Here is a 115343-nt window from a genome sequence, read left to right on the forward strand (position 1 = left end):
TTGGTCAGGTCGTAGCTGGCGACTACGGAAGAGGCTGAAGAATTAGGTGGAGCGATAAAATAGGGGTTTGTGTCCGGTACTGTGACTGAGGTGCTCTCAGGTGGCACTTCCTGAAGGATGTCTCGGGTCAGGTAGTAGAGCTCTGCTGACAGGGTGAGCTTCTCGCTGACCTGTTGGTTGAGGGCGAGGAGGAGGTTGTGTTTTTCGACTTCCGGTATGATGTCGAAGTAGGGGGCGACGTCGAATTTATTGAGAGTGTCCGTATCGAATCCAGGAAGCGAATACGTTACTCCATCGATGCTGATATTCGCTGGGTAGGCGTTGGTCGATCGATAATCACTACCACCGAGGCTACTAAGGTCCTGAGTATAGAAGGTAGATCTGTCGCTTCCTTTCAAGTTGCTAGACTTGCCGTAGTCGTATCCGATCAGTAAGGATCCGTCCTTCCAAGTACTTCCGTATACCGTATTGAAACTGAAATTATAGAGGCCGTCGCCCATGCCGTACTTGACTGTGCTTTCCGCTCCTTCGTAATCCTTGCGTAGTATAATATTAATGACACCCTCGACTGCGTCTGAGCCGTAAATTGCCGAAGCTCCATCCGCGATGATGTCTACTCGTTCGATTGCCGAGGCAGGGATGACGGAGGGGTCTGCTGCCGTTACGAGCCATCCTGATCCTGGTAGTCTGTGCCCGTTTACGAGTACTAGGGTTTGGCCTTCGCCTATTCCGTGTATGCTTGGGACATAGCCTCCGCCAGCGTCGCCATTTCCTTGATACAGGGATTGAAAATTGCCCATGGCGGGATTGGTCTTGAGCAGCGCTTCTGTCGTTGTTACCCCGAGTTCTTCGATCTGAACGCGGTTGAAGTTGATCACTTTAGAGCCTGTATTTTGTTCTCCTCCTCTAATGTTCGTTCCGGTGACTTGGAAAGCGTCTAGAGTAAATACCTCCTCGTCTTGCGCGTTTGAAGTTGAGAGTGGGAAGGCTGAAAGTAGGAGGCAGGCTCCCACTGCAATGACGTGTCGTTTGGGTGACACGTATGAGCTATTATGTTGGGTCATAGTTAGGGTAGGTTTTGATTAGGGGATCTTCGCCTGCCGAAAATGGGTACTATCCAGTTTGTGGTATAATCGCCCCCTTTGGAAGAGAAAGAGGCGTGGATTAGTTTCGGGGTGAAGGGTATGTTAGGGATCTTAGCAAGTCACTCGGTCCATAAGCCTTCAGAAATCGGTCAATTAGCAGCACAAATTCGCCATTTAGCATATTTCTGTCGTATTGACCTTGGAGGTGTCTTTTAGAGAGTATCAGTAATGCCCCAGCCCGAGCCTGTTTACGATCGCCTAACGATACAGGAGTTTTTCGTTGATCCGAACTTTCCGCTCACCGCCTATCATGAGGTGCGGAATGTTCCCATGCGAATGCACACGCACGAGTTTGGGGAGTTAGTCTTTGTGAAAGGCGGAAGGGGGCAACATGTGCTTCCGGGAGAGACCTACGAGCTCGAAGCAGGTGACGTGTTCTTTTTGCCCAAAAACATACCTCACGGATACGAGGCTCCGGAGTCACTTGAGCTCTTCAATGTGCTTTTTCTTGCATCGAAGTTGCCTTGGAATTTGCAGGATCTCGATGGATTGCCCGGGTTTCGATTGCTTTTTCAACTAGAGCCTCGCGCTAGGAAACAGCACCGATTTGCCTCTCATCTACGCTTAGTCACGAGCGATTTCGAACGGGTGCAGCGAATTATTACCCGCCTGAACAGCGAAGTAGAAAACCGTCCGGCGGGCTATGAAACCATGTCTATCGGTCTATTTTTGGAGCTCGTCGCCTACCTTGCGCGGGCTTACGAAAATTTGCCGTCCGAGGAGTCCGTCAGCTTGAGAGCTGTGGATAAGGCTATGCGGTACCTATCAGACAACTACAGTGATGAGTTGGACGTGGCTTTATTGGCCAAGCGTTGTGGCATGTCTGAGCGTTCGTTTTACAGAGCTTTTCGAGACGCTGCGGGTACCTCTCCCAAGCAGTTTGTTCTAGAGTTGCGATTGCGCCATGCCAAAGATGCGCTTCTGGTACCCGGTTCTCGAGTTACTGACGTGGCCCTGGACGCGGGGTTCTCCGACAGCAACTATTTCACGCGTATCTTTAAAGAGCATGTTGGCCAGAGTCCAAGCGCTTGGGCTAAGTCGATGAGTGGGCGCCCGAGCTTGAAAGATTGATCACTAGCTCGAGGGCTGGTTTGTGCTGGTTTCTGGCAGAACTTTGAAGGCTCGTTTGGGGGCCTAATGGCTATGATGGACTTCCCCCAACGTTTTCCCTGTTTGGCCCGGATGAGCCTGATTAGGGGGCAGACACAAAGTATCTTACTTTTTCAAAATCGATGCCTACCCCAGCTATTTTTTACTCCCCTTTGAAGCCCTTGCGTCTTCGCTGCAACGCCCGAGAAGAAGCGCTATGCGACCCGGGTACATCGCCAGTCTTCAGCTGGCAGTATGATGCCTGTCCATCGCAGAGATACCAAAGGGCTTACCAATTGATCGTTGCGAGCTCTAGGGAGTTGCTGCTCCGAGATTGTGGAGACCTTTGGGACAGTGGGAAGACGCAATCTAGCCAAACGATCGATGTCCTCTATCAGGGAGCTGCTCTCAATTCGTGTAGGTGCGTTTTTTGGAAAGTGAGGGTATGGGACGATCAAGGTGATGTTTCGGACTGGAGTCCTTGCGCCAAGCTTTGGATCGGGATTTCCCAGTCGGAGTGGGACGGAGACTGGATTGGCTGGGATCAGCCAAACCAGTTGGAATTGGATGAAATTGATTTTGGAGAAGCCAAGTGGATTTGGCATCCTGGAGGTGACGCTATCCATCAAGCTGTATTCGTTGGGACTCTGGATATACCAGCAAATCTTCAGATCGAGCATGCCGAGTTGGCTCTAAAAGTGTCAGGACGATACCGATTCTATTCGGGACCCGAGCAATTCAGTTTCGACCTGTCGGATAGCCCGGAGCAAACGCAACCCTACGTCCGCGACATAACGGAGCGATTGCGGTGCGGTGAAAACCGAATCTACCTTTGGGCTGAACGGGTGGAGGGGGAAAAAGCGGGTGTCCTGTTTCGCTTGACGGTTCGTCTTTCCTCTGGAGAGGTGCGGAGTTTGTATTCAAATTGTGGATGGTTGTGTTCGGAACGTTTCCAAGCGAGGTGGTTTGAAGCTGAGACAGAAGCTTGGCCTCATGCGGTTGAAATTGGCGTTTACGGAGACACTCCCTGGGGGAAGGTATTGGGTCGGAAATACCATTTGCCTCCTGCAATCTACTTGAGGAATGAAATCCAAATTCGAAAGCCTGTTCGAAGAGCTACCCTATTTGCGACAGCTTTGGGATGTTATGATGTCCATCTCAATGGAGAACGTGTGAATCAAAGCTATTTCAATCCAGGGTGGACGGATTATCGAAAACGGCTTTATTATCAGGGTTACGACGTGAGCGAAATGCTGAGGCAGGGCTCGAACGCTTTTGGAGCAGTCCTTGCGGATGGCTGGTATAGCGGGTATCTAGGCTGGTTGCATCAGAAAAACCACTACGGAAAGAATCGGCGATTCCGTTGCGTACTTGTAGTGAAATACCAGGATGGAGAAGAGGAGCGTTTTTTCTCCGACAATGGTTGGAAGGCAAATACCGCAGGGCTCCTTGAAGCTGATTTTCTCCATGGCGAAACCTATGACGCCCGCCTCTCCCAACTCGGTTGGGACGAGAGTCCTTTCAAAGATGACTCTTGGCAGCCGGTCGACTGTGGAGCCGAGTTAAATCCTGTCTTCGAAGCCTATCCCGGGGCTCCGGTCGTTCCATTATTGGATGAAATGTTTAAGCCTGTTCGGATCTCTGAATCCAGTACGGGAGTTTTTGTGGCAGATTTTGGGCAAAACTTCACGGGCGTAGCGGAAATAACGATACAAAATCCGAAAAAAGGTCAGCGGATAGAATTCCGTTTCGGAGAGCGATTGAACGAAGATGGCAGTCTCTATACGCAAAATCTACGCTCTGCTCGCGCGACAGACACTTATATTTGTCGTGGCGACCCGCTCGAGACTTGGTCACCGCGCTTCACGTTTCATGGCTTCCAGTATGTGGAAGTTACGGGATTGGAAGAGCCGCTGACTGAGGAGATGATCAAAGGTTTGCCTTTGAGTGCGGACTGCGAACAGGTTGGCTTTTTCGAGTGTTCCGACGAGATGCTTAATAAGTTGGCTCGCAATATCTATTGGAGCCAGAGGTCTAACTTCCTGGAAGTGCCGATGGATTGTCCCCAGCGCGACGAGCGGCTAGGCTGGTGCGATGGGGCTCAAACTTTTTTTGGAGCTGCGGCGTATCGCGCGGACGTGCAGGCCTTTTACCGCAAGTGGTGCCAGGATTTGGTTGATGCGCAATTGCCCGATGGACAATTCCCATTTCTCGCTCCCTTAGCAGTAATCGAAGAAGAGCGCATCGGTGACATGTGGGCTGGCTCTAGTCCCGGCTGGAACGATGCGGGAGTGATTTGTCCGTGGAGTCTGTATGAGTTTTATGGAGACAAAACGATGTTGGCGAAGTGTTATCCGAGCATGCTCAGGTGTATCGCTTCCTACGTGGACCAGAGCGACTCCAGCTTCTTGCCGCCGGATGGATACCGCTGTCTGGGGGATTGGCTGAATCATGACGCAGACACTCCGCACGATGTGATTCGGACTGCCTACTTCGCTCACAGCGTCAAGCTTGTGGCCCAGACCGCAGAAGTTCTTGGATTCAGTGAAGATGCGGAGACCTACGCGCAGCTGTTCGGTCGAATAGCGGAAGCGTTTCGGAAAGCGTATGTCGACGAGGCAGGTAGGGTAAAGGGGGATACGCAGGCGGCGTATGCTCTCTCCATACAGTTTGATCTACTTGGCGAAGAGCAGCTTGCAATGGCGAGCTCGCACCTCGTTCGCTCTGTCGTGGAACGGGCCTGGACTCCTTCTACCGGTCTGCTGGTTACGCTTCCCTTGATGCAGGCGCTATCCAAAATCAATCGACGCGATGTTGCCTTGAAGATTCTCCAAAACGACCGTTTCCCGTCTTGGAAGTTCTCCATCCGAAATGGAGCGACTACGATCTGGGAGCGCTGGGATAGCTGGACTCCTGAAGAGGGCTATGGCGACATGTTTATGAACTCCTTCAACCATTTTACCTTGGGCGGAGTTTATCAGTGGATGGCAGAGAACATCGGGGGAATTCGAAACGTGGGGATTGCGTTTGATGAGATTGCGATAGCTCCCTGTCCGTCGGAGGAGCTCTCATTTGCGAGTTTCAAATTCCGGAGTCCCAGGGGCTTGATTTCTGTGGATTGGAAAGTGGATAACGGGGGGCTTAAGATCGATTGCCAAGCTCCTGGCAGCATCACGGTCAGGCTTGGTGATGTCGATTTAAACAAACTCTCGGAATTTAAGGTCAATGGGTCCTTGATCACTGTGGAAGACGGGTTTGGGGGAGAGGGTGCCTTTTCCTGCGAACAATCTAATCAGTGATGGCAAGGACCCCTCGAACGATGGTGGCCACCTAAAATTCTTGCATGTACGGGGGTGATTTCTACGTTTCGCTGCTTTGCTGTGGGTCCCGTTCGTCTAGCCAGGTTTAGGACACTTGGATTTCATCCAAGAGACAGAGGTTCGAATCCTTTACGGGACGCCAAATCCACGGGATTTGGAGACGCGCAAAGGATGAGAACCCTTGGGTTCGACGTAGCTCGAGCGTAGATGGGCGACCTTCAGGTCGGGGCGAAGCCCTGAGAAGTGGCCGCCATCTTAGCTGAGGTCTAGCGCTGGTGATTTACTCCCAGGACTAGGGATTTTCTCCATCCGGCTAAGCCATTGGATCGTAAAAAGTAGGGTAAATCTGAGTAGGCCATTTGAGAAACGGCGTATTCAGGTTAGCGGTTTTATTACTACTTCTCATGTTTTGGAATCCTGCTTCCTCTCTGCGTAGACGTTTGCTGTCTTCGTTTCTTTTAGTCGCTGCTCCGCTCGTTTCGTCGCAAGACGAGCCGACGATCAAAGATGGCGAGGTGCTTTCCTTGCCTCGTGCTCTGCAAATTCTGCTGGAGCAAAACTTTGATCTGCAAGTTCAAGAACTTGAAGTCGGCGTGGCTCGAGACGAGTTGCAGCAAGCGTGGGGCACTTTTGATCCGACGCTTTTTGCCAGCGTAAATTTCGAGGATAACCAGCGTAAGCTCAACGCTATCGACTACTCTAGCTTCGGCATCGTGAGCGATCCCCAGGACTCGCTTTTTCTAGAGGACAATGAGCGGACCGCTTTAGGGATCTCGGGCAAGCTTCCCACTTTTGGCACCGATATCGAGCTGTCAACCAGCCTGAATCGTTTGGTTAACGACGTTAATAGTGAAGGGCGTTTCTTTTCGCCGGAGTTCGAGACCGGTGTGAACCTCGCCATCAGCCAGCCATTGTTGAAAGGGTTCTGGGGCAAGGCTCCCATGGCCGAGGTGCATGCGGCGGAGTATTCGGTTCGCATTGCCGAGCGGGGACGGGAAATCGAAGTCGTTAACAAACTGATTCAGCTCACCGACTCTTACCTCGATCTGGCGTTCGCTCAGGAAAACATCGACGTGAAGCTGCGGGCGGTGGATTTAGCGGAGACGTTGTTGGATGAGAACAAGAAGCGGGTGGAAGTGGGCAAGATGTCCGGACTCGATGTCACGCAGGCTGAGGTGCAGGTTTCCGAAGCCTTGGAGGAATTGGTCTTGGCCAAGGATTTCGCCCGCGAGCGCCGGCTGCGTTTGCTCGCATTGATTTTGCAAAGCTTCAGCGGCGCCTCGCTTCCTGAGTTTGAGGTTGAGGCGGATTTGTCAGTGGGAGCGATCAGTCGTAGTCCCCGAACTTTGGCTGAATCCGCTTTGGAACAACGTCCGGACCTGAAGCTGGCGATGGAAGAAATTGGCCGCAGCCAGGTTGAGCGAAAGCGTTTACGAAGCGATCGTTTGCCACAGCTGGACCTAAAATTGTCCTACGGTTTGGGAGGTTTGGACGATGGAGGCTACGCCAGCTACCGTCAGATAACCGATAATCCTGCGGACCAGTGGAGCGCCGGCGTGGTTATGACCATGCCTTTTGCCAACAAGAAATCTCGCGCCTCGGCCCGCATCGCCGAACGCCGAGCCGAGCAGGCGGAAATAGAAGCGGCTCGCATGCGTACACAGATTTCCCTCGAAGTTTCCAACGGGGTGCAGCGTCTAGATTCGTTGCGCGAGAGATTGGAAAATGCGAGTCGTTCCCGCGAACTTGCCGACAAAGGCTTGGAAGTAGAGCAAGCTCGCCTCGAGGCGGGACAATCCACCAGCTTCGCGGTTCTCGATTTGCAGCAAACCGCATCGGAAGCCGCGACGCGCGAACTGGCTGCTCAGGTTGACCTCAAGAAAGCGGAGGTCGAACTTTGGGCGATCGTCGGCGAATTGCCTGAGCGATTGGGGCTCATCATCAATCCCGTTGAGAAAGAGTCAGACCGAGGTCGCCTCGCCTGGCTTCCCAAACCTTTTTAACCGCGACCCTTCCCTTTGGTGATGCGTATAGTCGCAATTTCCTGCCTTTGTCTGGCTTCCAACTTGTTTGGTGCCGATCCCGTGCGTGTGCAGGGTTTGGTTCTTCCTTTTCAAGAAGTAACGCTTAGTTCCGCGGTGAGTGGTTTGGTGGATACGGTTGAAATCGAGGAGGGCGATCATGTCGAAGCGGGGCAGATCTTGGCTCAATTGGCGGATGCGGAAGCTCGTTTGGAGGTCGAACGCAGTGCCCAAGTTGTGGAGCTCAAACGCTTCGATGCCCAGGGAACTGAGAAACTCTACGAGCAGAATATGGCTCGGCAGGACGAGGCTTTAGAGAAGGCGGTAGAGTTGCGGATAGCCGAATTGCAGAGCGATCTGGCGGAGACCGCTCTCGAACGCCGCCGTATCCGAGCTCCCTTTGCCGGAGTGATTGTTTCTCGAGATAAGGAACCCGGCGAATGGTCCGAACCGGGGGCGGAATTCTTTCAGCTGGTCGACTTCCAGCAAGTCTATCTCCAGCTTCTCCTTCCGCATGCTCAGACCGTCGCGCTCGAGATCGGGCAATCGATCGAAGTGCAAAGCGATGAAGATGCTGCTGGAGCTGAAGCTCGTGGCGAAGTGGCTTTCATCGATCCCCGAGTCGACGCCGCCAGCGGATTTCAGAGAGTGAAAATCCTGATACCGAATGAAGATGGTCAAATCCTCCCAGGCGTAAGGCTTTGGGCGATTCTTCCTGCGGATTGAGCAAACGTTGACCTTCCCTTGCGAACTAGCCCCTTGATCTTTAACCTTTGCTGAGAACGAAACGGTTTTGGCATCCACAGAAATAGACACCTTTTGGAAGCGGCTCGAATCGCTTTCCGAGTTTAACGGAACCGCGAGTTCCTACTGGCCCCGCTTCGCTGAACTCCTCGCCCATGCGGCGGAGGGGCGAGTCGTATCCATTTTGACCCGACCGCTGGATGATTCAGGATCGTGGCGTGAGCAGGCCTGTTTTGGCGTCCTTGAAAATGGGCGTGAGTCCTTTCCCCGCGAAGTGGTCGACAAGTTGGCTGCTGCGGCGGAGTCCGTGGGGCTGGCGGAAGGCGCGGCTGGCACGGATGGTACACAGACTGTTATCGGTCTACGGATACAAACGGGCGACGAGAAGACACTCGGGTTGGCAGTTATCTTAACAGAGGCTGTGTCGCCTCCTGCTGCTTCTGGACGCAGGGATCGTTTACGCCTGTTGGCGAGTCGGCCCGCTGCCGATTTGGCTCGGAGGAAAGAGAAGGCGGCGAGGCAAGACTTGTCGAAGACCACGCTCGCTCTGGAGGTATCCAGTCGGCTCGCTGTTCACCGTAAATTTCGCTCCGCCAGTATGGCTTGGGTCAACGAGTTGGCATCCGCTCTCAAGTGCAGTCGTACAGCTCTGGCCTGGTTAGAAGGGCGTCATCTTCGCTTAGTTGCGGTGAGCCAAATGGAGAAGTTTTCCAAGAAGACGCAAATGACCCGCGACTTGGAAGCGGTCATGGACGAAGCCTTGGCTCAAGACGATGAAGTTGTTTGGCCGGCTGCGGAGGAATCTTTTGTCGTCGCTCGGGAGCACGGGCAATACGCTGCTCACAGTGGTGAGTCTTTTCTATTGTCGGTTCCCCTGCGAATCGATAACCGATCGGTGGCAGTAGTACATTTTCAACGACAAGAGACTGCGTTCGGTCCCGATGAAATCGCTCTTGTGCGGGCTCTGGCGGATCAGGCCAGTCCTTGGCTCGATCAGCTGCGACGCACGACGCAGTGGCGAGGTCGGTTTCGGTCTTGGGGAAGTTCGCTTGTCGGTGTGGAGCATACCGGAGCGAAGCTTTTGGCGGTCTTGGGCTTGGCCTTGATTCTCGGCATAACGCTGGTGCCAGTTCGTTATCGGGTGGATGCTCCTTTCATTCTGCGGAGTTCTCACCAAGCTTTGCTGCCCGCACCATTCGATGGATACATTGCCAGCGTTGAGCGCGAGGTGGGAGATGCGATTGCGGAAGGTGATGTGCTGCTTACGCTAGATGACTCTGCCCTGCGTCAACAGGAGGCTGGTTTGTTGGCGGATATAGAACGATTTCGCGGCGAAGCGGATCAGGCGGAGAGTTCGGGACGTTTTGCCGAACGACGAATTGCTTTGGCCCGAGGCAATCAAGCGGCAGCAGAACTGGAAACGGTGCGCTACCGGATCGAGCAAAGTCTAGTACGTTCGCCAATCTCTGGCGAGGTAGTGGAAGGGCGACATCGCGAGCGACTCGGTTCTGCGGTGGAAACGGGCGAGCTGCTCTATCGAATTGCCCAGCTAGATTCTGTCTACGCGGAGATCGATATAGACGAGCGCGACGTGCAAGAAGTCGGAGTTGATTCGATCGGGAAGTTGGCGTTCACAAGCCGGCCTGATGTGACATTCGATTTGGTTCTTACGCGTATCGACCCAGCGGGTACGGCGAAAGCGAACGGAAATGTTTTTGTCGCTCGGGCGGAACTGGGTCAGGCGAGTGAAGATTGGTGGCGACCGGGTATGACTGGTCTAGTCAAAATCGACGCCGGCAAGCGGAACCTGTTCTGGATCGCGATGCATCGCCTCCGCGACTTCTTAAGACTGAAGGTTTGGTGGTGGTGAGCGGAAACCTTTTCAGAAAGGAGGGTGGCGAGTGAGTGGTCCGGAAATGCTTTTTAGCGAATCGTGGCATTTGGTCGCGCCGCTGCGGGTCCGATTGCGTTCGGATGTGGAGGCTCGTCGCCAAGTTTTCCGCGGTGAATCTTGGTTTGTGGTGCATGACCGGCTGAATTTGCAGTTCTTTCGTCTTCGCCCGGCGGCTTATGTTTTTCTCGCCCGTCTCGACGATCGCCGCACGGTGGAAGAGCACTGGCGGGAAAGTCTCAGTATCGATCCGGAGAATACACCCGGGCAGCAGGAAGTGGTGCAGCTAATCGCGCAATTGACCGGAGCCAGCCTGTTGCAATCCGAGCAGGCGGGGGACGCCTTACAACAGTTCAGGCGTCGGCAAGAAGGGCGTCGCAAACAGGCCCGCCAGCAGGTCATGAACTTTCTTTTTTGGCGGATTCCGCTCTTTGATCCCGACCCTTTGGTGACGCGGGCCGAATCCGTTTTGCGACCTGTCTTGAACAAGATCGGCCTGCTGGCTTGGTTTCTGTTGATCGCTTGGGGTATGAAGCTCGTGTTCGAACGCATCGATGTGCTCTTCGACCGTAGCCAGGCGGTGCTCGCACCGGCGAATCTCGGTTGGCTCTATCTAGTCTCGGTGGCTTTGAAACTCTGGCACGAACTGGGGCATGGCGTATTGTGCAAGCGTTTTGGAGGCGAGGTGCGATCATGCGGTATATTGCTGCTGGCCTTGTTGCCTTTGCCCTTTATAGATGTGACCGCGGCCCACGCATTTCGGGAGCGAAGGCAACGAGTGCTCGTGGGCTTGGGAGGTGTGATTTTTGAACTCGGGGCGGCAGCGGTCGCAGTTTTCGTCTGGGCTTATTCGGGAGACGGGTTGGTCAATCAGCTCGCCTATAACGCTATCTTTTTGGCCTCGGTCACCACCTTGGTTTTCAATCTGAATCCGCTGTTGCGCTTCGATGGTTACTTCATCCTGACCGATTTAACTGATACGCCGAATCTGGCTAAGCGGGCATTGTCACAGTGGAAATGGCTGCTGGAGCGATGGGTTTTTAAGCTACCCCGTTTGATCCCCGTTGAACGTACGGTCAAAGGCGTCGTGTTGGTCGTGCTTTATGGATTGGCCAGCACAGTTTATCGGCTTTTTGCCCTGTGGGCGATTATGCTTTTCGTGGGCGACCAATTGTTTGGGATCGGCTTGGTTCTGGCAGTGATCGGAGGAGCGGTCTGGGGGCTCGGGCCACTATTCAAATTCGCTCGCTATCTAATAAAAGACCAGTCGCTGGAACAAAGGCGCGGGCGGTCCATAAGCTTGGCGACTGGCACGGTGTCGCTGGTTGTCATTTTGCTTGTAGCCGTACCCGTTCCCAACCGATTTCTGATGCCCGGAGTGGTGCAGGCGAGTCCTGCAACTCATCTAATAAGTGAAACGGACGGAATCCTCGTGGAGATGTTGGCTCGACCGGGAGAAGCGGTCGAAGCTGGGCAACCGCTTTTGCGTCTGGCGAATCCGGAACTGGAAGCCGCGAAAGGTGCGGTCGCCGCTGCCCTGGAGGAAATCGAAGCGAGGCTGCGTCTTGCTCGTAACTCTTTGCCTGCACTTTTGCCCGCGCTCGAAGCTCGTCTGAAAGCCACCGAATCGCAGCGAAGCGAAATCGAACGCAGGATGGAAGCTTTGCTCGTTCGAGCTCCGCATGCCGGTCGTTGGGGGACCGACGGTCGGGATCTGCCGCTCGGGATGAAGATCCCACGAGGCGTTTCGCTCGGCGTGGTGGTTTCGCAAGGCAAGCGGATGTTTTCCACGGTGGTCGACCAAGACGAGGCCGGACCCCTTTTCGGCGAACCGATTCAGAGAGTTGAGATTCGCATTCGTGGGGAGGCAGACCGCACTCTACAAGTGGGTGAGTGGTCGATTCTTCCCGGCGATCAACGACGTTTACCAAGCCGAGCCTTGGGATGGGCCGCCGGTGGCACGGTCGAAGTGGCCGGTGCCGGAGAGGGAGCGGAGTCGCAGACCGCGGCGGAACCCTTCTTCGAGGTGCTTGCCGAGTTGCCGTCGGATGGCGATGTACAGCTTGAGCACTCCCGCAGTGGCGTTGCCAAATTCGTTTTGCAGCCTCGGCCCATCGCCTCCCAAGCATGGCGTAGCCTTCGCCAGCTGTTCCAGAAACGTTATCAGATCTAAGCCATGCCCGCTTCGACGTGCACTCCTAGTTCCCGTTACCGACAGCGATCGGTGCCCTCGCCGAAGCGTTTGTATCAGGGCTTGGACGGCTTGAGCTGGTCGGCTTGGGGCAAGTGGAAGCGTAGATCTCGGCTTAAGGGTTTGTTAGCGGAGCGGACGGAAAGGGTGATGCGACAACGCGAATCTTGCGTGGAGCTCTCCACCAAGCAGCTAGGCGAAGCAATTACGGAGATCTCAGCCAAAGCTCGGGTCGGACTCAATGCGCAGGACGAGGAGAAAGGGCTTTCTTTGGTTTCGGAAATGGCCAAGCGGAAACTCGGGCTCGATCCCTTTCGTGAACAAATTTTCGGAGCCCTCGCATTGCGTTCTGGTTTGCTGGCGGAAATGGGCACCGGGGAAGGCAAGACCCTCACGATCGGCTTGGCAGCTGTTCTAGAAGGATGGCGTGGCCGGCCTGTTCATATCGTAACCGCTAACGACTATCTCGCTGCTCGTGATGCGGCGGAACTCAAACCGCTCTACGCGGCTTGCGGCTTATCGGTCGGACATATCGATGGCGAGATGTCGGCCGATGTGCGCCGAATTCACTACGGTCGCTCGGTTACATACGGCACTAGCAAAGAGATTGTAGCGGACTTCCTGAAAGACCGCTTAGCCTTGCGAGGGCGTAAACAAGGGAACGAGCTTTCCATCGATGGTTTGCTTTCGGCGAGTAATGAGGAGCTCTCCGACGAATCTGTCGAAACGGTGCAACGCGGTCTTTTCAGTGCTATCGTAGATGAAGCGGACCATGTTTTGATAGATGAGGCAGTCACTCCGTTACTCATCAGCCAGCCACGAGAGAACGAGTTTTTGCAAGCTGCGGTAGAAGCCGCTGGCGAAGCGATTTCGGATTGGGAAAAGGGGATCGACTACACGGTAGACTTGAAGCGAAGCGAGGTGGAGTTGACCTCCCAAGGCCGAAAACGCCTTGAAGCCTTGCCGCCGGAAGCCTGTTTGATGTTTCGAAATAGCCGCTGGAAGAGCGAATGGGTGAGGCAGGCCATTCGTGCTCGAGAGCTTTTTTTGCGAGGAAAACACTACATCGTGGTGGATGGAAAAGTGGTCATTGTGGACGAAGCTACTGGCCGTCCTGCTCCCATGCGCACTTGGCGTCAAGGGCTGCATCAAGCCATCGAAAGCAAGGAAGGACTGGCTCTGACCGCTCCCAGCGACAACCTAGCAAGCCTCAGCTTTCAGCGCTTTTTCCGGCTTTATCCTAAGCTGGCGGGCACCTCCGGAACTGCTGCGGAAAACGCGGCGGAGCTCTGGAAAATCTATCATTTACCGGTGGTTTTAGTGCCTCCTCATAAGCCCTGTATGCGCAAGGTAGAGCGAGAAACCATCACCGCAACGGCTGCCGAAAAGTGGGAAGCGGTAGTGGCTGATATCGAAGCCAAACATGCTGCAGGACGCCCTGTTTTGGTGGGTTGCGGATCGGTGGGAGCGAGCGAGGAACTGGCAATTCGATTGAAGGAATGCGGGCATTTTTTCTCCCTTTTGAATGCCTCCCAGTTGGGAAAGGAGGCCGAGATTGTGGCCGAAGCGGGTCGCTCCGGATGCATCACCGTAGCCACAAATATGGCCGGTCGTGGTACCGATATTCGACTTGGAGAGGGGGTCGCAGAGGCGGGCGGCTTGCACGTAATCGCGACCGAAAGAGCCTCTAGCGCACGTATCGATCGGCAGCTTTTTGGGCGTTGCGCCCGGCAAGGAGACCCTGGTTCGGTGAGGCAGTTTTGCTGTTTGGAAGACGATTTGGCGAAGCGTTTTCTACCTAAATCCGTGGTTTGGCTGGCCCGAAAGGCAGCCTTCTTTCCGGTCGGAATCTTGCGGAGATCGGCCTTGGTCTGGGCTCAAAAACGAGCTTCCAAAACCCTATTTCGTCAACGTCTCGGAGTACTCAAACAGGACCAATGGCTGCTGAAAAACCTGCCGATTTCCGGCGGCAGCGCCGACGATCAGGTTCGAGAACGTTGATCGTTTTTGAATCGATTTGAGCGATTTTCCCTGCTTCGGTGACTCTGAATGAGGCTCAAAGACCGCTCAATATGAATCGGTTTTAATGTGACAGCTTGACTCGATCTCTTCTTTTTTCGGCTTCCTGAAGCGGTGTGTTCCCCGCCGGAAAACTAATTCTGAGGCACCACTTGCAAGGGGATTTTGCCCGCTTTTTCGCCATCTAGGAACACTTCTAAACGGTAGTTTCCGTGTTTGGGAAGCACGATGCTTTGCAGGTTTATGATGCAGTTGGTGGTGGTGAAGTGGTGGTTTTCGGGTAGGACCGGAAGGGCAAAATTCACTTTTATCGCCCCTGCCGGGAGCAAGTTTTTCCCTTCGGAATCGAGCAAGGAGACGTTGATTTGGTGGGATCCGAGGTCCTCTGCTACACTCGAAATACGAAGGGCGATAGCGCAATTCGGATGGGTAGCGGGTAGTTCGTTAGCCGCTATTGTATCAAAGGCGCCTAGGATACAGAGCTTGCCTTGGTAGTCTTTAGCGGAGTCGCAGAGACAGGCGGTCAGGATTTCCATAGAGGGAAAAGTGCTCTGACGGATGATAAAAGCGAGTGGATTCAAAGCTTTGTTAGGAGTGTTGGGTCCTTTCTAACTGTTACCGCCTTGCTCCTATATATAGAGGCGAGTGAGCGGTGATCTGAAGATCGCTATCTGCTAGGGAGAACTCCTCAGTGAAGAGTTAGAATCGTGTAAGACACTAGAATGCATGTGTTTAGGAAATGTTAATTCTTTAGAAAAGTCTGAAATCCATTGGACAAAATGCCGTGTTAGGAACCTGTTTCGCCTCACTTTTTAACGCGTAGCCTCTGAAAAACGACCGACAGACCTATGCTGGAGATTTCCAGCTAGAAGCCCTCGAGCCCCGAGTATTGCTAGATGCAGCGTGGGTGGATCTCGATGGCGGCGACTGGTCGGATGGGGCGAATTGGAGCGGGGGAACGGTTCCCGTAGCGGGTGAAAATGTGGTCATTCCTGACCTAAACGAAGGCGCATCCATCACGGTGGGAGCCAGTGTTGAGGTGGGAAGCATCAGTGTTTCCGGCGGCGCGATATCCATCGAAAACGGAGCCACTATGACGGTAAATTCTGGGGGTACGATCTCCGGTGACGCCGCGATAGAGGTGGCGGATGGCGAGCTCGATCTGACTGGAGGCGACCTTACGGTGCAGGATTCAGCCCAAATAACGGTTGCTTCCGGAGCCGCCTGGACCATCGGTCGGGTATCCACTGTGACGCTGAACAACACCGCCTCGGTGACCAACGCCGGCACCATCACGGTGGCAGGACAATTTCAGGACGGAGCTAGCTCCGCATCTACATCTTATTTGCAACAATCTGGTGGACTGTACCTTACGGGCCCACCGATTTCGACAACGGGCCTAATTGATCTCTTCGATCCAGCTCAGGGAGTCACGACTAGTGGCGGCTCTGTTACCGGCTGGACGAATCTCGGGACTGGAATTGATGTCCTGACTTCTGACAATGAAGCGACTGTGGTGGACGGGCCCAATGGCTCTACCATGATTCACTTCAACAACTCCTTCAACGAAGGAGGGCTTTCTTTCGAAGCTTCGGATGAAAGCAGCCTAAGCTCGAACGGCTATTTTGCTTTTGCCGTGATTCGGGCCGATTGGACGGTCGATGGAATGGGATCGAGTTATCCCCATATCCTGATGGCGCAGGATGCTCAGCAGGTTCCGCTGCAATGGGTGCAGTCGACAAACGAGTTCCAGTCCAAAGCAAATCCGATCGCCACCCGCCCAAGTTTCGACGGCGACACCATCGCAGGATCTGGTGAGACGTTTGTGATCCTCGCGGAAATTCTGCCCACCGTTCAACGCCTCTACGTCAATGGCGTGATCGTCTCCGAGGTTTTCAACACGGTCGCCTCTTTCGATTTCGATGCGAACACCATCTGGGAAATCGGTAACGCTTACACCGGCGACATCGGGCACGTTGCGATTTACGACGGTTCGACCGCGTTACAATACATCAACAAAACAGGCGAAGCTCTGGCGGGGATTTATGATGTGAGTTGGTCCAGACTTGAGACGGAAGTCATTCCAAGTCGCACGGGGTTGGATGAAGGTTCTGCTTTCCGTCTTGGGGGTACGATGGTCTTCGAAGGAGGAGTAATCGATGGAACAGGAACCATCGGAGCGAACGTCATCGAATTGGGCGAAAATGTCACAGTCACGACTTCAGGTTACACAGGCCACAACGGACTCGGTGATTTGATTTTCGATGCGTCGACTTCAATGACTGCTCGGGGAGTCTTCGAACTGAAGACAAGTGGCGACGCCGATCGCGTTTCACTAATTAGCTTCACCGGAACCGGTACCTACGACTTGCGCGAGGCAACGGGCAAAATGGTGAGTGTGGATTCTCCTCTGTCGATAGGCATCACCAAATGGGTAGTGGAAGCTGATAACACGGATATGTTGGTCGATGGAGTGCTTCTGGGTAGCGTCGAGCCGATTTGGGGAGACGGCACGACTGAGAACCCTCTGATCAAGGTAAACTATTACAACAGCGGCCGAGTCCTTAGAACGAGAGTAGCGGCTCGGGACATGGATACATATGTCTTCACGGGGGCAGTTGATAATACGATTCGAGACGTTGGGAATTGGACCGTGGATGGATTGCCGGCCGCCAACTGGCCTAGCCCCGGATCCAATATTGTAATACCTGAAGGAACGACAGTCGATACCGCGGACATCGTGTGGGCGTTCAACTCCATTGTGATCAACGGTACGTTCCTTGCCAATGGCGCCAAAATCTCGATCCGCGACGCGGATGCCTCCAGCATCGGTCCAAACGGAACCTACACTTCAACCAACGGCTCTTCGCTAAGCTTCTCCACCGGCTCGACGCTTTCCGTCGAAGGCACGCTGGAGGTTGGCACGGCTTCCATCACCACTTTGCTCACGCCAGCAACGATACTGCTAGGAAGTGGGGCGACCTTGAATGTTGGAAGCGGCGAGCTTGATTTATCAGGCGGCCTGATTGGGACCGGCACTGTGACCGCCGCCAACACAACGATCGACACCGTGCTTAAGCCAGGCGGCGACGATTCGGCGGGCACTTTGAGCTTTGTCGGCGATGTCACCCTGAGCGCGGGACTTACTACAACGATCGATATCATCGATAGCTCGACCCATGACGTGGTCGCTGTGTCGGGCAATATAGATTATGCAGGCACTCTGGTATTAAATGTCGTCGGCACCCCGGTACTTACCAGCGAGGACCAGATTGCATTTGTCACGGCTGCGACCTCGTCCGATCTAGGACACTCGGTTTCGGTTGTAGGTGGAGCGCTCGAATCGCTCGTTCCCAATGGCGGTGGGCTGACGGCGGTGGTAACGACCGAGACTTCGCTGAGTTCCACGCTCCGTTCCGATCTCGCTGGCTTGCAGAGTTTGACCCGACAATTTGGCAGCTTCTTCAATCTCGATGCCATTACAGGATCGTCCTCACCTGAACTGGCGGTACTTCCGAGCTCGCTCGACGATCTTTTCGATCTCGATGCGGTTCTTTCTTCGGTGACCTTGCCGACTTTTACGGCCAGCTCCTCGCTTACTGATCTAGCGACAACCCTGATCGCAGCGGGTTACACGATCGATTTCATATCTGGTGGAGCCACGGTGGGGGAAACAATTATCCCCGACGCTCCAGAGGGCAGTTCTTCTCTGATTCAGATCCGTTACGACGTCACGCTAGCCTCCGGCTTAACAGTCGATGGTGGATTCGCGGGGGACTCCTTTAATGGCTCGACCCCAGAGCTGATGCAAGGGCTCTCCGATTCGACAAGCTTGAGCGGATCGATCGCGTGGACCGCTTCTTTGGGCGCGGCTCTTATCTTCGGAGTTGATGGCGACGGGTTCTTCGTATCAGCCGATTCCGCTCTCGTACTGGCGGCGGCCGGAAGTGGTACCATCTCTGGGAGTGGCCAGATCGGAAACAAAACCAGCGTTTCCCTAACGGGCAATGCCGAGGCCGATCTTTCCGTGAGACTTGCTCTGAACACCGCATCCGGGACCTATCAACTTTCGGAGCTCGACGGCTTATTGGCTGATTTCCTAGCTCCTACCGTTTCAGGCACTGCGAGTGTAGACGCGCAGTTTACGGTTGGTGGTCTGACGCTTGATTATGCCGGCGATTACTCGGTGACGGAGGATTTCGCTGCGCGGACGACCGACACCTCGGTTTCTGGAACGCTGACCGGATCGTTCGCATTGCCCGGACTCACCGTTAGCGGAACCGATACGGAGGCGACCGTAGCGGTTACGGGCAGCTACGATGCAGGGGAAGGGAACTGGACCTTGAGCGGAACCTTTACCGATTTGGATCTGAATGGACTAAGTGTTTCAAGCGGCACGGTCAGTGTGGTCTTGGACAGCGCGGATTTGTCCGGTAGCGCGTCGATGACACTGGAACCCGGATTTATTGGAGCCGACTCAGGCCAGGCAACGGTTGCCATCTCGGCTACTTTCGATGCGGATAGTGGGTCGATCACTGGTACAGCGTCCTTGGCCGACTTGATCGTAGAATCAAATACAGGCGAGTCGCTTCTCATCGCGGATCAAGCCGAGCTGTCGGTGAACCTCAGTATCGATTTTGTGAATAACGAGCTTTCAGGCTCGATCGCTCTGACTGCTGAAGCTGCGAGCTTGTCACCAGATTCCAGTTACACCGCTTCCTTGACCGATGGCGAGGATGTCGATTCCTATGCCGTCGAAGTAAGTTACGATACTGAATCGCAGGTAATTGGCTTCACCTTCGATGTTTTGACCATCGTAGCTCCAAGTGTATTCCGCGTCGCTGTAAACGGTGTCTCCGCCAGCTATGATCGCACGGCCGGTTCCGGCTCTCAAACCTTGGCTACGATCAGCGATGCAACAATTGACGTGGTAGCTCTAGAGAACGCTTCGGGAACGGACCCACCGAGTCCAAGCATCACCACTTCCCAGTTCGTCCTAAGATCGGACGGATTCTCCATCGCAGAAGCGACTGCTGTCCTGCCGGATCAAAGCCTAGGTGGCTTTATCACGCTGACGGCTCCAACTCTCACGCTGAGCGATTTTGAATACACCCAAGGTAGCCAACCAAGCGGTACCTTAAGTCTTACCGCGGGATCCGCTGCTCTCTATCCATCCAGCTCCGGGTTGACTACGCAATTGTCGGACGTTTCCGGCAGCCTAGACCCTGTTTCCGAGACCTTTAGTTTTTCAGCTGGAAGCTTAACATCCGCGGTTGGAGAAGCCTTCCAACTGGATGCATCAAGCGTTTCGATCGCTTATGATGCAAATGGCGGGGCTTCGCAAACAATCGCCACCATCGGATCCGCTACGGTCACAACGCCGCTTATCGCTGGACTCGATTCTGCCACGCTGAGCAATGTAGTTTTGCGAGCAAATGGTATGTCGATTGGTAGCTTTACGCTCGAGCCCGTTGCTGAGGCGAGCGTAGGCATTGGCGATTTCGTATCGTTTAGCGGCGTCGTGTTCGAAGTAGCAAACTTCGATATGTCCTACGATTCTGGAGACGTTAGCTTTAGCGGTTCTGTTTCACTTGGAGCCGATGCGGTGAGTCTCTTCCCGAGCGCGTCTTCATTTCTCTCTGCGACCCTTAGTGATGCCACGATCGGCTTTGATTTTGTGGGAGTCAATCCGAGCGGCGACATGGCACTGTCAGCATCCAGCCTAACGGTTGACCTTGGCGAAGCGATACGTGTGCAGACAGGAGCCTTCACGATTGCCCCGAATTCCTCTTCAGCGAATACGATTTCGAGCGCTACGGTTTCTTCACCGTTGGTGACCGGATTCAATAATGGAACCGTTTCAGATGTCCAACTTACGGATACTGGAATCTCGATCGGATCGGTGACGCTCTCCCCAGACGAAGGAGAAGCGGTTACGATTGACGACTTTATATCGATTTCCGGTGCCTCGCTTGTAGTTGAGAACCTAGTGATCGACACTGCTTCCGATACACCCATCTCGGGGTCGATCACGCTGAGTTCTTCCAGCGTTTCTCTCTACCCGCAAAGTTCGATTGTCAGCGGTGCATTGAGTGGAGTGACAGCGGTCTTTGATCTATCTGGATCCAATCCGACAGGGGATCTAGCGATATCAGCAGATGCTCTCTCATTGACGATTGGGGATGCCTTGGAGATAGCCGCTACTTCAGTGGTTCTAACTCCCGGTGAAACGGTGATTCTCACCATCGCGGAAGCGACCGCCAGCTCGCCTATGTTCGCTGAGTTGGAATCTGTCGCTCTGCAAGACCTCGCTTTGACCCAGACCGGATTCTCGATTTCGACCTTAAGTCTGGGTCCGGAAGGCGGGATGACGGTGAGTTACGATGATGTGATGACCTTGGATGGCGTGGCGTTGTCGGTTAGCAATTTTGAGTATGATGTCGATAGCGGCATTAGCGGTGACATCGGTCTGTCGGTATCAGGGCTGCAGCTGTATCCAAATTCTACCGCTTTTGAGGTATCGGTAGTCGACCCAGCTGTTTCGATAGACTTAGAGGGAGATGGTGGATTAACGATAACTGCTTCGGCGTTCAGTTTGCGGATTGGCGATGCCTTGGTTTTGAGCGCTACGGATGTAGAGCTAACGCCTTCAGAAAATACGATTCTTACTCTTGCTAGCGCGGTGGCGACTTCGCCTTCAATGAGCGGTGCCGGACAGGCCATAATTACTGATGCAGAATTCACTCGTGACGGATTCTCGCTCGGAAGTTTCGTACTTGGAACTTCAGGACAGACGCTTGAGTTCGGAGCTGTCAATCTGGAGGGCGCTCAGGTGTACGCGGATGGCTTCACCTTTGATTATGGTACAGGAGAGATCTCGGGTACTCTTGGCATTTCTGCCACCGGAATGCAGCTCTATCCCGGAGCTTCGCAGATGGAAAGTGAAGTAACTGGCTTGTCCGTTGAGTATTCGTTTGATGATGACGCATGGCAGATCGCCGCTTCGACTTTCGCATTGCAGATAGGAGAATCCCTGCGAATTGAGGCGAGCGATGTTGTGATCACACCGAATGATGAGGTGATTCTCACTGTTTCCACCGCTACGGTATCCTCGCCTTCCATGACTGGTCTTGGAACGGCGACTCTTGAAAATTTCGTTGTCTCTCAAAATGGATTTACCCTGGGTAGCTTCTCCTTTGGGCAGGATCCGACGTCTACCTCTCGTATGGGGGATGCCATCGAGCTGACCGGTGTTCAGCTTGTGGTCACGAATTTTGAATACGAATACGTAGAGGGAGAAGGTTCGATCGCGGCGGGTGGAATCGGCCTGTCCGCAGTTGGCTTAGCGCTCTTCCCTGACTCCAACGCGTTCACGACTGAAGTGACTGATCTGGCGATGAGTTACGATCTCTCCGGAAATGGCGAACTGGTCATCACAGCGGGAACCTTTGCCTTAGAGATTGGTACGGCCTTGAGACTAGACGCGGAGGATATCGTCATCACTCCGGACCGTGAAACGATTTTGACCATCGGCACTGCGGTGGCGAGCTCGCCCGCCTTGTCTGGAATGACTGCGGAGCTCGAGGGGCTCGTGATTACTCGCGAAGGATTTTCGATCGATGCGCTCGATTTGACGCCTGTTCCCGGAGCTACCTTGAGTCTTGGCGGAGTGGCAACTTTGACTGGAGCCAGTATCGGGGTGCGTGATTTTGTCTACACTGCGAGCGATAATCAGATCACTGGCAGTATCGCGTTGGGAGCGCAGGAGCTGACGCTTTTCCCTGGCAATTCTGCCTTCACGGCGGTCGCTACCGATATCGTGGGCACTTTCCCGATCGATGGTTCGTCAATTGGCGGAATGACTTTGGAGGTCGGGAATTTAGAGATCGAGGTGGGCGGTTTGTTGCACTTCTCGGCGACCGATTTGGTGATTACCCCGGAGGGCTCTACGATCGTGACCGTTGGGGATGTATCCGCAGCTTTGACCCTTGGCTCAACGACGATCGCCGCTGAGGGCGGGAACTTCTCGATCCTGGCCGATGGTTCTTTCCAAGCGAACGAGGGATTCTATGTGGGGCTTGATCTCTCGACCGGTCCAGCAGCCTTGGCGATGCCATCTTGGCTTGGGTTTAGAATTACGGAGCTCGCACTTATTTGGCCGGACTTCAATGGAGCAGTGGATGAGTTCTACGTTCGCGTGAGCGCCGAAGTAACCGGAATCGCCGGACAGTCGTTTGCGGTGACCGGTGCTGTGAGCGACATGTTGATTGATCCTAGCTTGGTGGCTGCGGGCAAGATGGGGATTGTCGATGTGGGAGCGGTTTCCGTGACCATCGGCGGGGCAATGTTTGGCGGCGAGGCGAGTGGATCGCTGGCTCTTGGCGTGGTTCGTCTCGATGCGGATGGCAACCAAATCGCAACTGGCGATGTGACGACGGAAGTAGCAAGCAGCGTATTCTATGGAGGAATACGGGCGACTTTCTCCATGGGCGGTGTCAACGGATTTAGTATCTCGATCGGCCTCTCTGAGCTCGGCCCCATAAACGTCTACATTTCTTCTGGGTTCCCGATCATCCTGGATCCGACTTCAGGTTTGGCCTTAACCAATATCCGAGGCGGGGTGTTGTTCAACACGACCATCCCAGATGTGACGGATGCGTTTGAGCTTCGCGGGGCTGCTTTCCAGCCGCAGGGTGAGCTGACTGATGCTCAGTGGCTAGAGATGCTTGAAGGCTCGGTGGTCAATGCGGCCCGAGCTCCTCCTGGCGAGGGAGCGAACTGGGATGCGTTTAACCAGTCCATGCGCATGGAGCTTGGAGCCACGCTCTACTCTGCCAATGCTTCGACCAATGCCTTCCGCGCGGATGTGGATCTGATCTTCGATTCCAATGGAAAGCTAGTCATCGCGGGCGACTTCACCTTTGGCAATTCCGCAACGATTGGCGGCTGGCTCTACACGGACTTGACCAGTCTGGAAGGAGGATCTTTGGACATGGTCTTCTTGGCCGATCAACCGAAGGATCTTCCTGTCTTCACCGTTTACGGTAACTTGTCGATCGAGTTCAGCCGAGTCGATGGCCAAGCGATTACCTCCGAGAATTTGGCGGACAGTGTTACCTTCTCGCTGACCGATGGCGGCATGATCTTGTCGGCCCTGGGAATGGTGGAAGTTAAGTTCTCCGGAAACGTGGAGATGAGCTATTCGGAAGGGCAGCTTGACCTGGTGTTTGACGGTACGGTGGACTTGCCGCTATTGGATAATGCTCTTGTAGGGGCTGGGGAACTACACGTGGTTGACCCCTCTAGCGATACCCCGACCATTTGGGGAGCGATTGTAGTCGAGCCCGATTTTTCAGCCCTCGATCAGTTAGGTCTGAGCCTCGAAGGTTTCGCTATGCTGCGGATCAATAGCACGCTGAGCGAAAAATCGGTTTCGCTAGCGGTGCCAGGTCACGAGGACCCGATCGAGTTCGATCTGCCAAGCCTCTCGGCAGGGCTCTATGTCTACGATGCAAAAGCGAGCTTCCAACAAGGTGGACAGGACTGGTTCCGTATCGAAGGTGAACTTTCGCTCGAAATTACACCGACTCACCTAGAGGCGTTTGTAATTGGCGATCTTTTTGTCGGACCGGAAGGGGCGGAGACGCTTACCTTTAATGCGATCGGATTCATGCGAATCGCTCCGGAAGGGATGGCGGCCAAGATAGGTCTCACGATGCAGGGCGAGTGGCTCGGTGCCGAGATGGGCATCGAGATAGGCGATGGGGTGACCTACCTGCTTGAGCTGAATACGACTGGCAGTGAGGTGACCTATACGATGCCAGATAGTGTAGCGGGGCATAATGTCGATCCGATCGAAGGTTCGTCGACCCTTACCATTTCGGCGGCTGCCCCCGGGCGAGATGCAGGATCGTATTTGCTGTTTCGCATGAATGGCACTCTGACGCTCCTCGGATCGATGACTTTGGAAGGCGAGCATCAGGTTTTGGTGACTCCAGATTCTTTGGAATTGAGTACTGACTCTCAGCTGGTGATGCGGGCGGGCTCTACAGTGGTTGCCAAGTGGAATGCCAAGGGCGGTATTTATCTAGGGGATACAGGTGCAGCGGCCGCTTTGGAAATCCAATTGAGTCAGAATCCGAGCGGATCCGGTTTCTCCATGGGTGGCGATTTCACCTTGTTCTTCAACGCAACGGGTGAGGCTCTTACGGTAGGCGGGTACGACCTGGAAGCAGGCTATTTCCTCCGGGTTCGACTTGATGGATACCTGTCGGTGCAAGGGATGCGTTTAGAGGGCATATTTGGATTTGTCATAAGCGATTCGAAAGTCGCCATCTCGGTAGATGCGACGCTTGCGTTGACCTCTGGTGGCAATGTGGTCTTCGGCTTCGATGTGTTGGGAGCCATGCAGGTGGATAAATATGGTCTAGCGGCGGCGTTCGATATTACGATTACTGAGAACAAGCTGTCCGAGATCGGGGCGGGACTTACTCCTTCGTTTGCTCCAACTGGTAAACTTCGCATCAATACAACCAATCGCGCTTTCAGTCTCGATGGCGTCTCATTGAGCAAGGGCGTCTATGCAGAAGTCACCTTAAGCGGATCGCTGAAGATCGAGAGCGCTATCTTATTGGAAGGCGACTTCACGGTTAGTGTAAGCAACTCGATTCTCGGGCTCGCGGTGGACGGCGACCTTAAGGTGCTAGTGCCCGGTTCAACGGTCACCGCGTTCAAAGCGAGCGTCGATGGCTATATGCAGATTCGCTCCAACGGTCTGCTGGCAGCGATCAACGTGAGCATGAGCAACTCCGTTCCTAGCGCCCTTGGATTCTCTTTGAGTGGATCGAGTAGTGCTCAACTACGGATCAACACCACGCCAAACACCCGTTCCGTAACGGTAGGGGGAAAACGGGTACGCATGAGTGCTGGTACCGTAGAGTTCTCTTTCAAGGCCAAGCTCAAGGCAGGAGCCTTCACCTTCAATGCCAACATCCTCGTGGAACAACGCGGCAGGTCGTCGCTCAAGCTTTCGTTGAGTGGCAAGATAAAGATCTTCTCCACCAACATGAATCTGGGCTCCGGATGGATCATTATTTACCGAAACGGTACGGTGGGCAAATTCACCCTTAATCTTCCCTCGGGCAAGAAATTGGGCGTATCCAATATCTTCGAAGTAAAGGGTAAGTTTAAGCTGACCTTCAATACGAGAAGCAGTGAATCGTTTGGAATTTCTGCGAGTTCTTTCCAGGTCGATGTCTCCAAGACGACAGTAACAGTCGGTGGTTTGAAACTATCGGGTAGCCTGCAGATCAAGGCGAGTGGAAGCGCCTCGAACCCAAGCTTTAAGATCACGATTCCGAAAAGCGATCCTTTGAAGCTCGATGTCCTCGGGATTGCGACCGTGGGAATTTACGGCTCATTGAGTTCAAGCGGAAAGGTAAGTCTATCTGGAACAGCGAACTTTAAACTCGGATCCAAAAAATACGTTCGACTCGATGGAAAGGTGACAGTGTCAATCGGAAGCAACACCAGTGTCGCTTTCAGTGGAAAGCTGTACCTCTTTGGCAAAACAGTAGGCTCTATCAATCAGAAGTTCGGTGTTTCGAGCGGCAAGGTGAAGGGTTTCAGCTTCAAGAAGAGCGTCAATATTGGTGTGAAGGGCTACAGCATCAAGGTGAATGGGAAGCTGAAGTTTTCCGTCGGTGGCAAGGGCATCAAGGTCGATGGCAAAGTGAAGGCAAAGTTCTGGGGGAAGAACATCACATTTACGGTGAAGGCTCAGGCGGGCCCGAGCTACAGTGAATGGTTCTCGCTGAAGGGAGAATTTAAATACAAGAAGAAGTTCGGCTTTGCCGGGGCCAGCGTAACCGGTTCATTCACTGCCACGGTTTATTTCCATAGCAATGTCAGCAAGTCTTACATCAAGGGTAAGGGTAAGCTGACGGTTAAGTTGGAGACCTACTGGAAGACCTACAAGACGAGCAAAAGCTTCAGCGTGACCATCAAGATGAACGGATCGTTCAGCGTGAAGGTTAAGATGCCATGGTGGCTGCCTGATATCAAATTCAAGGGCGACCTCGGAAAATCACTTCGCTCCAGCGGCTCTGATCTCGTAGGAGGCTATGGATTTGTGGATACGGAAGGTGATGGTACCTGGTCTTCCGGCGACATTTGGATCCCAGTCGACGAGAGCGGCGAGCTCTCCTATGAGATAGGCGATCCGCTGACTTGGGTCGTGGGCGATGGATACGGATTCTACGATGAGAATGACAATGGTGTTTGGGATCAGCTCACTGAAGCGCGCGTTTATCTTGATGCAGATGGCACCTTGCCTGATCTGATTGAATTGGCCCAAACGGACACAATCGCCTTTGATCCTGATTCAGATCTAGGGTTGCTGGCAGCATACGGACTTTTGGACGAGGAAGGCACTTACGTTGGAGGACTTGATTCGGAGTTGGGTCAAATCGCGGTGATTGGTGGTTCGTTCGCCGAATATGATGACGATGGAAACGAGACACTGACCGCCAACGAAGGTGTCGTCTACCTCGACAACGAAGTAATCGGCTCAACCGACTTGGTAGGTGAAGGTCAAATCGTGTTCTTCGACACAAACGGAAATGGAGTCGTCGATGACTTCGAGGTACAGGTTGTAGCGGATGAAGAAGGCAACTACGCCTTCGCGACTGAAACGCCAGAACCAGAGATCAAGGATCTCGGCTTGCTCGCACTCTACGATACGAACGGCAACGGAGTACTCGATCCGAGCGAGGGTAGCTTGGTAATCACCGGCGGTACTGACAGAAACACCGGGGAGGTTTCCTCCGCAGTCTTGAGCATCGATGGATCCGCACTTGCGGCCGGCGCGTCGGTTGTCACTCCATTAACTCCAGTAATCACGGCGATTTCTTCGCAGGGAGGACTCGATTATGAAACCGCCTCCGCTCTGCTCGGTTTGGCGCTCGGAATTCCGGATACAGTCGAACTCGCTAACTTCGATCCTTCCAGCGAGGATGCAGGCACTGCAGAAGGCAGTGAAGTTCTGCGTGCTATGTCGCAGGTCGAATCCTTGCTGAAGACGGGAAGCAAATTGCTGTCCGAAGCGTCAGGGGGTGCTTTGGCAAGCTCCGATGCCAATAGCGCTTTGCTCGACGCTCTCGCCCAGGAAATTCTGAACAACGACGGTTCTCTCGACCTGACTGATGCAGCTACGGTCTCAGCGATCATCGCCAACGCCGCGAGCGGGTTTAATTTCGATGTAGCGGCTAGCTCCCTCGATGCCGTCGCAATCGTGACTGCGGCTCTCAACTCTGCCGCGGTGGGATATGCAGCAAACAGCGTAAACGTGATTCGCGATCTTGCTCGAATCGATCTGGTGATTGCAGATTCGGTCTATGGAGAGATTCCCACGCTGCTGCAAGACGCGTCAGCAACGGATGGATTTGTGCAAAGCCATACGGGAGCTGCTCTGGAAACGCTTTTAGCTAATGCCGCTCTCGTGGAAGCAGAGCCGCCGGTTCTTCAGCCAATCGAAAATCCGAGCATGGATGAGATTGAGGAAGGAAGCACTTTGGTTGGGCTCGATATAGACGCCGGTTTGACTCCTATTCAACGTTTGTCAGTGGCAGTGGAGACCAGCAATTCCGACCTATTGCCGGAAGGTTCGATTGAAGTTCTATTCAATGGTGAGGCTTGGACGTTGGTCGTCACTCCGGTCGATGGCGTTCTGGGCTCAAGTGAGGTGACTGTAACGGTTAGCGATGGCGAATCCGTATCCACTCAAACATTCACCTATGCCGTGAGTGAAGAATTGCCGCCTGCAGTGGATAGTCCTGTAGTGGACTCTTTGGCTCCGACAAATGCGGTCGCGGGAGAAGAAATCTATTACCTGATAGAAACGGTTGCCGGCACAGAGGGAGCGTCGGTCGTGATCACTCCGGTAAGTGAGATCCCGGCTTGGATGACTTTCGTGGACAATGGTGATGGGACGGCTTCATTGACCGGAACGCCTTCAGCCGATCTGCTAGACGAAGAAGGACTTGGTCCGCAGCTTGACTTCAGGTTTACGGTGACTGATTCGGCGGGTGGCGTCGCAGAGCATGCGTTCTCGGTCATTGTCAGCGAAACGGAATTGATACCGCTTCCGGACTTGGAAGACTTCGAGATGCCTGACGCGATCGTGGGGCAGTCCTATTCAGTAACCTTACGCTATGATTCCCTGGATTGGGCTGGCTTCACCGTGAGCGCCGAAAATTTACCTGCATGGCTGAGCTTGCAGGACAACGGGGATGGCTCGATCACCCTGATTGGAACTCCCGAGCTTTCCGATGTAGAGAATTCTGTATTTAGAATGGTTATACAGGATGAGTTTGGTCAGAGCAAGATGGAGGAGATCAGCTTGCTGGTTGCCGAGGAGCTGGTCATCGATGTCGTTGATTCGATTGAAACGCGGCAAGATACAACTACCTCAGTCGTTTTGACCATCGAGGGCGATGACTCGAATCAAGGTGAGCTTACCATCACCAGCGACAACGAGGATCTACTTCCGACTACCGGTCTGAGACTCACCGGTTCAGGATCGCAACGCATCTTGTCGATCACTCCAGTTGCAGGTGAAATCGGAACTGCTACTCTTACCCTGAGCTATACCTTGGATGGCAGGACGGTGACCGAAACGATCTTGGTAACTGTCAATGCAGTGGATAAGCCGGTTGTGGTGAATAACGAGTTGCCGATCGTGACCCGACCAGTAGGTGAAGCAACTTTGGTATACGATTTGAGCGCAGTGTTTGGAGGTACGAACGAAGAGGTTACTTATGAAGTGGTCTCGGTCTCAGATAGCCTACTTGTCACTTCGGCGGTGATTGAGGATGGACGTTTGGTAGTGACCTTAGCGGGCGATCGAGCTGGTTTGGCAGAAGTGCAAGTTGTCGCTTCCACGATCGGAGCAGCAAGCGGTACTGTTTTGACTGCGAGTAGTTCCCTCAGATTTAATATTGTGCCAAGCACGACCGTTTCTGGGCCATTCTTCACCCGCGATTCCGCAGGGCGAAGCTTTGCGAACTTCTATGTCGAGTTGGATGCGACTGTTAATCAATCCGTATCGGTCGATTTCGCGACGCTCGAAGGAAGTGCCGTAGCCGGCGTTGATTATCTAGCTACTTCCGGCACGGTGATCATTCCTGCTGGCTCATCGAGTGGAATGATTTCTATACAGATGTTGAAGTACAACTTCCGCGATGAGCTGACTTTCGGTATCTCTCTGGGCAAGAGTCTTGGAACTAGTATCGGAGATACTGATACCGGAGAAGTTGAGATCCCAGTGGATCACGTTCTCCTCTATAACCTGAACGAAAATGCGAGCACGGTCCAGATTGAGCTACGTTTGAGTTTCTTCGGTTATACCTCTTATCAAATCGGTGATTCGCAGTCAGCGGAGGAGGACAGTGCTTTTGCGACGCTAGCAGTTCGTAGCGCATCCACTGAAAGTGTATCCTTTGCGGATACTGCGAGAGTTGGGACTATCGGTCAGGGCTTGGTAGAATCTGTTTCCTTGTCGAAGGGATCGAGACTCCTGGCAGCGACTTCCTTGGAAGCTCTTTCTGCACCAACTCTCTAGTAAGGTGTTGTTATGTCTTTCGCTTGGTTCGCCAAGGAGAGAATAGGAAATATAATTGGAGTTCGAGTGGCGTGAATCTAGCTGGGTGGTTAGCCTCAGTTTACTAGCCTTTTGCCTCGCCTGAAAATGACCTCCGACCTGTTTTGCCGCTCCGCATTCCGATTTTTCAACCGCTCCCTGTTAGCTGCATTTATCTGGGCAGTTGCTACAGTTTCACCGACTTGGGGGCAGGTTGAGCAGGAAGTCGAACCGGCTTTAAGCGCCGAATCGATTGCGAGCGCCGCAGAGGTGCTTGGGTTGAGCTATGATGAGGCCGAGTTGGAACTAATGCGTGAAGATGTGTCGGGGCGCCTAAGCGATTACGAACGGATTCGAGCCATCGCTTTAGACAACGCGATTCCTCCAGCTCTCGTTTTTAACCCATTGCCCGAAGGCTTTGTAATGCCTTCGGGACCCTCTGAGCTCAGCTGGGTACAGTCGGAAGAGGTATTGGTGCCTGACGACAATAATGAATTGGCTTTTTATACGGTTGCGGAACTGGGCGAGTTGCTGCGGACGCGGAAGATTACATCGCTCGAATTGACGGAGTTCTTTTTGGACCGCTTGAAGAAGCATGATCCCGCTTTGCAGTGCGTGATCACATTGACGGAAGAAAGGGCTTTAGCTCAAGCCAGCCGGGCGGACGCAGAAATCGCTGCTGGCGATTACAGGGGGCCGTTGCACGGGATTCCTTATGGAGCGAAAGATCTTTTGGCTGTGCCCGGTTATCCGACCACTTGGGGAGCGAAGCCATTTGAGCACCAGGAGCGGGAGGAGCTCGCCACCGTGATAGAGAAGCTTGATGAAGCGGGAGCCGTGCTAGTTGCCAAGCTGACAATGGGAGCCCTCGCTTGGGGGGATGTCTGGTATGGGGGCAAGACCAAGAATCCGTGGGATCTGGAGCAAGGTTCCTCTGGATCGTCTGCAGGTCCGGCCTCGGCTACTGCGGCGGGCTTGGTGCCATTTGCTATCGGAACGGAGACTTGGGGTTCCATTGTATCGCCTTCCAATCGCTGCGGAGTAACGGGACTGAGGCCGACTTTTGGGCGAGTCAGTCGCTACGGGGCGATGGCTTTGAGCTGGAGCATGGATAAGATCGGCCCGATGGCTCGCAGCGTAGAGGACTGTGCTCTTGTTTTCTCCGTTATCCAAGGAGTGGATACCAAAGATGCTTCGACGTTCGAAGCTCCCTTCTCTTACAGCGATGATCCGATCGATCTGTCGAAGGTGAGGTTCGGTTTTGTGGAAGCGGAGTTTGAAAAGGAGCGGGAAGGGAAGGAGCAGGATCTAGCGACGCTGGATAAATTGCGTGAGCTGGGAGCCAAATTCGAAGCGGTCACGCTGCCCTCGTCGCTCCCGACGCGGGCCTTATCTCTTATTTTTACGGTAGAAGCCGCGACTGCCTTCGATGAGCTTACCCTTTCTAACCAAGATGACGAGCTCGTCCGTCAGACCGAAAACGCTTATCCAAATGTTTTCCGTGCGGCTCGTTTGATTCCGGCGGTGGAGTACTTGAAGGCAAACCGTTTGCGGCAGGTTTTGATTCAGGAAATGGATACGCTGATGCAGGAAATCGACGTGTTGGTGAGTCCTAGTTTTGGAAGCGATCAGCTTTTGATGACTAACCTCACAGGGCATCCGTGCGTAGTGCTTCCGAATGGATTCGATGAGTCCGGGCATCCTAAAAGCATCACTTTTGTCGGGAAATTGTTCGACGAAGAGACGCTATTATCGGTGGCGGCTGCGTATCAGGAGTCTACCGATTTTCACCAAAAGCATCCGGCACCGTTTCTGGATTGAATAGAGTTCTTAGTTGTATCGATATAGGGAATACCGGCACGAAATAGGTCTAGTTTTCGACGATTCGGCTGACAAAATTCCATAAGCATGCGAGCTTATGAGGATTAGGTTGATCGGATTCTTGCCGATTTTCCACACTGGTGTGGGGCTGTTGCAATAACGATAAATCATCTGCGGATGGTTTTGTTATATCGAATGTCATAATACGATATTCACCCGAACGGGGGATTGAGGAGTTTGGCTTGGACTGGTATTGTAGCTCCATCATACCCCAATCCCCTTTGTCGCACCCATACCACACCTAAGTTCCCCCATTTCCCCCGTTCCCGGCCGTGAGGCTCTGATTTACCGTACCTAAAAGTCAGAGCCACTGCGTCTCTAAACGGGTCTCTACCAACTGTCACGCTGATGTCTGTATTCAGGCCTTTCGGCGGAAATTACCCTCAAAAGATCAACACCAAACTCACAAACTATGATGAGTAGATTCAAAACTAAGAATAGACGCAGAACCTCCTCGTTGCCGAGCTACCTCGCATGTCTAGGCGTTCTTTCCGTTGCTCCCGCTACCCTATTCGCGCAAGTGCCGGCCTTGGGAGAAACGGACGAAGAAGAAGAGGAAGAAGTATTCGAGCTTTCTCCATTCGAAGTGTCTGGCGAAGACGTAGTTGGCTATATGGCTACCTCGTCCCTTGCTGGTTCCCGACTCAACACGGAACTTCGAGATATCGCTGCTGCGGTCCAGGCTATTACCCCCGAGTTCATGAAGGACATCGGCGCCAACGATCTGCAGAAGCTTCTCGTTTACACGACCAATACTGAAATTGCTGGTATCGAAGGAAACTTTTACGGCGGCGACGCGTGGGATAAGGGCCACGCTCGTGACATGCTGATCGAACCGCACCGCACCACGCGTATCCGTGGTTTGAATAGCGCTGACATCACCAGAGACTTTTTCCCTTCTGACATTCCTATCGATTGGTACAGCTTGTCTCGAGTAGATATCAGCCGTGGTCCAAACTCGATTCTCTTCGGATTGGGCAGTCCCGCGGGTCTGATCAACAACACGCTCAAGACTCCGGTCATGGGTGAAAGCAGCAAAACCTTTGAGGTGCGTGTCGACAACTATGGTTCGGTTCGTACTTCGGTTGACATTGATCAGACGATCATCCCGGGCGAGTTGGGCGTTAGAGTATCTGCCCTTAATAACAACGGAAAATTCCGTCAGGAAGGCACTTTCAATGACGACCGTCGCATTTTTGCGGCGATTCGCTGGCAGCCAAAGACAGGTGATGGAATCTTCACCCAGATTGATGCCAACGGCGAGTGGGGCCGAATCGATGCCAACCGTCCGATGGCCAATACTCCAGCGGACTTCCTTTCGAACTGGTACGGAGCGACAAATCGCAATCTTGTATTGAATGATGAATACTGGACTGATCCGGGCGATGCGGAAGGCCTCGATGGCTTCGCTGCACACGAAGCAGTCTATGGCGCTCAATCTATTGGTGGACAGCTTTGGGATGACCATCCGGTGTCATTTTACTCCGATCCTACAAGTTCCGCTGTAGGTGGTGCAAACATGCCTGACGCGATGATGCTTCGCGGTTGGATGAACGTCAATGGCGGCGGCTGGGGTAGCTATGTCGGCCTGACGAATCCAAACTGGGAACTCTGGAACCCGAATCACGAGAAAAACTCGGCGGCGTACTATGCTGGTAATTCGGTCATGACGGGTATCATCAATGACTACGAATCCCTAACCGGAAACACCTTCTCTGGTTTTGGACAAGGACTCTGGCCAACCCAGATGATCATCGATGGACCAATCGCAGAATTGGTACGAGAACAGAATTTCGTAGGGCCAAACAAGTCCGAGTTCAACAACTTCGAGACTTTCAACGTTGTGGCAACCCAGACCTATTTCGACAATCGCTTGGGTTGGAATGTAGCTTACAATAAGCAAGACTATCGCTCTGGATACACCAATGAGATGGAAGGTCTATGGGGAGGAAACATCATCTCCATCGACATCAACGAATCGTTGCGTAACGGCGAGGGAGACAACCCTAACGTGGGACGCCTGTTCACCATCGGCGAAGGTCGCGGAGGTATCTACCAAAAAACTCGTGAAAACTGGCGTGCCACCGTGTTTGGCGAAGTAAACGCAGAGGACTTCCTCGAGTCGGACAGCACTCTCGCCACCATCCTGGGTAAGCACACCTTTACCGGAGTTGTATCCTCTCAGAAATACGAAAACTTCGATCGCAGCTTTGCCCTCTATCGTTGGGATGAACCATTCAGCGAAGCGCTAAATTGGGGCTCACCTGGCTATGCAACTTGGAGAGGTATTCACTACTTGAGCGACAGCATGCTCGACACCACTTCCATGGACCAGATCACCGGTCTGTCAGGTGTAACTGTCATGCAGAATCCAGAGATGTATCAAACTGTTTTGGGTACCACTCAAGACGATGAAGGAGCTTGGTCTTGGGGGCTTAACGACTACGGACTCTTGTCCTACAAGACCGATCTCGACAAGCTCTATGACGGAGCTAGCCAAGGCTACGACACCACTGACTCCAAGGTTTTTGTTTGGCAGGGCGATATGCTGAATGGAGCGATCGTGCCGATCTTCGGATGGCGCGAGGACGAGTATGAGCGTTGGAACAAGCCTTCTCCTTCCGTGATCGACGGAATGGAATACGGACGCGTTCCAGGCTACAACAACGTTGTTCCTTACAGTGAAAACTGGGTCTACGACGCTGACCGCAGAGCTCCTATCTTGGCTAAGGCTCAACGCCGTAGCTGGAGTGTCGCTCTCCACGGTAAAGAGTTGATGGAAATGTTTGGTGGCGAACTGCCAAAGGGCATGGACATCACCTTGCTCTACAACGATTCCAGCAGCTTCCGTCCTTCAGACGTAGCTAGTGACGTCTACGGTCGCCAAGAGGCTAATCCATCTGGAGAGACTGAAGACTTGAGTCTCTTGGTTTCCGCGTTCGAAGATAAGCTTTCGCTCCGCGTCACCAAGTATAAGACCTTGCAGCAGAACACTCCGTTTATCGGTGATGCTCCAGCCTTCAACCGAAACAAGGCTATCTTGGGTCGTGTTATGGACGGTATGATGTGGGAAATCGCTCCGCAGTGGGGTGGCTTGCCATCAGAGGGAGGAACTCCTGCAGCGGACCGTTACCAGCCAACTCCTGAATGGTTGGTTAACAAGTGGATGTTTGGGGAAGGTAACTATGATTCCACTATCGCCAATGAGCCGCTTCCAGCAGACTGGCGGGACAATCCAGATATCATGAACCAGCCACTGCGTATTCGTGCCTCGGCGGTTCCAGGTTCTGCGACTTACGTAGCTCAGGGTGATATCAATCCTGATCTCGATCTTGCTTATGTTGCACCTCCTCTAAGCGACGAAGAAATCGCTTACCGTTCAGAGTGGTTCCGAGCGCGTACCGATGCTGAGTGGTCACGTCCAGTTGACCAAACTTTTTGGGATGCGATGAACTTTGAACGAATCGAAGCGGCTTGGGGTGGTTTCTGGGAAATTTCCGCATGGGAAGTACCTGACTCCTCTCGCAGCTTGAACGATCTGGAGTCCACTGGTATCGAGTACGAAATCACCGCGAATCCAGCTCCAAACTGGCGTATCTCCTTCAATGCTTCCAAGGCTGAGGCCGTTCGGTCAAACGTTCTGAACTCCTGGACCGAGTACATTGAGAGTAGCATGGATTTCTGGTTCGATGGCGGGTACTCACTCTATGACACACCTGCCATGGACTACTGGTCCTTTCAAGGCTTCTACGACATCCCCGAATCTCCAGGTGTTGAATTGGGCGGATCCGGTCGTCTCGGAACTGGTTACGGCGCGGACATCCTCGCTAAGTACTACCAAGCCCGCGCTACCGAGCAGCAGCTCGTAAACGAACTCAGAGAGTGGCACTTCAACATGGTCACCAACTACACCTTCGCGGACGGCAAGTTCAAGGGCTTGGGTCTGGGCGGTGCTTATCGTTGGATGAGCGAGTCTAACCTAGGCTACTATCCTAAGTTCGACGCGGACGCCAACGCTTGGGTCAACGATCTCAACAACCCAATCAAGGGCTCTTCTGAAGACTACGTTGACGCATGGGTTTCCTACGAAAAGGATCTCGGCAACGGTAAGACTTGGTCGATTCAGCTGAACGTCTATGACATCTTCGCTCAGGATGAACTGATTCCAGTGCAGGCGAATCCAGACGGAACCATCGCCCAGGTGCGTATCCCAGGTGAAACCTCTTGGGCTATCACCAACACCATCCGTTTCTAAGCTTCCTAGGCTAAGTTTCATGTAGCTTTGCAAATCAGCGGGGCGTCCTGCAGGACGCCTCGCTTTTTTTGAGGCGTTCGCTGGCTGATCCATCTTTCTAGATCCGCCAGCGAACTCCTTCGAGCCAAATGGTTCGCTTTCTGGTTCGCGGTTAAAAGAGGCGATATGTTCGTAACCATATTGTAGTTATATGGTTGATACGGATGTCTTAACGCCCACCGCCCTCCTAGAACTATGAAAACCTCAAACAGACAAATAAGTCCTTTTCGCCCGAAAATCGTTTTAGGTCGGAAAGCTATTCGAAAACTTGCGTCGCCGGTTTTGGCCTTGGCACTTGCATCTGTATCCGTCGCTCAGGACCGGACTGTGTTGTTCGATGTGGATGCTGAAGGTGAGGCTAAGCGTATCGAAACTTGGGGTTTGGATACGGCGTGGCTTGATGCTGGTAATGTGATTCGGGGAGTCGAGTTCATGGGGAAGCCACAGGTCGATGTGATCCGGTTTTCCTTCACGGGAGATAGGGCGTTGGTAAATGGTGACCTTGAGTCTTCCCGACAGGCCGAATTCGATGAACGTATGCGAATCGTAGATACTTACACCGAATCCGATACAGAGCTGTATTTCAATAACGACTCGGACGGAATCGACTCATACTTTCAAGGTACAAATGGTGTTGAACCAGAGCGTTGGGTAGAACTGATCGATCTTACGCGAAGGAAGGCGGAAGCTGCAGGAAGGACTGTTGTTTCGGTGGCTCCATTTAATGAACCAGATCTCTTGGAAAACAATCTGGGTACCGTTGATAGTTTGAAGGAGATATGTGAGATAATAAAAAATGATACCCGCTACAAAGACGAGTGGTCCGATATCCGTCTAAGTGGAGGGAATACGCTTAACAATGACCTCGCAATCGCATGGTACAGTCAGCTGAAGACGGTTGTCGATGAGGGGACTACCCACCAATTAGCCGGAAATTTCGATACTTATGCCGCTTTTTTTGAATACGTTTCTGAGAATGGCGGATTAGGAACAAACGACGAATTGCACAACGTCATGGAAGCCATGGTGGGTGCCGAATATGGCATGAACGCCGGCATATGGTGGGGAAGTGCCGAATATGCTCGCGGAGAGTTCGTCAAAACCAGTGATGGGCAGCGACTCGGCTATGCTGAGCATAGGACGAACTGGACCGCAGCTTCAGTTTATCGGGGTCTCGATGGCAAGGTCCAAGCATTTGTAGGTGAATCTGAGCGACAGGCTCGGCCCACCACTTATCTTTTTGTATCCAAAGATCGCGACGTTTATTTTGACGGCGTTGGTCCGCAGCGATCATATCTGGTCAGCACTACGGGAGGTACGGGTTATCAAACTGAGAATCACCACAACGCGGAGCGCGTGGTGCACGTGACTTGGGGAGAGGATATCCAACCTGAAATTGCAGGACGCTATACCCTGGTCAATCGCCACAGTGGAATGGTATTGGAGGTGGCTGGAGGAAGTACGGAAAATGGAGCCAACTTTCAGCAAGGCGAAGCCAATTATGAAGCCTACCAGTCTTGGCTAGTTAACCGAGTCCCTAAGACGGTGGGAGGTGACTGGACCTATTTTTCAATCAAACCCTACCACGCCAGTGAGAAAACGGGTGATGTTTGGAACTGGAATTTGGATGCAGGAGCGGATGTACGTCTCTATGATTATGGGGCAGGGAGCAACCAGCAATGGATTCTTGAGTACGTGGAGAATGGATACTTTACCATCCGTAGTCGCTACAGTGGAAAGTATTTGGAGGTCGCGGGCGGATCTTCGGCAGCGGGAGCGAACGTCCAGCTTGGGAATGGAAACGGAGAGGCATATCAGCAGTGGCGACTGATTCCTGCGGGAGCAATGGTCGAGTCGGATGCTCCCGTAAGCCCTGGAGGATTGACCGCGATCCAGCAATCTGCCTCTGTCCGTCTCGAATGGTTAGCGAATACAGAGTCTGACCTAAAAGGGTACAATGTCTACCGCTCTACTGATCCAGATTCTGGATATGATCTAATTGCTCGAGGCATTACCACAGCTCGTTTTGTAGATAAGGCGGCAAACCGTAGCGATGTCACATACTCCTATTACGTTCGCAGTTCGGACATGTCGCTTAATCTTTCAGAGGCCTCGGAAAAAGTTTCTGCCAGTCCAACAGGTATTTCTCCTCGTTTGGTTTACTTCGACTTCGAGCAGGATACTTCCGACAGCTCTGGAAACGCCAACGATTTGGAACCAAGTTCCGACGCAGGTTACGTGGTTGGGAAAAATGGTGAAAACTCCCTCTATTTCAACGGCGCTACTTTCTACGCGAACCTCCCAGCTAATGTGGTGAACCACGACCAGCTTACTATTTCTACTTGGGTCTACTGGACGGGTAGCTCCGATGAGCAAAGAGTATTCGATTTTTCTGACGGAGAAGGTTCTGGGCTTAGTTTCACGCCGAAGTCTGCTGCGGGAGGATCGCGCTTCTTGATAGAGTTCGGTGAGCTTTCTACCGAACTGCTGGGAGCAGAGCTACCCAGCTCCAGTTGGACGCACGTTGCGGTGACTATGGACGGCTCGCGGGCTGCTCTTTACCTAAATGGAGTCCTCGCCGATTCTGCGGATAGTTCTCTTAAGCCTTCGGAAATCAATCCCTTCCTCAACTACCTCGGAAAGGGTTCCTCTAGTACTGCGACACTCTTTGCGGGGCGTTTGGATGATTTCCAGATGTACGGTTTTGCCGTCCCTGCCGAAGATATCCCAGCATTAGCTGAACTTGAGGTACCCGCCCCTCCGAGCCCGGAGGCAGTTTATGAACAAGGGGAGGTTTTTCTTATTTGGCCCGCGATAACGGGTGCAAGCGATTACGTGATATCACGTTCGGCCTCTGCGGACGGAGTGTTCGAGATTATAGACACTGTATCCGAAAGTTGGTACACCGATTCATCGATTATTGGAGGGCAGAGCTACTACTACCTTGTCTTAGCGTCAAATTCGGTTGGTGAGAGCTCGGGCGTAGAAGCTCTGCTGGTCGAGACTGTACCTCCCGCCGAAACGTGGAGAATGGAGCATTTCGGAGTTTCGGAAAGTTTGGGAGACGCTGCGGATCTGGCGGATCCGGATGGTGATGGAGTCGTGAACCTCCTCGAGCGTGCTTTTGGCGGAGATCCCTTGGTACCTGACGTAAGCGTTTCGCCGCGCATCGATTCTTCGCAACCGATGCTCAGCTTGCTTTATAGAATCTCGACCGCCGCCACGGACCTTGAGATTGTAGTGGAAGCGTCTTCTGGCTTGGAGGGAGATTGGACGGAATCCGAGGGTGTAACCGAAACGATCGAGACGTTCGAAGGCGTGGAGCTCTTACGCCACAGCAAGACCTTAAATGAAGGGGAATCCGTGTTACTCCGAGTCGGGGTGAAGGAACGTTGAAACCTTGATGTCAGACGCTTGAATCGCGCGACGTATCCAGCAGCAGCTCAGTCCAGGTGAATAATGCCGTGGCGGATTGCTTCGATGGCGGCTTCGGTTCGGTCTCGGACGTGCAGTTTCGAGAAGAGCGTTTTGAGGTGGGATTTGACGGTTTCTTCCGAAATGGAAAGGCGCGAGGCGATCTCCTTGTTGCTTCTTCCTTTGGTAAGGGCTTCGAGCACGTCGCGTTCGCGCTCGGTTAGTTGATCTCGTTTTGACCGCTCTTTCAGGCGTTGGGCGACGCTGTCAGGTAGTGATGCCTCGCCTCGAAAAACGTTTCGCACTGTCTCGGCGATATCCTCGATGGGCATGTCTTTGAGCAGGTAGGACGCGGCTCCGGATTGGAGGGCTCGATGAATATCCTCATCCCAGTCGAAAGTTGAGAGAACGATAATCCGGGCGTCCGGGTATTGCTTGCGGATTTGCAAGATGGCATCCGCTCCACCCATTCCCGGCATACGCAGATCCATGAGCACTACGTCAGGTTTGGTGTCTTCGTAGACTTCTACCGCTTCCTCCCCATCGGAGGCTTCGGCGATGACAGACATGCCTTTCTGGCTATTTATGAGGGAAATCAAGCCCATGCGCATGGGGGGATGGTCATCGGCGATCATCACTTTTATCGTCTCAATCGTTTCTGTCTCTGTCATGTCTAGTCTTGGGCTGTCGCTTTGATTTCGGTTCCTTTTCCTACTTCGCTTTTTATCTCGATCTCGCCCCCGAGCAGTTCGATTCGCTCTTGGATCCCAACCAATCCGAAACTGCGTTTCGCACCAGAGGGAACGGCGTCGGTGCGGAAGCCTTTCCCGTTATCCGAGATGCTTAGCTCAACTTTTCGTTCGCTGTAGACGAGCCTTACGGAAATGCGGGTTGGTTCGGCGTGCTTGCAGGCGTTGGTGACTGCCTCTTGTCCGATTCGCAGGAGATTGTTTTCCACGATTGGGGGCAGGCGTCGGCGATCGCCTTTGATTTCGACGAGGGTGTCGATGCCGGTATTTTCGGTTAGCTGCGTGGCGATTCTCTTTAGGGCCCCTCCGAGGTCATATTTTTCTAAGACCTGAGAGCGCATGTTCCAGATCGATTCACGGGCGTCCGCGAGGGCTGTGCGAGCAAGTTTGTGGGCGGTTTGAATGTGGTTTTGAGTAGGTTCGCTGAGGTTTTTTGAATCCGTACGAACGAGTTCGAGGTGCACGGAGATCGCCCCGATGTTTTGTGCCAGTGTATCGTGAATCTCGCGTGCGACTCGGTTACGCTCTGAAAGGATAGCGGAAAATTCCGATTCTGCCATCGCCCGCTGCAATTGTTGTTCACGGAAACGCCGTTTGGAGAACCAGACGATACCGGCGATCATAATGAGGGCTAGGACTAAGACGGCGCCCAAGGCGTAGGAGATGCGTTGCGCGTTCCACCAGGGGGCGGGAGTGATGATAGCTAAGTCTTCGGGACTGCGCAGAAGGAGGTGCAGCGACTCCGAAAACCAGATGCCGTTGAGAGGCTTGGTTTCGCCTTCTCCGACTGTGGCTATGCCGGATGCTCGAACGATGCTGCCGGGGCGCCAGTCAGCGAGGGAGTCAAAGTCTGAGCTGCTGAGGAGCGAAGCTCGTACGGTGGTGCCGAGTGCCTCCAGAGTAAGCTCTACGCTTTCCGCGTAACGCTGGATTTCGGTCAGTTCGGCCTCCAGTTGCACGAGATCCGAATCGTGCCTGATGATCATGCGAAGGTCCTGCAGCGGGACCGGCTCGGGCGGGGTCGTTTGGCTGGTTTTCTTGAATTCCGCGTCCTCCAACACGGGGCTATAGGTGCCCGGTTCGGGGAAGCCCAAGACGTCAATTACGTCGCCGGGTGAGAGGGATTCGGTTTGAGGGGCTTGGATTTGAAGGCTTTGTCCACGATCTCGGATCCAAACCGCAATCCCTTCTCTTTGGTGAGTCACGACGCCACGTACGTGAACTCGTCGGCCAGGGTTTCCGCCAGTGTGGTCAAAGGTTGAGAGGCTAGAGACGGGGCGAGTCTCTCCCTCGAAGTCTCGATGTAGGGGAGGTTCGATGATTTCGGGCACCTCATCGTGGAGTGTGTGGATATTGGGCCGGACGAATTGGCGGTTCCCGTTGTGCAAATAGAAGCAGTGCCCCGTCACGCGAATCTTGGCGTCGATATAGAGAGCGGGATCGAGAATACTAGTGACCTCTACTACGGAGGTTGAATTCCCATCAGCCAGCTTGAGTTTTGTATGCATGTTTTCGGGATCGGGCTCTGGCTGGTCCGGACCAGGCACCAGTATGTCAGGCACGATCTCCATGTTTCGCACGATTCCTTCGACCTGCACCCAATAAGCGTCCATCTGGCCGTAGCTTAGCTCTGCGATGGTAGTCTTGATCGGTTTTGGAACCTCTACGGTGCCGATTTTCTTGATGGATCTAGCGTAGGCGCAAGGGGCGTAGTCACCCGGATTTGTTACGCCGACCACTTCGACGAGATCTCCGATCTCAAACCCCTCGCTGAGATGGGGTTCGGTGAAGATGAAGAGCGGTCCTGTTTCGTCCTGAAAGGAGAAAGAAAACGCGCCGCTGCCCATGAAGCAACCTCGCAAGAGGATGGGCCGCTCTTCTGCTGCTTCTTCTGGAGTCAAGGCGCGAGCCTGCGCTGCTGTGGTGATGAGGTTTGGATCTTCCTCTGCCGATAGGCTGGGAGAAAAATATCCAGCTAGCAGTGAATGGGCGACGAGTAAGATCACCACTAATCTGTAGGGAGATGAATGCGTCAATGGGGTGTAGGCGGTAGGATGAAATCGAACCATTCGTTCGTCTATGAAAACGACTAATGGATCGGGGATAGGTGACTTACTAGTATAGCAATCAAGTTGCGGGGCAAGGGGAATAGAGGGCTCTCAGCTCGTGTATCAGGATTTTGGGCCCGCAGAAAATTCGTAAATTTGCTGAAAGAGGTCAAATTCACCCTAATGGGTGAGGGCGGGTCGGGCTGTTTTCTGTTAATGTAGCGAATGGCGGATTGGCTCATCTGCCTTACCCCGAAAATGAATTCTGGAATCCCCAAAGACACGTCGGAGGAGACCCGTGAGGCATCTCGTTCGAACATAAAGATACTGGTCGTTGACGACCATCCCTCGATGCGGATGGGAATCATCGCTTTGATCGACAGTCAGCCCAACATGGAGGTCGTTGCGGAAGCTTCGGATGGTGAGGAGGCGATCGAGGTCTATGACGACGTTTTGCCAGACATCGTCCTGATGGACCTGCGCATGCATCGCATGGGTGGAGCGGAAGCTATCCTCTCGATCTGCAGGAAGCATCCGGATGCTAAAATTATCGTACTCTCTACTTACGATTTAGACGAGGATATCTATCGAGCCATTCAAAGCGGGGCCAAATCCTATCTGCTCAAAGACATGGCCGTAGAAGAAATTGCGGGAACGATTCGGGGGGTATTCGAGGGAGACGAGATACTCCCCCGCCAGGTCGCCGATCGCTTGGAAGAACGGTCCCAGCGCCAGCAGTTGACTGAACGAGAAAAAGAAGTCCTAGAGTCGCTGATCAAGGGTCGTAGCAACAAGGAGATCGCTCAAAATCTGTCCGTTTCAGATGAAACAGTAAAATCCCATCTGAAGACGCTTTTCGTCAAATTGGGTGTTAGAGATCGTACTGAGGCAGCCATTACAGCGATACGTCACGGTATTGTGCATCTGCACTGAGATCGTCTACGCGATCATTTAGGCCAGCCCCGGATTTACTCGCGGGTCCGTTTCCCCCAAAAAGGTGATAGGCGCCTGTTGTGGGAAATGTTAGCTTATTCGGTCGATTTGTTCGACCACACCCCTAACTTTACCTCTTTATGAAGCCACTAATCGTTTGCGGTGCCGTTGCCGCCCTTAGTTTCTCTTTCAACCCCGTTCAAGCTGAACCCAGCCACTGGGTGCTAGCCCCCACTCCGCCAATGGGTTGGAATAGTTGGGATATATTCGGGACCTCAGTCACCGAGGCCCAGGTTCGGGAGCAAGCCGATGCCATGGCGGAGCTGCTCTTGCCCTCGGGCTACGATGTATTGACGGTAGACATACAGTGGTACGAGCCGGGCGCCACCGGTCACCACTATAAGGCTGGTGCGGAGTTGAGTATGGATCAATATAGTCGGCTAACTCCGGCTGTGAACCGATTTCCTTCAGCCGAAGGCGGAAAAGGCTTCAAGCCTCTTGCCGATTACGTGCGTTCGAAGGGGTTGAAGTTCGGTATCCACATTATGCGAGGAATTCCTCGCCAAGCTGTGGACCGCGACACCGCCCTTTTAGGCACAGATGCGACTGCAGCGGAGGTTGGGATCGTTTCTTCGATCTGTCCTTGGAATCCGGATATGTACGGTGTGGATGCTACGACCGAAGATGGCCAAGCCTACTACGATTCGATTTTTCAAATGTATGCCGATTGGGGAGTCGACTATGTGAAGGTGGATGATATCTCCCGCCCCTATGACGATGTGCAAAAGGCGGAAATCGAAGCCATTCGCAAGGCCATCGACAAAACAGGTCGGCCGATCGTCCTAAGCCTATCTCCAGGAGCGACTCCGATAGAGGCGGGTGAGCATGTTTCCGAGCATGCGAACTTATGGCGTATCACTGATGATTTCTGGGATCGTTGGGGCCTTCTTGAGGCGATGTTTGAGAGAACGGATACGTGGACTCCATTCCGTAAGCCCGGCGCTTGGCCGGATGCAGATATGCTGCCAATTGGGATTGTTGAATTTGATCGCCCAACCAATTTCACCAAAGATGAGCAGTATACCTTGATGACGCTTTGGTGCATTGCTCGCTCTCCCCTGATCTTTGGTGGAGATATGACCAAACTGGATGACTTCACTTTGAAAATGCTGACCCACCCGCCGATGCTTGAGGTCAATCAAAACAGCACTAACAATCGGCAAGTTTCTCGCGAACGAAACCATATCGTTTGGGTGGCGGACGTTCCTGGAAGCGATGACAAATATGTCGCTCTCTTTAATGCTCAAAGCGAGGGAGAGAATCTCGACTTCGAAGATGCAGACTATGCAAGTCCCGTTATCGCCGGTAAGGGGCAGTCGCAAGAAGTATCACTGAATATTGGTGACGCTACTCGACTGGTGCTTTTTGTTACCGACGGAGGCGATGGCATTAGCTGGGATCACGCCGTTTGGGTAGAGCCGACTCTGCATGGCCCAGAGGGGACTCTCAGCTTAACCGAACTGGAATGGACCTACGCGGATTCTGGTTGGGGAAGCCCTCAGGTGGACCTGACTTGCGAGGGGCAACCTTTGAAGGCCGAAGGTAATTCTGTATCCGGAATCGGGACACATTCCCAATCCAAAATCATTTTCGATATTCCAGCTGGTTACGATCGCTTCACGACTAAAGGAGTGGTGACGGAGGATGGTTCGGTCATGTTTGGCGTGCTAGCAGAAGATGCCAGCAAATCGATCGAAGTGGATACGTCGGTCTCTGTCGCCCTCAAGGATCTCGGTCTTAGTGGCAAGGTAAAGGTGGTAGACCTTTGGACAGAGGAGGCGCTCGGCGAGTTTGAAGGCAATTTCGAGCGAGAAATCGCACCGCACGGAGCGGGACTATACCGTTTTACGCCGCTTCTCTAAAATTTGTGTTACGCCCAAGATTGGGCATAAGAGTTGGGTTATGGGCGGGTCGTTCCGGTTGGGGCGATTTGCCTTTTTGTAATCACTTATTCGCTGCCACTCGGTGTTCGATCCCGTCGTGAATTGTAGTGTTGCGAGCTCCTTAGAGGCAAAAAAGCCGATGCAGGAAGCTTCCTGGCATCGGCTTTCGTTAGGGGAGGGAGGTCTGTATCCGTATGATTTGTACGCCTTAGTTCTTATAGGGGCGCTTTAAGGAGCTGGGAAAACGACCGTATTGATCGATTGGGCTGGAAACTCCTGAGATACGACTATGTCTGATCCTGCCACCTGTAAGCTGGCGACATGTGGATCGTTTGAAGAATTAGCAATGACTGCGACGACTGAACCATCCGTATACAGAAAAGCGATACAATCCCCCCAATCTCCGGTGCTCAGGATTTTTTTTGCTCCAGGACGTACGTAGTGGCTGAAGTGCTTATAGGTGAAGAATTCGCCGTTGTAGATAACCTTGCCAGTAGCCTTCTCGACGCTGATCGGAGCATTTTGCCGCCAGTTCCAAGGACCAAGTCCGCTGTCATCGAGAACCATATTCCATGCGTAGTACTGGTTGGCTCCGCCATCGATGTGGCGCTTTATTAGCCTGTACAACTCCATAGCTTGAGCCCAGCTATTGTCGCCGTTGAAGCATATGGATTCGCTCTGCATCAATTTCTTGTCCGGATAGACTTCGTTGGCGACGGCAATTTGGTTTTTGCTATCGTACTGGAAGGCGATGCCGGTGAGGTAGGAATTAGCCTCTTTGTCTTCTAGGACGGATACAATTCGGTTGTTGAAGTTGTCACCGTCGTGTTGGGGATCTCCATTGATGCCGAACCAGAGCTCCACCTCCTTATTCTTCTTTGCTAAAGTCGGGCCAAGATAATCTCCTATGAATTCAGCGAGTTGATCTCCGGTGTACACGCAGGAAGGAAAGGGTTGCCACTGGTTTGGTTCGTTCTGGGGGGTGACAGCGAAGATGTTCACGCCTTCGTCTTGGTAGGCGTTGATCCATTTGGAGAAGTAGTTGGCGTAAGTCTTTAGTACTTTGGGCTCCCAACGGAGTGAACCGCCCGCGTAGAAATTGTTTTCCTTCATCCACTCTGGAGGGCTCCAAGGAGATGCCCAACACTGTAGGTTGGGTTGGGTTTCCATTGCCGCTTTGATGTAGGGGAGCAGGTTCTTGCGGTCTCGGTCGATGGAGAAGTGCTTTAGCTGGTAGTCCTCCGGAGTCTCCGCGAGCGAATAGTCGTCATCGTCGGGAGTGGATGGATCTCCATCGAGATTGATGGCGAAATCGCTAGAGCCGATGGGGATTCTAGCAAGGGTGAAGCCGCAGCCATCGTCGCCAAAAAGAGCTTCTAGAGCGGCTGTTCTGTCCGCGGGAGTCGCTGTTTTTAGGGCGACCCAGCCGAGTTCGTTGAACGAGCCGCCAAAGCCATCAATCGTTTGGTAGGTGCGGGAAGGGTCGAAGCGCAGGTTTGGGGCTTCGGATTCCGAAGCCGGGGAAATGTTCGCAAGTTCATGCTGCTGCCATGTTTTTCCTTCCTGACTGCTAAACCAGATAGGACTAGGAGCTGCGAAAGAATAGATGGATAGCGATAATCCGCAGCAGATGGCCGCCGACAGGTTTTTCTTTTTCATGGGAGGTAGGGGTGTGTCTTGGCCTCTCGGATTCAAGAGTGACCAGAACGGGATTAACCAAGCGGACGGGGGGCCGCTATTCTTCCTTATGCTATCAAAAGCACTTTCGATGGGCTATCCCCCGAGAGGGTAAACTCGGGCTGGATTCGCCTCGTAGGCCTTTCGATTGCTATCGAATGAGCTGTTTACCGAGGGTAGGGCGTGGCCGCCGTGCCACGCCTAGGTCCGGCACGGCGGCCGGACCCTACCTGAAATCGTTGGCGAACCACTTGTAGGGCCATTCTTCTGCGGTTTCGCAAAGCTCTGCTCGTACTGGGTTTTGTAAGATGTAGTGGGTTTTTTCTTCATACGAATCGTCGTTGCGGAGTCGGTGATCGAAGAAACCTTTTTGCCATTTGATGCCGTGCTGTTGAGCGAGGCGTTGTTTGAAGGATGCGATTAGTTTGTCGAGCGGTTCGAGCTTTGCGTTGTATCCAATGATTGCATGCAGGTGGTCGGGCATCAGCAAAAAGAGATACGGATAGAGAAGTGATCTTTTAATGCGGAAATTGAGTCCATCGTAGATCGCGGAAGCGATTTCGGGGTTGGCAAGTTGGTTCTTGTAGCGGGGTTGGCAGCAGATGGTTATGAAGTAGTGTGCTTTGGTCGTGTCGATCCAGTCAGGCGGAGTATGGAAAAGGTATTTCCGCGGGGTGAAATGGGGCATTTAGGTGAGGAGTGAGATTCGATTCTAGGCAGGGCGTGGCCGCCGTGCCACGCCTTGAGGTGTTTGGAGTTTTCGTCCAAGCGTCTTTCTGGGCAAGGATCTTGATTGGGCTTGGTTTAGGCGTGGGGCGGCGCCCACGCCCTACCAGAGTAGGGCCTAGATACCAAAAACGCCAAACCGAGCGATCGGTTTGACGTGTGTTTAAATAGGTGAGAGACCGGAATTCCCGGGCCGGCCTCTCTCTTTTAGGAGGTTCCTAACCTTGGCAGCATCCGCCGCCAGCTCCGCAGCCCGAACAGGCGGCACAAGCTTCGCGAATGACCTTTAGCCGTTGGAAAGTCTTGAAGGTGTAGCTGCCGATATCGAAGTCGTAGACGCTTTCCGCCACGATTTGTACTTTGTCTCCATCGAAACAGACTTCCATTGGGATGGTGCGCATCTCTGTCATTTCGATGAGGCTTGGGGCTTCGAATGGTTCGATTACTGTGACGGAGTTGTCTGTCGCTACGGCACGGATACCGGTGTGTATGGTTTTAAGCGATGTGAGGGTGCCGTCTGTATCGAAACGTACGGAGCTTTGGTCTGAATTGATACCCACCATTTCCGCGTCGAAGGCCTTGATTGGCCCGATCGGGGTTTGGATTTCAAAGGGTGCGGAGGGCTCGACAGTTTTAAGGGAGCCGTCTTCGTAGAGCGAAAAGCCGGTGCGTACACTCATTTCCCCTACTGGAGTTTGGATACTGATTTTTTGGCCCGGCCATAGGGTGATCGATTTCACCGCGCCGCTAGGATAAAAGTGTGCGTTGATAATCTTGGCGCTGAACTTTCCAACCGACAGGTCGAAGTCGAGGACTTCGGCGAGTTCGCCTTCATTGGTCTCCGACCAGTAGCCATCGATTTGGCCGTTTAGAGGAAAAATCCGGTTGAGCGACCCGTTGTCGTAGAAGGTCACAAGCTCGGCATTCATTTCTCCGATGGGAGTCTGGAGGGCCGTAGCTTCTTCGAGAGCCGCGCTTTTTAGCTGGCCGTTCTTAAAGAAGGTTAGTGCTGCTCGATGCTTCTTTTGGCGTTCTCCGTATACGGCGGTACGGTACTGCGGGATGACTTCTCCTATAGGAGTTTGAATACGGTTTTCCTCCTTGAAGGTGCATGATTTCAAGGTTCCGTCGCTATAGGTAGAGGAAGAGGAAATGCCGGTGAGTTTGCTGCACAGAGTGTCGAGAGTTTCCATGATGCCGGCGAAAATGCAGTTTTTACACCTTACCTTGGGGGTGCTCTTTTTTTTGAGGCGCTTAAAAGAAGATATAATGGTAATTAATATATTATCTTATGTGATAGTAGGCTTGAAACCGATTCGGGCACAAAAAAGACCGAGGGGGGACCTCGGCCGTTTCATTTTGAGCTCCTATGAGCCCGTTAAATTAAGGCATCTCCAGCCGTGTAAGCTCTGAATAGCCGAGCAGGGATCCATTTTTCTTGTAGGTCTCGGTTTTCACGCCGCCGACTTCTTTGGATATCCAATCGATGGTGCGGAGCTCGATACTCATAATCGATTTTGTCAGGACACGCTGGGAGATCTTATAGCATTCAAAGGTTCCCGCTGGGGTGGTGATGGTTTCCTTGCCTTCTACTACCCGGTCGACGACATCGACGCGGATGGACATATTGATAGGCCCGCTTGCGGCGAGATCCATACTGATATATCCGTCGCTCAGCTCTTGGCCGACGTGAAGGTCGCTGGGCAGATCGATGGCCTCCATGGTCACGCTGGCATCGGCTTTCATTCCCATTTGTTCGGGCTGGAAGAATGAGCTCATGTCGACGTAGAACACATCCCCTTCGCAGCGGTATTTGAGATCAGACTCGAAAACTTCTTTTCCCTTTTTGTCGAGGCTTGCCTGGTGGACGACATATTCTACGCCGCCGTCGATCTTATTGGTCTCTGTTAGTTCCAGAAGGACGGAGCCATTGGGCTTACCCTTTTTGTTGTAAGAGGTCTGCTCCCAAATGGTGCCGATTTTTTGTGGGATAAAGGTTTCGCAATCCGCGGCGTGTAACAGAGTGGCCAGCGAGAGAGCTACGAGTGACAGGAGTATGTTTTTCATGAGTTTTGGATTTCCAAGTTTAGATCGAAAAACAACTACGATTCTCCGCTTTGCTCAAACGAATTCATCTTCCGCATCTACAATCACATCCCCGGTTTATAGGTGATTGCTTGTAGGTTTATGGTCGATACGTTGTCGCAAGTTTTTGGCGGGTGGATAGGATGTTAGCACTTACCGCTTTGGCAGGTGTCTTTTATTAGTAGGCTCGCGAGTAGCTGAAGGCTCCGTAGGTTTCGGCTTTGTCTTGGCTTTCGAATTCTTTGCTGCGGGTGATGTTTACGAAAGAAAAGCGGTTGTAGCCCCAGACGATCTGAACGCCGATTTGGTACTCCGCCAAGGTCTTCTTTTTGACGATCGAGTAGGGGGAGTCGCGAAATGTATTTCCGTCGAGGAATAGGTTTCTTGCCATGTACGCTCCATTCACAGAGCTGAAGATCTGCCAGGAAAAGGCTCCCGGGCTGGAGTTGAAGTAACCGTTGCCCGGTAAAGTGAGTCCAAGCCGGGGTGAGCCGTAGCTTCGTTTAGATTTAGAGCCGATGGAGAATGCTGCTCCCGCATTGGCCGCGGTGTAAACGTTTCCAACGATCCCGCCGACAAAGGGCATCAAATCCACCTGCACTGGACCGGTTTCAGCTTCGTGCAACAGGAGCCAAGAACGTTGCATCACGAGTTGGAGAGTTGGCTCGTTTTCCAACTGGTTATCCCAGCCATTTGGGATGCGAGCATCTATGAAATTATGGATTAGGTCTTGGGTTTCCTCGCCCAAAGCGGCGGGGCCGACCATGCCGAAGCTGAGTTCCACTTGGTCGACGACGTTGTTATCGATTTGGGTAAATCCGGTGGCTGCGTAGAGCCAAGCGGCATAGGGGCGGTCGTCTGTGATCAACGTATCCGAGTCGAGGTCGCTGGGGGTGAAGAGCTGTTGTCCGAGTGCGACTTCATAGCGATGTCGAGCGCTCGGGTCATTCTTCATGAAAAGTCCCAAAGTCGAATCCACCAGGCTCAGCGTTTTGCCTTCTGGCAGCAGATTCGCGAAACGGACACCGCTGGTATAGAGTCGGTCGTTGTTGCTGATAAAGTCGTTCTCGACCGTGACGGTGAATATGCTCCGATCGCTCGGAGCGAGGGCGGGCGTGGGTGAAGCCGTTTCTGCGGCGGAAGTAATTGAAGTCAGAACCAAGGCGAAGCAGGTCCAGATTTTGGTAGAAGTTTTTGCGGAAGATCGCACGGGAAGGAGGATTGTTTTGAAACAGATAATCGTTGGCTAGGATTACGATTCGCTGCGTAAGGTCCTACGAACGAGCGCAGCAAAAGCCTGCTCGGGGGCAGGGGCCACTAGCCTAACAAAAGTTGTCCCAGAATTGCTCCGGTAGCGGCTAAGAGCCACGGTGGCATTTTCCAGATCCGGAGGGCTAAAAAGGCGGCGAGTCCGAAGCAGAAGGTCGCGTTTCCCTTGATCGTTCCAGTCCAAATCGGGTCGTAGAGAGCGGCAAACAAAAGTCCAACGACGGCGGCATTCGCTCCCATCAAAACTGCCCGAGCCCCTTTTATCGTTCGAATCCGTTCCCAGAAAGGTATGGCTCCCAAGACGAGAAGCCAGGCCGGCAGGTAGATCATGATCAGTGAGAACACTCCGCCCGCTATCCCTTGGGGGCCATTTGTCATCGCGGTTCCCAAAAAGGCAGAGAAAGCGAATAGCGGCCCCGGTAGGGCTTGAGCTGCTCCGTATCCAGCGAGGAATGACGACTCGTCGATCCAGCCACGTTGTACGGTGGAGCTTTCGAGAAGTGGGAGTACCACATGGCCACCTCCAAAAACGAGAGAGCCCGCCTGGTAGAATGAGGTGCCGATTTCCAGCTCTTGGTTGTCGGGCAGAAAGTGTGAAGCTGCCGGTAGGCCAAATAGGAGCGTGAAGAAAGCGGCGAGGTACAGGGCTCCGCTTTTTTTACTCCTTGTCTCGGGCACATGGGGTGAAGCGGGTGGTTCCGCCTCCTTCTGGTAGAGGAACAGCCCTGCGAGAGCTCCGAATAGAATGGCGAGCAATTGATAGAGCGGCGAGTCGGCCAACAAGAGTCCGATAGTCACGATCACCGCTATCGTAGCCCGGCTACGATCGGGGCAAAGCGATTTAGCCATGTTCCAAGACGCGTTGGCCACGACAGCGACCGCGACGAGTTTAAGCCCAGTCACCCAGCCCGCTTCCGATAAATCCCCTGCGTATTTCAATCCCAACGCCAAACTGATCATCAGAATGGCGGAAGGAAGGGTGAAGCCTATCCAGGCCAGAAACGCTCCTGCTATGCCTCCCCGACGTAGTCCGATAGCGAAGCCGACTTGGCTGCTCGAGGGCCCTGGCAGAAATTGGCAGAGGGCCACGGTGTCGGCGTAGTCGGCCTCGCTCAACCACTTCTGCCGTCTTACGAATTCCTCAAAGTAGTAGCCCATGTGGGCGGTCGGTCCGCCAAAGGCGTAACAGCCGAGCCGCAGGAATGTGAGGAAGATTTCTTTCATCGAAGCAACGGCTACAGGTTGCTTCTGAGCTTGGACTTGGCAAGAACCTTGGGAAGCCTTGCGTTACGAGTTTTTGGCGCCGAGCTAGACCTCGGAAACGGCGAGAGCGGGGTTTGAGGCGAGGGGCAATGAGGTCCCGTCGATCCAAGTACCTTCCACTTTGGTGACAGTCGGATAATCCGGCAGGCCTATCTGGTTTTGTTGAAGTTGACCCGCTAGGATTTCCACAGCTAGTTCTCCAACGCGTAGGCAATTATTAAATACGCCCGCGTTTCCGCTGTCTTTCGTCTCTGGGCAGATATCGATATAGGCGAAATCCTCCGGTGTTTTTATCTGCAGGAGTTCGAAGGCTGACTTAACAAACTCGGAGTAGCCGATAACGACTTCCGGATTGTGCTCCTTGCGCCAGCTTTCGAATTCAGCTACGGGCATTCCCACGGAAGAGCGGGCTTCTGTATCGAAAATCTTGATAGGTACGCGATCCTGCTCCGGTACCTGCAATTGGCTAGCTAGAAATCCGGCGGTCCAAGCGTGGTTGACGTAGGCGTCCCACCAACGCGGCAATACGAAACCGATACGTTTGTAGCCCGCTTCGCGAGCCTTGCGGAAGGCGAGTTGGATTATGGCTCGCTGGTCATTGGAGATGGTATGCACGTGCAGCGAGGTCGGGAAAAAGTCGATTTTCACCGAGCTATACTTGTCCCACTGTAATCTGGGCTCACGGTCTTCCCCCAGTTTGTGGGAGGCGATAATCAAACCGCGGATACCGCGAGCGAGCAGGATTTCATTTATCCGCTCGTGGGAGAGCCCCGGCTTGCCCAACCAAAAATGGTCAATTTTATAACCCAGCTGGTTGGCTCGCTCGACTGCTCCTTCGTAGAAATTGCGGTGCGGTATGCTTTTCTTCCAGCCCCACTCTGTGCGCCAATAGGTCAGATAAGCGATCGGGGCAGCCTGCTGTTTAGGCGATGCGTTGCGGCGGTATGCTACAAGCGCTCCTAGTGCCGGATCGGGACGATAGCCCATCTCGTCCGCCAGAGCTTGGATTTTTTTGGTCGTTTCGGCCGGCAACCTAGGATGGTTGCGCAAGGCCATGGAGATGGTGGTGGGGTGGTAGCCAGCTTTCTTGGCTATGTCTGCAAGGGTAATACGGCGCATAGTGCTTGATTGGGGTTTGGGGGGGCGTTCGCCTAACGCGATTTTGCTAAGTAAGCGCCTTCGAGCTACTATCTCAAGTTGAGTCTATAATTAGATTCAGTTTGCTCTATCGTTAGACGCCGGCGGTTGGGAGTTGCTCGTCCGATTTGGCCACTACTTCGCTTAACTCCTGGCAAATGGCGCTTCGATTTGACGAACTCGCCTTTGGACGGGAATCTAACTTGCCCGAAGCCAAGCGCGTCTTTTCTGTAACCCTTTCCAATCCTTTTGTGTAACACCTAAGCAAATGAATCCTATCACCTTAAAAAAAGTATCCCTAGCCGCTGCGGCTATCAGTCTATCCTCCTTCTCGCTTCAGGCCGGTTCCTTCAAGGAAATGTCTGAACACCTCGATCTTGATGGCGACTTCGTCGGTTTCATGGATTTCGATGGCGACGGGCAAATGATTGGAGAAAAGCTCAACGTGATCTATCAGCAGGTTGCCGAAGCGAATCCAAATGTACCTCCGTTTCCCATCGATTTCCCAAGCTTATTCGAAACCTTGGGCTTTGGTTCGGTTCGTTCTATTGGAATGAGTTCTTCCGAGGTGGAAGAGGGGCTTTTCCGTAATTTGTCGGTGACTTTGCTCGAGGGTGAGCCAGCTGGCTTGTTCAGCGTTTATGATCTCGAACCTACGGGTTTCCGAGCCGCTGAATTCGCTCCTGCGGACGCGACCACAGCGATGTCCGGTCGCTTGGACTACGACGCGATCGTAACTACCGCCAAGGCCTTGGCTAGCCAAGTAATGGGACCGATGGGTGAGGGTATGGTGATGCAAGGGTTGTCGCAGCCAGTTCCAGGTACCGACGTGACCATTGCGGAAATCGTATCGGGACTTTCTGGTGGAATGGATCTGATCTTGAGCCAGAGTTTTGAAAACCCACAGATGCCGGACATCAAAGCGTGGATTTCACTGAAGGATGCAGGCGCTCTGATCCCTCGCTTGGAGCCTCTTCTCGCTCAGGTGCAAGGTCAGTTCGTCGACACGGACCATGGCCGCGTGGCCGATCTTTCCGCTCTGCTGCAGGGTGCTCCCTTCGGACTCTACATCGAAGATCCAGCAGACTCTGACGATCTTCTTATCTACACCGATGCGGCTTGGGTGGCTTCTTTCGGAAGCCCCAGCGATTCTCTTAAGAGCACCCCTGAGTTTATCAAGGTGACCGAGCGTCTTCCTGATGACGCTGCCTTTTATGCTTACAGCAAAGGCGTGGATCTCTCCCAGATCCTTGTTGCGCTAGAATCGAATCCCCAAGCGGCTGCTTACGTGCCTCTGATCGAAAACGCAGTTACTTCGCTCTTTGGCGGATTCCTCGCTCCAAACGCATCGGCGACTTACCGCGACGATGATGCCCTAATCACAGACAGCTACGCTGGCTTCTCCTACAAGGGATTGATGATGGCGCTTCCAGCCGGTATCGGCGCAGGTGTCGGTGCGGCAGCGATCGCTGAGAAGATGAAGCAGCCGGAAGCCTGGGAAGAGGAAGCCTGGGAAGAGGAAGACTACAGCGAGGAATCTGACGATTCCGACGACGGTTTCTACGACGAATAAGCCTTGTTCATCGCATCAATTTCAAACGCTCCAGCCTCGAGTTGGAGCGTTTTTTTGTATTCCAAATCTAGCCTTGCACGCGGCTGATTCCTTGCGGAGTGACAAAACCGTAATCTTTAGGGACCAGTTTTGGTAATGCAGCGGTGGTTAACTGCTCCCATGAAAACGCTAATTGCCATAACATCACTTCTCATCGCTAGCTCGGCTTTTGCTGCCAACTCGGATCAGCGCGAAACCCGAGCGGACAACCCTCCTGCGGCCGGTCGCTTGTTTGCCAAAATCGATACCGACCGGAACGACCATGTAGACGAGGCGGAATTGGCCACCGCTCTCTTCAAGCGCGACGAGCATCAAATCGCTCGAATCAACCAGCTACAGAAGACGGGCTCTCCTCGAGCCGTGGTAGCTCTTGCCCGCTTCGAAGCTGAAAAGTCTGACCTCATGCTGGCGACTCCGGAAAAAGCTTCTGGATTTATCGTAGCCAATTTCGATCGCGATGGGGATTGGGAGCTCAACGAAGCGGAATTGATGACTGCATTTCGCAGCTTGCACAAGTGGCAAGAGACTACTCGCGACACCCGCATTTAGGGAGGTCTACCGAGATTAAATTTACTGCCTTCGAATCCCGAGAGCGTTCGTTTTTTCTTAAGAATCGCAAGTGCATGGTGTACCGTAATGTAATACAGTGTATCATTTAATTCTTGTTTGGCGCTCCAGTCATCTTAACGTTTAAGCATGATCTCAGAAATGATGACGGGAGAAATTGAGAGTAAAGCCGGCGGTATTCAGGTGATTGCCCGGGCTGCTGATGTCTTGAGGATTCTGGCGAGAAATTCGGCTGGTTTGAGTTTGGCAGGGATTGCCAAAGAGGCGGATTTGGCTCGCTCCACGGTGCAGCGAATCGTGCAAGCTCTAGAAGCCGAGGGATTTGTGGAATCTTCTGGCTCTGCCGGCGGCTACCAGCTTGGTCCGGCTCTCTCGGAGTTGGTCTACTGCAGGCAGATCGATATCGCCTCTGAAGTGCGCCCGCATTTGGAGCGCCTTTCGGCTGAGTTGAAAGAGACGGTAGCTCTTTTCACCCTATCGGGATCCAAGCTATCCGCCATCGATCGTTGCATCCCAGAGTCATTGCTTAGGGTTGTTTTTCCGGTAGGAGCCATTCCTCATCCCGCCCACGAGCTTGCCCCCGGCCGGGCGATCCTGGGTGAATTGCCGGAGGATCAGGTTCGAACTATTTTAGAAAGTACCTTACCGGCGGAAAAGGTGGAAAAGGAGCTCGCTACCATCGAACCGCAACCTGAAGGGGCACGTGATACCGGAGTATACATCCGAGGTGTCTGCGGATTTTCCGTGCCCCTCCGGACTCAGTTTGGTGTTTACGCGCTCTGCGCTGTTTTGCCCGATTTAAGAGCCGAAGGGCGTGAAGGGATAATTCTCTCAGCCCTGCAACGCAGCCGCGTGCAGATCGAAAGCAAGATAGGTTCTGACCGTTTCGATTAAGTTACTCGTTGACGGCCCGGTTCTCTTCGATCGCTCCCAAACCGCTGCGCAGGAGCTCGATCAAGTTGTCCAAGTGCTTCTCGTGCAGGGCGGAGACGGATAGCGGCGGAAGCTCGTAGGTTATCACGTGCCAGCCTTTTTCTTTGGCCCAGCTCCCGAAAGATCCGGGAGTTTGGTAGCCGATATTTCCCACCAGAGGAAGTCCGGTTCGCTTGGAGAGCCAGTAGCCGAGCCGGCTGTAATCGGGATCTTCGATACAAGCGAGCGGGGCGTGCAGGGAAATGATGGTCTGCGGAGCCAGCGATTCGACGAGGTGGATCAAAGCCTGAGTCTCTGGTTCTGAACCTGCATGACTTCCTGTTGAGAAGCTAACTCTACCATGATCCGGCGCCCATTTTGTGGATACCGGGTCGCTTTGCCAGTTACTGGCTGGGAAATTGCGATTTAGCTCTACGCCGTTTGCGTTGCAGCGGGTACCCAGCAAGGTGCCGTCCGGGTTGGCGCACAGCACCGCTGCGCAATTGGGTGAAATTCCATCGAGCGAGCGGATCGCTTTGGAGAGAAGGGTGGTGGTTTCAGGCTCTTCACCGTGGATGGCCGCAAAGAGCAGGACCTCGCAATTTCCGCTCTGCGGCAAATGAACCTCCAGCGGAACCCCTTGCACGGAGGTCCCATAACAAGCATGTGCGGGAGGTGTTTGGGCTCTTTGGGGAATCGGTTTGTCGAGTGGCGGATGAGACGTCCAAAGGTCTAGACTTGGCTGAACGCCGATCCCTCTCAGCTTTTGGGTGGGTTCGAAGGAAAGACGTCCCCAATTTTCCGCCAAACCCTCGAAAGGGTCATTTCGCGTGAGCAAGGCTCCGTCCAGATCCAGCCAATCGGCCATAGATCCCAGCTGAAACGCTGCTGCGATGCCGAGGCTACTTTCGATCATACATCCTATTTGCCTCTTCAGGCCGAGAGCTTTTGCTTTCTTGAGCAATTCGAAGGTCGGGGCGATTCCGCCTGACTTGGTGAGTTTCACGTTTACGCCGTCGAAGGCTTGGGAACAGTGCTCTAGATCTAGCGGCCCGCAGCAAGATTCGTCCGCCACCAGCGGCAGCGGGCTATTTTCTTTGAGCCAGATAGCTTCTTTCAAAGGCGTGTAGCGAGGCATGGGTTGTTCCACGAATTCGATGGGCCCGTATCGCTCGATCGTGCGAAGGGCGTGCAAGGCGTCTTCGCTCGATTTCCAAGCTTCGTTGCCGTCGATCCGCAGGGGCTTGTCAGGACTAACGCTTCGCAGGGCTTGCAGCGACTCTTCCAACCCTTGGGCGCTCACTTTCAGCTTCAAAATCGGAAAACGCTCCGCTTCGCGTACCTTGCGGACTATTTCTTGGGGCGAGGAGATCCCAATGCTGAAGGAAGTCGGAGGGAGCGACGAAGGCTGGAAATCGATTTCTAGGAGCTCGGACAGGCTATAGCCTTTCAATTTTGCGGCCCCATCGTGCAAGGCGAGGTCGATGGCTGATTTGGCAGCGAAATCGCCTTCTGGCAGGCTGTGCAGGTAAGCGAGGCTTTGGTCCAAATTCTCAAAGGACACCTGGCTCCAGTCGAATTCGCGTAGGAATCGCAGCACGTCCAAACTCGTTTCGCCGTAAGTCGTAACGGGGGCGGCTTCGCCAAATCCTTGAGTACCATCTGGGGAGTCGAGACGAAGGTAGACGGCGCTCCTCTCCGCGATACCGCGCCCATTGCGTCCGGTTCGGCTGGCGATGGACCAAGGTTGCTCGAGTTCGAGTGTATAGACGCGGATATGATGCCTCAGCATGAGGCCGAGCTCGAGCAGGTTTCCCGCCAAATAAATGGACCTTGGCCTAGGAATTGCATGTCGACGGCCCCATGCGTCCAATTCTGCATCTTTGTATCTTAATGCTATCGGCTTTGCCCTTCTGCCATGCTGCCGACCTGGTGGAAGAAGCCCTCGAGTCCAATCGGGACTGGGCTGAGCTAGAGCCCTATCAAGGCAAGATAACACAGTCCACATTTGTGACTGCTATGGACCGTATCTATGCGCCCAATGCGGACTGGCGCCCTTGGATGGAAGTCGATGAAAAAGGAGTTTGGATCGAGAAGGGAGCCAGGCCCGGTGAGGGAAGAATGCGATTGCGATTCGCGGCTGGCGACGCTGCTCAATTTTCCTATCAGCCACGTGATTTGAAAGGATTACGCATTGCGATCGATCCCGGGCACATCGGGGGAATTTGGGGCGTGGTGGAAGAGCGTTCCTTTTCCATTGGCGACGGACCCGTGGTGCGAGAAGGGGATTTGACCTTGCAGACTGCGAAGCGGCTGGAGGTGGCGCTGCGGGAGCTGGGAGCGGAGGTATTCCTGACCCGGGAGTCTGCCCAGCCGGTTACGGAATTGCGGGCGGAGGATTTTACGGTAGCGGCCTTGCTCAAGTTGGGCAGCGAAGAGGGGATGGACAAGCTGGCCAATCGTTACTTTTACCGCACAGCGGAGATTCGGGCTCGTTCCAAGGAAATCGAAGAATGGGGAGGAGCCGACCTAGCGGTTGCCTTGCACATCAATGCAAGCGGCTTCGAGGATCCGGACAATCCGAGCCTACATGAGAAAAACGATGCCCATGTGCTTATCCACGGCTGCTACCTTGATGGCGAGTTGGCCGATCCCGATCAGCGTATCGAAATGCTGCTACGGCTGTTGAAAGGCTATCATGTTGTAGAGGAAAAGGTCGGGGCGGAAATGGTCCGTACCATGCGGGAATCGACGGGATTGCCTGCCTATGATTACCCTCGTGGAAATGCAGCCCCGCTGGACGACGAAAAATACCTTTGGAGCCGAAACCTATTGGCCAATCGGCTGTTTGATTGTCCGGTCGTTTTCCTTGAGCCTTGGCAGGCCAACAGCGTTGCGGTCTACGAGTGGGCAGGAGCTGGAGACTACGAGGGCGAGCGGAGTTTTGGGGGCGAGTCCAGGATCTCTCTTCCCGCCCAGTATGCCGACTTCGTCATTGAAGCCCTTACGAGCCTTTACGGTGCCGCGAAATAAGGAATTGGGCGCGGCCAAGTTTATTTTCCCGACTCCGCGCTTGTCGGGCTCGGGCTAAGCTCTCAGTTTGCCAGCGTTATGATAATCCTTCGTGGCGCTCCCTCACATTCCGAATTCCGTTTGCAGAAGCTGAAAGCCTCGCTCGAGGCTGCTGGACTGCCGGTCAAATCCGTTTACGCGGAATACTTGCACGCTGCCGAGGTCGAAGGCGAATTCAGCGAGGAGGAGCATTCCGTCCTAGCCAAATTGCTCACCTACGGACCGAAGCTGGAGGAGCACGAACCGCAAGGCTTGCAGCGCATCGTGACACCACGCCCGGGCACGCTCTCCCCTTGGTCCTCCAAGGCTACGGATATCGCCCACATTTGCGGTCTGGCGAAGCTCGAGCGTGTAGAGCGAGCGGTTTCATTCTGGATCGAACTGGAAGAAGGCGACCTCGATATCGAGCAGCTCAAGACCATCGACGCCCAGCTGCACGACCGGATGACGCAAGTCGTGTTCAGCACGCAAGAAGAGCTGGGAATCCTCTTCCGCCACGAAAATCCCAAGCCCTTCACCACCGTGCCGGTTCTGGAAGGTGGACGGGAAGCGCTTGTCGACGCCAACAAGACGCTGGGGCTCGCCCTCGCCGAAGACGAGATCGACTACTTGGTAGAAAATTTTGTGAAGCTCGGCCGCGATCCAGCGGACATTGAGCTGATGATGTTTGCCCAAGCCAACTCCGAACACTGCCGTCACAAGATTTTCAACGCATCATGGGACATCGATGGGGAGGCTCAGGAGAAGTCGCTCTTCAAGATGATCAAAAACACCTTCGAGATGCGAAGCGAAGGCATCTTGTCCGCTTACAAGGACAACGCCGCCGTTTTCGAAGGCAGCAAAGGAAACCGCTTCTTCGCGGATCCCAAGACCAACGCTTACGCGCCGTCGCTCGAAGATATCGCCATCCTCTGCAAGGTGGAAACGCACAATCACCCAACCGCTATCTCCCCGTTTCCCGGAGCTGCGACTGGCTCTGGCGGCGAAATCCGCGACGAAGGGGCGACCGGTGTCGGATCTAAGCCGAAGGCAGGCTTGAATGGTTTCACTGTATCCAATCTTAAATTACCCGGTGCCCTGCAGCCTTGGGAGAAGGATTTTGGAAAGCCGGAGCGTATCGTGTCCGCTCTCGATATCATGATCGACGGCCCGCTCGGCGGAGCAGCCTTCAACAACGAATTTGGCCGTCCTAATATCCTCGGCTACTTCCGTACCTTCGAGCAGGAAGTCCCCGGAGCCAATGGCCCGGAAGTGCGTGGTTACCACAAGCCAATCATGTTAGCCGGTGGACTCGGAAACATCCGCCACGAACACATCGAAAAGGGTATCGTCAACGCCGGCGACAAGCTAGTGGTCCTCGGCGGCCCCACCATGTTGATCGGCTTAGGCGGTGGCGCGGCTAGCTCCATCGATAGCGGCACTGGAAACGAGGATCTCGATTTCGCTTCTGTACAACGCGACAATCCTGAGATGGAACGTCGCTGTCAGGAAGTGATCGACCGCTGTTGGGCTTTGGGCAACGAAAACCCGATCGCCTTCATTCACGACGTGGGAGCGGGTGGACTTTCCAACGCGATGCCGGAGCTCGTGAACGACGCGGGCAAGGGAGGTATCTTCGATCTGCGCAAGATCAACAACGACGAGCCTGGCATGAGCCCGCTCGAGATCTGGTGTAACGAGTCGCAAGAGCGTTACGTGATGGCGATCCCGGGCGACCGTATTGAATCGTTCGAGACGATCTGCCAACGCGAACGTTGTCCGTACGCCATAATTGGCGAGGCGACCGATGAGCGTCAGCTTGTCCTAAACGACCCGCATTTTGGTAATACGCCAATCGATATTCCGCTCGACGTACTGCTTGGGAAGCCGCCTCGCATGCATCGTAGCGAGACAAAACTGACCCGTCCGCAGGAGCCACTTTCGCTGGGCGGCGTTACCTTGGAAGAAGCTGCCAAGCGTGTGCTTTCGCATCCGTCCGTTGCGGACAAGACCTTTTTGATCACCATCGGTGACCGCACTGTAACCGGCTTAATTCACCGCGATCAAATGGTGGGACCTTGGCAGGTGCCAGTGGCCGACTGCGCGGTGACCGCGTCTTCGTTTGACGGATACACTGGAGAAGCGATGTCCATGGGCGAACGCACTCCGACCGCTGTTAACAACGCGGCCGCCTCCGCTCGACTCGCTGTCGGTGAGGCTTTGACCAACCTCGCCGCCGCTCAAGTTGGTCCTTTGACGGGTGTTAACCTCTCCGCCAACTGGATGGCGGCCCCATCGGTTCCTGGTGACGCGGTTGATCTCTATGAAGCCGTGAAGGCAGTGGGCTTGGAGCTCTGTCCAGAGTTGGGAGTTACTATCCCAGTCGGAAAGGACTCCATGAGCATGAGCACCGTGTGGCAGGAGCAGGGCGTTGAGAAGCGTGTTACTTCTCCCACTTCTTTGATCATTTCCGCCTTCGCTCGCTGCGAGGACATTCGTCTGTCGCTCACTCCGCAGCTTATTCAGGATGCGGATACAAGCTTGGTTCTGATCGACCTCGGTCGCGGCAAGAACCGTTTGGGCAGTTCGATTTTGGCTCAAACCTTGAGCCAAATGGGCGAAGGTTCTCCCGATGTGGATTCCGCGGAAGATTTGAAGAGTTTCTGGAATGCGATCCAAGAGCTGGGAGTTAAGAAGAAGTTGCTCGCTTACCACGACCGTTCGGATGGCGGGCTTTTCGCCGCAGCGGTAGAAATGGCCTTTGCGGGAAATGTCGGTTTGGATCTCGAGATTCCTGCGGAAGCGGATGCTTTTGAAGCTCTGTTTTCTGAAGAGCTGGGAGCTTTGATTCAGATCAAGGATAGCGAGCAAGAGGAAGTCTTAGAGGTGTTGCGTGCTCACGGACTGGATACTTGCAGCACTGTTGTTGCCAATCTCAATGACGATCTCACCATCAAAGTCCTGCAAGGAGGGGAAGACATTTACGACGAAGAACTTTCTACCCTGCGTGGCATCTGGTCGGACGTAACCTTCCGCATGCAGAGCCTGCGCGACAATCCGGAGTCAGCCGCTTCCGAGCAGAAGATTCGCCAGGATATGTCCAACAAAGGCATATCGCCTAAGGTTACTTTTGATATCAAACCGAGCAAGTCGCTCGCCTTCCGCCCGCGAATGGCGATCCTCCGCGAGCAAGGCGTGAATGGCGAAGTCGAAATGGCAGCCGCCTTCCACCGTGCCGGTTTCGACTGTATCGACGTTCACATGACGGATGTGCTCAGCGGCGAGATCTCCCTCAGCAACTTCAAGGGCTTGGCCGCTTGTGGTGGCTTCAGCTACGGAGACGTTTTGGGAGCAGGAGAAGGTTGGGCCAAGAGTATCCTTTTCAATGCCAAAGCCCGTGAAGAGTTTAAGGCCTTCTTTGAGCGCGAAGACACGTTCTCGCTCGGCGTGTGCAACGGCTGCCAAATGCTCAGCAATTTAAGAGAGCTCATCCCTGGCACTGCGCATTGGCCGCACTTCGTGCAAAATCGAAGCGAGCGCTATGAAGGCCGCCTTGTTTCGGTGAAGATCGAGAAAAGCCCAAGCATCCTCTACAAGGGAATGGAAGGCAGCGTTCTCCCGATCGCGGTGGCTCACGGGGAAGGACGCGCCGAGTTCAAAAGCTCCGAAGCAGCGGAAGCCTGCAACGCTTCAGGTCTCGTTTCCGCCCGCTACGTGGACAACAACCACGAAGCCACCGAAGCGTATCCACTTAACCCGAACGGAAGCCCATTTGGCATTACCAGTTTAACCAGTGAAGACGGTCGGGCCACGATTCTGATGCCGCATCCCGAGCGCGTTTTCCGCAGCGTGCAGCTCAGCTGGGCACCAAAGGAGTGGGGCGAAGATTCCCCCTGGATGCGCATGTTCCGCAACGCCCGTACCTTTGTCGGCTAGGCGGAGCATCAAGTTATAGTTTAAGGCCGTCGGTGATCTCTCGCCGGCGGCCTTTTAGGTCAAACTAGCCCAAAACCACGCGGCTCCCAGAAGTGTACCTGCCGCCAGGAGCAGGAAGGATTGGGCGACTTTTTTCAGCTTCGCGTGCAGGGCGGTGACTCCGATAAGTGTAGCGAACAGTGCACCGTAGCCGAAGGACCAAAGATGGGCCGCCACATCGGTGGGAAATTCTCCTCCTCCCATCCAAGCGAAGAGAACGCAGCCGCCAAAAAAGGGAATCAGCCAGTCTCTTTGTTGGATAGGTTCTTTGGCGCGAAGAAAGACTCCCAGCGGAAAACCGGCGATGAGGCCAAGGGCGGCAAAAACGGCAGTCGACGCTCCGAGGGATTGATAGTCCTGTCCGAGGTTTGCCAATATGCTCGTGGCATTGGATGCCGCGGCCGAAATCACGATCAAAAACCAAGCCAGTCCGTTGCCCAGATAACGGCAGGAAAGGTAGCCGAAAAGGCTTAAACCTAGAAGATTGCCCGCCAAGTGGCTGAGGTCGGCGTGCAGGGTCATGGCGGTGAAGATCCGCCACCATTCCCCGTTTTCCCAGACCGCTTGGCTGTTGTTGACACCCAGAGTCGAGATTTCTGGATGAGCCGTTTGCAGGGAGAAGGCGAGGATGATTCCTAGGATCGCGAGGATAGTAGGTCCCTTGCGGATGGAGCGGACGGGTAGCTCTAGGGATTGGGGCGGCCAATAGCGGTTTCGCAGGGTTGAAATTTCGACTTCCCGTTTCAGAGCCTCGGCCTGCTCTCGCCTCACCACCAGCAAGTAGCGCCCCGATTCCATGTGAACCCAGTAGTGCTCTCCGTAGGCGAGTACGGCGAGGCCCGCTTCGTGGGCCAGGCGGGTGGTGCGGTAGCTTCCCAAGACGGCGAGTTGCTCGGAATCCTCGAATCCCCCATTTTGCTCGTTTGTTTCGATCATGGATGATCGCCTTGTTTGGCGATGGTTGAGACTGATCCAGACAGGAAAGCTGCTCAATCCTTCCTTTTCGAGCGGGCTTTTTTCGCGGCAGGCTAGGGTGTTCGTCCGTTGCTAAGTAAGAAGTCAGTCTTTACCTATGCTTCGGAATTTGGGGTAATACATTGAAAATGAGTGGATCTGGGAAAAGAAAGAAGACCCGTTGGCAGTTGCCGGACCTAGTGGCCTTCGAATGCGCTTTGGCCAAAGACGAGTCCGAAGAGTGGGAAACGCTGAAGGCGCAGGACGCCGCGACTCAATTGGACGAGGGGCTGCTGATGAGCGGCGACCGCCGTGGCATCGCCAAAGCATGGCTGGAGGCCCGTTTAGAAAAGTCGCCCGATATCAAACTGGCGGCCGACACGGTTATCCAGTCACTCAAGGCGTCCGGACAAATTCTAGCGGTGATGGGGCTTTTGAGCGGGCTGGGGGCGGCGACCGCGGCACTTGTCTACACCGGCGAAGCGCCGATCAATGTGTCGGCCTTCTTTAGCGTGTTTGTGCTTTTGCAAGCCCTGTTGGCGGTCGTGCTGCTACTCATTTTTGCCCTGCCCACCTCTTGGCGGGAAGCCATGGCCTTCGGGCCTGTCTTCAAGGTGGGGCGTTGGCTGTTCGAAGCGGTCTTTTCAAAAATGCATGGCTTAGCGGCTCGATTTTTGAGCGGCCAGCAGCGGCAGGACGTGGCGGAATGGGCTGGAGCGGCGCGTCGGACGTTCGCGCTGCATGGCAAGATCGTGAAATGGGTGGCTTTTGTGAAAATCCAAGCGGCGGCCCTTTGCTTCAACTTGGGAGTTTTAACCGCTTTGCTGGTGGCAGTCGCTTTCTCGGATCGAGCCTTTGGTTGGCAGACTACTTTGAAAGTGGAGCCCGCAGTGGTAAGCGAACTCGCTAAGACGGTGGCTTTGCCGTGGTCATGGCTCTCGGGAGAAGGCGAAGGCTATCCCAGCCAAGAGCAGATCGAAGGTAGCCGAATTGTCCTGAAAGAGGGGATACAGGAACTGGAGACCGTGAATCTCGCCGTTTGGTGGAAATTCCTTGGCTGGGGGATATTGAGTTATGGGATCCTTCCACGATTGCTCTTCTACTTGTTGGGCAAATGGCAAGTCGGCGCCTCGCTTACCAAATACGACTTTCGCTATGCGGCGGCAGATCGTTTGCTGGAGCGGCTACGTCCGGATTTGCCACGATTCAATTCGGAGCTGGTCAAGCAAGGAGCGGATTCGGGAGCTCACGACTTTACGCCGATCGATGCCGATTCCCTTTTGCGGCAGCAGGTTCGCTGCTTTTGTTCGCAAGAGCTGGGAGAAAATTTCGACTTGGAGGCATTGCGGAAGTCACTCGCTGCTCGCTGGAAGTTGCCCGAAACGGTGGTGGAAATCGAAGTTTACCAGGATGGCGAAATTTTACAGGAAGGCAGACAAATCTCTTCTGCGGTGCAGGTTGCTCTCGTATTCGAAAGCTGGATGCCGCCGATTCGGGAGATCGAAAGACAAGTCTTGGAGCTTCGCTCTCGATTGGAAACACAGACCTTGATCAAAGTCGTTTTGTTAGGAATCCCCGGCGAGGGAGACGGAGCGATTTCGCTTTTGCCCGAGAAACGCTACGCTGATGCTTGGCATTCCTTTGTGCGGAAGATGGGAGATCCTTACCTCATTTTGGAGAATTCAACGGTATGAAGTCGCTACCTAGATTTGCAATTATCGGCCACCCTAACGAAGGGAAGTCGTCTATCGTGGCGACCTTGTCGCAAAATGATTCGGTTTCGATCAGCGCCTTGCCGGGCGAGACGATCCGGCTGCAACGCTTCGACTTACGGGCAGGAGATAAGACGATTATCGAGTTCGTGGATACGCCTGGTTTCCAGAATCCGCAAGCGACCTTGAAATGGTTTCGCGAGCACGAATCCTTGGAAGGAAAACGAGTTGCCCAATTCATCGAAACGCATGAAAGCGATCCAGACTTTCATCACGACTGCGAGTTGCTTCGTCCTGTCTTGGAAGGCTCGGGGATTCTCTACGTGGTAGATGCCTCTCGCCCTATGACGGCAGTCGATACGGCGGAAATGGAGATTCTGCGTCTCACCGCTTCGCCCCGTATGGCGATCATCAATCCCAAGTCAGGCGAGAGCCGCTTCTTGGAAAGCTGGAAGAATGCCTTCCGCCAGCATTTCAATTCGGTTCGAACCTTTAATGCCCAAACTGCTCGCTATCTAGACCGTATCGAACTTTTGGAGGCGCTTAAAAGCATCGATCAAGATTGGGAGCCTGCTTTGAGCGATGCAATTGATCTCGTTCGCTTGGACCGCCGGAGAGCAACCGAACGGGCTGCAGAAGCCATGGTAGAACACCTTGAGCAATCCTTGCTGTGCAGCTGTGTATCGTTCCTGGAGAGCGATAGCGGAGTGGAGATCGAGAAGCGAAAGCTGCAGGAGCAGTATCGATCCAAGCTGGAGAAGATCGAGCGTCGCTTCAGGGAGCAGGCTTGCGATATTTATTCCATCCGCAAGGTGAGCATCGAGTTGCCGGAGAATTCGATTCTCGCGGAGGACCTTTTTTCCGAACGTGCATGGCAGGCGTTGGGCCTGACGCAAAAGCAGCTGGCGGTGGCTGGAGCTTTGCTTGGCGCAGGCTTAGGCGTGGGTGCCGATCTGGCAGCGGGAGGTATCACTTTTGGTGTTTTTGCCACGCTGGGCGCTGCGATAGGAGCCGGCTCGGCCTTGTGGAAAGGCAAGGATTTGGCGCGAGCCAAGATTAGCCAACTCCCCTTGGGGGGACTAAAGATTACGGTGGGGCCTAACGTGTCCGAGCAATTTCCCTTCGTGCAGCTGGACCGATTTTACCTTTACGCTCAGTTTGTCTCCAACTGGGCCCACGCTCGCCAAGAGACGAGCGTGAAGCTTACAGCGGGAGACGAGAAAAAGGGGCTAACGAGCGGCTGGAGCCAGGAAGAGCTGAAGTCTGCCACTCGTTTTATTCGCGCGGTTAGAAAAGGGCAGGGTGAGGATGTGGAGTCCTACGGAAGGGAACTGCGAAATATCCTAGTCAAGGCACTTGAAGAGATGTCTTAGCTAAGCGGATACGAAGCTTCTTGTTCCTTTTAGCTGGTTGCTAGGCTTTGAGTTTTGGGTGCTTTGCTTCCTTTAAGAAGGGAAATGATTTGGGACGGCTTTTTGCGACCGTTTAAAATCTTTCCCACGAAGCTCGGTCGGATGAGAAGATCGTAGAGCAAAAGCGAGATCCCGATAGCGAGGGTGGTGATGGTCGGAAGTTTAATGGCCCAGTGCCAGGACAGCTCCGCCACCGCGATTTGCAGCCAGATGACGACTGGCAAGTGGATTAGGTAAAGCCAGTAGGAAGAATCGGCCACATAGCGGATGGTTTTGCTTTCGCGTCGTATCGCCAGTCTGAACAGTCCGATGGTTGTGAATACTAGAGACCACATCATGACGCTGTAGGCGTACGCAAAGGTCATGTGGATCTGGGTATGGTAAGGCGAACCAAAGTCGCTTTCGAAGCCTACGAGGTATAGCGTCAGGGCGATTGAGCCGAGTAGGTTGATAAATCTAACCACGCTTAGTTTTGACAGCTCGTTGAGCCGCTCTGGTTGACGGTGGATCAGCCAACCAAGCCCGAAGCAACCAGTGTAGATTAGGTAGGTTGGCAGGTGGGGGATGAGACTTTTGTCTGGTGTATCCATTCCCCAGCTACTCATGAAGTAGAGCCCCACCGCAGTAGGGATCGCGATCGCCTCGGCGGCACTGGACCATTTCGAAATTCGGCTTAAAACCTTATCGAGTTGTTCTGCGAGGAAGCTTTTCAGCTTCGGAGCCAGTAAAAGGATCCCTTTCGCGAGGAGGATTGTGGCGGTTGCCAAAAGGAGGTAATAGAGGAACCAAAGGTGGGTCCCGACCAATAAGTTGTCAGGCAGAGCTCTTAGGGAGCTGAAGCCTTCGGCGAAACCAGCTGCGATATCTACTTCTCCTCGCATACTTGCTCCGCCCATGACCCAGCTAGCGACCATCAAGGGCCGGATCAGGAACCAGCCAACAACGAAGGGAATAGCGATCCGTACGAAGCGGCTTTTCAGGAAACTGCCAGTGCCGTTTCGGTGAATGGTCATGTGGCTGAAGAAACCTGCGAGGAGGAAAAATAGCTCCAAGCGGAAGGAATGGCTGATAAATGCCAGCGTGGAAACGATCGGGCTTGTGGATACGTCCATAACCGCCCAGCCAATGAAGATATGAGTGAATGAGAGGCTCGCATGAAAGAGGATTCCGAGAAGGAGAGCGAAGGCTCTCACCGCATCGAGATAGTCGATACGGGTGTTGGTGTTGATCGTTGCGTTCATGGTAGCTGGAGGGGGCTGAGCGGTTGGAGGTTCAAAGATTGAAATCAGTAGAAACCGATTTCATCGAGTTCGTATTCGAAATCGCCCGCTTGGAGACCGAAGGCGACGAGACTTAGGCTCGCGATTGTTTTGGTGTTCAATTCGGTTTGTTGGGACCAAGCACGTTTCATGGAAGAGAAGGGAATCTTTACTTCATGGAAGGCCTTGTCGTGGGCCCTAGCGAGAGGGGCGGCGTGGTAGTCGAAGTTGGTGACTTCTGTGCTGTTGGCTGAGACGGAGAGGGTTCCTTTGTTGATGCGAATGAGAAGTCGAATGCCCTCGTATTCGCTGAGATCCGCTGCGGTTCCGTCGCTTGTAAGCAGAAAGACGGCGCTTGCCCAGCCCGGTTGTCCGCGAGGTGGTGAGATTTTTCCTTTCGCGATCAGGACTCCTTCTTCAACGGAATGGGCGAAAGTGGTTTGTCCGCCGACGCTGGTGTCGTCCATGAACAATCTTTGATGGCCGAGCTCGTTTTTATTCGAATCTTCAAGCTGGTCGATGGAAGCTGGGATCTCGCTGGCTGATAGAGAAAAACTAGCGAGCAAGGCGGTTGCGGTGGCGAAGGCGCGAAGTGAGTTTAGTAGCGTTGGTGTTTTCATAGGGGGTGTCCTTTTTGCAGGAATTGCGGTTGGTTATTTTAGATGTTCACCAGCTAAGTGCCTCGGTTGCTCGGAAAGGTGACAGTTTTTTGCCCCAATTTCTTTTTTTGGATTTTTTGCGAAAAGTCTGTCACCTTGGCCGGGTAGTTGGGCACCCCCTTAGCAAGAAAGCTATGAATACGCAAAATGACATCCCCGGTATAAGCGAAGCGAGTGACGCTTCTCTGGTGGTCGCTTCCTTAGGAGGAGACCGGCAGGCGTTTGGAAACATTGTGACGCGTTACCAGCGGATGCTGTGTTCCGTCGCTTATTCGAATCTCGGCAATCTGGCTGCGAGCGAAGACGTCGCGCAGGATACTTTCATCGAAGCATGGAAGAAACTAGGTAGCCTCAAAGAACCCGAAAAGCTCAAGTCCTGGTTGTGCGGAATCTTGCGATTCAAGATCAGCCATCGGCGTCGCAAAGAAGCGCGGCAGCCTGTGTCCGGAGCGAGCGAGCTGGAAGAAGCCGGACAATTCGCCAGCGAAGAAAGGGGGGTAGACGAATCAGCTATGAAAGAAGAAGAACAAGCTCTGCTTTGGCAGGCTTTGGAAAAGGTCCCAGAAAACTATCGCGAACCCTTGGTTCTCTTTTACAGGGAGCATCGTTCGATCGAGCATGTGGCCTATGAGCTCGACTTGACTGAAGCAACAGTCAAGCAACGTTTGTCGCGAGGTCGGAAAATGCTGCAAGAGCGGATGATGGGTTTTGTAGAGGATGCACTTTCTCGCAGCACTCCAGGTCGCGTATTCACAGCGTCAGTACTCGCCTCCTTGCCTGCTCTCGCTCCACCTGCGAAAGCAGCGGGTGTGGGAGTTGTTACTGTGAAAGCTGCCTCTTGGTTTAAGTGGCTCGGGCTTGCTACATTTTTGGCTTCGGTTTCCGGCTTTATCAGTAGCTTCGTGGCAATTCGTACCAACCTTGACCAGTCACGCACGCCGCTCGAACGCCGTCATGTCGTAAAGACGTCGGTACTTTTTCTTGGAATTGCCTTAGGCATGGTGGCAGCACTCTTCCTTTTGAGATGGGCTGGGATTAAATGGTACGAGCAAAGTGGATACTTTGCTGTAGCGAGCCAGGTCTTGGTTATTTCGTTCGCTCTCTTTATGCCAATCGCAACGGTGAAGCTTCTGCGAGACTCACGTCGGCTTCGCTCCGATGAGAGGCGTCGCCATCCGGAATTGTTCAAAGATCCTCAGGATCAAGCTGGATCTGTGGAGGGCGAATATCGCAGTAAAGCCACGCTCTTTGGTGTACCATTGGTCCATGCCAAGCTTTCGTTGGCTAGCGAGGGAGATACTCCTGCATTTGGTTGGATCGCTGCCGGGGATTACGCCTATGGACTGCTTTTCGCATGGGGCGGAGTCGCAATCGCCCCGATCAGCGTGGGTATCGTTTCGGTCGGCTTGCTGACTTGCGGAGCCATGGGACTGGGGATTTTCGCTATCGGCACACTTGGAGTTGGCGTTTTGGCAGTAGGGGCGGCGGCGATCGGAATTCAAGCCTATGCCTCGCTTTCGGCCCTTGGTTGGCATGCTGCGGCGGGAGGCGGTTTTTCCATCGCTCGGGAATATGCTCTCGGAGCGTTGCCTTTTGCCAAACACGCGAACGACGAGGCTGCGCACCAATGGATTTCCGAAGTCGCGGGACCTAGCAGTCAGATGATGGTTTTCATCCTAATCTCCTTTCTCGTTTTGGTACCAGTAACTCTTTACGCGAAAGTTGTCCGTCGGCGAATGGGTAAGAGTCGATCTTGAGTGTCTTCGCCTAACATGAGAGGGTGAGAGAGCGGGTTTAGGATTGAAGGGATTCTCCAATTACGGGAGTCTTCTCGGACCTTAACCCCAAGCCCCCTCCCTCACATGTGCTCTATTTCAGGCTCGGTGCGCCGCTGTACCTTCATTCTTGGTATGTTTGTTTTGAGCTTTTCCGCTTCTACTGAAGAGGTGCCCGCTCGCAAGAAAGTTCTCAAAAGCATGCTTACCGCTAACGACTATTTTATGCGGAAATGGTCGGATCCCAGCGATGTGATTCCCGCCTTTTACAAGGACCGAGTTTATCCCAGCAACATTTGGACTCGGGCGGTCTATTACGAAGGCCTAATGGCTCTGCACACGATTTATCCGAAAGAGGAGTTCTTGGAATACGCTCTTGAGTGGGCGGAGTCTCACGAGTGGGGTATGCGCAAAGGCACTACAACGAGGAACGCAGATGATCATTGCGCGGGGCAAACCTACTTGGAGCTTTACGAGATAGAGCCTGACCCGATCAAGATTCGGGATATCCGGATCAGCATGGATATGCTGATCAACACGCCGCAGAATGATGACTGGAGCTGGATCGACGCTATCCAGATGTCTATGCCTATCCTGGCTAAGCTAGGCGTAATGTACGATGACCCTAGGTATCTGGAAAAGGCGTATTCAATGTATAGTTACAGCAAGCGGAAGCATGGCGGTAACGGACTTTTTAATCCCGAGGATGGCTTGTGGTGGCGCGACAAGGGCTTTGTGCCGCCGTACACTGAACCCAACGGGGAGGACTGTTATTGGTCGAGAGGCAACGGCTGGGTGGTTGCCGCCCTCGTTCGCGTGCTTGACATCATCCCTGCCGATTCACCGCACCGTGCCGAGTACGAAGCTGACCTCTCGGCAATGCTGGAGGCGGTGAAGGCAGTGCAGCGGGAAGACGGTTTTTGGAATGTCAGTCTGCACGATCCCGAGCATTTCGGAGGTAAGGAAACTACCGGTACGGCACTTTTTGTCTATGGTATGGCATGGGGTATCAACAACGGTCTTCTTTCTCGGGATGACTATCTGGCCCCTGCTCTCAGGGGATGGCGGGCGATTTCCGAAGAGAGTATCCATGAAAATGGTTTTCTGGGCTATGTGCAGGGTACCGGTAAAGAACCCAAGGACGGACAGCCGGTGGCTTACGATCACGAGCCTGATTTCGACGATTACGGACTCGGTTGCGTTTTGCTGGCCGGTACTGAGATCTACAAATTGGAGCCCTAATCTCTGCCCTGCTTCCCTCCGTTTCCGCTGCGGAGGGTCTTTTTAGGCTCTAAGTATAGTCAAAACCTATGAAAATCATAAGAAACAAGTATTTCCCATTATAGAAAGAATCGGCTATAGTGTCTTCAGAAACAGAAAGAGAAGACAATGAAGACAGCAAACAAGACACAGTTGATTGAAGCCACCATCGCCGCAACGGCGATCATCGGACTCGCGGCAGTCGTCATCCCCACAGTGGGAGTCATGGCCGCTGCAGCAGTCGTAGGAGCCGGCCTCTTCGGAATGGCGGCCCTCGAAACCAAGAAGCGCGCCTACTAGGCCGCGCCTCTTCCAAGAATTTTTTTGGGGTATAACGAAAGATAGCGACACAAGGGAGTAGGGGTACTCCCGCTATCGAGGAAGCCCGCGCCGAGACTATCTCGGGCGGGCTTTTCTTGTGTCCGGATGGGACGAAGAGAGCTCAAGCGGAAGGCAGTCGAGCCCGTATTCAAATGAGATTCTTACTTGCGAGAGACCTTGAGACGAAGCAGCACGCTCCTGTCGAGTGTGCGGTTTATCTCGATGACAACGGTTTCGATGGCCTCGTCTTCAGTTTCGTAAGTGGTCTCGCTGAGTTCGCTGCTCGAGATTTCCGACCAGGTACCTGAGTTTTCATCGAGCACCTCAACTGCGAATTCAATGTCACTCGCGTTTTTGTTGCGTCGGAAACTTAGGCTTGCGAATTCACCTTCGACGGAAATGGCGACGAGATTCGCAGACGGATTTTCGAGTAGGGGAGACGTTCCGAAAGCGTAATGGAGGTAGTTACTGACGCCGTCGTTGTTTGCATCCTCTTCTGGTAAACGATCTGAGAGGGTATCACCCATAGTAGAGAGAGACCAGTTGGCGTAGTTGCTTGTCGCGGTATCATCTGCTTGGATCGCGGTCAATTGGTTGCCATGGCTTAGACCGATATCGGTCAAAGTCTGAGTCGGATCGGTGAGTTCTGTTGCTCCAACAAACAGGCGTAGGCTCTCAGCGGATACCTGAAGCTCAGTCGCAATGGTGGAACGTAGCGTGTCGGCAGTGTCGCTAGAATCGAGGGTAATGACCAGCGGCATCTCGATGTCGGCTATGAGAGATAGGCCAAGACTTGTACCGGTGTGTACGCGCGTCACGGTGGCAACGTTAGAGTAGTCGGAGGCGACGCTGTCCTTGTCGGCGGCTACGCGGTATTCGTAGGTTTCATCCCCGATATCGATATTGTCCTGATAAGAAGAAACGTTTTCTGCCGTGGTGGAGACTTGGGTCCAAGTGGTTTCACCTTGAACACGACGTTGGATGGAGAATCCGGTTTCGTCATGGGAGAGGTCGTTCCATGAAAGGCTGACAAATGCGGTGCCGTCAACAGCGGCCAAGTTTGCCGGGGCTGTAGGAGGTGTTGGTTCTTCGCTTTCTCCTCCCTCGCCACTTTCTCCGCTGCTAGAGCGGGTGAGGCTGGCGACGTTTGAGTAGTCGGAGTCGCTTGTGCTTCCGGTGGCTTTGATGCGGTATTCGTAGGTGGTAGAGCCAATGTCCGTAACATCGATAAACTGCTCCTGGTCCGCTGGTATGGAATCGGATACTGAAACCCAGGTGCTGGAACCTTCTTCCTTTCGCTCTAGAGCGAACCCGGTCTCATTGTCGGAGAGGTCGTCCCAAGTGAGGCTTACTTGCGTATTTTGGTCGACAGCGTCCAAGCTGGCTGGAGCTGTAGGAGCGGGATCGCTTTCTCCGCCCGAGCCGCTTTCTCGTGAGACGGCGGCTACATTTGAGTAGTCGCTACTGTCCGTAGCGTCGGTAGCTTTGACGCGATATTCGTAGCTCGAAGTACCGATATCTATCGGGTCAGTGAAGGCTTGAGAATTTTCCCCAATGGTTGCGACCACACTCCAAGAGGATTCGGATTCAAGCTTTCGCTCAATTGTGTATCCGGTTTCTGAGGTTGCGTTGTCGGTCCACGTGAGACGGACGTGGGCTGTATTGTCGCTAGCTGACAGACTGGTCGGAGTGGCCAGCGGGGCAGGTCCGCTAGAACGTGAGACGAGAGCAACATTTGAGTAGTCAGAGTCGCTGGAGCTTCCCGTCGCCTTGATGCGGTATTCGTAGGAAGTTGATCCAATGTCTGTGGCGTCAATGAACTGTGTATCATTTGCGGGGATACCACTGGATACCGATACCCATGTGGAAGAACCTTCTTCTTTTCGTTCTAGGGCGAATCCGGTCTCGTTGGTCGAGGTATCCTGCCAGCTCAGGGTGACCGCGTCGGTACCGTTGTCGGTGGCAGAAAGGTTAATCGGTGCCGATGGGGCCTCGCCGCTTTCGCCGCCTCCGCTTGGCTGATTGCTGATCTGGACGAAGGCACCGTTACTGGTGACGGATGTTAGGTCGTCTGTCACAACTGCACGGTAGTGGCCGTGATGCGTGGCTCTGACTGCAGAGCTTATGCTGTAGGTCGCGCTCGTTGCTCCGCTGATGTCGACACCTTCGAGTGTCCATTGGTACGACAAGGTACCCGTTCCGCGTGCCTCGACTGTGACGGAGAATGAATCGCCTTCGCTGATGATCGCTCCTGCCGGTTGGCTGGTGATTTCCAGAGGGGTGGTTACGGAGAGATTGAAGTCGGTAGAGGTGATGGAACCAGCTGGATTGGCGATGGTTGCGTGGTAGGTTGCAGAGTCATCGCTATCTACAGTTCCGAGATCGAGGGTGTCACCTGTTTCCCCGCTCATCGCTGCACCATCTTTGTACCATTGAATGGATACGTCGCCATAGGGATTGGTATAGTCGAGGTTGAAGGCAACGCTCTCACCATCTGTTGCGTCGCGATCCTCTTCAGACCCGTTATAGGTGGGGATGACGGTATAGATAATGGAGAAGACTGATTCTGAGTCATCCCAGATCTCGGCACCGTTTTGGAAACGCAGGGAAAGCTCGTATTCTCCGTATTCGCCTTCAACCATTGCAGGAAGTGATGGAAGAATAACGGTTTCGGTTAGGTTGTCACCACCTCCATCGATCGTGTTTCCGCCATTGTTCCAGCTCCAGTTGTATTGACCGAATCCAGAAATGGGATCCACCTGACCGGTGAAAGAGAAGCTCGGAGTGAGGGGTTCAGTGGTCACCGTTCCGTCCGGTATTCCCAGAAGCTCACTGACCACGAGTGAGGAGCGATCAACCGCGGTAGTGTCGTACCCGGCTTCCGTATCGTAAGCGTCGGATCCTAGGAGTTCGTTTGCGGCGGCATCGCTGTCTGTGGCGACGATTTGAAGTCGAAAGTGGCCTTCAGATGGGAAACTGTATTCAACGGTCGCGTCGGATAGTTCGTTGGTGCCAGTGCCCGCAATTGTTTGGCTCGCTGTCCAAGGACCAAAAAGTCCGGTATCGAGATCCTTCTCCGAGTAGTAGACTTGTAGGCTAGAGATCTCGTCGTCGTCAAAGGCACTGTAGGTCAGTGTTTTTGTAGAAGAGGAACCAAAGACCTCGTAGCTAAAGAGGCTATCGAAATAGGCGATCGGTTCTATGTTAGGATGCTCTGTTTCTGTAAGAGCCGATCCGATACGAAGAATTCCCCAATAGCCTAGAGTGGGAATGGTAACCTGTGACATGCCACCCCCGAGGTCTGTAATGGTAAGTGTTGTTGCCGCACTGTCTGCCGAGCTCGCGTAGCTCGCGGTAGGAGTACCCACATAGCTAGAGGGTGTGGGAAAGGAAACCGTGAAACTTGTTTGGGATGTGACGGCTGTTCCCGCTTCATTGAAGGTGTAGTTGATCAGGTGGTACACCTCGGAGTCGTCGGAAGAATCTGAATAGCGTAGGATTCGAACATCTCCGGAGGCCGAGCTTGTGGTACGTTCCAATCCTGAAGGTAGTGCGGATTCGATGGATGAAACGATAGTAGTAAGCGTAGATGAGCTCGGCTGTTCCGTATAACCATAGGATCCCCATGGGTCGAGACTGACTACTTTCAGCGTGCCGGAACCGATGGAGGTGTTGCCCACGGATCCTAGAAGTTGTGTCCAGGTTTTCGAGTCGTAGGTGCGTGTGCTGGATTGGTCGTCTCCAAGTTCGTCGTAGCGTAAGCAGTTTGTCCCGCTGACAATTAGCGTGCCGCCCCCGTTGACGTAATCCATCAATTCCGTGAATTGGGAATCAGTCACTTGGATGGCCTCTGAAACGAAGACCACATCGTAGGTGCTTATATCGCTCGAAGAAAACGAATCTGCCATGCCGAGATCGTCTCCGGCGAAGGCTACGTCGTAGTTGATTTCCAAATCTTGCAATATGTATCCAAGACCTAGGTACCAATAGTGATCGCCTCCTAGTGTTCCCGGGTCAGAACCGGTTTGACCAGGCTGATTGTGAAGAACTGTTGCCAATGGATAGAAAATGGCTGCCTCTGAGACTGTATCCAAATCTAGCTGGCTTTCGAATTGTTTGGCCAATCTCGCTACGGACGCGGTGGCAGGATAGTCATCCTCCCATGTCGCGACACCATTATTTGCCAAAGCCTCCGCTAGGAAAACGCTCTGTACGGCATTGTTGGTTGCTGGTGGGCTGTTCCATGATTCGAAGCGGTTATCGTAGGTCTTCAGGGCAGCTCGGTAGACCGGCTCCAGATTTATCCCATCTGCAAACTCCCAAGATTCGCCGGTAAAATGAGTTTCCCCCAAGTCTCCAGAAGCGTACTCTGCAAGGAACCAACGATCAGCCGGACGGTGGATGAACCCGTAGCGATTGAAGTAAAATCCAATTTCGCGTCCCAACTCGCTCTGGGCGTAGGTATTCACCTCGTTTACCAGGGCCGAGATAACTTCGCGCTCCTTGTATCTGAGGAAGGCGTGCCAAAGTCTCCAGTGCTTGGTTTGACCCAATGGTACGCTTGAAATGGTAGCAGAGCCGTAATTGTCCTTGGTTACGCTCTTGGATCTCAAAAAGGCTCCGTAATCGAAGGTGGAGGCATCGTAGCTCGCATCGACATAGGATTGGAGAGTGGCTTCAGAGTATCGCGCGTTTAGCCAAGTCCTGAAATCCACCATGGTTGTTGCGTCAAAAGGACCTGCGTCCCCGGTGACCCAAGCGGTATCGTAGTGGATCGCATCGACGCCGGCGTCGACGTAGCCTTTTGCCACGGTCACGATTGCATCATAGGTCTCGGTCGTGAAAATGCTGGGCGAGGAAGTGTTTCCGTCGAGGTCGAGCGTCTTGCCTGAATCAGAAATGGTAGTGGTGTATCCAATAGCGCTTGCGATCCCCGGAGCGAAGTCGCCGTAGGCAGAGTAGTATTGCTCTCGGTCTTGGTACCATTCGACCAATGGCGAAAGATCATTGGCTGAAACGGAGGAGCTAAGCTCGCCTGCTGCATCCACCCGGATGGTAGTAGAGACGCCATTGAGTACAGCTTGGTCGCCTCTTCGGTTTAAAGCGGCTTCCGATTCGAAGCCTCTTAGCAGGAGTCCTTCCGGATGTGGTGGATTCGAACCAGCTTTCGAAATTTGAAGGAAAGTAGCGAGAGCGGTGAAAACTAGGAGTAGAAGTCTTCTTTTATCTGTAGCCATAGGGAGCGATGTTCGGATGAGGAGTTGATTTGCGCTCCTACGGCATTCGGCAGTTTTTAGAAAAACCTCAGTGCTTTATGAGTATTTCTAACACTTATTTCGGATTCGTTAGGGTTTCTCCGTATTGAAGGACTAGCTGCAAGAGCCAATAGGAGATAGGGTATAGTCAGAACCTATGGAAATCATAAGAAACAAGTATTTCCGTTTATGGGAGAAATCGGCTATAGTGTCTTCAGAAACAGAAAGAGAAGACAATGAAGACAGCAAACAAGACACAGTTGATTGAAGCCACCATCGCCGCCGCGGCGATCATCGGACTCGCGGCAGTCGTCATCCCTACGGTGGGAGTCATGGCCGCTGCAGCAGTCGTAGGAGCCGGCCTCTTCGGAATGGCGGCCCTCGAAACCAAGAAGCGCGCCTACTAGGCCGCGCCTCTTCCAAGAATTTTTTTGGGGTATAACGAAAGATAGCGACACAAGGGAGTAGGGGTACTCCCGCTATCGAGGAAGCCCGCGCCGAGACTATCTCGGGCGGGCTTTTCTTGTGTCCGGATGGGACATCATTCCTTCAGATCTAAATTCAGAAGCATATGGGTTATTTTCAGTGGATAAAGCGGTCATTTCGCTAGAGTCCATACCTTCAAGAAAGAGAGGGGTTATTACCTTATTTCTTAACTCTAGATAAAATTTATTTAGTAAAATTTCAGACGATTTTGGACACATCAAAATTTTATAAAGTGTTTAAATTCAAATAGATATAAATTTAAATATCTAAGTATAGGAAAATCCTATGACTGCTAGAGGAATAAGGTATTTCCTCTTATGGGATTCCCGTGGTATTCTCCTCACATCAGCAAAAAGGAGCGGTTGAAACAGACCCTCAGCTGAGAAAACAGTTTTTGGGGTATAATACATACAGGTAGCACAATAGGAGTAGGGGTACTCCTGCTACCAAAGAAACCCGCACCGAGATTATCTCGGGCGGGTTTTTTCGTGTCCGGAATCGATCCTCGAAGCTTTTTGCCGCAAGGAGTTCGCGGCGGTAGCAATTTTTTGACAAATGCCTCTATTCGGTGAAGTGTCGGGACGTGGTCGATTTTTTCGGCCTGTGCCTAACCTCTTACCCCAAATCTTATTATGGCTACGCTGACTATCAGTAAGGCTTTCTCGGAGCTATTTTCCGCTCCCTTGGAAGCAGTCCTCGAAGCGGAAGAAAAGTACCTTTCGCTTTGGCTTAAGAACCTTAAGTCCATCAAGAAAATCTACGTCCAAGGATCTGGACAACAGGCGAAGCTCAAGGCAGGCGCGGACCTCGCCGAATTGATTGATCAATATGCGCCTACGGTTCGTCTGGAAGGAAGAATTGAAACGGCTCTCACCATGCGGATTGCTGGCGTCAAGGAAACCAGCGGCTCTGCTTCGGGAGGATTGTCATTGGGGCCTATCCATGCCTCTGGTGGATTTGGCTTTACCAGCCGCAACACGCAAGAAAGCGTATTTCAAGCATCCACCAGTTTTGCGCTCTCCAACAAGGAGTTCAGTTTGGGGGAGTATTTGAAAACCGCCAAGGTTTCGCTCGCCAGTGCCGCAGATCTCGACAAGGCCATCCAGCATCTCGAACTTGATCTAAAAAGCAGACCAACAGAGGGAGCTGAATGAACCCGATGGCCGAGGAATCCCTAAATGTCCCCGTGCCGCTTAGCGACATGCTGTTGACTCTCCAGCGCGAATTGAGCCGGGTAAATGACGAGTCTTCAGTCGCAGCGGAAGGCGAATCGCGGGCTTTGATCACCGAAGACGTTTCTTTCAAGATTCAGTTCAAGTTTACCCCGGTTCCCGCGACGGGAGAGGGGGATGAGGCGACGATAGATTCCATCCTAGTGGATGAGGAAGGCGCTCACGAAATGGTGCTGGAAGGCAAAATTTCAACCAAGGTGGAATTGAGATGAGTAGACAACACGCTCTAGGAAGAACCAAGGAGTCGCTTCTCAACCGAAAACGTCGCGAAGCCCAGCGTCGCGAACGGGCGGAGAAGGCAGCTCGCCGCGCGGGTTTGTCGGGCGAAGCGGCTGCCCGCGAGATTGCCACGCTTCAATCGAGTAAAAATCTCAGGCAACCGGTGGAGTCATCCGTTTCCGCGGCATTTGGTCGAGTGGTTGCCGAAATTCGGGAGCAGATACGAGGCACTGAGGGGCGTCCCGCTCACAATGCTCCGGTCGATATCAAACTCGTGTTTCGCTCATTGGACTTGCAGAGCAAGGGTTTGATCTTCCGTCGCGAACAAAAGGAGAGCTCGGTCTCTCTGGAGCTGGCGACTCGGATTTTGCCCGATGAAGACTAGGCGAAAATGAGAAGAAAGACGGGCGGTTCCTGCGTTTGACATCCGCTCGACGCCCATAAGACTAATCGCTATATTGCTATGGAAGAAACTCAGTTCATTTGGCATGGGGGCAAGTTGATCCCTTGGAAGGAAGCGACGGTGCATGTGATGACTCATGCTCTGCACTATGGCTCTTCGGTCTTCGAAGGTATCCGTGTTTACGATACTCCGAATGGACCTGCTTATCTTTGCTTAGAGCGGCACCTGAAACGTTTCTACGATTCGGCTCGGATCTATCGCATGACCATGCCGTTTGAGCAGGACGAGCTTACCCGAATTTGCCATCAGGTGATTACCGCCAATGGCTTGAAGTCAGCTTACGTTCGGCCGCTCGCATTTCGCGGCTACGGACCCATTACGGTCTATGGCAACAGCGACCCTGTAGAAGTCACGGTGGCCGCTTTCCCCTGGGGTGCTTATCTCGGGGAAGATGCATTGGAGAGTGGAGTGGATGTGGGCGTGTCTAGCTGGACTCGTGTCGCTCCGAATACTCTGCCCACCATGGCCAAAGCGGGCGGCAACTACCTTTCCTCACAGCTGATAACCATGGAGGCGCATCGGCATGGATACACGGAAGGGATCGGACTAGACGCTTCCGGTCACTTGAGCGAAGGAGCTGGGGAAAATATTTTCGTGGTTCGCGATGGGGTTTTGTATACCCCACCCATCACGGCGGCGATCTTGCCCGGCATTACTCGCAGCATCACTATCGATTTGGCTCAACGGCTTGGCTACGAAGTGCGGGAGGAGAGCCTTCCGAGAGAGCTGCTGTACGTGGCGGACGAGGTCTTCATGACCGGTACGGCGACGGAAATCGCTGCTATTCGCTCGGTAGATGGTTTGGCTGTTGGATGCGGAAAGCGAGGACCGGTGACAGAGAAGCTGCAGAAGGCATTCTTTGGCCTATTTGATGGCAGCACCGAAGATTCGCAAGGCTGGCTAGAGCTAGTTGAAAGCTAGACAGGGCATGAGCACGGTATTTGCTTAGTCTGGGATTCGTCGATTGCTAGGGCTAAAGCAGAGTATCGCTGGGGCGATTCTCCTGTTTGATGCCTTTGTTTCGACAATTAAGCCGATAACCCTTGATCGAAAATGCTTAAATACAGACCAGACATCGATGGGCTTCGCTCCATCGCTGTACTTCCCGTGGTTTTGTTTCACGCGGGATTAGGATTTCCCGGAGGATTTGTCGGGGTCGACATCTTTTTTGTTATCTCCGGTTTCTTGATTACGAGCATCATTTTGAAAGACCTGAAAAAGGGCACTTTCAGTTTGGCTCGTTTCTGGGAGCGTCGCATTCGCAGGATCGTGCCGGCGATGTCGGTGGTCACTTTTTCGAGCCTCTTGGCTGGCTGGTTCTTTTTGATGCCAGATGACCTGATTGATTTGGGTAAGGTAACGCTGGCACAGGTCGCAGGGGTGGCGAATTTCTATCTCTGGCTGACCTCTGGCTACTTCAGTGTAGCTGCGGAGTTGAAACCGTTTCTTCACTACTGGTCATTGGCGGTGGAGGAGCAGTATTATGTCGTTTTCCCGTTGATCTTAGTCTTCGTCGCCAAATACGGGCAAATGCGATTCTTTCGGACGATCATTGTTATTTTTGCGGTCGGGATCGTCGTGGGTGTGGTCGGAACGTGGGTTAAGCCGAATGCGGCATTTTATCTTTTGCCTACCAGAGCTTGGGAATTGATGGTCGGCTCCATTCTCGCGGCCTTGCCCTACAGTTTTATCAATAGGTATGAAGTGCCGCGTTGGATAAGAGAGGCAGCGAGCTTGCTAGGGATGGGGGTTCTATTTCTATGTTTTTTCCAGTACGACCACGATACTCCTTTTCCCGGAGTCGGGGCTTTGCCGCCGGTTTTGGCGACTGGATTGATTATTTGGGGTGGGGAAAAAGGAAACACTTGGCTCTCTCAAATTTTGTCCCTGCAGGCTCTGCTTTTTATCGGACTGATTTCCTACTCCTTGTACCTGTGGCATTGGCCTGTGATGGCATTTTCGCGCCATATTTTGAGTGGAGAACCCAGCCTCGCAATCAAATGGGGGATGGTACTGGCGTCCTTTGTACTAGCGGTTTTATCATGGAAATATATCGAAGGACCGTTTCGAAAGGCGGGTACTTGGCTTACACGTAAGCAGGTTTTCAGCGGTTTCGCCTTTGTATCCGTTTCGATGGTACTGGTGGGTTGTTTGTTTGTGGCGAATGACGGTTTTAAATCCCGAATTGGAGATGAGCATCTTCGCTATCGTGCGGTAGGCATCGAAACGGAGTTTGGGGTCGAGCGTGTGAGTATTGAAATGTTGGAAGAGGGGTCTGTTCCAGAGCTCTCGAGCCGTGAAAATGATGTATCAGGGCAAGTCGATTTGCTGCTCTGGGGAGACAGCCATGGTGGCGCGGTAAGTTACCGTCTTGCCAAGATGTGCCAAGAGGCAGGAGTCAACGCTAAGAGTGCGTACCGGGAAGGTCTTACACCGCTTCTTGGCTACGAGACGACTAATCCGGATCCAGATAAAAAGGCGATGTCGATCCCTTGGAACGAAGCGGTCTTTGATTACATTAAAGAGGCTCGCCCGCGAAACGTATTGCTAGTCGGATACTGGGCTCAAGGCCACATTGAGTATCCCGATCAAAAGGAAGAATTCGCCACACAGCTCCTCGCTACCGTCTCTGCTCTGAACGAGTTAGGGACGAAGGTTTGGATTATGCGGACGGTTCCAATCTACGAGGGAGATCTTCCCAAAAGGATGGTACGTGCTTCCATGAATGGCTCGGAGATCGAAGATCTAGGGCAATCACTTGAGGAGTATCGCGAAAAGTCTAGCGCTCAAGATGAGGTTTTTGACCAGCTGGTAGAACTAGGGGTTACTATCTTGGATCCTGAACCTCATGTCACGGAAGAGGGACGAGGAGTTCTTTTGGTAGACGACAAGCCTGTTTATTTCGATAACCACCATTTTACCCGTAGTGGTACCGAGCTTTTGGAACCAGTGTTTGAGCCGCTGCTCGAAGCCTGCGCGATTCAATAAGCTTGAGCGTTAGTCTCGGACTGTATCCGGTTTTTAGATATAAAAACTCCTCGCGTTGGTTTTTCGCGAGGAGTTGGAAAAGTCGGTTCTTTGTTTTCGGTCCTGGACTAAAGGATGTCCAAAAGTTCGACGTCGAAGATCAAGGTCGATCCAGCTGGAATCTTGCCTGTCGCTTGGTTGCCATAGGCGAGATCGGCGGGGATGTAGAACTTAAACTTGTCGCCTTTATTCATCAACTGCAGGCCTTCGATCCAACCTTTGATGACACCGGTTACGGGAAACTCGATCGGTTCACCGCGTTGTACGGAGCTATCAAAGACGGTGCCGTCGATCAGTGTACCATGGTAGTGGACCTTCACGGTGTTGCTTGGGCTAGGCTTTTCTTCGGATCCGCTGGAGCTGACGATCTCATATTGCAGACCGCTTTCGGTGGTTTGCACTTCGGCGCGTTCCGCGTTTTGGGCTAGGAAATCAGCTCCGGCGGCGTTGTTCTTGGCTGAAGCGGCTTGGGCTTCTGCTTCGATCTTGGTGCGAAGTTCGTTAAATGCGGCCATCAACTCACCCTGGCTCACAGCGGGCTCCGCTCCGTCGAGCGCATCCTGGATGCCTCCGAAGAGAGCATCGACGTCAACTGTCATGGAAGGATCTCTGGCCAACTGGGATCCCATCTGCATACCGATGCCGTAGCTCACCTTTTTCTCCAGGGTATCGTAGGCGATCGCCTGGGTTTCAACTGCAGGAGTTGTTTCTACAGCTTCTTCCGGAGCGGCGGTCTCTTCGGGTTCTGGCGACTTGCCGCAAGCGGTCAAGGCGACTAGGGCGATCGCTGCGCTGGCAGCGTAGGAAAGGGTATGTATTTTAGACATAGGTCGGCGATTAATGGTGTAGGACGAGGCTATGACAAGCAGTAAGGCTTCTTCGTTGTACGGAGCGTTGCGTCATCCTGAATTTAGTTGAAGGGGTCTAGACAGGGTCCTTTGCGAAAAGATCCGATGCTTTCTGTGGCTTGGAACTTGCTGAAGTTCTCGCGGTGAAATCACTTCCTTTCCTCTTCATAACCCTATTTTCGGCCCTATCTCTATCGGCAGAGGAGCGTCCCAATGTGCTTCTCATCTATGTCGATGATCTCGGATACGGGGACCTCGCTGTGCAAGGGCATCCTGTCCTGCAAACTCCGCATTTGGATCGGCTAGCGGGGGAGGGCCTTCGCTTAACCCGCTATTACGCTCCTTCCGCTCTTTGTTCTCCCTCTCGCGCTTCCTTGATGACGGGTCGCATGCCGTATCGGACTGGAGTGAAAAGTTGGATACCGGAGGGAAGCGGTATCTATTTGAAGGAAAATGAGACCACGATTGCCGAACTTCTCAGGGACAGCGGCTATGCTACAGCTCTGATCGGAAAGTGGCACCTCAATAGCGACCTGGGCGATGCATCCCAACCCCAACCTAAAGATCACGGTTTTGATTTCAGCTACGGAAATAACGCTTTTCAGATCCCGACTAATCATAATCCGACCAACATTTTTCGAAATGGGGAAGCCCTCCCCGTGCAAGAGGGCTACACGGCCCAACTTTATGTCGACGAGGCGATGAGCTGGCTCGATTCTCAAGCTCCAGAAGAAAAGCCTTTCTTTCTGTTTTTGTCGATGAACGAGCCGCATACGACTATCGAAAATCCTGCTGAGTTTAACGCTTTGTATTCGGAATATACGGACGGTGAGATCATACCGATCCCTTCGGGAGAAGGGGTTCCGAAGGAAAAGCTGATTCCACGAGGGCCCGGCGAATATTACGCTAACATTACTTACATGGACTTTCAGCTCGGCCGTTTGTTGGAAGATCTTGAACGGCGGGGTTTGGCGGAAAATACGCTCGTGGTATTCGCCAGCGATAACGGGGCGGTCACTTCGGACTGGATCAATTGGTGGGAGGTTAACGCCTATGGCTCGACGGGCGGCTACCGTGGGCGTAAACACTTTTTGTATGATGGTGGTCTGCGAGTTCCTGCGATCTTGAAGCTACCCGGTGTTATCGAATCTGGAGAGTCGGACGAATTTGTAATCGGTATGGATATTTTCAATACAATCGCAGGGCTCTGCGGAGTGGAAGTGCCTACGGACAGGCCTATCGATGGGATCGATATTTCTCCGCTTTTTCAGGGTGGCAGTTTGCAGCGAAAGGTCGCGACGCTTTGGGCGCTGCCCACGCCCGAAGGTAAGGACTTTGCCTACCGCGAGGGCGATTGGAAACTGCTGCTCGACTCGGACGGGAGTCCAGTAGAGCTCTACGACTTGAAGTCCGATCCTCTCGAACTCTTCGATTTGCTCGATTCTCAAAGTGAGAAAGGAGCCGAGTTAGCGGAAGGCTTCAGATCCAAGCTGGCCGAAATCCAGGCGGATCCTTTGCTATCCGAAGATTCCTGAGAAATCCGGCGACTAGTTGCTGGCGGGACGCCGGTTGGCGAGGAAGGTGCCTTCTACGTTGAAGTAGTCTCCTGCCCCGGAATAGCTCTCGAAGATGTGAACAAACACAGTTCCAGAGGAGTTTTTGGTCCAATCGAAGTAGATCTGCATGGTTCGCAATCCTGAAAATTCCACGTATAGCTGATCTCGATCCTCAAGGGGAGACCAGTAGTATTTGTCAATCGTTCCGGCACTTTCTCCGAAGGAATATGTGCCCCCGGTCGTGTCATTTAGCGACAAGCCTAGCGTTCCGAGGTCGCCCAGAGTGATTGTCAGGTTGGTTCCGGTTCCGTCTACCAGATAAGGTGAAGTGATTTCCGTGACTTCAAGGAAGACTTTCCCGTCGCTGGCGAGAGGTGCACTCACATCGATGCTATGCTCGGACTCGACGTCGTAGTCAGGCTCCAGGCTCTCGTCTGTCTCCCAGTTTTCAAGATCGGTAGACTGTTTGATTAAGTAGTTCGCGTTGATGCGGCGGTCGAAGCGAGCCACTTGAGGAGTGGCCTGAAGGTCCATTTTGATTTCTGGAAACAGAACGTTAGGAACATCGTAGTTTCTAGGATCGAACTGCTGAGCTTCGGTGCCAACGCGGAGAATCGTAACTTCGTTGATCACTACGTCGGTAATTGGTTTGTGATTGCTGGCATCAGGATCAATCACGGGTACCTCCGATATTGCCTCCACATTTTCCAGTCCGTCTACGATCTCGCCGAAAACTGCATATTTGCCATCAAGCCAAGCGGTTGGTTCGACGGTAATGAAGAACTGGCTTCCGCCAGAGTTGGGGCCACTATTGGCCATGGAGAGAATTCCGCTCTTTGAGTGCGTAAGATCGGCCCTTATCTCGTCCGGAATTCCATACCCTGGCCCGTCAGTTCCGAGTCCGTTGGGAGATCCGCCTTGGATCATGAAGTCTTCGATAACCCGGTGAAAGGTCAGCCCGTTGTAGAACTTTTCGGAGGTAGCGGTTTGCTCTTCCGCATCCCAGATGAGGACCGATCCTTCTGCCAAACCGACAAAATTGGCGACCGTGAGGGGGACGAGGTCGTAGTAGAGCTTGGCGGCAAATTCTCCCTGGCTGGTCGAAAACACTGCGTAGACGCCATCTTCGCTAGGCGTAAAGGCGATATCCGCAGCGTTGGCTAGGCGCGTTGCAAGGAGAAGTGAAAAGCCAGCGAGGCTGAGGGAGAGGGTTCTTTTGAGAATCACAGGGCAAAATAAGGGTTTGCGGAAAGTCCCACTTGGATAGGGCGGGAATACCGCCTTTTACGAGTTTCTTCCGAGTTTGGCTTCAGGTAATTTCGATTTTTCTATCTCTGCCCAGCTCGTTGCAGAAGCGCTTTTCGCAGCGACTTCAGTTGGAGCGATTTTTTATGGCAAGCAGTCTTAGTCCATTCAGGCAAACTAGTACTGTAGAGCCCTCGTGTCCGACCACTCCTAATGGCAGCGGAATTCCGATGCTCAAAGAAAATGAAACCAAAATGACGATCACAAGGAGCGCGAAGCTGAGGTTTTGGGCAACGATAGCTCTGCTTCTACGTGCCAGGTTCAAGGCTGCGGCGAGCCGATTAAGTCTGTTGCTAAGCAGGACGACGTCTGCTGTTTCCATGGCTACGTCCGTTCCTGCTGCTCCCATGGCGATACCGACATGGGCTGCGGCGAGAGCTGGAGCGTCGTTAACGCCATCACCCACCATTGCGACTTTTCCCTGTTCGTTTAGTTCTTGTATGATGCGGAGCTTGTCTTGCGGGAGCAGTTCGGATCTGACTTCGTCGATTCCTAGAAGTCGGGCTGTGGTTTCGGCTACTTGATGGGCGTCACCCGTTAACATAACAATTCTTTCAACTCCGATCGTTTTCAGGCGCTCGATGGCATCGGCGGTGTCCTCGCGAATGTTATCGGCCACCGTAAGCATACCGAGAGCGGTTTTGAAAGTGCCGTCAGGCTTGGATTGGGCGAGTAGCAAGGTGGTTTCTCCGTGGGACAGGGCTTCTGCAACTAGGGCCTCCTCCGCTACTTGGAGTGTGCCGCCAAGTTCCTTGAATAGGCTGGGGCTTCCGATGAAGCAGTCCATGCCCGCGACTGTTGCCCTAGCTCCTTTGCCCAGTATGGCTTCGAAATTCTGAATATCCAAACTCTCTAGTCCCGCTTTTAGAGCTGCTTCTTGGATTGCTCCAGCGATGGGATGCTCCGAATGGTTCTCCAAGGAGGCTGCTATTTGGATCAGCTTGAGTTTTCGTTTTTCCTGGTCGGCCTCGCCGTGAATACCTAGCGGAAAGGCGACTGCGGACTGGAGGGTAGGTTTGCCGGAGGTCAAAGTTCCTGTCTTGTCGAAAGCTACGATATCGACGGCTGCCAAACGCTCGAGATGTACTCCTCCTTTAAAAAGTATTCCTTGGCGTGCCGCCCCAGCGATCGCTGATAGAAAGGCTGCTGGTGTGCTTATGACCAAAGCGCAGGGAGATGCGACCACCATTACGGTCATGGCTCGGTAGAAGCTGCTTGAAAGGTCAGCTCCTGCCAGGGTGGGTGGAATTATGATCAGACCCAGAGTGAATAGGATGATGGCCACTGCGTAGTACCTCTCTGCCTTTTCCAGAAAGCGCTCGGTTTTGGCTTTGCGTGCCTGAGCGTGCTCTACCATCGCGATGATGCGAGTCAGGGTAGATTCCGAGGACGGACTGGTGACTCGATACAGGAGGCTTCCGGTTTGGTTGATGGTACCAGCAAATAGCTTCGAGCCGCTTTCTTTATACACGGGTAACGCCTCGCCGGTTAGGGAGGATTCGTCGACGCTGCCGTGACCCTCTGTAACCTCACCATCCAAGGCTATCCGTTCACCTGGCTTGAGTCGGGCAATGGTCCCGATTTTGACAGAGTCAACTGCGACGCGTTCGAAGCGCTCTCCTACTTTGCAAAGTACCTCGGTAGGACGTAGCTGCATGAGGGCTTGGATCGCTTGGCGGGAACGATCCAAGGCATGGTTTTGCAAGACGTTTGAGAGAGAGAAAAGAAAGAGTAGCATGCCACCTTCGAAAGGTGCTCCCACATAGGCGGCGCCCAAGGCTGCAAGGACCATTAGTAAGTCGACGTCCACTTCTCCTTTTCGCAAAGAGGCTAGGCTCTCTCTTAACCCAAAATACCCGCCTGAAAGGTAACAAATCGTGTAGAGCGCTTGAGATACTAGGGGGTCGCTATTCAGGGTTTCCAGAAGAATGCCGGCGGCGAGGGTAGCGCCGCAGGTAAGCATAAGCCTAAGTTCCCAACTCGATTTTTGTTTACCCTCGGTTATTGGGGTGTCTTGGGGCTTGAGTTCCCCTTCTGACGGGGAGGGGCTGCAAACCTCAGTCTTCATCGTTGAGAATCCCTTTCGGGGAGTGCGACGCCTTCGCAGTTGGTCATGATCTTGTTCGGGGGCAGTCCCGTAACTCGGCGGAGCTCTTTGAGGCGCTGTCGAAAGCTAGGGACGTTGGCAACTTGACCAATTAAAGCGTCTTTGGCGAAACGTTTTGCGTCAAAAACGGGGGAGACGGTTTACACAGGGCTGCGTCCTTAGGGGCGGGCTATTTTCGAGGCGGGCGTTTTACTGGGGGGAGGGGAAGGTGCTTCAGCTAGCGTATTGCAGGCATTGAGCGAGGCGTTCGGACTCCATTTGCTCGATGGCGAAAAGGTACTCCTTTAAGCGCCATTGTCGCCAGGCCTGTGCGTATCGCTCGGTCCATTGCAAGGCGATTTGATCGCGATCGTAGTTGCCGCTCTCTCCTTGTATCCAGATTTCAGATTCGATTTCTTTCATCTGGTCCAAGGTTTCGGCGAGCTGATCGACGATGACGTTTTCGATGACCAAGAACTTGGCGATCTCGACGAGCTCATCGTTGTCTTTTTTCGATTTTAGCAGTTTTCGAAATTCGTCCCGCTTGGTGCTGTAAAAACGTTCTAAGGCCTCGATATGTCGCTGGAGGCGACCGGCGTGCCAAAGTTGCTCGAGGATTCGACGTTCCGCTTCATGGGTGTCGGTCTTGTCTAAGGAAAGTTGTGACATGGGTAGTGTGAGTCTTCGCGTGGGGTTTCGCGTGGGTTTAAAGATACTCTTTATATCGGATAAAGTAGTGGGTTTTTCCGCTCAAAGCACATCCATGGCATCGCTTTTTCGATTGCTTTACACTGATGCGGGATCGTTTGTATTTTTTTTATACTACAAGCTACCCAAATTCTTGGCTAAGTCGAATTTAGCTATCTGTGGAGGGGGATGCCCAGGCTAGCCAGATGGCAGCGGTCCAAGTGAAATGGTTTCCTCCAGAGCCTTCGCCTGTCATGGGGTCGAAGTACTCGAAGAAGCCTGATTCTTGGATAACCTTGCGGGTGTCGAGTCGGATACGAGTGGCTTTTTCTTCGAAGCCATATTCCTCAAGCCCGCGGGCGATGAGGTAGTTTACGATAGCCCAAGTGGGCCCACGCCAGTAGCGGCGCGAATCGAATTTTGGATGTTGGGGATCGAAGCTTGGTACGCTATATGGTGCGGCGTCCAATATTCGGCTAAGTGTTTTTTGTAGTTTTGCGTCTCGTTTGGGTTTGGTAATTCCTCCGTAGTAGCTCAGGAAGCCTACGCTCGATACTCCGTCGGCGTGTTGCCCGGTGCGCAGGTTGCGGGCCGAGTAGGCGTTTATTTCGTCGTTCCAGAGGTAGCTTGCGGCTATCTGGTCTCGGTAGAGCCACGTGTCGATTTCATGCACGGCGGATTCCTTGTCCAGGTACTTGGCCAAGGCTTGCAGGTCGCGATCCGCTCGCATGAGGATAAAAGTGATGCCCGGATCCGCTACGGCGAAAGGTCCCTCTCGGGTGATCTGGGTGTGGTCCCAGCCGCAGTCGCGGCCATACTCAACCAGTTTGATGTAGCGGTCGTACTCGGCGTTGGTTGGCCGCATGGCGGCGTCGACGTGGCCGAGGTCCTTACGTTGGTAAGGGGTGACTCCGGTTGGGTCGACGTCGGCGAGGGCGTCGTCCCAGTCCGGCGAATTATCTCGTCCGGATTCCCACGGGTGGGTCACGGCGATGGCGGAACCGCCTGAAATGACGCGCATGGTGTGGAACCAGCGGTGCCAACGCATCAGGCGAGGGAAGAGTTCGGGGAGGCGTTGTTTCCCGATTTCAGGATTCTTCTCGTAAAGGTCGCGGACAATGGTAGCCGCCACGGGTGGCTGAGAGCAGCCGGAGGTCGGGACGTCATGTGTACCACCCCATACTTTGGGGCCGGGAAAGTAGGATGGCGAATCGCGGCGGAAAACGATATGGGCCGCCATGCCGTTTTTCCATTGTCCTTGGAAAAGTGATTCGACCTCGGTCCAAGCTCGATCGAGGTCGATCTCGGAGAAGCCTAGAGCCACGAACATGGAGTCCCAGTTCCACTGATATGGATAGAGGCCTTTGGTGGGCAGAGTGTAGTCTCCCCAAGAGTTTTCCCGCAGGATCTGGATGGCTCTTTTATCTAGATCGTACCCGGGCTTTTTGAGCGATGTATCGTCTGTGGAAAGTGATTTCATGCAGAAGCTCAGCCGGCCACTTTTTGGTATGGGAGGGTTTCAGTGATCGGCATACCGATTATGAGCATTGTTTATGCCGGATGGCTGGTTGCTTAAAATTGGCCTCTATCCTTGTGGGCAGCTTTCCAGCTTTAACTTTTTTTCACGAATTCGGACTTTAGCTTCATGCCTCCGAAGCCCGGAATTTTACAATCTATGTTGTGATCGCCCTCGCAGAGACGGATGTTTTTGACCTTTGTTCCTGCCTTGAGATCGCCTTGGGCTCCTTTGACTTTCAGGTCTTTGATCAGGGTTACGGTGTCGCCGTCGGAGAGGGTGTTGCCGTTGGCGTCTTTGACAGATTCATCGGTTTGGCCTGCCGCAGCGTTTTCCGCGTCTTGGGCGGTCCACTCGTGCCCGCAGTCAGGGCAGGCGAAGAGGGGGCCGTTTTCATAGGCGTACTCGGAGTCGCATTTTGGGCAATTTGGTATTTCGCTCATAGGGCAGTCGGTTTGATGGTCTCCTTCTCGGGGAGTGTGGGGTTTTGGGGCGAGTTCTGTGGAGAGGCAAGGCGATTGCGTGTTGACCTTGGCTCCGGATTTCCAGCTGATTTCGCTTTATGAGCGAGGCGGCGAAAAAGGACCCGATGCATGGGAAGACTCTTCAGGATATGTTGACTGAGCTTGTTGAGAATATGGGGTGGGAAGAGTTGGCCTCTAGAATTTCGATAAACTGTTTCGCCAACGATCCTAGCATCTCTTCCAGCCTGAAGTTTTTGCGGAAAACGCATTGGGCCAGGGCAAAGTTGGAGTCAGTCTACAGGGAGTCGATCGGGCTAGAGCCGCTCGCCCGAAAGCCGAAGCCAAAAGATTTGAAGCGAGATACTTCCGATCGCCAGGCCACCCCGCCTATCCAAAACAAGATCAACCCTTGGACGGGCCGGGCGTACGACGATAAGAGCAGGTGAAGACCTTGCTTTGCCGGCAAATCGAGTGCAGTGGTGTTCGGCAATGTCATTTGAGTCGCTAGCTTTACCGAACTTCCTTCTCCGTTCGCTGGAGAAATTGGGTTATGCGGAACCTACTCCCATTCAAGCGGAGGCGATTCCGCTTATCCTCGCGGGAAAAGATCTGCGAGCGGCGGCCCAAACCGGTTCCGGCAAAACCGCCGCGTTTGCCCTCCCGATTTTACAAGGCCTTTCGGCCGCTCAGGAACAGAGCAGGAAACCGCGATATCTTGTCCTGGTGCCGACGCGTGAGCTGGCGGTGCAGGTGGCGGAAGCGTTTGAACGCTATGGTGAAAAAGCTCCGAACATGGCTCGCGTGCTCGCCGCGTACGGCGGTGTCGGCTACGAGGCTCAGATGAAGTTGGCCTACTCGGGAGTAGAGGTAGTGGTGGCGACGCCGGGCCGCTTGATCGATTTGGTGGAGCGTCGCTCCTTGGAGTTGGACGAAGTTGAGCTTCTGACCTTGGACGAGGCGGACCGTTTACTGGCTCTCGGGTTCTCCGAGGAATTAAACCAGATCTTGGACATGCTTCCTCCCAAGAGGCAAAATCTTCTGTTCTCCGCGACTTTTCCGCAGGGGGTGGTTTCGCTGGCGGATGCTTTACTCAAGGAACCAGCTAGGATCGAACTGGAGTCAGCTTCGAAGCCCGCCGAAAAGATTCGTCAACGCGCCATCGAGGTTTCTGCCAATACGAGGACCGGTCTGCTGCGCCATTTGTTGGAGGTAGAAGGCTGGGACCTCGTTTTGGTTTTTGTTAGCTCTAAGCGTCGAGCGGACAATGTAACTGCCAAGCTCGTGAAAAACGGAATCAAGGCGGTTGCCTTGCATGGGGATATGAGTCAGGACAAACGGGCCCGCTCGCTGCAGAAGTTCAAAGACCGGAAAGTTCGGATTTTGATGGCGACCGATGTGGCTGCCCGAGGAATCGATATCGTGGGGCTCCCCTGCGTGATCAACTATGATCTGCCCAGAGCTCCCGCCGACTACGTACATCGCGTGGGGAGGACTGGACGAGCGGGAGGCGATGGGGTCGCCATCACCTTCGTCACGGAAGAGACCGATTTTCAATTTCAGCAGATTCAAAAGAAGAATGGAATGGATCCAGTCGCGAGAGAGCGGGTGGTGGGCTTTGAGCCGGAAAGCTGGAATCCGGTGAATCCCGGCAAAGGCAAGGCCCCGGTCAAGGGCAAGCGACCCAGTAAGAAGGACAAGCTTCGCCGGGCGGCTGCGGAGAATGCTGAAAGCGAATCTGCCGCAGATCCGTGGAAGTCGGCTCTCCGCAAGACTCGCAGCAAGTCTTAAATCTCGTCCCCGGCTCTAGATGGGAAGAGGGGATTGGCCTTCAAGTACCCTTTGGATGACCGACTCCAGGTTTTTAATCTTAAAGGGCTTCGAGAGGTATTCGTCCATGCCTGTTGCGATAGCCCGCTCGCGAGCGTAGGCCTCGTCGTTTGAGGTCATACCAATGATGGGCACGTCTTTGTTGATCACGCCACAATCGCCGCTGCGGACGAGTCTGGTGAGCTGAAGTCCATCGATGGTGGGCATCTGTAGGTCCATCAGCACAAAGTCATAGGGGTGGCGGGCAATAAATCCCTTGGCGGATTCCCCGCCTTTGGCCCAAGTCGGGCAGGGGTATCCGAGGCCTTTGATGAATTGCTCAACGAGCAGATAGTCGTCGGGATTATCCTCCACGACCAGAATGTTGCACTTCTCGTGTGGCTTGGAAGGCGAAGCCCGGGAGCCGATCGTCGTTCTAGCCACTTGTGGGGCGGCACTGTCGTAGTCGAACTCGAAGTTTAAGGTGAAGGTCGAACCATGGTTTTCTTTGGATTCGAGATGGATTTTCCCACGGATACCAGAGACTAGGCGCTCGACCACGGCCAGTCCCATGCCCACTCCTCCATGCTTGCGTGTGAGCGAGGAATCGATCTGCCGGAATGGTTCGAAAACGGTACTCTGCTCGGCGAGGGGGATTCCGCAGCCGGTGTCTTCGATCGTGAATTGTAGGGCCAGGGTCCGATTGGGGGTCGGCTGGGTTTGGGCTGTGATTTTGACCCCGCCTTTGGTGGTGAACTTGATCGCGTTCTCGATCAGGTTGAAAAGGATTTTCTTTAGTCCTTGGGCATCTGCCAAAACGGATCCGCTGAAGTCTCCCAAGTGGATGAAGTCGAGGTTTAGCTTTTTGCGCTTTGCCTCGGGCGCAAGATCGCAGGACACGGATTCGGCGAGTTGAACGGGATCGCAAGAGGTGTATCGAGCTCGCAGATCGCGGTCGGCTAGATTGCTGTAGTCGATCATGCTATTGAGCATTTGGAGCAAATGGTCACCGCTGCTCTCGATCGTTTTAGCGAGAGATCGTTGTTCCTCAGAGTTCTCCTGCATGCTGAGGAGTTGGGAGTAACCGAGAATTGCGTTCAGGGGCGTGCGGACTTCGTGACTGAGCATGCCCAAGAATTCTCTTTTGGCTGCTTCTGATTGCTCCTGGGCCTCGATGGCATCGTAGGCCTGTTTTTCTGCGATCTTCGAAAAGTAGCTGGCGGCAATGAATTCAGCGAACAGGCACATGAGCTCGCCCGTTTCCTGATTCAGGGAAGGGCATTCCAGCAGGTCGTCCGCGGATAGGTAGCCCCTTGGTTGCCCCGCTTGGTAGAGGGGAGCGGTGAAATGGATTCCGTGTCCGATGATACCTCCTGCGGAATCTCGCAAAGGGCTATTGGTTTCCACGAAGTAATGAGGAGCTTTGGACCAGGCTTCCCGCTGCGGGCCGACTGACACGTGATCAAATACTCGGCTCTGCCGCTCATCGACCACGGATCCATGCTCATCTACTCCGAAAGTGCCGCGAAGGGCGTGGAAGCCCCCGTCGAATAGCCAAACACTTAGTCTGCTGAATCCGAGTACCTCCCGTCCGCGGGATATAGCGATTCGCATGACTTCATCTGGATCGTTTGCTTGGCCCAATTCGAGTGCGACTTCCCGAATCAAGGATACTTTGCTTTTCAGAAACCCGGGTGGGGCCTCCGGAATTGGGAGGGTGACTGTGTTTTCTCGCATTTTCTTTTGCTCCGCCCTTTTGGGTTTGGGCAGGGACGGGTCACCAGCTCTCAAGTCTGAGGGATGAGACCCTGGGGAGGTTTAGCGATTAACTAGCTGTGGTTACGGGGGGTGGGAAGGAAAATTAAGATGCCGCAGGGTTGCTGAAGCCCTGCGGCTAAAGCCCTTGGTCTAACTGTGTAGGCATGCTTTCGAACTGAGACCTGTCTAAAAGGATCCGAGGTATTAGGGTAAGGGGCTTCGAAACTCAGAATACAGCGAAATTACGGAGCAAAAGAAAGCGTTTTCTGACTTTCAGAATGCGATTTGTCCAAATTAGTAATCGCACTGATCTTTTTAAGTTAGGTTAATAGGGAGATTTATAGGGGTTTAAGGGTTTTCCACCTAATCTCGACTGGCAGGCTTATAGCTGCAGCGCGATCTTGTATGGAAAGTGATTTCATTTTCGGGCTGTTGTTGGTCTTGTTCCTAGTAGCTATTGCTGCGGGTTTCATCGATACCTTGGCAGGTGGCGGGGGACTTATCGCCTTGCCAGCATTGCTCGCGGTGGGCATTCCGCCTCTAGCTGCCCTTGGAACTAACAAGCTCCAGGGAAGTGTAGGCACCGGCACTGCTGCGTTCTTGATGTTTAAGACCGGCAGAATCCAGAGGGCGGATATGTTGCCCCTGATGGGCATCGCGTTTCTTGCGTCCGCTTCTGGATCAGTAGCCGTCCAGTTTGTAGACGTTGCGGTGCTTGAATTACTCATCCCAATCGCGCTCGTAGCGACAGCCATTTTCTTCATCTTCAGTTCCGCCAGCGCCTTGGGCACAAGTAAATCTGCACGTCGCCAAACTCTTTTTAGGCGATTGGCGGTACCGGTCATTGGCGCCTACGACGGGATGCTAGGCCCGGGGACGGGGTCCTTCTTTTCGCTGGCAGGTGTTAGCCTGTTGGGGAGAGATCTTCCTCTTGCGACGGCTGGGGCGAAAGCCCTCAACTTTGCGACCAACATAGCATCGCTCATCGTTTTCCTCAGTTATGGAAAGGTAGTTTGGGTGGCTGGAGGCGTCATGATTCTCGGGCAATTACTGGGGGCCTATCTTGGTTCGCATTGCCTCTTTCGGATTAACCCGAATTTTCTGCGTCTCCTAGTGGTAGGGATGTGCTTCGCTATGCTTATTCGCTTCGGCTTCACTCGGGATTGGTGGTGAGCGAGTTGGGAAGTTTTCCCCAATCTTGATTTTCAGGAGGGCTGGAAAATGGGAAATAGTCCCTTGTATCTGTGTTTGGAGAGGTGCGGAAACTAAAGAGATAAATAGTTTAGTTGTTGTGGAGTAGCAAGTTACGAGTTGAGTTTTCCGGCTGGTATGGCGTTTGCAAGGACGGTGGCCTATGAAATTCAACAAACTGACAAAGATTATCACAGCTGGGCTGGCGCTTGCGTTGGCAACAATCGGTTTTTCTCAAGATGCGGATGCCCAGGATGGATTCGAAATCCAGGGCGTGCTCTCTGAGCTAAACCTAAGCGAGGAGCAAACGACTCAGGTCGAATCCATCCTCAAAGAGGCGCGGGAGAGCCGCCGAGAAATTTTTGAAAAGCACGGCATCGAGAAGGGTGAACGCCCGGATCGGTCAACGATGAAAGAAGCCATGGGTGAGCTCAAAGCGGCGAGGGCTCAAACGGATAGCCGCTTAGCTGAGGTTTTGGATGAGGATCAGCTGGCGAAATTCAAATCGGCTCGCAAATCTGCGGCCAAAAAGGGATTTCGAGCCAGGAAGGAAAAGCGAAACGGGAAAAGCGATTTTTAGGAGTACTATCGCTCTTTCCAAAAAGACCGGGCTAGCGTCCCGGTCTGCCTGCTGGCTCCACGTGGGTCATGACGTGGCTGATGCGAAGCTCCTCTTGCGAGAGGAGCTTGTCCTTGAACTTGTGGGCGATTGCGTGGCCCGCGGTAACCGTGAGGTTTCCATCCACCTCGAGGTGGACGTCCACTAGGTGCTGGGTCCCGCTTTTTCGTACTTGCAGAGATTCCAGTCTGACGAGCCCTGGGGTTTCTTTCGCAGCATTTTCTATCTGTTCGGCGAGCTTTTCGCCGACGTCTCTGTCGAGTAGCTCATCGAGGGAAGGGCGGGCGAGTTGTACCGCGTTGTAAATTATGAGCCCGCTAACAAGTAGGGCGGCCACGTCGTCTGCACTAGCGAAACCTTCCCCGGCGAACACTGCGATGCAGACTCCGATCAATACTCCTAGCGAGGTGAACGAGTCCATGCGGTGGTGCCAGGCTTCAACTTTCAAGGCAGTGCTGTCGGAGGCCTCGCTGCCTTTCATAAGCCAACGAAAGAGGATTTCCTTTCCGATGATGATAGCAATCAAAGCAGGGATGACGTAAGGGGCGGGAACCCCGTGCGGTTCGAGTAGTTCCCTTATGGCGTTGATCCCGATCAGGATGGCGGAGACGACTAGGGCGCAGGCTGCGATGAGTCCGGCGATCGATTCCGCCTTGCCGTGACCGTAGGGGTGTTCCGCATCTGGCTCCCTATCAGCAACCCTCAAGCCGTTCCAGACAACCAGTGAGGAGAATACATCTGCGATGGATTCTATGCCGTCCGCGATCAACGCGTAGGAGTTCCCCCAGAATCCGACCAGCAGCTTTCCCGTTGCGAAAGCGAGGTTGGACATGGCGCTGATTGCCCCGAATTTTTCCCGAGAGTCTACGTTCATGGAGAGCTTAAGCTAGGGTGGAACTAAGCTGTTGGGGGCCGATGGGTGGTCCCGACATTTCAATCTCAAAAGGGGTGGCTTTTCTCATCCGCTCTGCTTGTTTCGGACTGTGGATATGGCCCAAGCCCCATTCAAGCTCGTTGTTTTTGATCTAGACTTCACGGTTTGGGATGCGGGTGGCGTGTGGTGCGATTGCCTCGAGCCTCCTTTTCGTAAGGAGTCAGGAAAGGTCGTAGATTCAAGGGGCTCTGTCGTTTTGGTTTACGACGGAATCCAGCGGGCTTTGCGACTCTTGAATGATTTGGGAGTGCCGATCGCAATTGCTTCCCGTACCACGCGGCCTGATTGGGCGAGAACCTTGCTCGATCTACTAGAGCTCAGAGCCTTCTTCTCCTATGAAGAGATTTATCCCAGTTCAAAAGTCCGACATTTCGAGGCCTTGCGTCGGGATTCGGGTGTGGATTACGAAGAGATGCTCTTTTTCGACGATGAGTCCCGTAACATCGTGGAGGTTTCGGAGTTGGGAGTGAAGGCGGTGCTCGTTCGCGAAGGGTTCAGTCCCGCTTTGTTCGGGCAAGCGTTTCGCTAGGTCGCCTATGTAGGAAAAGCGAGCGGAAGCTCATAAGTTTCGATAATCCGGGATCTCCCTCAGAATCAGCCCTCGTGGTCAATTTCGACTCTGTTTCTAGTGGATTCCACTTAATTGAACCTAATATCTTCTATCAGCTTTACTTCACAAAGATTTTACTAAAAGAGCTCTTTCGATGGAGCCTCATTTGACAACACCCAGCTCAGGGGGCAGTCGACGTGCGAAAGTGTCGCTGTTTCTTAGTTGCTACCTCGTGTTGATGCTTTTGGGGCTTCCTTTAGCAGCTCATGGTGGTGAGTTAGTCCTACGTCTAGAACCGCACTTTGACGGAAAACCACTCCGCTTGGGGGAGGCTAATTTGTTCCCGGATGGCAGTTCGGTGACTATCGGTCGTTTTGACATGTTGCTTTCCGGATTCGCATTGCAGACGGATACGGGCCAGTGGTTAGACGCGGCGGATTATTTGGTGGGCTTGATTCGGGCTGACAAGGGGCGTTATTCGGTTGATTTGGAGTCGATTCCTGCGGGGAGCTATCGGGCTATTCGCTTTCAGGTTGGTTTGTCAAAAAATCTAAATGATTCGGACCCCAATGAGATCCCGGAGGAGCACGCCCTGCATCCCGTAACCTCTGGCCTGCATTGGGGGTGGACCGGCGGTTATATCTTTTCCGCTTTTGAAGGGAGCGTGCGCGATTCGGAGGGCGTCACCCACGGGTTCTCCTATCATTTGGCAAACGATGGGAATCAAGTCGCGGTAGAGCTTCCAGTTTCATTTGAAAGCAAACGGATGCAGACTGTGGCAATTGGCTTCGATCTGCGGGAGCTTTTTGACCGTTCTTCAGGTTTAAATCCCTGGTCGGGACAGGGATTTACTCACTCGCGTCAAGGAGACCCGCTAGCTCTCACTGCAAGGTCCGCTGTTTCGCGTTCGTTCGAAACGCCGGTCTATTATCCAGAGATTTACCAAACGCAAATACAGCGCTTGGATGGGGCGAGGCGTGCTCGAGGAGCCGTGTACCCGCTGAATATCTCCAATCGCCTTCCCGTGCTCGATTTGGGGGAACGAATGCCGACCATGGAGGGCGTTGCTCTTGGCAAAAAGCTCTTCGAAGACCCAGTGCTTTCTTCAGATGGCAAAGTCTCGTGTGTTTCTTGCCACGATAGGAGTCATGCATTTACGGATACAAAAGCGTTAAGCTCAGGTGTCGGAGGTAGACTTGGAAGGCGAAATTCGATGCCCTTGTTCAATCTCGCTTGGTCCAAACACTTTTTTTGGGATGGTAGAGTTTCGAATCTGGCTGAACAAGCTTTGCATCCGTTGGTGGACCCTAATGAGATGGGAGAAACGCTTCCTTCAGTTATTTCCAAATTGGAGGCTGATGAAGAATACGTCCGCGGATTCGAAAAAGCGTTTGGAGCTGAAGAGATCGAACCGGAGCTGATCGGCTTAGCGATTGAGCAATTTCTTCTTACCTTGGTTTCCCAGGATTCGCGGTTTGACCGAGCGATGCGTGGGGAAGTCGAACTCACGGATCAGGAAAAGGAAGGCTTCAGTCTCTTTGTCACGGAACACGATCCGAAACGGGGGCTACGTGGGGCTGATTGTTTTCATTGTCACGGCGGCTCTCTGTTCGTGAGCAAGGAATTCGCTAACAACGGGCTTGGCGTTGACTCCGCCGATTTAGGGCGTTTCGAGGCGTCTAATAAGAAAATGGATACGGGAAGCTTTAAGGTTCCCTCCTTGCGCAACGTAGCAGTAACTGCCCCCTACATGCACGATGGGCGTTTTGCCTCCCTGGAGGCAGTGGTTGAACACTACAATTCCGGGGTTCAGCGGGGGGCGTTTCTGGACCCAAACCTTTCCAAACATCCGGCGGCGGGCCTGCAGTTAACCGATAACGAAAAAGCTGCCCTTGTCGCCTTTCTCGAAACTTTGACCGACCCACAGTTTATCGAGCGAGAAGCTGAAATAGCATCCTCCTCCCTTTGACCTTAAATTCGTTCCCCACCGTGAAACGTTTTCTACTCTCCCTATTCCTCCTCTCTGCCAACATCGCTTTTGCGGGCGATAAACATGCCGTCGATGACGCTTTCTGGGCTGCAGCAGCGTCATTATTACCCGGATACGATGGACAAGCAAGTGAACCGGAGGCGTCTAATCTGGATGGACGATGGGGGCCAGTGGTGAGTTGGCCTCATATCCCAGTCTCGGCGGCAGCTTTGCCGGATGGGAAGCTGTTAACCTTCAGCGGACAGGAACGTCGCACTTGGCCGGGTACCGCCCACCAAACCTATTGGTCTATCTACGATCCAGAATCCGGAACCTTTTCCAATGATGACCTCTATCTCGATCACGAGATGTTTTGCGCTCATTTGGTTATGCGAGCCGATGGTGTTTTGCAGACGAATGGTGGGCGTTACACCATTGAGCATACCAGCGTTTTTGACTGGCGAACGGGAGAGTGGGATCGAGTCGGAGACATGAACGATAAGCGTTGGTACACGACTTCGGTTGCCCTGGCGGATGGGGATGTTTTTACCGTCAGTGGTAGTGGGGGTGGGAATACAGCCGAACGCTTTAGCTCTGACACGGGGTCTTGGAGCCGGCTAGCAGGGGTAGACTGGCAACCCGTAGCGAATGCGACCGGATTTGAATCGAACTGGTGGCCTTACCTTTTTGTGTCACCCGAAGGACAACTTTTTCATTTCGGACCAACTGCCGACATGAACTGGGTCGATCCGAATGGAAACGGAATTCGTAATTCCGCGGGATTGACGGTTCCAGGCGACTACTACCCCAAGCATGCCGGCGTTGCGATGTACGAATCCGGCAAAATTTTGGTCGCAGGTGGAGCAAGCGATTACAATGGAGGCAGTTCGAACATATGCTATACCATAGATTTGAATACAAGTCCGCCTACCGTGGCTTTGACAAACCCAATGAAGTATCCGCGTCGCTTCCAAAGCGCCGTTATGCTGCCAAGCGGTGAAGTGCTCATTATCGGTGGTAACACATCGGGGATAAAATTTCGCGATGATGGCACGGTGCTAACGGGAGAAATTTGGAATCCCGAAACGGGAGAGTGGCGTGAGGTTGCGGACATGGCGGTACCTAGAAATTATCACTCGGTCGGTTTGCTGCTGGCCGACGGTACCGTATTTGCCGGTGGAGGTGGATATGGAACCGGAGATTTGGGAGATCAAAATCACCAAGATGGGCAGATCTTTACGCCTCCGAATCTTTTCAATGCGGATGGTAGTCTGGCTGAGAGGCCTGTGATTAGCTCTGCTCCGGAGCACGTAGCCGTTGGCGAGGTTTTTGACATTTCGGCGACTCCGAACGCTAGCAAATTCTCGGCTGTCCGATTGATCGCTACGACACATGGGTGGTCCACGGATTTGCGTTTTCTAAGCTTACCTTTCTCAGAGGTCGGTCCGGGCGAGTATCAAGTTGTTGGGCACCCGAACCCAAATGTTATGGTACCAGGTTTTTGGATGATTTTCGTTTTGGATGAAAAGGGAGTGCACTCGAAGGCTAAGATAGTTCACGTGCGGCCCAATATTCAGGACAACTTGGTAGATAGCGTACCGGGTTTGAAGGCTGAATACTTCGACGATATTTTGGGAGCCAAGAAATTTGAGAGGATTGATCCAAGTGTGAATTTCTATTACGGCGAGACCGAGAGCCCGGATGCCGTATTGCTAGGTACTGACGGCTACAGTGCGCGTTGGAGTGGCTGGGTGGTGCCTGAGGTCGCTGGCGCCTACACATTCTACACGAACGCTGATGATGGCGTTCGCTTGAGATTGGGTGGAGAAAGTCTGATAAGTGGATGGACTTGGCAGTCTCCGACGGAGTATTCCGGTACTATCGAGTTAGAAGCAGGCGTTCCAGTGCCCATTGTTCTAGAATGGTATCAAGGAGGAGGTCCTTGTACTATCGAGTTGCGCTGGGAAGGGCCAGACATTCCCAAGCAGATCATTCCTACTTCGAATCTGAGAGCGTCCTTAGCCAAAGAAGTGGATACATCGGTCAATATGGCTCGCTTGGGGATCGACGACAAGCATGAGCTTTTCTTCAACGGCGAGTTAATCGGAATAGGAACTGATTGGCGGGAAACGTATACGACGGAGTTGCCGGAAGCTGAATCTGGTCTGATTGCCATCAAAGCCATCAATAATGATGGACCCTCAGCGATTGTGGGTGATTTTACGGTCGGAGGAGAGCGTTATTTCACAAATGCAGAGTGGAAGGTTTCTGCTTCGTATGAAGAGGGTTGGCAGCTCCCCGGATTCGATGATTCAGGTTGGGCAAATGCCACTGATATCGGGGATATAGATCCGGTTCTCAAAGGGATCCCCAGCGATACCGAAGCTCGCAGTATTTGGTCTGCCGATACAGACGACTTGGAAGTCTATGTTCGAATGGCGGTGGGCGGCCTAGGGGTCTTGAATCCTGGGGATAGAACTTATTTCGTGGGGCAGAATGTAACGCTTGCACAGAATGTTTCGAACGTGTCGGGCGAAGCCACTTTCGAACTATCCGGTCTACCGAGCAGTTTCTCGATCGACCCGCTGACCGGAGTCATATCGGCTGTCCCCACTTCGGCCGAAGTGGGCGTCTATTTAGCTACGCTCACTGTAACAGACGACGAGGAGTCGGTTAGTCGATCCTTCACTTGGACTATAGCGACGCAAGGAGGTTTAGATTTAGGTTTCGAAAGTGACTCTGATGGGTTCGTTTACCGAGACGATATGTTTCGTTCTACCAGTCAGCCGGAGTACGCTTCTGGATCTTGGGAGGTGGATGCAGGTCAAGAGGGAGGGGGCTTGAAAATGTCAGTTGGTGGAATTGATGCCGCGGCGATCGACAATATGTCGGGCGGTTTTGAGACTAGCTTCACCCTGTTGGCTGAAAGGGAAGTCGAGATCAGTTTCGACTACAATCTGACCATGGCCTACAATTACGAGAGCGACGAATTCGCACAAGTGTTGTTTGCTCTTGATGGAGAGCTGTTCGGCTCAGGCGAAGGAAACGATTACGCTGACCAAATTTTGGATACACCGTCTGAAACACTGAATGAGAGCACGGGATGGAAGCGCTTCTCGATAACTCTCGGCCCTCTCGCAGCGGGTGAACACACAATTGGCTTAGGGGTATTCAATAACAAGAAAACAGAGTTGGCTGAAGCCTCCGTCGGGCGTTTTGATAATTTCAATCTGACGGTTATCACCCCCCAAAATATGCCGCCCGAGTTTTCTGAGGTGTCCGCAGCAGCGAATACCATAGGAGATTCGGTTCGCTTGGTTTTGGCTGCAACAGATCCAGAGGGGGGATCTGTTACGTATTCGGCAAGTGGATTGCCCAGTGGTTTGTCTCTGGACGCTAACTCCGGTGTTATCAGCGGTGTGCCCAGTATCGCTGGGGAATACAGCGTTGTTGTGGAAGCTATCGACACGGTTGGCTTAATGACCTCTAGGACCTTCTCGTGGAGGATAAATTCGGAAGTTATATTGGCTCCAACTGTCTCGAGCCCAATCGTTTCGGGAGCCTCTGCCGTTTTTGAAGTTCCGATGAGTGGGGGAACGAGTCCGACCTTTAGTTGGAATTTTGGTGATGGATCTTCGGATACGCCTTACTCGAGTTTGTCTCAGGTAGAGCATGTTTATGCAGAACCCGGAAGATACTTGGTCACTTTTACCGCCAAAGATTCGAGTGGTCGTGAAATAAGTGTACAGTTTTACCAAAACGTAGCTCCTCAAGGTTTGCCAACGGATAAGCCCGTTAATTCACAAACGATTGCCTACCAGTCCTTATTAGATGAGGCTGATCGGGTTTGGATGGTCAACCCGGACAATGATTCGGTAACTGTTTTTGACGCCTCAGATTTCTCCAGAATCGTGGAAATTCCGGTAGGGAAAAAGCCTCGAAGTGTCGCGGTACTGCAGAACGGAAATGTTTTGGTGGCCAATAAAGGCAGTTCGACGATTTCGGAACTATCGCCTGAATTCAGCTTAGTCAGAACCTTCTCACTGCCTCGAGCCTCTCAACCGCATGGGCTTGTCTTGAGTCCAGATAATAGGGTCGCATACATCTCTCTTGAGGCACTCGGATTCGTGGTGAAGATGCGTTTATCTGATGGTTCAATCATTGGCTCAGCAGATGTCGGACTCAATGCTCGTGGACTTGCTTTGGATAGCCCAGGGAACACGCTTTACGTATCACGCTTCATCACACCGCCAATTGATGGCGAATCGACGCTCAATCCTGATCCGTCCGCAGCGGGAGGTGAGGTGCTTGTTGTATCCATTGAGAGCATGACAGTTGGCGATACCATTTTACTTCAAAGTAGCGTGGCTCCGGATTCGGGTGGTGGCGCTCGTGGCCTCCCGAATTATTTGTCAGCTGTTGCTCTCTCCCCAACTGGCTTGGAAGCGTGGGTCCCCTCCAAGCAAGATAACATTCAACGTGGCCTTTTGCGTGACGGTTTGGAACTCACTCACGACAGCACTGTAAGGGCGATTACTTCTCGTATCGACCTGCTCGCGGGCTTGGAGACTTATACATCCCGAGTCGATCATGACGATGCCGCTGTGCCAAGCTCCGCGGTTTATGGGCCAAATGGCTTGTACGTTTTTGTTGCTTTGGAAGGAAGCCGCGAAGTCGCGGTAATCGATAGCTTCGGCGAACAGGAGCTCTTCAGGTTCCCTGTCCAGAGAGCACCTCAAGGTTTGTGCTTGTCGCCTGACGGGACCAAACTCTACGTGCAGAATTTCATGTCACGCTCTATGACAGTGCATGATGTATCCGAATTGGTAAGACGAGGCGTTGCTGGATCAGCTCTTCTCGCTACTGTGCAAAGTGTCGTTGAAGAAGCTCTTGATCCGGAGGTTCTCATAGGTAAGCAGTTGTTCTACGATGCTTTCGATGATCGCTTGTCTCGGTCTGACTATATCAGTTGTGCTTCATGCCATAATGACGGTGGGCAAGATGGACGTGTTTGGGATATGTCGGGATTTGGAGAGGGGCTTCGCAATACGATCGACTTACGAGGTCGCAGTGGGGATGGACATGGCTTACTTCACTGGTCGGCGAATTTTGACGAAGTCCAGGATTTCGAAACTCAGATTCGTAGTTTGGCGGAAGGTACAGGATTGATCGAAGGGGGAGAGCCCTACGCACCCTTGGGAGCTCCCAATTCAGGCCGTAGTGACGACTTGGATGCGCTGGCCGCCTACTTGATTTCACTCGAGGCCTTTGATGAGTCCCCTTACACCGACTCTGATGGTGGTTTGACTCCGGAAGGTCTAGCGGGACGAGCCGTTTTTGCTGCAAAAAATTGCGCGGCTTGTCACAGCGGAACGGCCTATTCGGATAGCGAATTCGGCGGGTTCCACAATTTGGGTACTTTGAAAGATGGATCTGGTATGCGTCTTGGCGAAGCGCTCATTGGGATCGATACTCCTACGCTGAAAGATGTGTGGGCTACGGCACCGTATCTGCATGATGGGGCCGCCTTGACTTTAGGAGAAGCGATAGCTGCGCACGCTGGAATTGAGATTAATGACACCGAAATGGAAGTTTTGGTTAGTTACTTGCGTCAGCTCGGAGGCGAGGGAGTCCAAGCTCCCGAGCCAGAACTACCGGCTATCGAAAATTTTGTTACGAATCGAAGTGTATTAGTTCAGGGAGAATCTGCTTTATTGTCATGGAACGTTACGGACGGTGGCACTCCTCTGACAGGCTTGGAAATAGACAACGGAGTAGGGAGCGTTCTGGGAGAGATGTCGTTTGAGGTTTCACCCATTGTAAGTACCACTTATACGCTAACTGCGACTAACTTGATCGGGAGTGTGACGGTTCAATTAACGCTTCAGGTGGAGGTTCCCCAGCCAGTGGCTCCGAGTATTGATTCGTTTGTGGCGAGTTCGATGACTATTGAAGCCGGTGAAGGTGTATCCATTGACTGGAGCGTAGCGGATAATGGCTATTCCTTGTCTAGTCTCTCGATCGATCAAGGTATTGGCTCCGTGCTTGGGTTATCGAGTGTCGAGGTCTTCCCGGAAGAATCGACAACCTACAAGCTGACCGCGACCAATGCGGGAGGCTCTGCGTCTTCTCAACTTTCTGTGGTGGTTGAAGTTGCTCCAGTTGAGGAACAGATCCCGTTTTTTGGACAAGCGATGGTTTTGCCAGCTGTTATCCAGGTTGAGAATTTCGATTTAGGTGGCGAGGGAATCGCTTATAGTGATCGTGACCCAGGAAATAATGGAGGAGCATATCGTGAGGAAGGTCCGGATGTACAATGGTCCGGTGACAAGGATGATAGCTACTCGCTCGGTTGGTTTGGCGAAGGAGAATGGACTGAGTATAGCGTAGAAGCGGTACCGGGTATCTATCGGTTGAATATCCGAGTCGCTTCAGGGTATTCAGAAGATGGAGTCATCGAGGTCAGCATGGGTGATCGTTTGCTTGCCTCATTCGTGGTGGAAAATACGGGAGATTGGCAGAACTGGGTGACTCTTGTTTCACCTGAAATCGAGATTACAGAGTCAGGCCCAGAAGTGGTGCGTATCCGGGCCTCTGGAGCTGGAGCGAACGTAAATTGGATCGAGTTCGACTCTCCGGATGACGATGAGCCAGCGCCGCTCCAGCTGCCGTATTCAGGTGAAGCGATCGCTACGCCTGGATTGATCCAAGCAGAGGACTTCGACCTGGGGGGTGAAGAAGTTGCCTACAGCGATAGGGATGCGAGCAACAACGGTGGGCAATATCGTGAGGAAGGACCGGATATCGAAAACTCGGGAGATTTGGATGGCACTCCATCACTCGGTTGGTTCGCGGGTGGCGAATGGACAGAGTACACGATTGATTCGACCCCTGGCGTTTATTCACTCAAGGTGCGCGTAGCTTCTGGATACAGCGAAAGCGGCGAAATTTCAATTAGCCTTGGTGGACGTATTCTCGGTAGCTTCACGGTCGAGAATACGGGTGGCTGGAGCAGTTGGGAAACGCTCGAGCTCGAAGATGTCGAAATCACGGAATCGGGCGTGCAGATTCTGAGGATCGAGGCGATTGGAGCTGGGGCGAATGTGAACTGGATCGAATTTTCGGTTCCAGGCGAAGAGCCGGCCACTCCCGAGCAATCTCCTTATTCTGGAAGTGCCCTTTCGATAAGCGATGTAATCCAAGCCGAAAATTTTGACCTTGGGGGACAGGGTGTCGCTTATCATGATACGGATGCGTCCAATAACGGGGGGTTGTACCGTGAAGAAGGTCCAGATATCCAATATTCATGGGATGAGGATGAGACTCCCTCGCTTGGTTGGTTCAGCAGTGGGGAGTGGACTGAGTATTCAGTCGATGCGGCCCCGGGGATTTACACGCTTAAGGTTCGTGTGGCCTCTGGTTATCCGGATATCGGTGGTTTAAAGATAATGATCGGTGAGCGTGTTTTGACCGAACTTGAGTTTGGGAGTACGGGAGGATGGAGCGATTGGGTAACTCTGTTGGCCAATGGAATAGAAATCACGGAATCTGGGCTGCAAGTAATCCGAGTGGAGGCGATTGGATCTGGCGCAAACTTAAACTGGATACAATTTGTGGCCGAGTAGGATTTGCTGATTTCGGACTCTAGGAGTGCCATCCCTCCGAACGGAGAGCCTCACTGTCTTAAGCGAGGTGTACTCGGGCGGGTTATTCAGATGCTAGTTTGTCGGATTGTCCGATAGCGTGGCGCATATACGAGTATGAAAATCCCAACTACCCTTTTAGCATCCCTCGTGGCCGTGTCTGCCGCGACTGCGGAGAACCCCATAATCAAAGACGTTTTTACGGCAGATCCAGCTGCCTTGGTTTCTGGCGACACAGTATATATCTACGCAGGGCATGACCAAGGCGTTCCCGATCGTCCAGGTTACGTGTTGAAGGAATGGCTGTGCTATTCGTCTACTGATATGGTCAATTGGAAGGCTGAGGGTTCACCGCTCGCAGTATCGGATTTTGAGTGGGCGGAGGATAATGCTTGGGCCGCTCACACGATTGAGCGCGATGGCAAATTTTATTGGTACGTAACCGTATGGCGCGGTCACGGCAAAGGCTTTGCAGTAGGGGTTGCCGTAGCAGATAGCCCGACTGGGCCGTTCAAGGACGCTATCGGCAAACCTCTTATCTCCAGCGATATGACGCCAGATCCGACCAATCCAGAAGGCAATGTTGTCACTTGGGATGATATCGACCCGGCTGCGTTTATCGATGACGATGGGCAAGCCTATCTCTTCTGGGGAAACACGAATTTGTACTGGGCCAAGCTCAAGGACAACATGGTTGAGCTAGATGGCGACATCCACCAAATCGAGCTTCCTCGCTATACCGAAGCTCCTTGGGTGCACAAGAAGGGAGACCTCTATTACTTGAGCTATGCTTGGGGCTTCCCTGAGCGCACGGCCTACGCGACATCAAAGAGCATCGAGGGTCCATGGGAATATCAAGGGTTGCTCAAGGAGATCGCGGGCAATTGCAATACGAACCATCAGTCCATCATCGAGTTTAAGGGGCGTGACTACTTTATCTATCACAACGGCGGGCTCCTATCGGGCGGTAGTTTCCGCCGCTCGGTTTGTATCGACTATCTTTACTACAATGAAGACGGCACGCTCCAGAAGGTCCTTCCCACTTTGGAAGGCGTTAGCTCAGCCGACGAACCCCTCGAAAACTAGAACCGCAAACCAGACTACCCTATGAAACCAGCGCTCGCGCTATCCCTTTTGGCTGTAACCGCTTTCAGCCTTGTATCCACTTCCTGTGCCGAAAAGGCGGAAGACTACCGTGGCAACCCCGTGGTGACCGACATGTTCACCGCTGACCCGGCTCCCATGGTGCACGACGATACGCTCTACATCTACACCGGGCACGACATCCAGAACGAGACCGACAAGTTCTTTAAGATGCACGATTGGTACGCTTTCTCCACCAAGGACATGGTGGACTACGAGAAGCATGGTCCGCTGCTGTCGGTTGACGATTTCGCGTGGGCTAAAGGCGACGCTTTTGCCGCTCACACCATTGAGCGGGGCGGAAAGTTTTATTGGTATGTTTCCATCCGCCATAAGGATATTCGAGTAAATGAAGGATTTTCGATCGGAGTAGCGGTCGCGGACAGTCCGCTCGGCCCGTTTAAGGACGCGATCGGCGAGGCTCTTATCACCGACGAAACTCCTAATTCTGTGGTTCTGAATATCGATCCAGCGGTTTACATAGACGATGACGGCCAAGCTTATCTTTTCTGGGGATCGTGGAACGAGGGACGCTGGGTTAAGCTAAAGGACAACATGCTCGAGATGGAGGGAGAAGTGCATACCTTGGAGGCTAAAAACTTCTTCGAAGCGCCGTTTATCCACAAGAGAGACGATATGTACTATCTCACCTACGCATCTCATTACCCTTCCACTACGGAGTACTCCACGAGCGATAGTATTACGGGACCATGGACATACCGTGGGGTTATCAACGACCTGCTGCCGAAGTCTGAAACGAACCACCAAGGCATCGTAGAGTTCAAGGGCAACTGGTACTTCATCTATCACAGCGCGGCACTTCCAACAGGAGGCGTCTATCGCCGCTCGCTTTGCGTGGACTTGCTCGAATACGACGAAGATGGGCTGATCAAGAAGGTGGAGCGCACCGATACGAGTGTGCCCAGAATTAAGTAACTTGCTTCTCCGGGCGGAATTTTCCGACCCGAGTGTCGGGTTTTCATGGGGTTAGGGCGCATTGTGCTCCTAACCCCCTTTTGCGTCTGCGGATGGGTCACATTCACCCCCAACTAAGATTCCATTTCTCCTTTTGCCCCCGCATCGTAGATCAATTTGAACGTTCTCCATCTTGTGGCCGGTAGAGTGCGAAGAAAGGGTACCCCAACCAATTGAAGCTAATGTTTGATTTCAGAACGAAACCAGATACCCCTGAAGATACCTCCTGCGATGAGCCTATCTCGATCCTGCCCCATCTGATGGAGAGGGACGGCCCTGATGCGACGCAGCTTGATCCGTGGGATAAGGAAATGACTTCAAAGCAGCTTAAGGATGAGAAACCGTTTTGGTCCGAGTCGAATGTCTCGGATTTGACGATCTGTCTGCAGGCGATCGAAAGTGGAGACGAGCGCGCTTCCGAAGAGCTTTTGCCATTGGTCTATGATGAGCTCCGTCAGCATGCTGGCGTTCGCATGGCTCGCGAATCTTCAGCCCACACTTTGCAACCGACGGCTCTCGTGCACGAAGCTTGGCTACGTGTAGTGGGAAAAGGAGGGATCCGTTGGGAAAGCAGGGCCCACTTCTTTGGGGCTGCTGCGGAAGCGATGCGTCGAATCTTGATCGAGAGCGCTCGCCGCAAGGCTCGTCTTAAGCGTGGCGGGGATTTGGTGCGAGTCGACCTCAATAAGATCGACGTTGCCAGCGCTTCTCCTGAAGAGAAGGTTTTGATGATCGATGAGGCCTTGGAAAAGCTCAAAGAGAAGGATCCCGAACAGGCCCGCGTGGTTATCCTGAAGTTCTACATGAGCAATACCAATGCGGAAGTCGCTGATATGTTGCGAGTTAGCGAGCGTACGGTGGAACGTCGTTGGGCCTTTGCCAAAGCTTGGCTCATGGATGCGATCAAGAACCAGCAAGGTGGTTGAGGCATGAGTTCTCAGGCCGCTCGAGAAGAGGAGATTTTTGACGTCGCTCGCACCCTGAGCGATCCGCAGGAGCGGACTGCTTTTCTGCAGGAGAAATGCGAGGGCGACGAAGCCTTGCAACGCCGTCTAGAGTCCATGTTGGAGACTGTTTTGGAGGCGGACGCGTTTTTTGATGAAGGGGCGCAGGCCATTAATTCTGCCGAGATCGGGGAGAAGCTTCGCAAGGACCCCGAAGAGGAGGAGGAAGTCGGCGTCAAGATTGGCCGCTACCGCCTTTTACAGCGCTTAGGAGATGGTGGATGCGGAGTGGTTTATCTCGCGGAGCAGGAAGAGCCAGTCCGTCGCGCGGTAGCCATGAAGATCATCCGTCTTGGAATGGAGACGGAAAGGGTGATTTCCCGTTTCGAAGCGGAGCGACAGGCTTTGGCGATGATGGACCATCCCAACATCGCCCGCGTTTTTGACGCCGGCGAAACAAGTAGCGGCTCGCCTTACTTCGTCATGGAGCACGTGCGGGGCGAAGCGTTGACGGATTATTGCCGGAACCACTCCCTTGGTATCATCGCCCGCCTTAAGCTCTTTACCCAAGTTTGCCACGCTATCCAGCATGCTCACCAGAAGGGGATCATCCACGGAGATATCAAGCCCTCCAATATCATCGTAAGCGAGCACGATGGCGGTGCAGTGCCGCGCGTAATCGATTTCGGAATCGCAAGGGCTACGGAAGCTGGTTTCAGCGAGATGATGCTTTTTTCCGGGCCTGATAAACAGGTTCTCGGAACGCCCTCCTACATGAGCCCAGAGCAGGTCCAGCTTGGTGGTTTGGATGTGGATACGCGCAGCGACGTTTATAGCCTAGGCGTACTGCTTTATGAGCTGCTAACGGGAGTGACGCCCTTCGATAAAGACCGATTGGCCTTTGTAGGAATCGCGGATTTGAGGCGAATCATTGGCCATGAAAATCCGCCGTTGCCATCCGAACGCTTCTCCAAGCTGGACAAGAATGAGGCTCTCGAGATCGCGGAGAAGTTGAACAAGACTCCCGGTGGTTTGGTGGACCGCCTGAAGGGGGATTTGGACTGCATCATCATGAAGGCGATGTCCAAGGACCGCCGCCGGCGCTACGAGACTGCGGATGCTTTGGCTACGGAGCTGAAGCGGTATTTGGAAGACGAGCCAGTCATGGCCCATCCGCCCTCGTTCTTCTACACGCATCGGAAAATGGTGAAACGGAATCGGCCCGTTTTCATCGCCTCTACTGTCGTCACGCTGACGCTGATTTTCGGACTCGGCTTATCGACATGGCTACTGCTCAGGGAGCGTGAGGCCCGTCAACGAGCAGAAGCCGCGGAGCAAATTCAGGCCCGCCTTCGCCAAGAGGCCGAGTTTCGGCAGCAGTTAACCAGTGCCGCGATGCTGGTGAGCGAGGAAGCGTTCGCTGAGGCAGATTTGATGGTGGGATCGATTGATCTCACGGAGGCCACCATGGAGGGCTCGGCCGTGGTGCGGGCCTTGGGAGATTGGCACGTTACCAATGGGCGTTGGCGATTGGCGGCGGAGCGTTTCAAGACCTTGCTGCAGATAAATCAGCTCGAGGGGCAGGACATCGCCACTCTGGACTATTTGGAGCTCGGGCCCGTTTTGATCGAACTTGGCGATTTGGACGAATACGATCGCTTTCGCAGGGAGGCCACGGAGCGGTTCAGTGGGGTTGAGATACCTTTTGCCGACCGCATCCTCAAGATCAGCCTACTCGCTTCGGCCAACGAGAGTATGCTCGCCTCCTTGGAGCCGTTTGCGGAAGCTGCGGTCCAGGCTGTGGAAGTAGGGGAGGAAGCTGGCGACACTTTTCAAGCCTCGTGGGGATCGATGTCGCTCGCCCTCTACGAATACCGCAGGGGCAACTACCCGAGAGCGGTTTCCTATGCAAATCGATGCCTGAGCTATCCTGATCCGAACGCGTCGCGAAATGCCACGGCGAAGCTGATTCAAGCGATGGCATTCTACAAGATGGGTCGCACGGATGAAGCGAGGGAGTCTTTCCAGGCCGGATCGAAAGTTATCGAAGAGAAATTTGAAAATGAGCTAATACGTGGAAACCCTGTATTAGGCTTTTGGTTCGACTGGATTTTCGCCCGAATAATCGAAAGAGAATCTTCTCGGCTTTTAGGTAATTAAGCAGCGGATACTCTAAGTATCTTTCCCTGTCGTTGGACAATTAGAGGATTATAGGCGATATCCAGCCCAATAAAAAGTTGGCGGCTTTTCCTGACGAAAGTCGCATTTACTTCGGAAGGCGGTCCTGTCTACGGGCTTGGCTGCCTGCCCAACCATCAACTTTCAAACCCCAAGTTCTCGTCAATCGAGAGTTACACACTACCCGTTTCAACCCCGTTTCTGTATTAGTCTTCGACTGACATCGGCACTAGCCTCTCTGGTCGAATTCGCTGGTACGTCTCTGTCTTCATTCAGGAAGTCATTCTCATGAAAAATTCTAAACTCAGCGTCATTGAAAAGTTAGGCTTCGGCGCCGGTGACATGTCTATCAATGTCATGGTGGCGGCCTTGTTCTACTTCATGTCGTACTTCTATACCGATATCTTCGGTCTAGATCCGGTACACATGGCCACGCTCTTCATGGTCGCTCGCTTTGTGGATGCTTTCACAGATCCGATGATGGGCCTGATCACGGACAAGTTCAAATGGAAGTGGGGGCGCTTTCGGCCGTATTTCCTCATCCTAGCCCTTCCGTACGGGGTTTCGATGATGCTGCTTTTCACGACTCCAAACTTCGACTACGCCTCGAAGTTGATCTGGGCCTACGCGACTTATCTGTTTGCGACCTTGATGTTCACTGGGGTGGCCATCCCGTATATTTCATATATCGGTGTCCTAACTTCGGATACGAAGGAGCGTTTGTCGGCGAACGGCTATCGCATGACTTTCGCTAAGATCGCAAACGCGGTAATCGTATTCTCAGTACCAATTCTAGCCAAGCAGTGGAGCGGTCCAGATGGCGATCTCGGGCGTGGATACCAGTTGGCGATGGGCTTGATGTCGGGTATCGGCGTGTTGCTTTTACTGGCCTGTTTTTTCACCACCCGTGAGCGAGTCGAGCACAAGGCGGACAAGCAACCGATTGGTCGACAAGTCGCACTGCTTTTAAAGAACGATCAATGGCTTGTTTTGGCAGCTGCTTGTATCGTGGGAACGCTGGGGTATGCGGTTCGTGGAGGCGTAGCGATTTTCTATGCCAAATATTACTTGGGAGGAAACGAGTGGGTTCAGTCCAGCTTTATGACTTCCGGTATTATTGCAGCGACTATCTCAATGGTCGCCTCCACTTGGATAACCAAGAAGTATTGTAAAGTCGGCCTGTTCCGTTGGTCTCAGATCCTGACCGGAGTGATTAGTGTGCTTATGTATCTGGTAGTGACGCCGGACGATATAGTAATGGCCTTCGTGTTCTATGTGGCGATTTCCTTCGTGGTCGATTTGCATGCGCCTGTTTTCTGGTCGGCAATCGCTGAGGCGGTAGACTATGGCCATTTCAAAAACGGGGAGCGCGTTTCAGGTTTGGCGTTTGGAGGTATTTCCTTTTGCCAGAAGGCAGGGGGCGCTTTTGCCGGCTTAGTGGTTGGCTTGCTTCTCAGCTACTTTGGATACGAGAAAGATGTCGTCCAGTCGGAGAACACACTCAAAGGCATCGCTCTCATGCTTACTGTGATACCTGGGTTCTT

66 protein-coding genes and 1 tRNA gene (2 of these 67 cut by a window edge) are annotated in these 115343 nt (G+C 53.3%); 43 read left to right on the forward strand and 24 right to left on the reverse strand.

The features are described 5' to 3' along the window. Positions 1-1064, reverse strand: the 5' end (the start) of a protein-coding gene (locus tag H5P27_RS14580) for a TonB-dependent receptor plug domain-containing protein (RefSeq protein WP_185661126.1). The gene continues 1582 nt to the left of window position 1, outside the view; the window shows 1064 of its 2646 coding nt (coding positions 1-1064); it begins with the start codon at positions 1062-1064; its stop codon lies off the left edge, out of view. A gap of 249 nt (positions 1065-1313) precedes the next feature. On the opposite strand from H5P27_RS14580, the gene H5P27_RS14585 reads away from it, so the two are divergent. The 8 genes from H5P27_RS14585 to H5P27_RS14620 all read left to right on the forward strand — a co-directional run bounded on the left by H5P27_RS14585 (position 1314) and on the right by H5P27_RS14620 (position 14402). Then, positions 1314-2216 carry a helix-turn-helix domain-containing protein gene (locus tag H5P27_RS14585; protein WP_185661127.1) on the forward strand — a complete coding sequence of 301 codons (903 nt, stop codon included), beginning with the start codon at positions 1314-1316 and terminating at the stop codon, positions 2214-2216. Positions 2217-2377: 161 nt separating this feature from the next. Further along, positions 2378-5533, forward strand: coding sequence for an alpha-L-rhamnosidase (locus H5P27_RS14590; protein ID WP_185661128.1), 3156 nt, complete (start codon positions 2378-2380; stop codon positions 5531-5533). Positions 5534-5618: 85 nt separating this feature from the next. Next, positions 5619-5696 (forward strand) — tRNA-Glu (locus H5P27_RS14595). 262 nt (positions 5697-5958) lie between these two features. Beyond that, a complete protein-coding gene (locus H5P27_RS14600) occupies positions 5959-7557 on the forward strand; it encodes a TolC family protein (protein ID WP_185661129.1) in 1599 nt (532 codons plus the stop codon). Positions 7558-7578: 21 nt separating this feature from the next. After that, positions 7579-8301, forward strand: coding sequence for an efflux RND transporter periplasmic adaptor subunit (locus tag H5P27_RS14605; RefSeq protein ID WP_185661130.1), 723 nt, complete (start codon positions 7579-7581; stop codon positions 8299-8301). Positions 8302-8368: 67 nt separating this feature from the next. After that, on the forward strand, positions 8369-10189 hold the full coding sequence (locus tag H5P27_RS14610; RefSeq protein ID WP_185661131.1) for a GAF domain-containing protein: 1821 nt from the start codon (positions 8369-8371) through the stop codon (positions 10187-10189). A 46-nt stretch (positions 10190-10235) separates the two neighbouring features. After that, entirely contained in the window at positions 10236-12383 is a 2148-nt protein-coding gene (locus H5P27_RS14615) for an efflux RND transporter periplasmic adaptor subunit (protein WP_185661132.1), read from the forward strand. Between the two features lie 3 nt (positions 12384-12386). Beyond that, positions 12387-14402, forward strand: a complete 2016-nt coding sequence (locus H5P27_RS14620) for a preprotein translocase subunit SecA (RefSeq protein ID WP_185661133.1) — start codon at positions 12387-12389, stop codon at positions 14400-14402. Between the two features lie 152 nt (positions 14403-14554). Here H5P27_RS14620 and H5P27_RS14625 read toward each other — a convergent pair whose 3' ends face one another. Further along, entirely contained in the window at positions 14555-14956 is a 402-nt protein-coding gene (locus H5P27_RS14625; RefSeq protein WP_185661134.1) for a DUF6941 family protein, read from the reverse strand. Positions 14957-15246: 290 nt separating this feature from the next. On the opposite strand from H5P27_RS14625, the gene H5P27_RS14630 reads away from it, so the two are divergent. From H5P27_RS14630 to H5P27_RS14645, 4 genes are all read left to right on the forward strand, one after another. Then, entirely contained in the window at positions 15247-30039 is a 14793-nt protein-coding gene (locus H5P27_RS14630) for an LEPR-XLL domain-containing protein (RefSeq protein ID WP_185661309.1), read from the forward strand. A gap of 126 nt (positions 30040-30165) precedes the next feature. Further along, the gene (locus H5P27_RS14635) at positions 30166-31878 is read left to right on the forward strand and encodes an amidase (protein ID WP_185661135.1); all 1713 of its coding nucleotides are present in this window, start codon (positions 30166-30168) and stop codon (positions 31876-31878) included. 475 nt (positions 31879-32353) lie between these two features. After that, positions 32354-36193, forward strand: coding sequence for a TonB-dependent receptor plug domain-containing protein (locus tag H5P27_RS14640; RefSeq protein WP_221774724.1), 3840 nt, complete (start codon positions 32354-32356; stop codon positions 36191-36193). A 234-nt stretch (positions 36194-36427) separates the two neighbouring features. Beyond that, entirely contained in the window at positions 36428-39628 is a 3201-nt protein-coding gene (locus H5P27_RS14645; protein WP_185661137.1) for an RICIN domain-containing protein, read from the forward strand. Between the two features lie 47 nt (positions 39629-39675). Here the strand turns inward: H5P27_RS14645 and H5P27_RS14650 are convergent, their stop codons facing one another. Next, positions 39676-40317 (reverse strand): response regulator, encoded by a 642-nt coding sequence (locus H5P27_RS14650; RefSeq protein WP_185661138.1) that lies wholly within the window; start codon positions 40315-40317, stop codon positions 39676-39678. A gap of 2 nt (positions 40318-40319) precedes the next feature. Further along, positions 40320-42464 (reverse strand): sensor histidine kinase, encoded by a 2145-nt coding sequence (locus H5P27_RS14655; protein WP_185661139.1) that lies wholly within the window; start codon positions 42462-42464, stop codon positions 40320-40322. A gap of 237 nt (positions 42465-42701) precedes the next feature. On the opposite strand from H5P27_RS14655, the gene H5P27_RS14660 reads away from it, so the two are divergent. Together H5P27_RS14660 and H5P27_RS14665 are read left to right on the forward strand one after the other, a co-directional pair. Beyond that, positions 42702-43376, forward strand: a complete 675-nt coding sequence (locus H5P27_RS14660) for a response regulator (protein WP_185661140.1) — start codon at positions 42702-42704, stop codon at positions 43374-43376. A 140-nt stretch (positions 43377-43516) separates the two neighbouring features. Continuing rightward, on the forward strand, positions 43517-45298 hold the full coding sequence (locus H5P27_RS14665; protein ID WP_185661141.1) for an NPCBM/NEW2 domain-containing protein: 1782 nt from the start codon (positions 43517-43519) through the stop codon (positions 45296-45298). A 249-nt stretch (positions 45299-45547) separates the two neighbouring features. Here the strand turns inward: H5P27_RS14665 and H5P27_RS14670 are convergent, their stop codons facing one another. The 7 genes from H5P27_RS14670 to H5P27_RS14700 form a co-directional block, all read right to left on the reverse strand. Then, the gene (locus tag H5P27_RS14670) at positions 45548-46978 is read right to left on the reverse strand and encodes a glycoside hydrolase family 30 protein (RefSeq protein ID WP_185661142.1); all 1431 of its coding nucleotides are present in this window, start codon (positions 46976-46978) and stop codon (positions 45548-45550) included. A 244-nt stretch (positions 46979-47222) separates the two neighbouring features. Beyond that, positions 47223-47684, reverse strand: coding sequence for an REP-associated tyrosine transposase (locus H5P27_RS14675; protein ID WP_185661143.1), 462 nt, complete (start codon positions 47682-47684; stop codon positions 47223-47225). A 256-nt stretch (positions 47685-47940) separates the two neighbouring features. After that, on the reverse strand, positions 47941-48915 hold the full coding sequence (locus H5P27_RS14680) for a toxin-antitoxin system YwqK family antitoxin (RefSeq protein ID WP_185661144.1): 975 nt from the start codon (positions 48913-48915) through the stop codon (positions 47941-47943). Positions 48916-49105: 190 nt separating this feature from the next. After that, a complete protein-coding gene (locus tag H5P27_RS14685) occupies positions 49106-49789 on the reverse strand; it encodes a TapB family protein (protein ID WP_185661145.1) in 684 nt (227 codons plus the stop codon). 196 nt (positions 49790-49985) lie between these two features. Then, positions 49986-51017: a lipid A-modifier LpxR family protein gene (locus H5P27_RS14690; RefSeq protein WP_185661146.1), complete on the reverse strand. Its 1032-nt coding sequence runs from the start codon at positions 51015-51017 to the stop codon at positions 49986-49988. Between the two features lie 107 nt (positions 51018-51124). Then, entirely contained in the window at positions 51125-52300 is a 1176-nt protein-coding gene (chrA, locus tag H5P27_RS14695; RefSeq protein WP_185661147.1) for a chromate efflux transporter, read from the reverse strand. A gap of 84 nt (positions 52301-52384) precedes the next feature. Further along, positions 52385-53458, reverse strand: a complete 1074-nt coding sequence (locus H5P27_RS14700; protein WP_185661148.1) for a LacI family DNA-binding transcriptional regulator — start codon at positions 53456-53458, stop codon at positions 52385-52387. Positions 53459-53744: 286 nt separating this feature from the next. On the opposite strand from H5P27_RS14700, the gene H5P27_RS14705 reads away from it, so the two are divergent. The 3 genes from H5P27_RS14705 to H5P27_RS14715 all read left to right on the forward strand — a co-directional run bounded on the left by H5P27_RS14705 (position 53745) and on the right by H5P27_RS14715 (position 56549). Beyond that, positions 53745-55049 (forward strand): hypothetical protein, encoded by a 1305-nt coding sequence (locus H5P27_RS14705; protein ID WP_185661149.1) that lies wholly within the window; start codon positions 53745-53747, stop codon positions 55047-55049. Between the two features lie 159 nt (positions 55050-55208). Next, the gene (locus H5P27_RS14710; protein ID WP_185661150.1) at positions 55209-55637 is read left to right on the forward strand and encodes a hypothetical protein; all 429 of its coding nucleotides are present in this window, start codon (positions 55209-55211) and stop codon (positions 55635-55637) included. 147 nt (positions 55638-55784) lie between these two features. Beyond that, on the forward strand, positions 55785-56549 hold the full coding sequence (locus H5P27_RS14715) for an IclR family transcriptional regulator (RefSeq protein WP_185661151.1): 765 nt from the start codon (positions 55785-55787) through the stop codon (positions 56547-56549). 1 nt (position 56550) lies between these two features. Here the strand turns inward: H5P27_RS14715 and mpaA are convergent, their stop codons facing one another. After that, a complete protein-coding gene (gene mpaA / locus H5P27_RS14720) occupies positions 56551-58359 on the reverse strand; it encodes a murein tripeptide amidase MpaA (RefSeq protein WP_185661152.1) in 1809 nt (602 codons plus the stop codon). Positions 58360-58430: 71 nt separating this feature from the next. Here mpaA and H5P27_RS14725 point away from each other — a divergent pair, with 71 nt between their 5' ends. Both H5P27_RS14725 and purL read left to right on the forward strand, forming a co-directional pair. Then, positions 58431-59600: an N-acetylmuramoyl-L-alanine amidase gene (locus H5P27_RS14725; protein ID WP_185661153.1), complete on the forward strand. Its 1170-nt coding sequence runs from the start codon at positions 58431-58433 to the stop codon at positions 59598-59600. 78 nt (positions 59601-59678) lie between these two features. Next, on the forward strand, positions 59679-63554 hold the full coding sequence (gene purL, locus H5P27_RS14730; protein ID WP_185661154.1) for a phosphoribosylformylglycinamidine synthase: 3876 nt from the start codon (positions 59679-59681) through the stop codon (positions 63552-63554). Between the two features lie 54 nt (positions 63555-63608). Here purL and H5P27_RS14735 read toward each other — a convergent pair whose 3' ends face one another. Next, the gene (locus tag H5P27_RS14735) at positions 63609-64529 is read right to left on the reverse strand and encodes a rhomboid family intramembrane serine protease (protein ID WP_185661155.1); all 921 of its coding nucleotides are present in this window, start codon (positions 64527-64529) and stop codon (positions 63609-63611) included. Between the two features lie 167 nt (positions 64530-64696). Between H5P27_RS14735 and H5P27_RS14740 the strand changes: the two genes are divergently transcribed. Together H5P27_RS14740 and H5P27_RS14745 are read left to right on the forward strand one after the other, a co-directional pair. Next, the gene (locus H5P27_RS14740; protein WP_185661156.1) at positions 64697-66241 is read left to right on the forward strand and encodes a DUF2868 domain-containing protein; all 1545 of its coding nucleotides are present in this window, start codon (positions 64697-64699) and stop codon (positions 66239-66241) included. Further along, a complete protein-coding gene (locus H5P27_RS14745; RefSeq protein ID WP_185661157.1) occupies positions 66238-67632 on the forward strand; it encodes a GTPase/DUF3482 domain-containing protein in 1395 nt (464 codons plus the stop codon). The genes H5P27_RS14740 and H5P27_RS14745 overlap by 4 nt, the downstream gene beginning before the upstream one ends. A 29-nt stretch (positions 67633-67661) precedes the next feature. Here H5P27_RS14745 and H5P27_RS14750 read toward each other — a convergent pair whose 3' ends face one another. Beyond that, positions 67662-68912 carry an acyltransferase family protein gene (locus H5P27_RS14750; protein ID WP_185661158.1) on the reverse strand — a complete coding sequence of 417 codons (1251 nt, stop codon included), beginning with the start codon at positions 68910-68912 and terminating at the stop codon, positions 67662-67664. Between the two features lie 44 nt (positions 68913-68956). Continuing rightward, positions 68957-69550 (reverse strand): CIA30 family protein, encoded by a 594-nt coding sequence (locus tag H5P27_RS14755; protein WP_185661159.1) that lies wholly within the window; start codon positions 69548-69550, stop codon positions 68957-68959. Between the two features lie 173 nt (positions 69551-69723). Between H5P27_RS14755 and H5P27_RS14760 the strand changes: the two genes are divergently transcribed. The 3 genes from H5P27_RS14760 to H5P27_RS14770 all read left to right on the forward strand — a co-directional run bounded on the left by H5P27_RS14760 (position 69724) and on the right by H5P27_RS14770 (position 72924). Continuing rightward, on the forward strand, positions 69724-71346 hold the full coding sequence (locus tag H5P27_RS14760; protein WP_185661160.1) for an RNA polymerase sigma factor: 1623 nt from the start codon (positions 69724-69726) through the stop codon (positions 71344-71346). A 153-nt stretch (positions 71347-71499) separates the two neighbouring features. Next, positions 71500-72606, forward strand: a complete 1107-nt coding sequence (locus H5P27_RS14765; protein WP_185661310.1) for a glycoside hydrolase family 88 protein — start codon at positions 71500-71502, stop codon at positions 72604-72606. 147 nt (positions 72607-72753) lie between these two features. Next, the gene (locus H5P27_RS14770) at positions 72754-72924 is read left to right on the forward strand and encodes a hypothetical protein (RefSeq protein ID WP_185661161.1); all 171 of its coding nucleotides are present in this window, start codon (positions 72754-72756) and stop codon (positions 72922-72924) included. Positions 72925-73106: 182 nt separating this feature from the next. Here H5P27_RS14770 and H5P27_RS14775 read toward each other — a convergent pair whose 3' ends face one another. Next, on the reverse strand, positions 73107-78182 hold the full coding sequence (locus H5P27_RS14775) for a hypothetical protein (RefSeq protein WP_185661162.1): 5076 nt from the start codon (positions 78180-78182) through the stop codon (positions 73107-73109). Positions 78183-78436: 254 nt separating this feature from the next. Between H5P27_RS14775 and H5P27_RS14780 the strand changes: the two genes are divergently transcribed. From H5P27_RS14780 to H5P27_RS14805, 6 genes are all read left to right on the forward strand, one after another. Further along, entirely contained in the window at positions 78437-78607 is a 171-nt protein-coding gene (locus tag H5P27_RS14780) for a hypothetical protein (protein WP_185661163.1), read from the forward strand. Between the two features lie 711 nt (positions 78608-79318). Further along, positions 79319-79840 carry a hypothetical protein gene (locus H5P27_RS14785; RefSeq protein ID WP_185661164.1) on the forward strand — a complete coding sequence of 174 codons (522 nt, stop codon included), beginning with the start codon at positions 79319-79321 and terminating at the stop codon, positions 79838-79840. Then, complete coding sequence (locus H5P27_RS14790) at positions 79837-80130, forward strand: hypothetical protein (RefSeq protein ID WP_221774726.1); 294 nt, start codon at positions 79837-79839, stop codon at positions 80128-80130. Before H5P27_RS14785 ends, H5P27_RS14790 begins: the two co-directional genes overlap by 4 nt. Then, entirely contained in the window at positions 80127-80522 is a 396-nt protein-coding gene (locus H5P27_RS14795) for a hypothetical protein (RefSeq protein WP_185661166.1), read from the forward strand. Before H5P27_RS14790 ends, H5P27_RS14795 begins: the two co-directional genes overlap by 4 nt. 78 nt (positions 80523-80600) lie before the next feature. After that, positions 80601-81521 carry a branched-chain amino acid transaminase gene (locus tag H5P27_RS14800; RefSeq protein WP_185661167.1) on the forward strand — a complete coding sequence of 307 codons (921 nt, stop codon included), beginning with the start codon at positions 80601-80603 and terminating at the stop codon, positions 81519-81521. A 132-nt stretch (positions 81522-81653) separates the two neighbouring features. Then, positions 81654-83588 (forward strand): acyltransferase family protein, encoded by a 1935-nt coding sequence (locus H5P27_RS14805; RefSeq protein WP_185661168.1) that lies wholly within the window; start codon positions 81654-81656, stop codon positions 83586-83588. A gap of 107 nt (positions 83589-83695) precedes the next feature. On the opposite strand, the gene bamJ is transcribed toward H5P27_RS14805, so the two are convergent. Then, positions 83696-84454 carry a BamJ family beta-barrel-assembly machinery protein gene (gene bamJ, locus H5P27_RS14810; RefSeq protein ID WP_185661169.1) on the reverse strand — a complete coding sequence of 253 codons (759 nt, stop codon included), beginning with the start codon at positions 84452-84454 and terminating at the stop codon, positions 83696-83698. Positions 84455-84618: 164 nt separating this feature from the next. Here bamJ and H5P27_RS14815 point away from each other — a divergent pair, with 164 nt between their 5' ends. Continuing rightward, positions 84619-86010: a sulfatase-like hydrolase/transferase gene (locus H5P27_RS14815; protein WP_185661170.1), complete on the forward strand. Its 1392-nt coding sequence runs from the start codon at positions 84619-84621 to the stop codon at positions 86008-86010. Between the two features lie 12 nt (positions 86011-86022). Here the strand turns inward: H5P27_RS14815 and H5P27_RS14820 are convergent, their stop codons facing one another. The 5 genes from H5P27_RS14820 to H5P27_RS14840 form a co-directional block, all read right to left on the reverse strand. Then, a complete protein-coding gene (locus H5P27_RS14820) occupies positions 86023-87258 on the reverse strand; it encodes a peptidylprolyl isomerase (RefSeq protein ID WP_185661171.1) in 1236 nt (411 codons plus the stop codon). 145 nt (positions 87259-87403) lie between these two features. After that, complete coding sequence (locus tag H5P27_RS14825; protein WP_185661172.1) at positions 87404-89404, reverse strand: heavy metal translocating P-type ATPase; 2001 nt, start codon at positions 89402-89404, stop codon at positions 87404-87406. Positions 89405-89656: 252 nt separating this feature from the next. Beyond that, positions 89657-90091 (reverse strand): hypothetical protein, encoded by a 435-nt coding sequence (locus tag H5P27_RS14830; protein WP_185661173.1) that lies wholly within the window; start codon positions 90089-90091, stop codon positions 89657-89659. Between the two features lie 187 nt (positions 90092-90278). After that, positions 90279-91589 (reverse strand): MGH1-like glycoside hydrolase domain-containing protein, encoded by a 1311-nt coding sequence (locus tag H5P27_RS14835; protein WP_185661174.1) that lies wholly within the window; start codon positions 91587-91589, stop codon positions 90279-90281. A 131-nt stretch (positions 91590-91720) separates the two neighbouring features. Next, positions 91721-92068 (reverse strand): zinc ribbon domain-containing protein YjdM, encoded by a 348-nt coding sequence (locus tag H5P27_RS14840; RefSeq protein ID WP_185661175.1) that lies wholly within the window; start codon positions 92066-92068, stop codon positions 91721-91723. 119 nt (positions 92069-92187) lie between these two features. On the opposite strand from H5P27_RS14840, the gene H5P27_RS20245 reads away from it, so the two are divergent. After that, on the forward strand, positions 92188-92535 hold the full coding sequence (locus H5P27_RS20245) for a VF530 family protein (RefSeq protein WP_185661176.1): 348 nt from the start codon (positions 92188-92190) through the stop codon (positions 92533-92535). Between the two features lie 43 nt (positions 92536-92578). Next, a complete protein-coding gene (locus tag H5P27_RS14850; protein ID WP_185661177.1) occupies positions 92579-93877 on the forward strand; it encodes a DEAD/DEAH box helicase in 1299 nt (432 codons plus the stop codon). A 15-nt stretch (positions 93878-93892) separates the two neighbouring features. Here the strand turns inward: H5P27_RS14850 and H5P27_RS14855 are convergent, their stop codons facing one another. Beyond that, a complete protein-coding gene (locus H5P27_RS14855; protein WP_185661178.1) occupies positions 93893-95632 on the reverse strand; it encodes a GAF domain-containing hybrid sensor histidine kinase/response regulator in 1740 nt (579 codons plus the stop codon). 426 nt (positions 95633-96058) lie between these two features. On the opposite strand from H5P27_RS14855, the gene H5P27_RS14860 reads away from it, so the two are divergent. Together H5P27_RS14860 and H5P27_RS14865 are read left to right on the forward strand one after the other, a co-directional pair. Then, positions 96059-96826 carry a TSUP family transporter gene (locus tag H5P27_RS14860; RefSeq protein WP_185661179.1) on the forward strand — a complete coding sequence of 256 codons (768 nt, stop codon included), beginning with the start codon at positions 96059-96061 and terminating at the stop codon, positions 96824-96826. Between the two features lie 181 nt (positions 96827-97007). Further along, the gene (locus H5P27_RS14865) at positions 97008-97424 is read left to right on the forward strand and encodes a Spy/CpxP family protein refolding chaperone (protein ID WP_185661180.1); all 417 of its coding nucleotides are present in this window, start codon (positions 97008-97010) and stop codon (positions 97422-97424) included. A gap of 31 nt (positions 97425-97455) precedes the next feature. Here H5P27_RS14865 and H5P27_RS14870 read toward each other — a convergent pair whose 3' ends face one another. Then, on the reverse strand, positions 97456-98337 hold the full coding sequence (locus tag H5P27_RS14870) for a cation diffusion facilitator family transporter (protein ID WP_185661181.1): 882 nt from the start codon (positions 98335-98337) through the stop codon (positions 97456-97458). 115 nt (positions 98338-98452) lie between these two features. Between H5P27_RS14870 and H5P27_RS14875 the strand changes: the two genes are divergently transcribed. The 8 genes from H5P27_RS14875 to H5P27_RS14910 form a co-directional block, all read left to right on the forward strand. Beyond that, complete coding sequence (locus H5P27_RS14875) at positions 98453-98926, forward strand: magnesium-dependent phosphatase-1 (protein ID WP_185661182.1); 474 nt, start codon at positions 98453-98455, stop codon at positions 98924-98926. A 226-nt stretch (positions 98927-99152) separates the two neighbouring features. Continuing rightward, positions 99153-100916 (forward strand): MbnP family protein, encoded by a 1764-nt coding sequence (locus H5P27_RS14880; protein ID WP_221774727.1) that lies wholly within the window; start codon positions 99153-99155, stop codon positions 100914-100916. 20 nt (positions 100917-100936) lie between these two features. Further along, a complete protein-coding gene (locus tag H5P27_RS14885; protein ID WP_185661184.1) occupies positions 100937-108541 on the forward strand; it encodes a carbohydrate-binding protein in 7605 nt (2534 codons plus the stop codon). Positions 108542-108676: 135 nt separating this feature from the next. Continuing rightward, on the forward strand, positions 108677-109645 hold the full coding sequence (locus H5P27_RS14890) for a glycoside hydrolase family 43 protein (protein ID WP_185661185.1): 969 nt from the start codon (positions 108677-108679) through the stop codon (positions 109643-109645). Positions 109646-109666: 21 nt separating this feature from the next. Beyond that, complete coding sequence (locus tag H5P27_RS14895; RefSeq protein WP_185661186.1) at positions 109667-110638, forward strand: glycoside hydrolase family 43 protein; 972 nt, start codon at positions 109667-109669, stop codon at positions 110636-110638. Positions 110639-110859: 221 nt separating this feature from the next. After that, positions 110860-111603: a sigma-70 family RNA polymerase sigma factor gene (locus tag H5P27_RS14900; protein ID WP_221774728.1), complete on the forward strand. Its 744-nt coding sequence runs from the start codon at positions 110860-110862 to the stop codon at positions 111601-111603. Between the two features lie 3 nt (positions 111604-111606). Beyond that, positions 111607-113781 carry a serine/threonine protein kinase gene (locus H5P27_RS14905; RefSeq protein ID WP_185661187.1) on the forward strand — a complete coding sequence of 725 codons (2175 nt, stop codon included), beginning with the start codon at positions 111607-111609 and terminating at the stop codon, positions 113779-113781. Positions 113782-114087: 306 nt separating this feature from the next. Next, positions 114088-115343, forward strand: partial view of an MFS transporter gene (locus tag H5P27_RS14910; RefSeq protein WP_185661188.1) — the 5' portion only. The gene runs 106 nt beyond the window's last position; 1256 of the gene's 1362 nt are visible here — the first part of the coding sequence; its start codon is at positions 114088-114090; its stop codon lies off the right edge, out of view.

The organism is Pelagicoccus albus, assembly GCF_014230145.1.
In the GTDB taxonomy this organism is placed as follows: domain Bacteria; phylum Verrucomicrobiota; class Verrucomicrobiia; order Opitutales; family Opitutaceae; genus Pelagicoccus; species Pelagicoccus albus.

Excerpts from the sequence above, each read along its gene's own strand:
- H5P27_RS14585 (WP_185661127.1), top strand. The coding sequence starts at position 1,314 with ATGCCCCAGCCCGAGCCTGTTTACGATCGCCTAACGATACAGGAGTTT.
- H5P27_RS14590 (WP_185661128.1), top strand. The coding sequence starts at position 2,378 with ATGCCTACCCCAGCTATTTTTTACTCCCCTTTGAAGCCCTTGCGTCTT.
- H5P27_RS14600 (WP_185661129.1), top strand. The coding sequence starts at position 5,959 with ATGTTTTGGAATCCTGCTTCCTCTCTGCGTAGACGTTTGCTGTCTTCG.
- H5P27_RS14605 (WP_185661130.1), top strand. The coding sequence starts at position 7,579 with ATGCGTATAGTCGCAATTTCCTGCCTTTGTCTGGCTTCCAACTTGTTT.
- H5P27_RS14615 (WP_185661132.1), top strand. The coding sequence starts at position 10,236 with ATGCTTTTTAGCGAATCGTGGCATTTGGTCGCGCCGCTGCGGGTCCGA.
- H5P27_RS14620 (WP_185661133.1), top strand. The coding sequence starts at position 12,387 with ATGCCCGCTTCGACGTGCACTCCTAGTTCCCGTTACCGACAGCGATCG.
- H5P27_RS14625 (WP_185661134.1), bottom strand. The coding sequence starts at position 14,956 with ATGGAAATCCTGACCGCCTGTCTCTGCGACTCCGCTAAAGACTACCAA.
- H5P27_RS14635 (WP_185661135.1), top strand. The coding sequence starts at position 30,166 with ATGACCTCCGACCTGTTTTGCCGCTCCGCATTCCGATTTTTCAACCGC.
- H5P27_RS14640 (WP_221774724.1), top strand. The coding sequence starts at position 32,354 with ATGAGTAGATTCAAAACTAAGAATAGACGCAGAACCTCCTCGTTGCCG.
- H5P27_RS14645 (WP_185661137.1), top strand. The coding sequence starts at position 36,428 with ATGAAAACCTCAAACAGACAAATAAGTCCTTTTCGCCCGAAAATCGTT.
- H5P27_RS14650 (WP_185661138.1), bottom strand. The coding sequence starts at position 40,317 with ATGACAGAGACAGAAACGATTGAGACGATAAAAGTGATGATCGCCGAT.
- H5P27_RS14655 (WP_185661139.1), bottom strand. The coding sequence starts at position 42,464 with ATGGTTCGATTTCATCCTACCGCCTACACCCCATTGACGCATTCATCT.
- H5P27_RS14660 (WP_185661140.1), top strand. The coding sequence starts at position 42,702 with ATGAATTCTGGAATCCCCAAAGACACGTCGGAGGAGACCCGTGAGGCA.
- H5P27_RS14665 (WP_185661141.1), top strand. The coding sequence starts at position 43,517 with ATGAAGCCACTAATCGTTTGCGGTGCCGTTGCCGCCCTTAGTTTCTCT.
- H5P27_RS14670 (WP_185661142.1), bottom strand. The coding sequence starts at position 46,978 with ATGAAAAAGAAAAACCTGTCGGCGGCCATCTGCTGCGGATTATCGCTA.
- H5P27_RS14675 (WP_185661143.1), bottom strand. The coding sequence starts at position 47,684 with ATGCCCCATTTCACCCCGCGGAAATACCTTTTCCATACTCCGCCTGAC.
- H5P27_RS14680 (WP_185661144.1), bottom strand. The coding sequence starts at position 48,915 with ATGGAAACTCTCGACACTCTGTGCAGCAAACTCACCGGCATTTCCTCT.
- H5P27_RS14685 (WP_185661145.1), bottom strand. The coding sequence starts at position 49,789 with ATGAAAAACATACTCCTGTCACTCGTAGCTCTCTCGCTGGCCACTCTG.
- chrA (WP_185661147.1), bottom strand. The coding sequence starts at position 52,300 with ATGAAAGAAATCTTCCTCACATTCCTGCGGCTCGGCTGTTACGCCTTT.
- H5P27_RS14700 (WP_185661148.1), bottom strand. The coding sequence starts at position 53,458 with ATGCGCCGTATTACCCTTGCAGACATAGCCAAGAAAGCTGGCTACCAC.
- H5P27_RS14705 (WP_185661149.1), top strand. The coding sequence starts at position 53,745 with ATGAATCCTATCACCTTAAAAAAAGTATCCCTAGCCGCTGCGGCTATC.
- H5P27_RS14710 (WP_185661150.1), top strand. The coding sequence starts at position 55,209 with ATGAAAACGCTAATTGCCATAACATCACTTCTCATCGCTAGCTCGGCT.
- H5P27_RS14715 (WP_185661151.1), top strand. The coding sequence starts at position 55,785 with ATGATCTCAGAAATGATGACGGGAGAAATTGAGAGTAAAGCCGGCGGT.
- mpaA (WP_185661152.1), bottom strand. The coding sequence starts at position 58,359 with ATGCTGAGGCATCATATCCGCGTCTATACACTCGAACTCGAGCAACCT.
- H5P27_RS14725 (WP_185661153.1), top strand. The coding sequence starts at position 58,431 with ATGCGTCCAATTCTGCATCTTTGTATCTTAATGCTATCGGCTTTGCCC.
- purL (WP_185661154.1), top strand. The coding sequence starts at position 59,679 with ATGATAATCCTTCGTGGCGCTCCCTCACATTCCGAATTCCGTTTGCAG.
- H5P27_RS14735 (WP_185661155.1), bottom strand. The coding sequence starts at position 64,529 with ATGATCGAAACAAACGAGCAAAATGGGGGATTCGAGGATTCCGAGCAA.
- H5P27_RS14740 (WP_185661156.1), top strand. The coding sequence starts at position 64,697 with ATGAGTGGATCTGGGAAAAGAAAGAAGACCCGTTGGCAGTTGCCGGAC.
- H5P27_RS14745 (WP_185661157.1), top strand. The coding sequence starts at position 66,238 with ATGAAGTCGCTACCTAGATTTGCAATTATCGGCCACCCTAACGAAGGG.
- H5P27_RS14750 (WP_185661158.1), bottom strand. The coding sequence starts at position 68,912 with ATGAACGCAACGATCAACACCAACACCCGTATCGACTATCTCGATGCG.
- H5P27_RS14755 (WP_185661159.1), bottom strand. The coding sequence starts at position 69,550 with ATGAAAACACCAACGCTACTAAACTCACTTCGCGCCTTCGCCACCGCA.
- H5P27_RS14760 (WP_185661160.1), top strand. The coding sequence starts at position 69,724 with ATGAATACGCAAAATGACATCCCCGGTATAAGCGAAGCGAGTGACGCT.
- H5P27_RS14765 (WP_185661310.1), top strand. The coding sequence starts at position 71,500 with ATGTTTGTTTTGAGCTTTTCCGCTTCTACTGAAGAGGTGCCCGCTCGC.
- H5P27_RS14770 (WP_185661161.1), top strand. The coding sequence starts at position 72,754 with ATGAAGACAGCAAACAAGACACAGTTGATTGAAGCCACCATCGCCGCA.
- H5P27_RS14775 (WP_185661162.1), bottom strand. The coding sequence starts at position 78,182 with ATGGCTACAGATAAAAGAAGACTTCTACTCCTAGTTTTCACCGCTCTC.
- H5P27_RS14780 (WP_185661163.1), top strand. The coding sequence starts at position 78,437 with ATGAAGACAGCAAACAAGACACAGTTGATTGAAGCCACCATCGCCGCC.
- H5P27_RS14785 (WP_185661164.1), top strand. The coding sequence starts at position 79,319 with ATGGCTACGCTGACTATCAGTAAGGCTTTCTCGGAGCTATTTTCCGCT.
- H5P27_RS14790 (WP_221774726.1), top strand. The coding sequence starts at position 79,837 with ATGAACCCGATGGCCGAGGAATCCCTAAATGTCCCCGTGCCGCTTAGC.
- H5P27_RS14795 (WP_185661166.1), top strand. The coding sequence starts at position 80,127 with ATGAGTAGACAACACGCTCTAGGAAGAACCAAGGAGTCGCTTCTCAAC.
- H5P27_RS14800 (WP_185661167.1), top strand. The coding sequence starts at position 80,601 with ATGGAAGAAACTCAGTTCATTTGGCATGGGGGCAAGTTGATCCCTTGG.
- H5P27_RS14805 (WP_185661168.1), top strand. The coding sequence starts at position 81,654 with ATGCTTAAATACAGACCAGACATCGATGGGCTTCGCTCCATCGCTGTA.
- bamJ (WP_185661169.1), bottom strand. The coding sequence starts at position 84,454 with ATGTCTAAAATACATACCCTTTCCTACGCTGCCAGCGCAGCGATCGCC.
- H5P27_RS14825 (WP_185661172.1), bottom strand. The coding sequence starts at position 89,404 with ATGAAGACTGAGGTTTGCAGCCCCTCCCCGTCAGAAGGGGAACTCAAG.
- H5P27_RS14830 (WP_185661173.1), bottom strand. The coding sequence starts at position 90,091 with ATGTCACAACTTTCCTTAGACAAGACCGACACCCATGAAGCGGAACGT.
- H5P27_RS14835 (WP_185661174.1), bottom strand. The coding sequence starts at position 91,589 with ATGAAATCACTTTCCACAGACGATACATCGCTCAAAAAGCCCGGGTAC.
- H5P27_RS14840 (WP_185661175.1), bottom strand. The coding sequence starts at position 92,068 with ATGAGCGAAATACCAAATTGCCCAAAATGCGACTCCGAGTACGCCTAT.
- H5P27_RS20245 (WP_185661176.1), top strand. The coding sequence starts at position 92,188 with ATGAGCGAGGCGGCGAAAAAGGACCCGATGCATGGGAAGACTCTTCAG.
- H5P27_RS14850 (WP_185661177.1), top strand. The coding sequence starts at position 92,579 with ATGTCATTTGAGTCGCTAGCTTTACCGAACTTCCTTCTCCGTTCGCTG.
- H5P27_RS14855 (WP_185661178.1), bottom strand. The coding sequence starts at position 95,632 with ATGCGAGAAAACACAGTCACCCTCCCAATTCCGGAGGCCCCACCCGGG.
- H5P27_RS14860 (WP_185661179.1), top strand. The coding sequence starts at position 96,059 with ATGGAAAGTGATTTCATTTTCGGGCTGTTGTTGGTCTTGTTCCTAGTA.
- H5P27_RS14865 (WP_185661180.1), top strand. The coding sequence starts at position 97,008 with ATGAAATTCAACAAACTGACAAAGATTATCACAGCTGGGCTGGCGCTT.
- H5P27_RS14870 (WP_185661181.1), bottom strand. The coding sequence starts at position 98,337 with ATGAACGTAGACTCTCGGGAAAAATTCGGGGCAATCAGCGCCATGTCC.
- H5P27_RS14875 (WP_185661182.1), top strand. The coding sequence starts at position 98,453 with ATGGCCCAAGCCCCATTCAAGCTCGTTGTTTTTGATCTAGACTTCACG.
- H5P27_RS14890 (WP_185661185.1), top strand. The coding sequence starts at position 108,677 with ATGAAAATCCCAACTACCCTTTTAGCATCCCTCGTGGCCGTGTCTGCC.
- H5P27_RS14895 (WP_185661186.1), top strand. The coding sequence starts at position 109,667 with ATGAAACCAGCGCTCGCGCTATCCCTTTTGGCTGTAACCGCTTTCAGC.
- H5P27_RS14900 (WP_221774728.1), top strand. The coding sequence starts at position 110,860 with ATGTTTGATTTCAGAACGAAACCAGATACCCCTGAAGATACCTCCTGC.
- H5P27_RS14905 (WP_185661187.1), top strand. The coding sequence starts at position 111,607 with ATGAGTTCTCAGGCCGCTCGAGAAGAGGAGATTTTTGACGTCGCTCGC.